The sequence below is a fragment of the Dyadobacter sp. HNCC25DJ184 genome (assembly GCF_056895215.1).
Map to the genome: position 1 here is coordinate 634385 of NZ_JBXHAQ010000001.1, position 115343 is coordinate 749727.

Genomic DNA, 115343 nt, shown 5'->3' on the forward strand with positions numbered 1-115343 from the left:
GGCTTCTGACGATCTAGAGGGGCGAGGTACGGGTACACTAGGCGAGATGAGAGCGGCGAATTATATTGCAGCGATGTTTAAAAGTTACGGACTGCAACCGGCTGGAAATCAAGGGTCTTATTTTCAAACCTTTGAGACAATGATCAGCATTGAGGATATACCGCATACGGTTACGGCCCGCAACGTCATCGGCTATATCGATAATGGAGCCGAAAAAACGATCGTTGTTGGCGCCCATTATGACCATTTAGGAAAGGGGTTTCAGGGTAGTTCACTCAGCCCAGACAGTAGAAATAAGATACACAATGGTGCTGACGACAATGCATCCGGCACTTCCGGAGTATTGGAATTAGCTAAATTTTATGCAGAAAACGGACAAAAGGAGAAGCATAACCTTTTATTCATTGCTTTTTCTGGAGAAGAACTAGGTCTCATCGGTTCGAAATATTATACAAATCATCCGACAAAGCCGCTGTCTTCTGTGGAAGCAATGATCAATATGGACATGATTGGCCGATTAGATGAATCCAAAGGAGTAATTGTTTCCGGGTTTGGAACGAGTCCGTTTTGGGGCGATGTCGTAAACAATGCCGCTAAAAAAGCGGGCTTGAAATTTACACCGGATTCTTCTGGTGTCGGAGCTTCTGATCACACTTCCTTTTATCTTAAAGACATCCCTGTCCTTCAGTTTTTTTCGGGCGGGCATGGCGACTATCACAAGATTTCGGACGACGCGGAGAAGATCAACTATGAAGGAGAAGTGAAAATTCTTAATATGGTGGCTGATGTCATCCATGCTACTGATCGCTCGACAAGCAAACTGGAATTTGTTCAGACATCCAATCCTCACAGCGCCGATACCCGGTCGACTTTCAAAGTGACACTGGGCGTAATGCCGGACTACAGTTATACAGGAAAAGGCCTGAAAATCGATGGTGTCACAGATGGCCGTCCTGCATCAAAAGCTGGTATTAAATCAAGGGATGTCATTATCAAACTAGCGGGCAAAGATATTGGAACGATATACGATTACATGGAAATCCTGGGAGCACATGAAAAAGGTGATCAGGTTGAGGCCCGCTATATCAGGGATGGAAAAAATGTGGATGTGAAGGTTACTTTTTGATTTTCTGTCTAAAAAGCAGAGTTGAGAGTTTGCCGCGGTGTTTCGCTGAGTATATCGTATTTCTCAGCAAGTGACTTAGCATTCCTGACCATTTTCTGACCTGAGATAAAATATACTTATTGTCTTTGAGGAGACTGAAATCTAGTTATTCACCGCCCCACGCAGTCCTAACTCTACCACTTCCATTTGACTGATCACCCCTTCGTGCAGATTAAAACGGAGGAGCGTTCTCATTTTATGAAATCCTTCGCGCCCGGCCGCACCCGGATTGATATATAGCATATCGGAGAGGTTCCTATCCCTGATCACACGCAGGATATGGGAATGCCCGCACACAAATATATCAGGTGTGTTCTCCCTTAGCCTAGGCATTACCATGGGGTTGTACCGCGGTGGAGCTCCGCCTATATGCGTCATCCAAATATTGAACCCCTCTATTTCAAAAAACAGGTGCTCATCTGAACACAACCTCACGTCCTTGTTATCAATATTGCCAAATACAACCCGAAGCGGTTTGAATTCTTTTAGTTGGTCGATGATCTTTGTCGAGCCAACATCTCCCGCGTGCCATATTTCGTCGCAGTGCGCAAAGTGTTCAAATACTTTTGTGTCTAGAAAGCCGTGTGTGTCTGAAATTAAACCTACTCTGATCATTGGAACTGCTGCAATTGGTATCTGATTTTTTGCGCAAAGTTAAATAACGAAATGAAAGGTCAACAAAAATTTGACTGTGATGAGATATTTGTCCTTTTATATATAAAAAAATTATATATTTTTGACCTTTCTGAGTCTTAATAAAAGTTAAATATTTGTTATTTTAAGATAATAACTAAAAATTTAGTTCTTTATTTTGTCAACAATTTATATACTTGTGGTAACATTCCCATCGAGCAATCACTTTAACCTTATCCTGTGTCATAGCCATGAAAAAAATCTATTTTCTGTTAGTCAGCCTCTTCTTCACGTTTTCCCTCCATGCTCAGAATTCCGGGCGTTTTACATTGAAAGGCAAAATGGCGGACACCTTGGGAGTTGGGCTTCAGGATGCTACCGTGATGTTACTTCAGCCCAAGGACTCGTCTCTTGTCAACTTTGGCAGAACGTCAAAAGATGGCTCGTTTGAATTCAGAGGACTTAAACGTGGCCCATACATTTTTAAGGCAACATATGTAGGCTATGTGCCTTTCCAAAAGCACATTACGCCCGAGGAAGGTGATGTGACGGACATCGGAAAGCAGGATATGTCCTATCTGAATCAACAGCTTTACGATGTGGTGATCAAAACAGCCCGGGCTCCACTGAGTATTCATGGAGACACCGTCGAATACGATCCGCGTGCATTCAAGGTACCGCCGGGTGCCACGGTTGAAGATTTGTTGAGACGACTTCCCGGCATTCAGGTTGATCAGGATGGGAGCTTACGATCTCAGGGGGAGTCGATCAAACGTGTAACGGTGGACGGCAAGCGGTTTTTCGGTGATGATACCCGCGCTGCAACTAAAAATCTTCCAGCAGATGCCATTTCAAAAGTGCAGGTATTTAACGAAAAAACAGAGCAGTCGCGCATAACAGGAGTTGACGATGGGAAGCATGATAAAACGCTGAATCTGGAATTAAAAGACAGTCACAAAAAAGGGGGATTTGGGAAAGCAACGGCGGCGGCAGGAACGGATAAGCGAGTCGAAGGCAAGATCAATTACAACAGGTTTAATCAAAAAAATCAGTTTTCTATCATAGGACTGGGTAGTAATACGAATCAGGGCGGGATGAATTGGGATGATTATCAGGATTTTAAAGGAAGCCAGTCATTCAATTGGGGCGATGATGGTGACTTTGGTTTTGGAGGAGGTATCAGATATATAACCTTTGGCGATGACGAAGAAAGCCTGACTATCCAGGCAGGGAGCGGCGCACAAAACAGAGGTTATAATAAGAACTACGCAGCCGGAGCAAACTACAATTTCGACACCAAGAAAACAAAACTGAATACAAGTTATTACTTCAATCAATCGAATAAAGATTTGGATGCGATTGCGCGTCAAACGTCTTTCCTGGGAGACAACTCCGCATATACCCGCCTGGATACCAATGCCAGGGTTAACTTTAATCAAAACCACAGAGGGGCTTTTCGGTTTGAAAAAGAGCTTGATTCATTGAATAGCTTTATTTTCCTTTCTAATTTGAGAGTGGGGAACGGTACGGCCGATTACCTGAGCCATCAGGAATATTTTCGTGGCGAAGACGTTACAGATGAGCGTTCAACGGTGACGGATATCAAAAACTATTCCAACTTTCATTCGTTTGCCATTGCGAATACAGGAATTTACCGACATAAATTCAAAAAGAAGGGGCGCAACTTTTCTGCGAGCGTCGGAGTTAACGTCAATAATTCTGATGGTGATGTCGAGCAAATGTCCCGCAACCAGTTTATTAAGTCGTCTCCAACAGAACCGGACAGTATCGTAAATATTCACCAAACCAATGCGACCAAAAGCTTAAGGAATCAGTTGAAAAGCAGCTTGTTATATCTCGAGCCACTTTCTAAGAAATTTGTACTTGAAACATTTTATAATTTCAGTGTAAAGAATGACAAGGTGGACCGCGATGTGTTCAATATCACGGAAGAAGGGGCGACCAGAAATGATAATCTGAGCAGGTATTATACCAATCAAACGGATTATAACCGATTTGGTACTTCGCTTAGATATACAAACAACGGGTTCAATGTTTCGGCCGGGCTTGCAGCGCAGCAGATCCATATGAATGGTGACTTTGCCATTAATCAGGACGACCCAACACGGACGAATATCAATAGGAAGTTTTTTAACTGGACTCCCAATGCGACGATAATGTACGATATGAAAAACAACAGGTTCATGTACGGCGGCTATGGCGTAAGTGTCCAGGAGCCGAACATTAATGACCTTCAGCCAATCGTTGACAATAGTAACCCGTTGTATATCAGAGTTGGAAATCCAAATCTGGTACCGACAATAAACCACAACGCATATCTGTCCTATAATTATTTCAACCCTGCGAGTTTCGTGCAGATGTATTTCGGGGCTAACTATAACTACTTTGAAAATCAGGTCATTTACAGTCAAAATGTGGACGAAAACCTGGTCACGACGACGAAGGCTGAGAATATAAGTGGTGGAAAAAGCTTCAATTTCTACGGTAGCTACGGTTTCCCGATCGTGAAGACGAAAAGTAATTTTAATTTGAGACTGAACTATACCAACGGCAAGAATCTGACGAGCATAAACGGTGAATTGAATAAAACCACCAGCAATGGTTACAATGTTGGCGGGCGGCTGGATTATACGCCGGGAGATAAGCTTACAATCTATACCGATGCAAACTGGAATATCAATGATACCAAGTATTCGATTAGCTCGGGACAAAACCAAAAGATTGTCAATACCACCTATGGAGTTGAACTCAACTTCAAAATGCCAAAGGAAATTTACTTCAACAGCCGGTTCAATTATAGTTCATATGTAAACGACCGTTATGGATTTGATCAAAAAATGCCGATTCTTAATCTTTCGGTATATAAGGCTGTGCTTAAGAGTAAGAAAGGTGAAATCAGGCTTTCAGCATATGATGTTTTTAATCAAAACAGGGGTATATCTCAATCAGCCTATCAGAATTTTGTCTCTCAGGAGCAGGTTCGTACATTGGCGCGCTACTTTATGCTGAGCTTCAGTTACAATATGCGAGGTATGTCTCATTCGGTTCGTCGTAAAGGATATTAATTTAAAAGATATGTATAGGAATATGAAAAATATTTGGCTCATAATAATTTGTCTTCTTCCTTTAGAATCAGCTGCTCAGGCACTGGAGGGGGTAGTTACTTACGAAAAGACGTTCTTCTGGAGTAAAATTTATGATAAGCTGACCTATTTGTCGGAAGAGGAGAGGAGCAGGATCAAGACAACCTGGGGAAGTAATGATGAGGGCGACAAGAGCAAGGGTATGTTGGTAGTCACGCCGAATAAAAGTAAATACGAAGACATGGAGCAGGAGGCAGACGGCGGCTATAGGTGGCGTAAAAGTGATTTTATGATCACCCGCGATTTTTCGGGTGAGAAGATCCTGGAGATTGACGAATTTTCTGGTAAAACGTATATTATAGAGGATTCGCTTCGTCCGCCGGTTTGGAAAGTGATGAACAAGATTAAAGAAGTGAACGGATATTTGTGTATGATGGCTACATCTGAAGACACCATCAAGGGGCAAAAGATCACTGCCTGGTTTGCTAATGATATTGCGTCTTCAGCGGGACCTGAACGTTATTTTGGACTGCCGGGGCTTATTATGGAAGTGGATGTAAATGATGGAGAATTGATCATTAGCGCACTGAAAGTCGAGAAAAAAGCCATAACAACGGAATTGGATATGCCCAAAAAGATGAAGGGAAAGAAAATTACGAACGATGCTTACATGAAAATGATTAAAGATTATATCAATGATAGTATCAAATCGCGACGGAACCCCTACTGGAATATCAGGTATTAGCTACGTCCAAAAAACTTATTCCTAATCTTTTTTTTACATTTTTAGCAATTGTTTGTAGTATCTGATCATGTTTTTCTCGAAAATGCTTATTTGATCTTGTATCGGTTGATATCTTCAGCGTAAAGATAAATTTGTAACTCGTATACAAAGTTTGGACTCAGACAGATTTTATTATAAAAAGAGGGATTGTAGATATCGCAATCCCTCTTTTTTTGTACCTTTGCAGTCTAATTCGATGAAAAACGTGTGGATCGGTTTTTGTAGACAGAATATTTTCTAAGTAAAAATCGTTTTTGTAACCAAAATTACCTGTTTAATAACCCTTTATTTTATTATGAAAAATACGCTTGTAGCCGTAGCGATGCTTTTTATCCTCGGATCATGTGCTAGTAAAAAGAAGTTGGTCTCTGCTGAAAAGAAGGCTAACGAAATTCAGCTTCAATTGGATAAGACCAGAGCTGATTTAAACGACTGCGACAGCAGAACGGCAAGTTTGAACAATGATATCAAACTTAAGAATGATGAGCTGACTTCCAAAAACGCCAAGTTGAAGGAATTGGAAGATCAAGTTGAGTTCTTGAAAAAGAACAACAACAACTTGCTGGACCGCATGTCTGATCTTTCTGTGATCAGCAAAGAAGGTTCTGAAAGCATTAAAAAGTCACTTGCAATGATGGACGCGCAAGGCGTTCAGATTCGTGATTTGAATGCAAGCATCCAACGTAAAGATTCACTTAACATGGCGCTTGTACTTAACCTGAAACGTTCTTTGGCTGACGTAAGCGACGAAGATGTACAGGTTGAGGTGAAAAAGGGCGTTGTATATGTATCTCTTTCTGACAAAATGCTTTTCAAATCTGGAAGCTCTATAATCAATACACAGGCAGAAACTGTTTTGGCGAAAGTTGCTAAGATTTTGAACGACTACAAAGAGATTGAAATTCTTGTTGAAGGTCACACGGATAATGTACCTATCGCTACTGAAAGATTCGCTGACAACTGGGATTTAAGTGCTTTACGTGCTACATCAGTTGTTCGTACGCTTCAAAAGAAATATGGTGTTGAGCCAATTCGTATGATCGCTGGTGGACGTGGTGAGTACCTGCCTAAAGTTGCAAACGATTCAGCTCCTAACCGCAGCTTGAACCGTCGTACTGAGATCATCATTACTCCTAAATTGGATCAGTTCTTTAACCTGTATACCCCACAGGCAGGTAAATAAGAAAGTTAATATTGAAAAAGGGAGCTCTTTGTGGCTCCCTTTTTGCGTTTATAGCCGCCTTGATTTTCGTTTCACGTACGCGAGTTCTGTTACGTTTGTCTTTTCTACTAAGGCACAAAGAAACCAAGGATCTAATACTGGCTCATCATATTCTTCGCGTCATTTTGTGTTTGAAGCCGCTTTAGTTCCGGTCAATTTTTGACAAGAGAATCTAGTTTCGCTTCTGCCCATAGTGCCCTTATTTTCTTTTTATCTATTTTTCCTACACTCGTTTTGGGGATTTCGTCGACAATCCTTATTTGATCCGGAACGTACCATTTGTTTATTTCACCGGTTTTTACTCTTGATTGTAACTGGTTGTGAATGTCGTCCGGGTCTACAATAACGTCAGGCTTACGAACTAATAGTGCCAGAGGCCTTTCACCCCATCGTGCATCAGGAATTCCAACAACAGCTACTTCGACAACGCCCGGAACTTTGGAAAGGATATTCTCAATTTCCAGAGATGATACCCATTCACCGCCAGACTTAATAACGTCTTTGACCCGATCTGAAATGGTCAGATAGTGGTTTGTTCCAATATGGCCCACATCGCCTGTATGCAACCAGCCATTTTTCCATAGATTTTCAGATGCTTCCATGTCTTTGAAATATCCCTGGGTCATATGAAAGCCACGGCAAACGATCTCACCAATCGATTCGCCATCGTGCGGTAAAAAATTGCCCTCCTCATCTACAATTTCTATTTCAACGAATGGTGCAATACGCCCTGCCTTTACCCGCAAATCGACTTGTTCGTCATTGCCAAGCAATTTTTCTTCTTCACTTAAATGAGCGACAGACATAACAGGCGCCGTTTCCGACATACCATATCCTGCCTTTACATCAATGCCCAGTCGCAGCGCGGCTTTTGCCAGTCCGAGGGTTAGTGCAGAGCCTCCGATGATTACGCTCCAATGAGACAAATCCACCTTTTCAGCCACCGGGTTATTAACCAGCATTCCCAAAATCGTCGGAACACAATGCGACAACGTAACTTTTTCCTGAATTAAGAGTTTGAGCAACATCTCAGGTTCATATTTTCCTGGATATACTTGTTTGCAATTCAGTAACGTGGCTGCAAGCGGAAATCCCCAACCATGGACATGAAAAAGCGGGGTGATGGGCATATATACATCGTAGTGTGTAAATGTTAGTGCTTGGTACCCACAGAAGTACGTGATCAGCTCCATGGTATGCATAAAGAGCTGTCTGTGAGAAAAATACACTCCTTTTGGGTCACCGGTTGTTCCGGTAGTATAGAACAACGTGGCCCAGGTATTCTCGTCAAAATCCTGAAATTGATATTCAGTAGATTGGCTTTTCAGCAGATTTTCATATTCACCCTCGAATTCAAAAGACGGGCTGGGTGTGTAAGGAACATCTGAATAGACTTTGTCGCTGAATATCACAAACTTTTTAACAGTTGTGAGCTTGTCCCTGATAGCATATATAAGCGGAAGGAAATCCTCATGAACAAAGATCAACTGATCTTCGGCGTGGTTGATAGTGAATAGCAACTGAGCTGGCGACAACCGCACATTGATGGTATGCAAAATGGCTCCATAAGAAGGTATTCCCATAAAACACTCGAGATATCGGTGGCTATCCCAATCCATAACTCCCACAAAATCACCGGGTTTTACTCCCAGCTCTTCCAGAAGGTTAGCCAGAGATCGAATCCGTTGATTGAATGTGATATAATTCATCCGAAACAAATCCCGATAGATGATTTCTCGTTGAGGGTTATATCGCAGTGACTGATCCAGCAGGCTTCGGATCAGCATGGGAGGGTCGTAGGCCGATTTTGTTCTTGGAATTAGCCGGGTTTGAATCATATTTGTGGTAATTTTAAGTCGAGTCAGTTAGGATGTGGTTGTGCTTAAGTTCTAAAAATAGTAGAAAAAATTATATTTAATATGTCTCAATCAGTTCCTGATCAAAATTCTATTGAGTTGGCTCACGACCGTGTTCGGCCCTTTATACACCGAACGACCATTCTTCGGTCCAGATTTTTGGAGGATTTATCAGGCGCAAGCCTTTTTTTTAAACCTGAAAATTTCCAGAAAATAGGAGCATTCAAGGCAAGAGGGGGGCTCAATGCACTGTTAACTCTTTCAAAAAACGAATTGGCGAATGGAGTCACGACCCATTCTTCGGGCAATCATGCTCAGGCTATAGCTTTTGCAGCGGCCATGTTGGGCGTCAAAGCTTATATAGTCATGCCGGAAAATTCTCCGAAAGTGAAAATCGACGCGGTGCGAGGGTACGGAGCGGAAATTACATTTTGTATTAACACCCCTGAGGAGAGGGAAAAAGCAGTACAAAAGATTATCGTGGAAACCGGTGCTGCTTTTGTCCATCCATTCAATAATTACAGCGTCATTGCCGGACAAGCGACTGCTGCCAAAGAGCTGATTGAGGACGCAGGTGAAACGCTGAATTGCATCATCGCGCCAGTCGGAGGAGGTGGATTATTAAGCGGAACGGCGCTGTCTACCCATTATTTTTCGCCGACGACGAAGGTGTATGCCGGAGAACCAGAAGGAGCTGCAGACGCAATTTTATCCTTTCGGAGTGGAAAAATTGAAAAAGCACCCTATGTAAAAACAATTGCCGATGGCTTGCTGACTTATCTGGGCGATAAAACCTTCCCGATTATTCGTGAATATGTGGAGGATATTTTCACGGTTAGCGACGCGGAAATCGTTGACGCTATGCGATTTATGTGGGAGCGGATGAAGATAGTCGTGGAACCATCGGGTGCTGTGTCGCTGGCAGCCGTGCTGAAAAACAAGGAATTTTTTGTTGGGAAAAAGGTAGGTATTATACTGACCGGCGGAAATGTAGACCTTGGAAATCTGCCATTTTAAGAAGCGTTTAAGAGAGAGGAGGTAAAAAATGCCTTGTGCTTATTATGCCAGATTGATATAAAATCCCGTTATTAGAAAAAAAAGCATCAATCTTTACATTTTTAAGGTATTTAGAGCCAAAACAAAATTTAGAGTATGAAAAGAATCATTGTATGCTGTCTGATAGTATTGATGGCTGCCTGTAAGAAAGATAACGACCCAGTTGTTGAAGATCCGGATTATAGCGAACAATTTGTTGGGGATTATTGGACTAATACAGTAAACGGCACCAACAGTACTGCGCAGACGTGGAAAATTACGAATTTGGGGAAGAACCTGTTGGGTATTGATTATACGATCAATTATACTTTTAAAGAGCAAGGCAAGGAGGTTAAGAGCACAGAAGTTTACAAGCTTGTGAAGGTGGCAATAACCGATTCCGTTACTTTCAAAATTAACGAGTTGGCCGAAATGACCGATGACGGGGTCGCAAAAACGAGGAACGTTGTTGCCGACGGTGTGAAGATCCGGGATTTGGCGGGCGGTATCAAAATCGGTACCACTGTGAAATTCACAAATGCTGATAATTCAAATCCGGTAACTACTGATTATCTGGAATTTAAGAAGAAATAGACCTTATCTGGATATTGAAAATGGAAGGATGTTCGGAAGAGCGTCCTTTTTTTATAGTCCTTTTTAGGTAAATCTAAGTTGTTGATACAATAGCTAACTTCCTATTTCTGTGATACGGTATCCTTGGTAAGCAGAGGCGATTTCAAATTGCATACGTATATTTAATGAAATTGAAAAAGTAAAACCTGGCGAACAGGAGAGGTATGGAAATTTCGAAAGAAGTCATCATTCGCTATTTAAACGCACGCTGCTCTTCAGAGGAAGAGTATGAAGTGGGCAAGTGGCTGGTGTCTTCCGCTGAAAATACCCGACAGGCGATGATTTGGGTCGACGAATTATCCGATCAACAGGAAAAACTTCTCCTTCGGATGGTGCTCAACTCTGAAAAAACGTGGAAGGATACGGTTTCTCAGATTGACCGTAAAACTGAAAACGATCGTGGCGGCGGGGTGCAGAGAAGAATACGGCTCACTTTCATTAAAATCTCCCGGTTTTTAAGACAGTACGCCGCCATTTTGGCGAGCGTATTCATGCTGGCCTTCGCGTATTACCTCTACCACAAAAGCAGGATTGTTGATGTAGAAACGGAATATGGAGAAAGCAAGGTCATCAATTTGCCTGACGGATCAAGGGTAAGTTTGAATGGAAATAGCAGCATCCGATATGCATATGGCTGGACGGGGCAGGAGAGAAGAGTCTGGGTAAATGGTGAGGCATTTTTTCATGTAAGACAGTTGGAGGACAATGCGACTTTCAAAGTTTTTCTTAGTGATAACGTTATTGAAGTGCATGGGACAGAGTTCAACGTCGTCGAAAGGAGCGATATGAGCCAGATACTGCTTAAATCCGGTAAAATTGTACTGCGCATTGAAAATGAAAAATCAAAACGGCATATAATAAATGTTGCTCCCGGCGAGCTGGTCGAAGTCAATAAAAAAGAAATTATCAAGTCGCGTGTTGACCCGGAGGTATATACCTCATGGGCTGAGGGAACCTGGGTTTTAAGAAATACGACGCTTCAACAAATACTGGAGAAAATGAAATTGAGGTACGGAGTGTCTGTGATAACTAACGAAAGGCATCTTTCCAGGCGAGCTTCCGGCTATATATCCATCGAAAGTAAAAATGCAGATATTGTTATCACAGACATTGCACATCTTTTCAATTTGAAGATGACAAGAAAGGGCAAGGAACTGTTGCTTGATTAGTACCTTTCAGATCAGCTTTGAATGGTCTACCAATTCGACGCTTATTTCTCTACTAATATAAACTCAATATCTACATTGCCTACTTCGCCTGATTCAAAGGATTTTTGGTCGGGGATGGGATTAATATTGATGTTGTTCGGTACAAATTCTCCCATATCAGAAAGTGTTTGCTGCGATTCGATCAGCTTTTTCCGGCTAAATAAGTCCCCTGTCTTAGTCTGAATTTTTTTCAGCAATTCGTCAGAGGATACAGATTTGTTTCCAGCGAAAATTACCTTCCCAATCTTCGCCTTTTTTCCTTCATAAATTTTGAAAGTAATATCGATCGTATTACCCTCTGTTTTTGTAGTGGGTTCGACTCTAAAGAATAGATATCCTTGATCCATATAGAGGCTTGACAGGTCCTTACCAGTGGTGCCCGCCCCGTTAAGCGCCTGCTCGATTTGCAGGGCATCATAGCGGTCGCCTGGTTCAATTCCCAGAACCCGGAGCAGCTCGTCGTTTGAAAACTTCGTATTCCCTTCCCAGTTTATTTTCCCAATTTTTAAACTGGTAGCAGTAAACTGTATTCCGCTTTTTGATTGTGCCGTGAATTTAGTTGGGCTTACGGGAGCGTTAATGAAAGACGCGCTTATCATTGCAGTGATGGCCAATATCGGCAAAAACGACAGGAATTTTAACTTTTGCATAGGATTGGATTTTGTTTTGGTCAGCATTTTTAAACGATGAAATAATTGGGATTCTGAAAAGGTGTGAATCAGGGGTGACGTGTATTTTGGGGTAGCGAGCTTGAGAAGAAGTCGTCCGTATTCTTTTTTGTTGGATGCATTATTGCTGGTTTCCCAGTCGGCAATGAATTCGTGAACCTGTTTCAGGCTATTCGCCAAAAATCTGAAACAAGGATTGAACCAGAAAAGGATATGCATTGACTCAACAAATAAGATATCGACAGTGTGTTTTTGCCTGACGTGAATTTTTTCATGAAGCAGTACCAGCTCCAGTTCAGTTTCAGTAAGCAAGGATACTTTTCTATTAAGGAATATCTTACGACCAAATGAAAAGGTAGGCAACTCGCTCTGGATGAATATATTGCTGTTTGGCTCCGTGTTTGTTAGATACGCATCCGCTTTCAGATATAGAATCGAAAGAAGCCCTTTTCCCAGCAGAATTGCTTGCCGAACTGCACCAATGATATATACTGCGAATAGCGTCTGGCAAACCCAATTAGTCCAATCAACGCCATTTGGCGTGTTGTGTGCGCTTGTCAGATCAGCCGTTTTGTAAATGTTGTTAAGAAGTAAATTGAAGTGGTTTATATTGCCAATCTTTGTTGATTGTGAGCTAGTTATATTAAAAAACGGAGATATATCAACTAGTGGAACAACCAAACAAAGCACCATTCCTCCCAAAAGGAAGACGCGATTCAAGGTGAAAAACGTTAGCTTTTCCAGAAGCATATTATATGTCAGTGCAAGCAAAGCTATGGCAATAGACGATTCCGCGAGCCAGATCAGAAAGTTATTGACCATCTTTTGAGTTGTTTAAATTTATGTCCTCACTTTCAAGCAGGTCCAGCATCTTCTGTATGTCATCCTGGCCCAGATTTTCCTCCTGAACCATAAACGACAATACATTCTCCGGCGCACCTTCGAAGTAATTGGCGACAAAATTTTTGAAGGTAAAACTTCGATACGCCAGCTTTGATATGGCTGGGAAATATTCATGAGTCTTACCGTAGGCTTTATGATCCACAAAACCTTTCTTTTCCAGGATTCTGATCAACGAGGATATCGTGTTATATGGTGGCTGTGGTTCGCCCATCCGTTCGATGACATCCTTTACAAATCCTCTTTTCAGGTCCCAGAGAATTTGCATTACTTTTTCTTCCGTTTTTGTCAGTGTTTCCATGAATCAAATTTATAACGTATTTATCAGTTATACAACGTATAAATGCATTATATAACGTTAAAATACGTTAAAAATGTTTTTGTGGGATGCCGGATAATGAGAAATCAGATGATATTTTGACAAATTTGGACTAAAGTGATAATGTTGAGAATATTGGGATTGGGTCCCGAAATAAATTTGTATTTTGTTTTTGTTGTATTTTCATATTTATTATATTTATAAACTTCATAATAGCAGAATAATATTTTGAATAGAGGCCAATCGCTGTAACGTTAGAATATGAAAAAATCATTACTTTCAAATCAGGAGATAATTGTGGCAATTGCTTGCGGAAATACAGCCGCGTTCAAAATATTGTTTGATCAATACTATCCTGTTCTCGTAAAAGTCCTTCTTCGATATTCGTCCGACGAATCTCAGATCAATGCCTTGATTCAGGGGATATATTTAAGACTTTGGGAGTCGAGAAGTAGTCTTGTGAACCTTTCTGCGGAAGATTTTAAGGCCTATTTTGTTGTGACTGCGCGCAATTATGCAATCACTGAGATATCTAAAAAAGCAAAGTTATCCAATAACAGTTTGGCAGCGAGCCATAAGTATTTTGACGCTGATTCGACTGTGAAAGATGCGTCTGAATCGTTAGCACTGATGGAAAATTACGCTCGGGCGGTTGAAAGAGATTTGGCGAACTCTTCTGAATCTGATATACTCAGGCAGGAATTGGGACATATCTATGCCAAAATTTGCACAGCTTTTGTGTTGCTTGCTAAAACTATGGAAACCGGGATTTCAAACGCTATTTCCCTTCTCCGCCAGGAACTTGTGCTATTTCGACGATAGGTCGGGCTACACCGATTTTTCCAGATTCAACTTCTACGTCATCTTTATGTTGGCCTAAACTGCCTATATTGCAGTGAAAATCTCATATATATGGAGTTTATTGAATATTTGAAGCAAAAGAAAATTGATCCGCTGGTTTTTCAGAAAAACGATGCTTCGAGATATGAAGAATGGCAACACGAGTTTGCAACCATGCATCCGGAAAGCTTCACGGCTCAGAAAAAATTCCTGATCAATAATTTACGGAGGAGGTATACATTGATTAATGGTGAATGAATTAGTGAATAGGGTCGCCCGAACTGGTTTTTTGAGCAGCGGGAAAGATTATTCTTCCAAAACTTTTTGAATTTTATATTGCAGTATATGTTGAGATTGATTTTAGTATTATTGTTCATATTGACAGGAGCGGAGTCGATAGCTCAAAAAAAGGCGATTACAGAAACAGGCGAGGAAGTACTGCTGAACGAAAATGGTACCTGGAAATACCTAAATGATTCTTCGTCTGACAAAGGCGAAATACCTTTTAACGATCACAAATTTGAAAAGCCAGCCAAAGCCACTTTTTTGGTAAAAAGTGTTCGAACGGACGTTGGCGTGTGGATCGATCCATCTAAATGGAGCTTTACCAAGGGAGCCGACAATACTGATGCAGAATATCAATTCCAGGCAAAAGGTAGAGATATATACGGGATTTTGATTGCAGAGAGAATTTCGATTCCTCTCGAGAATTTGAAAAAGGTAGCCTTCGCGAACGCTCAAAAAGCGGCACCCGACATTAAGATAATAAAAGAGGAATACAGGACCGTCAATAATAACAAAATATTGATGATGGAGATGAACGGAACTATACAGGGAATAAATTTCACTTACAGCAGCTATTATTTCAGTAATGCCAAAGGCTCTGTCCAACTGATCACATTCACGGCTGCCAATCTGTTTGGTGAGTTATCGAAGGAGATGGAAGAGTTGTTGAATGGAATTGTGATCCAGTAATTTTTCAAAAAAATTACCGCCCACAGATCCCTTTAAAATCGCAATAGGTACAAACGTTCAGATCGTTGGTTTTACGGAAGGGAATATCCGGATCGAGCAGGTCGTTTAGTATATCTGTCAATATCTCTTCGGATTTCGAGATGTAGTCTAATGGCTGCTGTCCGTCTACAAGTTCTAAGGGATTCTGGATCATTTCAGTTGGCGTTCGGAACGAGTAAAATCCAGAACGGACGAGATATTTCCCGAATTCATAATTAGAGTCACCGATTTTCAAACCTCCCTCTGCCTGCATCTTTCGGTACATCAGGTATTCATACAGCCAAAGCTGACGGACATATCCCATTGAACTATCGCCCACGGTGCGCATTGTCTCAGCTTGCGTAAGCGGATCGTTGAGTTTTTTTACACCAACTTTCACGCTTCCTGTTTTGTAGTCCATTACATAAAGCGTGCCGTCGTCGCCTAGTTCTATGCGGTCAATTTTCCCTCCCAGATTCACCGTCGTAAACTTTCCCTGCAAAATTAATTCCGCTTTTGTTCGTAACGCCTGCTCGCTGGCCACGATTTTTCGCCGGGGTTGCTGCTTCATCTGGTGTCGTAAGAACGTCATCACTTGCTGTTCACCAACCTGAAAATATATCCGGTTTAAACCCTGATCCATCACATATCCTTTGAATCGGTTTTCGAACTCTTCACGAAGTATATGCCTGATCTGCGGCTCATTGGGATCGGTATTTTTTAAAAAGAACTCTTTGTCCAGCCTTTCAAGTGCCGCATGCAGCCAAGTTCCGATTTTGTCCATGCCCAACTCTTCTTCTACCTCATCTTTTTCCTGAACGCCAACAATATGTCTCAGGTAAAACTGCATCGAACAGCGCACCAATTCGTTTAAATGAGTGGGATATAACCCTTTGCCAGACAAATAGTTGTCAATTGCTTTCAGTACTTCTTCATCTTTCGCAATTTCTTCCTCCTGTTCCTCTTGTGTCTGATTATCAAATACGACAATCTTGTGATCAATTTTTATTTTTGGATTATATCCTGCCAACTCAAATTCCAGCTGTTGCACAAATCGGCTCTTTTCACCACCACCGGGTGCGTCATTAGTATTCGTATATAGAATATGAACCTCTTTTGCGCGCTGAAGCAATCGATAAAAATGATAAGACATTACGGCTTCCTGGTGGAGATATGTTGGGATTCCCACAGCTTGAGCCGCATCGAAAGGAATAAGTGAATTTTGGCGTTTTGACATCGGAAGCACACCTTCATTTGCCGATATCAATATTACTCGTTCAAAATCCAACGCCCTGGTTTCCAGCATCCCCAATATCTGCAGGTCGCTGATGGGTTCGCCGCTGAAGGGAATACGTGTTTGTCTGATCAACTCGTACATAAATGACCTTAATGTCCTGAATGTGATCACATCCGGCCGGTCTTCCATAGTTTGTTCAAATTGTTTGAGCAACGTATAAAACAGATACAAATATTCCGTTTCGAGTGCATTTTTATAGTCCTTGTATACCTCGCGAAGGATATCGATCAGCCGATAGAACGTGTCCAGAACTTGGCGTGAATCGTTTTTTTTCCAGTGAGTGAAAAGAATCCGGAACAAGGGATGGTTTTCTCCAATTTCCAATAATTCGGACTGGCTTAAAAATACCCGGTTATTTTCTGTGATCTCCGTTAACGTTTTTTGAATGATCGTTTGTTCATCGGTTTGAGCAGCGAGTACGACATGTTCGTAGTGCCGGATAAACGGGTGGTTCAGAACCTTGTCGATAGATTTATGGCTGAACTTGGGCACCCTGATCGTGACGCCCTTTTTGTTTCGAAACTCCACCACATTTTGTTGCAGCTCAAAAATGCCGTCGATCAGCGTATATAGGATAGAGTTCCGCATTGACAGTCCCATCGATACATTGAGATCTGTCACGCCCGCGTCTAAAGAATAGAGCATCGGCAGGAGCAGGTTTTCGTCGGCCAATACCATCGCCGTCAGGACAGGTTTCCCGTCGTCACCAGCTAACATGGTCTTGTAAATTTGTCCGGCTACTTTGGTCTGAAGCGTTGCGTTGGGAACGCCATATACTGTGATGTTTTTCGGACTATTAAGCAAATGTTCGGATGGCGGATTCCATTTACCAAATGTGCCTGAATTTTGATATTCCCGCAAGCTTTTGCCCGCTTCCACATGCTTGTTGACCGACATATAATATGCGTCGGAATCCCACAAAGTTTCCGCCTTTCCAAGCCTGACGAGCGTCTGAATTATTATTTTCTCAGAAGTAGTAAACGCGTTGAACCCAACGAAATAGATTCGCTCGTAATTTTTTCTATCAACAAAACCAGACTCGATTGTTTCCGCTAATTGCCGGTATGCCATACCGCGATATGCTTTACCGTTTTTCAGAAGCCTTTCCCGAAATTTACCGTATACCATTTCCAGATTTTGAAACAACTGGAAATATTGGCGAGAGCCCGACAAAGCTTCGACCTGACGTCCGGCAGGCATACTTTCCTGCCATCTTGCAAGCGACTGCGACTCCGACATATACTCAAAAAGCTTATCGGTGTCGACCAGATACTGATCTATTTTATCCAGATCAGCTAGCAAAACCGACGCCCAGCCCATAAAACGGTCAAACGCGATATCAGGATCAATTTCCCGGAAAGTCTCATATAGTTCAAGCAACAAATGTACAGGGTCCTCAATCGTCAATGTTGATGCAGATTCGATGAAATCGTCCACCGCTTTGACTTCGGGACTCAGGACGGGCTCGCTCGTAATGTTCGCCAACTCCTGTAACAGAAAATAAGCTGCCCGCCGAGTCGGAACAACAACCGCCACTTGGGCCAGCGTACCCGGATGTTTTGAATATATATATTGAGCAACTTCGTTAAGGAATGACCGCATCATATCACAGCCGGTCGCAACCGGATCGTATCAAATTTGATTTTTAAGAATGGCAAAGATTGTAAAATCGAACCATATTTCGGGTTGTAAGTAGAAATTAAGAATGTATCTCTTAAATTTAATAGTGTCACCGATCCTCCCCGACCTCAACATATGAAAACTTACCGGATCTTTTTAGCTTCGTCGTCTGAACTTGCTGATGAAAGGATAGCCGCAACCGCCGCCATGGCCGAGTTTTCCGTCTTGAACCCTCAATACAGCGTTCTGTTCAGCCCGGTAAAATGGGAGCTTTTCGCCTCAACTTACAAGGATGCACGCAAGCAAAGCGAATATAACGCGACTATTCCCGCCTGTTCATTATTTATGATGTTGTATTGGACAAAAGTCGGGAAGTATACCAATGAGGAGTTTGATATTGCCGTGAAAAGTTTGGCGGGAAAGGAGAGTCCGAAACTGCTTTTACTCAAAAAAACGGATGGCACGCCTACCGTCGATTCTGTGGATCATTTTGAAAAAAGAGTACCGCATGGCAATGGATTATTCAACGCCGTTTTTACTCAAAAGGCTCAGCTGCGCAGTATCATCCTGGAAGAATTACAGAAGCTGTTTACAGATGGATATTTGAAACCGGGAGAGCCGGCCAGATTGCTAAGTCTCAACGGCCCGTCGGTGCCGAGTGTGTTTTTAGGAAGAGAAAAGGAACTCGATATTATCAAGGCAAAGCTTCAGAACGGCGGGCAACTGATGCTAATCAATGCCGAAGGCGGAATAGGAAAGACCACGATTGCGGCGAAATACTGGGAGCGAAATTTGTACGATTACGACTATTGTGCATGGCTGTTCTGTGAAAATGGCATCATGAATGCCATAAAGGAACTTGGGCCTGGGTTGGGAGTCGATTTGACAGGGCTTGATGCTCAGGATCAACTGAAGGCATTGAAAAGAAGCATAGCAGAGATACGCGATGAATTCCTTTTGGTTTTGGATAATGCAAATGATGAAACAGAAATTGGAAAATTCAAAAAGGAATTTGCGGGCTTTCAGTGGCATGTGCTCATCACGAGCCGTTGCAATGGCGTGCTGGATGAAGCGCAGGAGCTGGCCATATACCATTTACCGCCACCATTGGCCAAAGCACTTTTTGAAAGAAATTATAAGGAGAACACCCCCGAATTTGAAACCCTTTTGACTAGATTGCTCGAGGCCCTGCAATATCATACGCTGAGTATTGAGCTCTTTAGCAAGAACATGCGGCTTTTACGTGAACGAGGGGAGTCACTGGCCGATTTTCTGAAGCAATTGGAAACTGAAGGACTGTTTTTGGGCAAACGTAGTTTTTCGGTGGTAACGGATTATACCTTCAACACCCGTATTGAAGCTAGAACCAGTGACGAGATTCTGACCCGGTTTTATGATTCGGCCAAGTTGGATGAGGAGAAAAGATACTGGCTTGTGAATATGGCCCTACTACCAGCCGAAGATTATTCGTTTTTGTTCTTGTGTGATTTGTTTGATCAGGATAAATTTGAATTTCAGGAGCTGCACCAACTAGCCAGAACGGGATGGTTATCCAAGAGTGAAAAAGGCTTCAGGATAAGTCCGGTAATTCAACAACTGGCTCTAAGTAAAAATGCAGAAACACTGGGAGTTGACGCCTACGAATTGCTTGAAAAGCTCAATCAAGTCCTGAAGAACGACGCATATGATCTGCTAAATATTGAGCTGGCCGAAGCAGCGCCTTACGTGCGACCGGTGCTGTTTCTAAGTCGTTGCTTACAGCATCATCCGGATTGGAATATAGCCAACTACAATTATAACAGCGGCCTGTATTTCATAAACATAGGCGATTTTGTATCGGCCAGGTTGTGTTATGAAAACTACGGCGAGATCTTCAGGTCGTTGCTGAAAGCGGATCCTGAGAATAGCAGCTACCTGAATGGTGTGGCGGTTTCGTATGAAAATATTGGCAGGATTTACCAAAATACCGGCTATTCGCAAAAGGCGTTGGAAATTTTTGAGGAATATAATCGACTGGCGAAGGTGATCAGTGAGAAGAGTCCGGAGAATTTGGGTTTCAAAAATATTCTGGCCATTTCTCATGAAAAGATGGGAAGTGTATATGAATCGCTGGGCAAATGGAAGAATGCGTTGTTTCATTATCAAGAATATAATCGTCTCGAGATGGAAATTACGATGGCTGCGCCGCTGGATTTAAGTTATAAAAATGTGTTGTCGATGTCATATGGCCGACTCGGGAGCATATACTCGGCCACTAGTGATTTGGCAAACGCCTTGATAAACTATGAGGAAAACAATAGAATTTCCCTCGAAATTACGAAAGCCAGCCCTGGCACTTTGAGTTATAAAAATGTTCTGGCAACGTCATATGGCAGCTTGGGAGGTGTTTATGAAGACAAGGCCAATTGGGAAGTTGCACTAGTTAACTATAAAGAATTCAACAGATTGGCGGAGGAAGTGTCGAAAGCAAGTCCGGAAAACTTGAGCTATATTAATGACAGGGCTATATCTCACGAGAAATTGGGTGGGGTATATGAAGCTTCCGGAGACTGGGAGAATGCGTTGGTCAATTACAAAGAATATAATCGGTTGGAAAAAGAGATCGCTGAAAGCAGTCCGGAAAATATAGATTATAACAATGTACTAGCCATTTCTTATCTCAAACTCGCATCTATATTTGAAAAACAAGAGGAAATCGAAGCATCGATGGAACAGTACTATAACTCGATGATGCTGTTCAAACAAATTGTGACAGAGACAGGTGGTAAAATAGTTCAGTATGTCTATAATTATTGCTGGACGGCCGCGCATATTACCGAAATGTCCAAATCTTATGACCTTCAGATACCTCAACTATCGAAAACTGAAATGCGCCAACTTCGGGAGGAGGCTGCAGATGCCATTAAGAACGAGGAGGAACATTTAAAGGAAAATCAAAAGCCGTTAATAAAGCAGTTGCTGGACCCGCAATGGTATATCGATTTTTAGGAAGACATGCTAATGAATTCTTGCCTCGGTATTTTCCAACGATTTGAGAATCTCAGCCTCCAGGTGAAGCAGCTCTTTCCAGCGCGCCCGAACCTGATCTTTCGGGATATATTCCTCTGCAAGTTTGATAAATGTATGATAATGACCCGCTTCTGAGATCATCAGTTCATGGTAAAATTGCACCAGGCCTTCGTCTTTCAACGATTCAGACAGGAGTTTAAATCGCTCACAGCTCCTGGCCTCGATCAACGCCGACACTAACAGCTTGTCTAACAACGCGTTCTCGCCGTTTCCGCCTCCACGTACAAGTTGCAAGAGTTCGCCCACATATTTATCCTTCCGCTGACGGCCAAGTGGAATTCCTCTCTTTTTTAATTCTTGCAAAACCCGCTCGAAATGACTCCATTCTTCCGCAACCAATGGCGTGAGGACTTCCACCAATTTTTCCTTTTCTGGATAATGAACAATTAAAGATATACCCGAAGAAGCTGCTTTTTGCTCACAATACGCATGATCAATCAGTATATCGCCGATGTGCATGGCCGCTATATCAACCCATCTTGGGTCGGTGGGGAGTTCCAGTCCGAGTGTGGTAATAGACATATGATTTCGCCGGTTTAAGAAAAGTGTAATTAAGAGGAAAAATATACAAAAAGTATTGTTCGAAAGAAAGCGGGAAGGTTAATCGAACATTGGCCAGAGGATACCAAAACTGAAAGAACGTTGTAGCGCAAGGTACCCCGGAGATTCGTAATATCCCGGTTTTGGCAGGCCTTGATTAAGATGCGAAAATTTCAGAAATACTCTCACACGCGTAATTCTCAGGTTAGCAAATACATCAGCCCCCAAGGCGCCATTTGTCTGCTGTTGGTCGTAAATCGGAGATGGTAATTGAAACTGCTGAGTGACAGGCTGGTAAGAATATGCCATGTATGACGAGCGATACACACCTGATACCCCAAGCTGAATAAAGAGCACTTTAGAATAAACGAAATCGAACGTTATCTGACCGCTTCCGAAATAGCTCGGATTTCGGATGATATTCTTGTTTTCATTAATGGTATAATAGGTGCGACCCGCGAAGCCCCATCTGCCAAGTCTGATATCGGCTGTGGCGCCGATTCGGAAAAGACTGATCGCATTTTCAGCCTGGGCAGGTGCTCCGGTTTCATCGTAATACATATGATTTTTAATCAAATGATATTGGGCCTCCGGTATAAAACTTAGGTTTTTTGTACGAAGAGGTAGCGAAGCATATGCGGTATTGACCCATTCTCTTGAAAAGTCATTCTTCCACCGGAAGACATTCCCGCTATAATATTGCATGATCAAATCAGGTGAAGTGAGCATGGTCTGATATCCGGCTCTAATCCATTTTGTGGTCAGCTCACCTTTCATTTTCAGGTCTTTACCCAGCAGATGCTCGACTTCGGCTGTCATATATTGAGACGAATCCTTGAAATAATATCCCAACCAAAGTCCGAGAATACTTTCGAATTTGAGTCCAGTACGATATTTTACGTAAGGTGAGCCGGTTTCGTTATTTACCTGTCCCTGGCTTCTCATGCCGTAAAAACGTTGTCGTGCAGAAGCCCGGTAATTGAAGCCCGAAAATTGACCTTTGATGCCAATTCTGTTGTCAAATAGCTTGTAATAGATATCTTGTCGAACAGCGGTGGTATCAAAATAGGCATTTTGATAAATTCCGCTCGCCCGCCCTTTTTCCATGTCCAGATCCGTATATCGATTGATGACACTCGAAAAATCAGCTTGTTGAAAAACCTGAAACCCGTTGGCCAGCCGATATTGCTGATATAAATGGAAGCCCTGTCGTCTTTCCCACGAATTTGCGTCGTCGCTAATTCGCGCTGCGCCGTCATATGCATATATTCCGTCGCCACCGAGCGTCGTATCAGGAACCACACCACCTTGTTCCCTCACTTTTTGGTTCATATGCCGGTAATGCGCCAGGAGAAGATACTTTTTGTTTTTAGAAAAGAAACTGCCCTGCGCCAGGAATGTCCAGTTTTGACCTAAAAACTTTTCGGAATTCAAGTTACCGTAGGTACCGTATTGCTTGTTGGAAGTGAGTCGCTGCGCTTTGATTCCGAAATTTAACCGCGAGTGCACATTCTGAGTATATGCAAAGCGACCCATAGACGTTTTTTTAGCCCCCTGTACAAAGGTGATTTCAGTATGTTGGGAGTGCGTATCATAGTACTCGACGTCCTCAGGCTTGATAGCATATGCATCATAAGACCGCATTCCCAATTGTGCTCCAATGTCAGTTCTGGGTTGGAAAAGAATATTTGTAGTTGCGGTAACCGTATTGCCAAGATCCATCAGGGTTCCCCAGGATTGCTCCACTGGAGTCCAGCGTTGGAAGTTAACCAAACTGGTGTCAACAAAATATCTTACTGAATCGCGGTTGCTGAAAATATCCCGCTCATAGAAATGCTTCGTGGTAGTAGGGCCATACACATTTTTTGTACTATCGTCGAGCACAGCACCGCTCCCTCCACCTTTTCCGCCGCCTCCCCCGCTGGGCATATTCATTCCGCCAGGAAGTTTAACCTGCGCGGAGACCGTTTGGATGGTCGCAAACAGAAGGAATATATTAAAAATTAGATAAACTGAAAATTTCATAAGTGTCTGAATTTCAACAGAAAGGCTTGCTTTATGCGATCAGTGCTGTTTTAAACCAATTGTTAAATTTCTCAGTATCATTGCCAAAATTTACTTCTATTGGTACATAAGCAAGCCGGTCGGTAACACCCAAGGTCTCTGCCAAAGGCTTCAATTTTACCATATCCTTTTCCGTTGTGACCACAAAAGTACCGTTTTTTAGGTTTTCAATCAGTCCTTTCAGGTCTGATAACTTATAATTGTAGTGATCGGGAAAATGAATTTGATCAATAACGTCAAAATGAGCTTCTATATGCTGTATGAAGGGTATCGGAGTGGCCAGTCCGGTCACGATTTTAACACTATTTAACGGGCGGGCGACTTGATCAAAGAAAACCGGGGTCCCATATCTGATTCCTGCAAAGAAAATCGGCGTGCCTGGCTTTGCATATCTTCGTACCAACATCGTGATATTATCCCGCTCTGCCGATTCGAGGTTTTTCGGACATTTGGTAACTATTATCGCATCTGCCCGTTTGGCGCCATTTCTATTTTCTCTTAATCTCCCTGCAGGAAAAGGAAAGTCTTTGTAAAAAGGACGGTGGTAGTCATTGAGCAGTATATTCAGATCGCGGTCGATAGCGCGATGCTGAAATGCGTCATCAAGTAATAATATGTTGTTTTCAGGAAAATCACGATGAAGTTTTTCTGCTCCCAAAATCCGTTTTTCGCAAACAGCAACTTTCAACCTATCACTGAATTTTTGATAATACTGCATCGGTTCGTCGCCAATTGTAGCCGCAGTGGCACTTTCGTCAGCCAGAAGGTACCCGGAAGTTGCACGGCCATATCCGCGACTCAAAATACTTACATCGTTTGCAGTCAGCAAAATACGAGCCAGATATTCAACCATGGGCGTTTTTCCGGTTCCGCCGACAGTCAGATTTCCTACCGAAATGGCGAATTGGGGAGGTTTACAGGAATTAAATATACCGGTGTCAAAAAAATAATTGCGGATCGTGGTGATCAATCCGTACAGCCATGAAAATGGGCGTAATATTATTTTTGTCCAATCAGGTTGTCTCATCTTATCTGCATAATTACGTAATTTTTGGCTAATATTGTCGCCCTTTACTTACCTGACACCGCATTATAATGTCTTTGAAAATCGAGTTCATGTCTCACCACCTCCTGTTTCGAAAGCAAGCAGGTACTTCACGGGGAGTCCTCACGCAGAAAAATTCCAGGATTATCACCATTACGGATTCTGAGAAAAAAGGCGTGTCGGGTGTAGGAGAATGTGGCCCCTTGCCAGGACTCAGTGTCGATGATATACCGGATTTTGATGCCCAATTGCAACAGGTATGTGATACCTTCAACGAGTTAGATCTGGAAGTTTTTCCATTCAACCTCAATATCATTCTCGATCAATTGATTCCGGAGCATTTGCCGTCGGTTCGGTTTGGAATAGAAACTGCATTGCTGGATATTATGCACGGGGGAGCCAGAACACCATTTAAAAATAGTTTTTCCACAGGTGAGAAAGGTATTCTGATGAACGGGCTGATATGGATGGGGCCGTTTGATGATATGCTTCGGCAGGCAGAGGAAAAGCTGGATCAGGGATATACGACGATCAAGCTCAAAATCGGGGCGATTGATTTTAACAAGGAATGCAAGATTTTAGAGGCTATTAGGAAACGTTACAGTGAGGATCAGATCACGTTACGAGTAGATGCCAACGGAGCCTTCAACGAGCTGAACGTGATGGATAAGCTTGAACGACTTTCTGCATATGGACTGCATTCGATAGAGCAACCTGTTGCTGCGGGGCAACACGCGTTAATGACGCAGGTTTGTGCCACGTCGCCTGTTCCTGTAGCGCTTGATGAGGAATTAATCGGTGTATTCGGTTATCGTAAAAAGTTTGATTTGCTTAAAAAGCTTCAGCCACCGTTTATTATCTTAAAACCTTCGTTGCTCGGCGGTTTTCAACAAACTTCGGAATGGATTGAAATAGCCGGAAGATTGGGTGTAAAATGGTGGATTACTTCCGCCCTGGAGTCCAATGTCGGGCTGAATGCCATTGCCCAATATACTGCATCGTTCAACAACCCGCTTCCTCAGGGCCTGGGCACAGGACAACTATATCAAAATAATTTTGATTCGCCACTTGCTGTGCGAGATGGATACCTTTTCTCGGACGCGAGTTTGACTTGGGGTGTTTAAAATGGGGGTATTACTGGTTCCGATCATATATCAAACCCAGTCAATCCCTTTCTTTAACAAGGCCAAAGTCGCTGCTTCGGGAGAGCCCGGGCTAGGCACCATATTATATTCCCAGTTAGCCTGAGGAGGCAAACTCATCAGAATAGACTCGGTTCTTCCGTTTGTTTCCAATCCAAATTTCGTGCCTCTGTCCCACACCAGGTTAAACTCAACGTAACGGCCACGTCGTAGGAATTGCCATTTTTTCTGATCTTCTGCGAAAGGCTCATTCTTATGTTTAGCCATCAGCAGAGTATATATCGGCGCAAAGGATTCTCCGATTTCTTTTACAAAATCAAACAATTCGGTTTTGGAAAGTCCTTGCCCTTTACCCGCTTCATTTGGTTTAAGGTAGTCGAAAAAGATACCGCCGATCCCCCGGGTTTCCCCGCGATGTGGAATATAGAAATAGTCGTCCGCCCAGTTTTTGAACTGCGGGTAAAATTCAGCATGATGCTTATCACAGGCTGATTTTAAAGTTAGATGGAAGAATTTGGCATCGTCAACATTCACATAATGAGGAGTCAGATCGATTCCGCCGCCAAACCAGCAGGTTCCATTGCTCAATTCAAAATACCTGACATTCATATGGATAATGGGAACGTTAGGATTTTGGGGATGCATGACGATCGATACCCCTGTGGCTGTAAAACGATAATCGTCCCCTTCGGCCAAATTCATTTGACCACGCAAACGAGGGTGCACCTCGCCTTCAACTCTTGAAAAGTTGACGCCCCCTTTCTCAATTACATTTCCATTTTGGATCAATCTGGTTCTGCCGCCACCTCCAGAATGATGTTCCCATATATCCTCCTGAAAGATCCCCTTGCCGTCTTCCGACTCAATCGCCCGGCAAATGTTGTCTTGTAACGTCTTGAAAAATGACTCTATATCTTCAACCTTCATTTACTGTTGGCATTATTTGTTAGCTATTAAGGATTAGCTGTTAGTTAGATTGCTAATCTTTCACCCCAATGAGCTGCCTGGACTTTAGTGATTCCGGTCAGCTCATTGGGAGTGCAAAAGTACGATAAAATAGAAATGAAGGAGCTGAAAAAACTAAGTGCAGTTTTTTTAGCTGCCGCGCCCCTCAAGGTTATCCGTTAAATGGAACTGATCGCACAATAACAATCCTGTCTTTCACACGTTTTTGATAAGTTTTTTCAAAACGAGCATCTGTTGTCAGATCTAGTTGATACTTATAAATTCGGCCTTTTTTTGCAGCGCCATAGAGCTTGCTGCTCCAGAATTCAGCAATGTCTGAGGCTTTATATTTGTCCAGTTCAGAATTGGGTACTTTTTTATTGTCAATCCATACTCCGAACACATTCGGATCTTTCCAACTTTCAAAGACTTTTTCGGTTGGAAATTCTTTAACTGGAATAGGCATTTGAAAGCAACTGACATTAGTCTTTTTATGCTGCTCGTCATTCATTTTGCAAAAAAGCATGTACATTCTGTTTTTAAGTTCTATACTCATATCAACATGGGCATCCGTGCGTCCCTTTTTATTGGTAACGTAAGTAGTATATTGATCCATCGTTTTGTTAAATTCATCCCATTCAGTATCTGTCAGTCCCGGTCCAGGAGTTCTATAATTAAACGCCCTGGGCGTTTCCGAAACTTTACTCTTTTCTGGTTTTGGCGAGGGGAGCTCCAGTTTTGTTTTTGGAGTACTTTTTTCCTGAGAATATATCTTTTCGCAGAAGGCAAACACAAGTCCGGCTACAAGGACGGCAATGGACAGTTGCCTCCATATTTGATTGCTTCTTTTAGCTCTTTTAGTCATCATGATTACTCTTTGTTTGGTGATAGAATAATTAAAACTACTTGCCAGATTTACTGTTTGTGAATGCGCAACGTGGCTCAACAGAATGAGTTGATAACTTTTGATGTCAGCATTTACGCGCAGAACAGCGTCGTCGGCCAAAAATTCGTGGTTGAGTTGAATGGACTTTTTGTAGAAAATCAAAAAGGGATTGATCCAAAGGAATGTCTGAATCAGTTCCATAAAAATGATATCTAACGAATGGCGCTGACGAACGTGCGCGAGTTCGTGCATCAATACTTCATGTTCTATTTGCTTTTGTTCGAATTTCGTCTTGTTTACAAAAATGTAATCGAGAAAAGAATACGTGGTCTTGATCGACGGTACCAGAACCAGCTGGCTACCCGCATAAACAATTGTGTTGTTTTTCGATCTTTGAGACAAGATCGAATTCAGGTTTCGAGCCAATCGGAACAGAAGTACGCCTGATATTATAAGATATATTAAGGACGGAAGATATGGCATCCAGTCGAGGGTAATTTCTGTAGACTGATCACGAATGGGCATGCTTATGACCTGATCGATTTCATTGATCGGACTATATGCTTCGACGGGAAAAGCTGCCGGTTGTATTTGTTTTAATTCAACACTTATCAAAGGAACAGCTAGCGCAAACACAATGCTTGTCAACAAAAACCACCGATTGAACTGATGCATTTTTTCACGCTCAAGAAAAAGGCGATAAAATAAAATCAACAGGCCAGAGCATGCGATGAATTTTAAAATATAGGTGATCATTTTTCTTTTGTTTAGATGAATGAAATGTATTTGACAGCCGACAGGGAAATGTTCTAATCTTTCAATTTCTTACGATCTATTTCTTCTTCAATAATTTTCCTCAATTCTTCTAACTCGCTAGTACTGAGATTTGTATCCCTGGCGAAAAACGAGCCGAACTGAGAAACAGAATCGTTAAAAAACGTTTTTATAATTCCATTCACATGCTTTGAGAAATACTCAGTTTTTTGAACCAATGGGTAATACTCCCGCGAATTACCATATAGAGTGTATCCTACGAAACCCTTATCCTGCATCCTCTTTAATAATGTTGCGACGGTTGTCGTGGCCGGTTTAGGGGGAGGGAATGCATCTATCAGGTCTTTTAGAAAAGCTTTCTCAAGGCTCCAGATATATTCCATCAGTTGCTCTTCGGTTTTGGTTAATTGCATGTTTTTATTACTTCGTTCTACAAATAGATATGTTGCTCTACAAATGTAGAATTAAAATTCACAAGTCAAAATAATTTGTTGAAAAATTTTCGATTTATTCGAGATCGGTTTTCAGGAGGACTTTGTTAGGACAGACTTTCGGTCAATTAACCTGGATTTTAGACCAGTATGGTGCAGATTCTGTTTTGTCTGGAAAAATAAATGTGGCAGTGTATTCGCCTGATTTCGTGTTTTTGGGCAGGGTGTATTTTCCTATCATATACCTGATGCCAGCTATTGCCCATGATATAATCTGAACCTCGGGCACCAGTTCGAGTGTCTCGATGTTGCTTTTTAGTTTTAAAACGGGAAGATTTTCAACCTGGAAAAGGACGTCACTTTGGCTGTTGTGATCAAAAACGAAGGTGCTTGGTTTCGCGTAAAATACGTCTCCTGGAAGCAATACCGGCTTTTTTACAAGTTGGCCATACACCGCGTCATATGGGTCGCCCTGCCAAATTGATTCAACCGAATTGGCCTTCGATTCGGTAATGGCCACCGAGCTTTGCCCCATGAGTTTGTCGTCTTCATAAAAGCGCACCAGATAAGAGCCGTCGGCAATATTTTCAGGAATTTTGTTCGTCAAATTCCCGTAATTGACAAAATGCATTGCTGTTGAAATAGTGGGAGAGAAGTCGTTGGAGTATTCTGCCCGGTATGCCGATGTTTTGGAAAAATACCCTCCATACGCGTTAATCGTGTCTTTACGGGTTTTCACATAATTATAGCCAATGACCTGAATAGATGGTAGGCCGCGTGTGAACCGAACGTCGTTGAATTTTAGAGTCTCTCTGTTATTAAAATTAAGCTCAATGTTAACTTTGTCGAAGCTAAGTACAGAGTCCTCCAGATATACGTTTCGGAGCGATCCCAGGTAGGTGGTCATGATCTGACGTCCTGAAGTCGGGTCAATAACCTTTAACGTGGACTGGTAATCAGTGCCGTCAGGAATATTGACCGTTCCCATACCTGATATCACCTTGAATGGAAGCGTTGCGCCTCCGGATTGCATCGGTATTTCGTTTTCGAGTAACTGAATTTTAATAGGCCCGGGCACTCGAAAATATACCTGATAAATCATCCTCTTTCTACCATTTTCTCCGGAAAGATCAATGCGCAGTGCTTCACGACCTTTATATTCGTATTGGATGGTTGTATCCTTTAAAATGCTGGAAGTATAATCTGCTTTTTTGATTCCCTTGAAAAGTGACAGCGAAACCGTAACAAATTCGCTCGAATAGCTAGCGGGAAGATCCACGATATAACTGATGCTGTCAGCATTACGAGTCACTTTTTCAGCACCGGGAACGGAAATCGCTTTCAGGAATTTAAGCGATCCGTCTGGATAATACTCGCCCAAAACCTCCTCGGTTTCTTCTTCGGTGGGTTCAGGCGATCCTGCTTTTTTGCATCCGGAGAGAACAAGCACAAACAGGAAAAAGTATATCAGCGATAAATTGCGCAACATAATTTGCTTATTTTGACGAGTAGAAAAAAGGACGATTCGGAAAAAGAATGTGAATTAATCGACATAAAGGCTTTAATAAAGGTAAGTAAAAATGGGACACACTAACTTCAATAAAGGTTGCGAGAGCTATTCGCTGAGAACGTTTACAAGTGCTTAAATTTTTGGCATTCTTGAAATTATTACAATTACTTCTTCTGTTTATTTTTTGTTGAACTGTCTAGTCTGCTCAAAATATTACGTCAAATATCCGGGGGCCAATCAGAGATATGGATTCAGGCCAACCTTAAAGAGGGGCGTCCTTGACTATATCGAAAGGCAACAACACAATGTCAGATCAAAACGGACAATTCAGATTTTACAAATTATCTGTAGGGAGGTATGTTTTGAAAATATCTTATGTCGGGTATAAGTCAGCCGTAATACCCGAAATCTTGTTAGAGTCAGGTAACGAAAATATTCAGAACATCAGATTAAACGCAGACGCAACGATTCAGACTGAGGCAACAGTCCGTGCGGCTAAATCGGATGGATATAACAGTGTTCAGGAAATTACCACAGAACAAACATTGTGTTACGCCGCCACATACCTCGATTCCGCACGCATTGCGACCTCTTTTGCAGGTGTAGCCTCTGCGAACGATCAGGCCAACGGACTGGTCATTCGAGGTAAATCGCCCAAATAGTATGCAATGGCGACTGGAAGGAATCGAGATCGTGAACCCCAACCATCCGTCGAATGCCGGTACGTTCAGCGACAGGCCTGCAACTACTATTGGAGGCGTCAATATCCTGAGTACGCAACTACTTGGAAATTCGTATTTCCTGAACGGAGCTTTTCTGCCCAATATAGCAATGCCCTTTCCGGAATTCTGGATATGTATTTCCGGACTGGGAATAATGAGAAGCATAGGTTCCTGGCACACGCCGGGTTCATCGGTCTGGATATCGCGGCAGAAGGGCCGATATCAAAAAAGTACAAATCGTTATAACTGTTAAATTATCGATATTCTTTCACCGGGCTGCTGGGGGCTATGGGCGTCAACTTTGTTGGTGAGGATATCCGTTTTCAGGATCTTTCTTTCAATCTCAATTTCCCAACTCAAAAGTCTGGTACTCTCTCTGTCTTTGGAATGGGAAGGATCAGCTCTAATAGCTTAAAGCAGCAAGGGATACAACGAAATGGGAGTTTCAGAAAGACGGCAACGATATTTACTTCAAAAATAAAATGGGGGATGGCGGAGTAACATATGAATATACTTTCAACAGACGCTCGTTGATCCGTTCTGCGGTTGTTGTGTCGCGACTCACTACTTCGAGAGAAGAGTATCAGTTGAGTCCTGAGAATTTTAGCAGGGAAAGCGGTGAGGCAAATGTTTTTAAAAATAGTCGGGTTTCTACTGGTCAATTGTTGTTTCAACAGAGGTGTCAGGAAGTGGTCATCTAATTGTTTGACCAAGGATTGTGATCAGGTGGTTCTTTGACTTGGGATTGGCGACGACTTCATTAAGTTGGGTAAATGTGGCAAGCTCTTCGGATAAATTTTATCTGCATATAGTGCTGGTAATCATTGGACAAGATGGATTTTGGATTTTAAAACGCAAGCATTTAAAAAAAGACCTGAACTTTTTAAATTTAATTTCTGTACTTGTAACGCGACAATACTTTACCGGCAGGAGTTATACTGCCATCTGTAAAGTGCCAATTGCCAACAATGGGGGCGACCGGTATTGACAGCGGGTTGAAGGTCTGTGTATAAGCATGTCGGGAGTTGAGAGGATCTCCCGTAAATAATTCCTTCGAACAATAACTGGCGAATATAACTACGCCATGGCTGCTTAATCCGGAGGATTAACCAAATGCCATCATCTCTCCACCTCACGTGCTGCCGGGTGGACTCAGGGGTGTCGAAACGCAGCGCTGGTTGGTATAGTGATACGGAAATCCAACGAGACCCTAGTATCTAAGGCAAAAACGCGGGTCGGCCTTGAACCTTGTCTAGCTCGAAAATTTAATCTAAGGATAAGCATGTAGAAGGCGCAGGGTTTCCCTGATCTGGACGAGAGTTCGAATCTCTCCGTCTCCACTAGTATCAACAGTACATTAAAAGCCTGCAAATCATTGATTTAAAGGCTTTTAATGTTTTTGATGTATATCCAAATTGTTCAAAATAATCTAAAATCCTGGTGAGCAATTCGGTGAGCAGTTTTGAACACAATAAGGTGCTGACGAGTAGTGTCGCAAGAATCTGTTATAAAAACTTTTCCGACAGTAATCATCTGATTTAATTGGCTGCGGTCATGACTTATCAACGGAAAAAATGATCGCTAAGTTAACCAAAGCTTCAGGTTGAGTTTCTATTTAAGAAAAAGCAGCCACTATGTCAAAGGTAATATGCCAGCGTCCTGAATACGATGGAGGTTAACACGATTAAACCACAACGACCAAATGGATGCGACGTTTCAATCGATTGCCGTTGTTCAATTGCTAAAATCTGTTTACCTTGACTTTGTAGTCACTCATTTTTAACAGACCTCGGCTTAAGAAGTTGCCAATGGATCATGATCTGTATTCGTCGCTCCCGGATGAAATGTTAGGGAGGCTTCTCTTTACGGGAGACGCAAGGGCCTATGAGGCTATTTACAGGCGTTATTGGCGAGCACTGTTTTCCATTGCAACCTGGAAAACGAATAATCAGATTGCGGCCGAAGAGATGGTGCAGGAGTTATTTCTAAGATTGTGGGAAAACCGGCAAAAAATCCTGATCGAGAATCCTGAAGCGTATCTGAAAACAGCGTTGAGATACAGTGTGATCGGCTTCATTAAAACGAAGCTTGCGCATGCGCAGGCGGAGCTGGAAGAGGCATCGCAACAAGCCGCTGACCAACTGGCCGATACGGGAGTAGGCCTGGCCGAGTTGTCGGTCGCACTGGAAAATGCGCTCAATATGCTTCCTGAAAAAACGCGACTGGTATTTCAATTGAGCCGTTTTGAACAGCGCTCTACAGCGGAAATAGCGAATCACCTGGGACTTACCGATCGCGCTGTTGAATATCACATTACCCAATCACTACGTCTGCTCCGATTTCAATTGAAGGACTATCTGGCGTATTCAGCCATTGCATCTATCATCTGCTCTTAAGTTGTTGCATTGACACTCTACCAGCTTTCACGATTAAAAGTAGTCACCTGCGATGGCGGCATAGTAAACAGGATTTGAAGGGGAAATCTGCTTTCTTTTGTAGACGTGACTTTTCGTTTGTAATTATTTCAAGAATATGCGGGTTTGCTAGATATTTATTTTGAATTTTTCAAATAAGTGCAAATTTGCTTTACGGCTTCATGTGCTTTTTTACACTATATCATTGAACACTTCTGAAGTCCCGATATAATGAATCGATCCGCCTTTGTTGCTTTATTGAACCGGTACGAAACGCATACATGCACACCTGACGAACTTCAACTGGTTGAGCGTTGGTATGAATTACTTGGAGAACCTGTTGCCATTCCGCTGTCGGAAGAGCACTGGCTTATGTTGGAGGAAAAGCTTTGGAATAAAGTTCAGCCCCAATCGCCTGAACCCGACGTAGACCCTGCACCGTTCGTGAGGCCATTGTGGCGTAAAGTTACATTGATTGCTTCGGGAATCGCTGCTGCTGTTGCTATTGTTATTGCTTTGAATTGGAGCCAGAAACTTCTCCCGGTCTGGTTTGGTGAGCAATCACTGATCAATAAGGTGGAACAGACCGAATGGGCACAGTTTGTAAACGAGACCGGCCAGCCTAAGAAAGTTAAGCTGCCGGACTCAAGTATCGTGATGCTGTCCCCCGGTTCGCAACTGGCTGTTCACCAAGAATTTAATAAGAAAACCAGGGATGTTAGATTAATGGGGGAAGCCAGCTTTGATGTCCATCACGATCCAGCCCGACCATTTCTTGTCTACTCTGGCGATATTATTACCAAAGTATTGGGCACGACGTTTATAGTCCGGACAGGAGGTCCAGGGAAGCCGATCCAGGTAACTGTTCAAAGTGGAAAGGTCACGGTGTACAGGCAAGCAGCATCAGAACTTACCAACGTCAGCCCAAACCGGGGCGTCATCTTAACTCCAAACCAGAAGGCAACCTATTTTCCTGACAACGAGCAGTTCGTCACTGGCATCACCGATGATCCTCAGCCGATCGTGGCTTCTGTTTCAGAGCATGTGCCGTCCGCATCACTGGTATTTGAAGATACACCAATTGGAGAAGTTATAGATCGGTTGGAAATCATTTACGGAACAGAAATCGAATTGGAACAGGAATCATCGAGCCACTGCCCATTTACCGGAGACCTCACGCACCAGTCCCTCTATACCAAACTAGAACTGCTATGCGGGACAATCAACGGGAGTTACGAAGTGCGGGGAACCAAGATTTTAATTACTGGAAAAGGCTGTCAATAATAATCCATCTATAACCCATTTGCCATGTAATAACCTGTACCTGACCTCCGGAAATGAAATCGGTACCGTTGCACCGGTACCGATTTTCTCGGCCCTTCCTGTATCTCGCAGAACATCCATTTCAGGGTGTAACAGGGCTGCTATTGCTAAATCCTAAACAAAACTTAACAAACATTCAAAAGTATGAAAGACCATCTACATTGTCAAACCTGGCTTTGGGTAGTTATGAAACATTCCGTCTACCACCTCATTCTGTCGGCTATTGTTATGAGTACTATTCAGGCCCGGCCGACCCATGCCCAAAATCTGCTGGAAAGGATCGTCACGATTCATCTCGACCAGAGTAACGTAGGAACATTTTTGAATACCCTCGAAAAATCGACCGGAGTTGATTTCGTATATAGCTCGAAAGCAATTGGTGTTCAACGGAAGCTGTCCGTTCATCATATTAATCAAAAGCTGTCTTTCGTGCTGGAAAACACATTAAAACCTATGAACATTGGTTTTCGGCTTGTGGACGGTTCCATCCTTTTGCACCGGTCAGCGGTCGATGCTCCCGATGCATTCGGTGACCCTGGTAACTTTCTGGGTACTATGTCCTTGACTGACGCGCAGGATCGGACCGTGACGGGTTCAGTAACAGATGAGAAAGGCGAGGGATTGCCGGGCGTGAGCGTAGTAGTTAAAGGTACTCAGCGCGGAACGGTCACCGGAGCCGGCGGCGAATATACCATTGGTGTCGCTTCAGACGCAGATATGCTTGTCTTCTCGTTTGTCGGGTATCTCTCACAGGAACTTATAATCGGAAATAGAAAAAAGATCGATCTATCGTTGGTAACTGATACCAAGGCACTGGAAGAAGTGATGGTGGTGGGATATGGCACTCAGAAAAAGTCGGATCTCACCGGCTCGGTAAGCTCGGTAAAAGGTTCAGACCTGACCAGGCTGCCTACGCAGCGAGTAGACCAGGCATTGCAAGGCCGCGCCGCCGGTGTAATGGTACAGAATACAGATGGCGCCCCAGGCGGAAATGCCACTATTCGGGTCAGAGGAGGCAATTCGATAACTGGTGGCAACAATGCACTGGTCGTAGTGGACGGGATACAAGGGGTGAATATTTCGACTATTAACCCCAACGATATAGAATCCCTGGAAGTTCTGAAAGATGCGTCGGCCACGGCTATTTATGGTGCCAGGGGAGCCAATGGTGTTATATTAATCACAACCAAAAGAGGAGCGTCAGGGAAAGCTGTTTTCAACTATGGTTTCAGTGTGGGCGTCCAGCAATTGAACCATAAACTGGATTTGATGAATGCCGGTGATTACGCGCGCAAGTCAAACGACTGGGCGGCCACGCAGAACGGAACCGCAAGTGCGCCTATTACGCCCGTAATTCCATTTTCAACCGAACAAATTGCAAAACTGGACGCTACTGGTGGTACTGACTGGCAGAATGAAATATACCGGAGTGGCAAACTGCAGAACCACCAGTTATCGGTCAGCGGCGGTAGTGAATCGGCCCGCTTTTTCGTGTCCGCAGGTTATATGAATCAACAGGGAATTGTCGTAAATACGAAGTACACCCGCTATAATTTAAGGAGCAACCTAGACTTAAAAGTGACAAGCTGGATGAATGTGGGTGTCAATCTCAATGTGATCAAGGACAGAGGAAATGTTCCGCCTGTGGGAGAGGGAACACGTTTCGGCGATATTCTTGGGCAGGTAATCAATACCGTTGCAAGATTTGACCCGATTACGCCCGTGTATGATGACAATGGGAATTACAATAACAAAGCTTTAAAAGGCGGACCGGATGGCTCCAAGATATATGCCGACAACGACGTGTGGAACCCCGTTGCGACTGCTTTGGAAACAAAGTCCGAAAAAAATAACATCACGAATGAGATCAGCACGTTTCTGGATTTCAAGTTGCTTAAAGGGTTATCATTTCGTGTGACCGGCGCTGCCAGCATCAATTCCAATGACGAGCAGCATTACTACAGTACTAAGACGCAGCCTGGACGCGGCGTGAGCGGGCTTGGTGACTTGGCCGAAAGCAAGTATCAATATTATCAAAACTCCAATATACTCACCTACAAAAATATTTTCAACAAGAAGCACGCATTAACCATCGCCGCAGTTGCAGAGCAGCAGCTGATACAATCTAAGAACTCTTTCATTTCCGCTCAGGGGTTTTTTAGCGATGATACCGGTATCAACGATTTGGGCGGCGCTTCGCAAATCAACGAACGATACAACGCACAGGCAAAACAGGTTTTGAATTCCTATCTCGGCCGCGTGAATTATGCATTTAAGGAGAAATACATGATCACAGCAAGCTACCGCGCCGACGGTTCATCGGTCTTTGGAGCCAATAATAAATGGGGATATTTTCCGTCCGCGGCTGTCGCCTGGAGGATTTCTCAGGAATCGTTTCTTGAAAATGTAAAGGCTCTTTCCAATTTAAAGGTGCGTGCGAGCTGGGGCAAGACTGGTAATCAGGCTATCCAGCCTTATCAGACACTTGCGACGGTTGCTTCTGGTTTCAATTATCCTTACGAGGGCAATAGTACACCAAACGTAGGTTTTGCCCTGGGCCGTGCTGCCAACCCTAACCTGAAATGGGAAACCACTGAGCAAACCAACATAGGTACGGATTTGGGGTTCTTCGGTGAACGGCTGGTTGCCACGTTAGATCTTTATAAAAAAACCACCACGGACCTTTTGTTAAACAAACAGGTAGAAGCTTATACAGGATTTTCCACCATTCTCTCCAATGTAGGCTCGATACAAAACGAGGGGCTTGAAATTTCGGTCGGTGGCAAGCCGCTGGTAACCGGGGCTTTAAAATGGAATACGTCAGCCAATATATCTTTCAACAGGAGCAAGGTTCTGGCTCTGCTCGATAACGCACCGCTGGCTATCCGAACCAGTACGGGAGGCGGTTACCAGATCTATGGAAGCGGTTTTTCTCTGAAATATCTGCAGGTTGGGCAGTCGGTAGATCAAATGCGCGGCTACAGGAACCTGGGGACTTGGAGCGAAGCCGAACGTGCCGAGGCTAAGAAAATGGGCCAGGCCCCGGGCGAGGCTAAATGGAAGGATGTTAACGGTGATGGTAAAATAACCAGGGCTGAGGACGGTCAGCAAGTCATCGGGAATGCTTCACCCAAATTCATCTACGGCTGGAATAACAGTATCAGTTATAATAACTTCGATCTGACTTTTTTGGTACAGGGGAGTTATGGTAATGATATTTTCAATGCTGTCCGTATTAAAACGGAGAACCCTTCTAATGGATTAAGCACGAACCTGAATAACAGGTGGACTGCCGACAACCAAAATACCGATGTACCCGTGTTTTTGAGTTCGCGCGATAGAAACTTGCTGGAGCTGGGAAGTAATCAAACGTCAGGAATTGGCGTGGATCAACGTTCCAGCCGATGGGTGGAGAGTGGTTCGTATTTGCGTATGAAAAATGTGACAATTACCTACACTATCCCCCAGTCAATTGTCGGTAAGATCGGAATCAGCAGGCTTTCGACTTATGTAACAGGGATCAACCTGTTTACCATTTCCAAATATACGGGATACGACCCTGAAGTAAGCTCCTTCAATGCCGGCGGGGCCGGGGGCTTGGGAATCGACTTAAGTAATTATCCCACCGCCAAGTCATTCATGTTTGGAATCAATCTGACATTTTAAGAGCCTATCACAATGAAAAAGAACATATTATATTCAAGCAAGAGTATCATCGCGTTGCTTTTGATGATTGCGGGTTTTTCCTGCCAAAGTCTGGAAGAAATGCCTGAAGGGATTTCCACCCCCCAGAATTTTTATACAACGGTGGGCCAGTGTGAAGCGGCTTACGCAGGTGCGATGAACGCATTGTTTGTTACCTGGGGTGGTTATCAGGGGCTGCCTGGCTTTCCGGATGGACAATTTGAAGGTACGAGCCTTAATTTGGGGGTTTCGTCGTTCAATGATCTCTGGAACTGGCACTATAAGTCCATCGCCAACATTAATACCGTCCTAAAGGCGGTAAAAGGCGGTAGTCTGGCCGGAAATTCTCAGGATGCAATTGATAACGTCGTCGCGCAGGGGCGGTTCCTGAGAGCCTTCAATTACTTTACGCTGGTACGGCTGTACGGCAAAATCCCATACATCACAGAGGATACACCCGATCCTGTTTCTATTCCGTTAACACCAGAGTCGCGCCTCGAAATTGCAAAGGTGTACGAGTTGCTTGAAGCCGATTTGACATTTGCGGTGGATCACCTGGGCGACTACGATGCTGCAACTCCGGGCAAACCAAACAAGTGGATTGCGAAAGGGTATCTCGCTAAAGCCTATCTGACCAGGGCAACGGCCCCGCTCAATCAGACAGAATACTACGCTAAAGCACGCGACGTTGCCGACGAGATCATTACTAAGGGGCCTTACAAGCTCTTACCGAGTTTTCAGGATGTTTTCAAAACAGCAAACAACCGCAACGTGGAGATCATGTTTGCATTTTATACTACGTCCCAAACACCTTATATGCCTGGCAATGTATTTGCGCCTTCTGAAATGGACGGATGGAGCGGGGGTCCTGTGAAAATCTATTGGGCTTCCAACATTTATCCGGAGCAGCCGCGTAAACATAGTTATCTATTGCTGGATTTTACTTCGGACGTTTATGATCCGTCCGCACCCATCATCAATTGGTCCAAATCCGCTGACGGTGTTCCCTACATCGGGAAGTACAATATGCCTAATCTTACGTATGATCAGCAGGTTGGAGGAGGTGACGCGGGCATAGAAATGAAATTGCTGCGTTTTGCCGACATACTGCTCATTTATGCAGAAGCCGCCAATATGGCGGCCGGCGCGCCGACCCAGCTTGCGGTAGACCGGCTAAATATGATTATCGATCGGGCCAATGCAGGTACCGGGACCGAACCCCGCGCTACGCTGGCTATGAGCAAAGTTGATTTTGATCAAAAGGTCATTGATGAAAGAAGTTATGAGCTTTGTTTTGAGAACGACCGGTATTTTGATGTTTTGAGAAAGCGTATTTTAGAGCAGGTTAATCTACCCGACAATGCTCAGGGGTTTCAGGAAACGGATTATTTGCTGCCGATTCCGGCATTGGATGCAAAAGCAATTGGACAGAACCCGGGGTATTGAGCGTGCAGGACGGATAGCGTTGAAACCATTTGATTAACCGCACGCACCGGTCGAAAAGGACAGCTTCTTAATATTCAATCAACATCAATATAAGCCCAAAACTCCAACATGCTCAAATATAGCGGTGCCATATTGCTTTTTATGACTGTCAATTTCTGCGTCGCACAAAGCCCCGATTCCTTGCTGCTGAAAAACTACCGGCCGCATTCTATTTACAAAATACCAGTATCCAAAATTACCAAAGCCAGATATCCAGTCATCGACATGCACGCCCATCAGGGCAATGTCAAGTCCGATGCCGAATTGAAAGAATGGGTTAATCGCATGGATCGTTTCGGTGTCGAAAAAACAATCATCCTGACAATGCTGACTGGCGCGGCATTCGACTCGGTTTATGAGGCATATGCACCATATGGTGATCGGTTTGAGTTATGGTGCGGGTTTGATTACGATGGTTATAACGAGCCTGGATGGAGTGAAAAGGCGGTGAGAGAGCTGGAACGTTGTACCAAAATAGGCGCCAGAGGGGTTGGTGAGTTGGGTGACAAGGGTCTGGGAGAAATCTTTTCAGAACCAGTGCCGGCTTACGGCATGCACATTGATGACCCGCGAATGAAACCTTTGTTTCAGAAATGTGCCGAGTTACAGTTGCCCGTGAACGTCCATGTGGCCGAACCGATGTGGATGTACGAACCGATGGACTCCACCAACGACGGGTTGATGAATGCTTACTCCTGGAAAGTTGACCAAACCAGACCAGGGTTTTTGGGCCACGGCGAATTGATACAAACCCTTGAAAATGTGGTCCGTGAAAATCCAGGCACCACATTCATTGCCTGTCACCTGGCGAATTGCGAATATGACCTCACCATTCTGGGACGATTGTTGTCGCGCTATAAAAATCTCTACGCGGATTTTGCAGCGCGGTATGCTGAGATCGCACCAATACCGCGGTATATGTATACTTTTTTTGAAAAATACCAGGATAAACTTGTGTACGGAACGGATATGCAGGCCACGGACTACATGTATGAAACCACCTTCCGGATACTTGAAACCAAAGACGAACACTTTTATGCCATTGATCTCACTGGTTACCATTGGCCGCTCTATGGCCTTGGGTTAAGCGACGCAATATTGAAAAAACTATATAAAACCAACGCGGCTAAAATATTGGGTAAGAAATAGGTAGGCTGGAAACCAATTAATTCACTAAAAAGTATGTATTTCAGAATGGTATCGATGGCCTTGCTTTTCGCGGGCTTTCTCGCCGGTATTTTCGCATTCCGGTCGTCATTTCATGATAATCATTTAAACGAAGATCAAAAACCTCATTGGGAAAAAATCGGTCCGGGAGGTGGGGGAGCAACTTTTATTCCCACATTTTCTTATCACAGCACTTCTGAATTTTTGCTGAAATGTGATATGACGGGATCTTACCTGACAAAAGACGGAGGCAAGTCTTATGCCCAGATTAATTTCCCGAACGGGGCAAACAGTTTTGCCTATGATCCCACGGATTCCAACACCATTTACATTGGTTCCAATACACTAAACGTGAGTAAAGATGGAGGAAAAACCTGGAAACAGCTATTTCCGTCAAAAGCCGAGATCGAGGGAGAATCCTACTCCGGCGACCACGCCAGTTATCAGATCCAGACCAAAGCCAGGTCAATTTATGAAATGAAATACGGACGTATAATGGCTATCCGTGTAGATCCGGTTAGGTCTTCCTCCTTGTATTTCAGTATGGGTTCGTTTCTGTTTTATTCCTTTAATGCTGGTAAAAGCTGGGAGAAACAAGACTTGGGAAGCCATATTGATTATCTGTATAGCAATGCCTTGGGACTCAAAAATGAGCTGATGATCTTTACTGCGGAGTCGGCTTTTGTTTTTAACAAAACCACTCAAAAAGTTACTCCAAGAACTTTTCCCAAATCCATGAGTCCAGCGTTTTCGTTCACGGCGGGCAGCATATCGATGAATGGAAAAGAATTGTTTTATGCATTGCACCATGATCCCAAAAAGGAGAACCGCGAAGAGTTTGGGCATAGCGAAGTCTGGATTTCGGAAGATAAGGGGAATACCTGGAAGAAAAGTGAAAATTTACTTATTACCAATTCAAAAACAGCGATAAAGCCTAGTTATTCCATGATTTCCTGCGGGGAATTCGATGCCCGGCAGGTATATCTTGTTACCAACCGGTACGAGGAGAAAAAGGGCAATAAATTTATTTGTTGGTATGGCGCATTAAAAACGGGCGATGCCGGGAAAACCTGGGATTGGGTTTGGAAAGGCTGGGGAGGTTCTGGCCAGTACGGGGTTAAGGATGGAATTGACGCAGGTAATCTCACGGATGCGTGGACAGCCAAAGCTTTTGGCGGCGAATACATTCGGTTGATCGATGTGGGTGTATCTCCGCTGGATGGGAACGTGGCAGTCGTGACGGACTGGTACCGGACGATGAAAACAATGGATGGCGGGAAATCATGGAATGAGATTTACAGTGAACCGCAGGCTGACGGTTCCTATAAAAGTCGGGGATTGGACGTGACTACCAGCTATGGCGTTCATTTTGACCCATTTGATAGCAGCCACATCGCGATCAGTTACACCGATATTGGCTTTCATCATAGTTTCAATGGTGGTAAAAGCTGGATACGCGCTGCAAATGGCGTTCCGGCTGAATGGGTGAATACTTGCTACTGGGTGGAATTTGATCCGAAAGTAAAAGGAAAAGTATGGTCGGGATGGTCGGGGATGCATGATTACCCGCGTGGCAAAATGACCAGAGATCCTGCATGGAAACGGTATGCAAAGGGTGGAGTTTGCGTCTCCACTGATGGCGGCAAAACCTGGCAGCCGAGTATCGAAGGCATGGGAACGGATTCTCCCACAACCAGCATTGTCATCGACCCGACTTCCAGCCCCGGAAAGCGAACATTGTATGCGAGTGTGTATTCCAAAGGGGTTTTTAAATCAACCGATGACGGCAAAACCTGGCAAATAAAAAACAAGGGAATCGGAGAGAACACTTGTGCGTTCGAACTGACGCGAACTAGCAGTGGTACTCTTTTTCTAACCGTTAGTGCAACCCCTGTTCATAAAGACGGTAAAAGAGGAAGAGAATTTCACTCGGGAGCGGTTTACAGGTCGACTGACGGCGCCGAAAACTGGACAAAATTGAATGTGCCCTCATCGGCCGACACTGGTAAATTGCTTTTTCCAAACGGGATCGAATCTGATCCAAAGAATCCGGATCGTATTTACCTGGCGGGCTGGGCAGATATTGACCTGAGTGACCTGATCGGCGGGGACATAGCGCGGTCGACAGGAGGCAATGAAAAGCTCAAAATCCCGGGCGGGATATTCCTTTCTGAAGATGGCGGGACCAGTTGGAAAACGATTTTTGACAAAAGAAAATATGTATATGACGTGACAGCCGATCCATATCACCCCGGAAGGCTTTATTGTAACACATTCAACAGCGGGGCATACCGGAGTGATGATTTTGGGACTTCCTGGAAAAAAATCGAAGGTTATGATTTTCATTGGGGACAACGCATTACCGTTGACCAAAATGATCCGGAGCAGATCTATATCAACACATTCGGGTCCAGCGTTTGGCATGGGACGCCTAGGGTGGCAAAACCAACATACAAAAATCCAAATGGCCGGAATGACCGGTGGGGATTTGTCGGGATTGGTGGGGGAGGTGCTATGTTTTATCCTGCGATCAGCCCTCATAATCCGAATCGGGCTTTGGTAGCCTGTGATATGACCGGCTCTTTTGCAACTTATGACGGAGGTAAATCCTGGCGGATGTTTAACCTGAAAGGACCTGTGGACTATTTTGTCTTTGATTCTATAGATTCCAATACGGTCTATGCGAATTCTATCGGTCTTTACAAGAGCTCTGATCGAGGCAACACATGGTCGCTTTTTTATCCGTCTCCGTCCGAGGTCAGCCGTATTGTCTCTCAAGGGGATCATGCTAGCGAAAAAGTGGTTACCAAAGACGGCTCTGACAGGAGGGTACAGGCTTTTGCCGTGGACCCGGCTGATTCCAAGAAGTTATATGCCGCGATTTCCATCGGCAACACTCTCAAAGATGGGCAATTGGCTTTTTATTTTTCAAAGGATGGGGGTATAACTTGGCGTAAAGAAAGGCAACTGGAGGATAAAACCAAAAGTATTTACATTGATCCCAAATCCCCCGAAAACGACAGAACAGTCTATATATGCGGCGAAAATGCGATTACAAAACGAGAGAAAGGCATCTGGAAAATCAATAAAGTGCCTGGTGTGACTCTAATCAATGAATATTCCGGAGGCTATGATATGGAAAACAAGAATTTCATTATCTACGCTATTTCAGGCACCTCTTACTTCAACGCTGAAAAGGAAAGCTCCGGTATTTACTTTACTAACAATGGCGGGGTAACCTGGGAAAACAGGCAGACAGGTCTGATTAGGCAGGCGGTAAAAGGTAGTGATGCTCCTGAGTGGCGTAGCATTGGCACGAGCGCCTTACACCCGGAAGTGGTGTATGTGTCTTATGCAAACTTGAAAGTGCATAAGGACACGACCAGCATCGGCGTGGCAAAAAGCGAGGATTTCGGCAAAACCTGGAAGCTCGTCTGGAAAGATGACCTTACCAAAAACAAGAATGTGGTATCAAAAAACTTTGAAAGTGAATGGATTAGTGAGCGTTTCGGCCCGACCTGGGGAGAAAACCCATTTTCAATAGGTGTATCACCCACGGATCCAAACATTTGTTACACGACTGATTTTGGCCGTACTATCAAATCTCATAATGGGGGTAAAAGTTGGGAACAGGTGTATACCCGCAAAAAGGAGGGTGGTGGATGGGTTTCACGGGGGTTGGAAGTGACAACGAGCTATGCGGTTGTGTCTGATCCTTTTGATACCAATCATTTATTTATTGCCAATACGGATATCGGGCTTATGGAAAGCAGAGACGGTGGCGAAAGCTGGCTGAGCGCCACTGAGAATAATGGCGTACCGCAGGCATGGGCGAACAGTACATACTGGATGGAGTTTGATCCGAAAGTGAAGGGACGCGTATGGGCGGTGATGAGCGGGACCCATGACCTCCCGCGGCCGAAAATGTGGCGGAAGGGCGGGACGAAGGGTTATGATGGAGGGGTATTGCTCAGCGAAGATTCAGGAAAAACTTGGAAACCGATCAGTCAGGACATTGGAGAAGGAGCCATGACACACATTATGATCGATACCACGAGTAATCCCGAAAGCCGGACATTGTATGTATGCGTTTTTGGCAAGGGGGTGTACAAATCGACGAACGGCGGCAAGTCCTGGAAGCAAAAAAATAGGGGAATTGAAGGAGACGAGCCTTTTGCATGGCGACTTGTGAAAAGAGAAACGGACAACACCCTGTTTCTGGTAGTGAGCAGGCGAAGCGAGAGTGGCAACATTGGTATAGGCGACGGCGCACTATACCGATCTACGGACGAAGCAGAATCCTGGACAAAAGTACCATTGCCGGAGGGAACAAATGGCCCGACAAGCCTTGCAGTTGATCCTGAAAAACCGCAAAGGCTGATACTCTCTGCCTGGGGAAGACGATCGGGTGAGAAATCTTCGCCGGATACCGGTGGGGGGATTTTTGTTTCAGATGATGAGGGAAAAACCTGGAAACAGACCGTCCTGAATGATCAGCACATTCACGACATTACTTATGATGCGAGGGTGCGAACATTCTATGCCTGTGGGTTCAACGGCTCGGCCTACCATTCGGAGGATTCGGGCAAGTCTTGGAAGCGCATAAAAGGCTACAATTTCAAGTGGGGAAAACGCGTGGATCCTGATCCCCGAGATCCAGAGAAGGTATTTATTGTCACATTTGGAGGAGGGATCTGGTATGGTCCGGCAAAAGGAGATGACGATGCCGTGGAAGATATTATAACCCCCGCACGCTGAGATTCAACAATCATTCACTAAATACAAGAAATTAACGCAGTCCAAAAGGAAAATGGTGGATGTTGGCCACGGAAATACTAAGACAACTGAGCTGTATGCTAAAATCGTTGATTTCAAGGTTCGATCAGTTGACCGTCCGCAAACTATTCGGCCTCCAATGCCTGGTTTTGATAACGTGACGGAGGTTTGCGTAACTGCCAAAACTTTCTTGATTGAAAGGAACCACCGGCGAAGTAAAGTCGGTGGTTCTCATTCCAAGGATATGGCTAAAATCCATAGCCAGATTATATGGTTTGAGCAGAGCCCGAAGGTCCGGTGTTGTTTGCACCGGATATCCTTCAATCCTTAATTGATTCACGATAGAAAGGATTACCCGTTTGATCTGAAAGCGACTGAGATCGCACCTGCCAAAATCCCATTCAGCCAATAATGCCTGAATATGGTGCGCAGTGCCGTAAAATCATAGTTGCTAATCCAAGCGACCCATAATCCAGAATTCTTCGGTAATTTCCTTACAGGTTTGAACGCATAATTACTTTGGTCAAAATGGATTTGAGATTTTTACCAGATCCTGGATCACGCCGCCATTGTGCTCAAAACGGGCAAGTGTATAAACGTCTCCACGTGAATCTACGGCAATCGAATTAACATAAGTGGGTCTTTCGAAGTCAGCATAAAAAACAGGACCATGATCAATATATTTACTGGTGACCAGGTTGTAGGTTATAAGATGAAGATTTTCCAATCCCTTGGCTGCACCTTTGGCAATTTGCTCTTCACCTTTTAGCCGCTTGCCATTTTCATATATCGGTCCGCCGGTCAGGTAATAGATCGTCTGTTGATCGGGCCCCAGCTGAAAACCCAGATAGCCATAGCTGAACTGGTCAAACATGCCGCTCTTTTTGGATGGTTCAGAAGTGATCCTTTCAATAATTTCAATTTTTTGTTTTCTGGGATCAAACCGGAAGAGGTAACCCGAATTCCCGTGCACGCCATAAGCGACCTGCTCAACCGGATGCCAAAAGATCTTTCGCCAGTTGTAGGACATGCTTCCAGGCCGTGTGGGATCGTATTTCCCAAAATAATCCAGTCTCAAATCAACGTTTTGCAGTTTCTCAACAGATCCATCGGCAGGATTGTAGGAAAAAATATCACCCTCGGCAACGGAAAAATAAACTGTTCCACTTCCTGAATCCACAAAAAGTGAGCGGCACAAGGATCTGAAGTCGTGGCCGGGTGTACCAGCTTCGCCTTTTTTTGAAACAGGGCCTAGATCTTTTAAAACATTTCTGTCAACATCATAATGAATAAAATGACCATTTGGCCAGGATAAACCGTAAAGATGTCCGCGCTGCAAATCCATGGTCATTGAAACCATCCCTTCTCCATTTGGAACTGTGGCAAGATCTTCAAATGCACCAGTAGCCAGATCATAGGATAAAAAATGACCTCCCTGGTATAATTTATAACCATCAGGAGCCGATTGCGGCAAACGATCCATGCCATCAATAAGCTGATAATAACCTACATGTGTAGAAAAATACAGCTTTCCGTTTCTTTCATAAAAACGGACATGACTTTTTCCCTGCGCGATTGCTTTAAGTCCATTTTCTCCACATATCTCAGTGAGATCGCCAAGAAGTCTGATGCTTTCATCCGAAGGATTGTAAACGTACATATGTCCGCCCGTATCATATTGATCAGAGGAAAGTACGTAATAAATTTTCCCGTCACTGGCGGCTGAAATGGCGTTGTAGGTATCATGGGCCTTATCAAATCCTGAATAATAATGTTTGGCAGTTAACGATTTGTCCACAGTTTCGCGTTCTTCAATAATTTCAATATTTTTCATAAAACTTCTTTAGATAACAACTTGCCAGAGCAAATCCTGCCAATCTTGAAATCATTTAATCAGGACCGATTCAGGTTTCTTAACGCCGGCTTTTTGAGCCAGTTCTATCATGCCACTCATAATTTTGGTTTCTGTGTCAGAAGCCCAGGTAGAGGGTAATCCGTAAACAATTTGTGCAAGATCACCTTCGTAACCCCCTTCTCTTAAAATAGTGGACGTAGGAATGTAACTGACCACATCGTTGGAGTAACCCATTACAAAAGTGCTCTGCCCGAAAATTTTTTTAAGGTTAATTGCATATTCAGAAACCAACTCGCCGCCCAGCGTCATCACCACCTGATCACCCAGTTTCCAGATTTGCAAAGGATAAGGATAGGTAGTTTGAAATGGCTGTCTGTTTTTAATATTTTCGAGCATTCTTTTTGCCCAGCGCTGCTGAAAACCAGTTTCTTTTTCTGCCATTTTGGACAGTTCTTCCTTTGAGGGAGCGGTGGTTAAATTCAGATCTATTTCCTGGTATGCCGTTATTAATTTCGGCTCCAGCGGTTTCATGTCTTCACCTAATGTCCGTTCCACGGCAGCCGCGAGCGTTTTTCCATACTGGATTGCGAGCGGGACGGTATTTCTGGGCAGAGGATTTTGGTCGGCCCCGGCGCCCTGAAAAAATAATGCGGTGGCTTTTGGATAAAGTTTTTCGAGCTCAATCTGCGCGAATCCCGGATAATCTCCCGACCATTGATTACCACTCAAAACCGTAGGATGGCAAGCATATCCAAATGTAATGGCGATGATATTGTTATTTGCATCCGTTACTTTGATCACGGGAACGGCAGGGTCGGAGGGACCCGAAAGAGCTGTCAGCGTTTCAAGTTTTGTAGCATCATTATTTCTCCGGTTAACCTGAAAACGTGTAACACCATTTTGTGCATACAGCGAAGCAGGTGCCAGGTTTTTCAAGGCATTGCCCACTAACGTAATGATCTGTTCGGTAAGCCATGCTGAATTGCTATGGATTTTCCGTTCGTCCTCCGCTGTAGTGGGATAAATATCAGACAGAGCCGTGCTTAAAACCGGCCCTGAGTGTGTGTGTGAAGCATTTAATATAATTTGTGACTTCGATAAATGGTATCGGTTTTCCAGCATCTTGCGGATAGTGTCCGAAATCGTTTTTGGGAATCCTAAAAGATCCGTAGTGACCAGCACAGAACGTTGTCCACCGGCATCTTCCAGTGCCAGCGCCTTTGCCCATAAATCATGTATTTTCCCTTCTGACGGACCGGTGCGCGAGGCAAAACCCGCCATCCACATCGATTGCGAAGGTGTGATAACTACTTTTGCGACGCCTGCTTTCCAGCCGTTTTTAATATTTTCCTGCACTTTGTTTTGTCCGGAGGAACTTGCTGGAAAGATAAGTAAAGTCAACCCCGTCAGAAAGAAGAATATCACTCTCATAATTTTCCCAGTTTCTTGATCTGCGCTGAATTTTTATGAATTTTTTCTATCGCTGAGGCGATATCCTTCATGTCTGTCCTGGTGCCAAGGAGCATATTCTGGGTAAACCATACCGCTTCTTCGTTACAGAGGAGATCGTTGTTCGGACATTTATTTTGCTCGTTATACGCGTTGATGTCCAGCATCTTTGCAGGATACATTTTTCTGTAATTTTTTGACTCAAATGTATCTTTCAGATATGGCTGCGTATTTAGCGTAGCATAGCCACTCGAGCAGGGAATTCCCTCCGCCGTGAGCGCCTTGATAAATATGTCTCGGGACAATCCGTTGAAAGCATCTTTTTGGTACCGGAACGGGAAAAGATGAAACGCTGCCCGCGTTACATTGTCATAGAGTTTATAGGGTATAATGCCGGGAATATCTTCGATCTGCGATTTAAGATATGCGGCGTTCTCATTTCTTGTGGTCGTTTGGCTGTCAAGCCGTTTGAGTTGAGCGAGCCCGATGGCTGCCTGGTATTCTGTAAACCGCAATTTTGTTCCCTGGATAATACAGCCGCTGCTCACGGCTCCTACAGCAGTACCATAGGTATATCCGAAATTGTGGTAAGAATAACAGCGGTCCATAAATTTTTCATTATTGCTCACAATCGCGCCGCCTTCACCAATCGGGAGATTTTTTGAGTTTTGAAAACTGAAACAGCCTGCATCGCCGATCGTGCCTACTTTTTGTTTATTAATCTCAGCCAAATGCGCCTGACAAGCATCCTCGATCACCAGCAGATTATGTTTTTTGGCGATTGCCATAATTTTATCCATATCTGCCGGCAAGCCCAGGATATGAACCGGCATAATTGCTTTTGTCCGAGGGGTTATTTTTGCTTCAATTTTGGCAGGGTCCATTTGAAAAGTTTCGGGATCCACATCCACGAAAACCGGTATAGCGCCATTTGACAAAACCGAGGAGACCGTTGCAATAAAAGTATAAGGCGGCACCAACACTTCATCACCAGCTTTTATGTCAAACTGGTTCAATGTTATGACCAGCGCATTGGTACCATTCACAACAGCCAGGCTGCGTTTCGCGCCAAGGGTCGATGCCCACTCTTTTTCAAACTGGGTCACCACTTCTGCCCGCGACCAAATTCCGCTTCTCAACACTTCCAACACCTGTTTCTCATCCGTTGCCGGATTCCAGATTGGCCATTCAGGCCATTTTGTGGTACTCCATGCCGCTTTTCCTCCCAGGATCGCAGGCGTTTGCACCTGACTCAGGCTGGCTGCAAAAACAGGTTTTGAAACTACCGAAGCAAGTGCTGCGCCAGCTGCGGCAAGAGAATTTTTTTTGATAAAATCTCTTCTTGAAAAACTACGTCGTGATGATTCCATTTGTAAGATTTTAGCGTTATATCGATTTTGCCGGAAAATTCCGGTACCTGTTTTATTTAGAGCAATACCTTGGTATTTCCACCTTCTTTCATCGAAAGATCAACCGGTTTATTGGTTTTCCAGGCTCCTGATGTGAAATCGGGTACATCAATAGAATTGGAACGATGTTTTACCGACCATTCGCTCAGGGGCCCGACGGCACTCCAGAGCGCAGCATCATACACATCCTGATCCAGTGGCAACCCATTGCGAAGACAATCAACCGTGCGCCAGTCCATCAGAAAATCCATTCCGCCATGACCGCCTACTTGCTTGGCCGCTTCTCCGATTTTTTTGATGATCGGCGGCGTATATTTTGCCTCAACTGCTTTATATTCTTCCTCAGTAAGCCACTCATGTTCTTTGGAATAACGGGCCGGTTCGGGATATTTCAGCGCTGTTCCCTTTGTTCCGCTAACGAGCTGAATTCTTGAGTAAGGCCTGGGTGAGCTCACATCAAACTGAACCATAATTGTTTTTCCTTTACGGGTCCGGATCGTGGATGTGTTCATCATTCCATTAAAATGCCGCCCAACATAAGGTTTGAAAAAAGGGTCATCCGTTGCCAGTTTTTTTGCTGTTTCTCCCATGATGAAATCATTGTTGGACATCGAGACGAGGTAATCCATCTGATCACCGCGGTTGATATTCATCACTTGGCAGATTGGTCCGAGTCCGTGGGTTGGATATAGATTTCCAGTCCTTTTTGAAAGTTCTTCAAGCTCCCACATCTGATAAAAGCGGTCTTTCGAGAATACATATTCTTGCAAATTATGCAGATAAGCGCCTTCGCCGTGGGTGATCTCGCCAAAAAATCCCTGGCGTGCCATATTCAAAGTCAGCAGTTCGGAAAAGTCGTAACAGCAGTTTTCCGTCATCATGCAATGTTTACGGGTGCGCTCGGAGGTTTCAACAAGCTGCCAGCATTCTTCAATTGTTTTAGCAGCAGGCACTTCCACACATACGTGCTTATCGTGATTCATGGAAAAAACCGCCATGGGGGTATGCAATGCCCAGGGCGTTACAATGTAGACAAGATCAAGATCCGTCATTTCACAAAGCTTTTTCCAGGCCTCTGCTCCTGTATGAAATGATTTCGGCCGATGTCCCTGTGAAGCAACCATTTTGGCTGCTTCATTGACTTTTCCTTCCCTGAGATCACAGAGGGCTTTAATTTGAACACCTTCAATTTTATTCATACGCTCCACTGCCGCCATTCCTCGGTTGCCAAGTCCGATAAAACCAACGCGCACAGCGGGAAGTTTCGGCGCAGCAAAACCGGACATATTGAATTTCTGAATATGTTTTCTTTCTGATTGGCTATTTTCTTTATTTTCGGCAAAAGCCGTTTGAGCAGTCGCCAGGCCGATTCCAGATAGTCCGGTAAGTTTTAAAAAGTCTCTGCGATTCTTATTCATAAGTGATCCGTTGTGAATAAAAGGCTATAATCAGGCGTCAATCTTTTGATAAGTAACGCATATTGTTATACGTTTTCTCGGAAACATTCCTCGTTTTTGTCGGAAAGTCTTGATCCATTTAAAATACACTCATCCAGAAATGCAGGCTCGTAACCGTTATCCTGCGCCCATTTTACAGCCGTTATCAGTTTCTCCCGGTAGTCGGGCTGATAATTGAAATAGGACGGATAGAAATATTGTTCGTGGACCAGAAGATCGACATAAGGCGGTTTGCTGCCACCTTGACTATAATGATCCAGCCATGGCCCAATTTCGTCAATTTTTTTCATGTCAATGACGATACAGGTTTTTACGAAAACAATATCCTCGCTCATGTCTTTCCATACAAATCGCTTTTTGATATGGCGTCTTTCCGTTTCATTTAAGTAATAACTGGCAGGGTACTGTCCGTCATCAATATTAAAATAACCAAGCTGTCCTTTGTAACCGGCGTCTCTTAAAACACGGGAAGCCTCACGCGTAGCCTCTCCCCAATGAATGGTGGTCAGGCCCGTCATAACGTCCTCAGATGCAAATCTTTTGATGTGATCAACAACCAGGTCACAATCTTTTTTTACCGTTTCATAATCTGCGCTGATGTAGGGCTGATCAGGAAATTCGGCCCTGGCGTGAAAGCTTAGCGTTAGCCAACCGGCATTTTCCTTCCACTCTTTTTTATAACGGTCGGTGAATTCAGAAAGGTTAAATCCTTCCGTTTCGTAAAATAAATTCAGATGGATCTTCGTGCCGTAACTTTCGTTTATTTCCTTTAAAACAGCCAGATACGGATGTTCGAAAAGTGACTGATAAGTATCCACATTTTGTTGAATATCACGCAAAAACCAGATATTATCATCAATTGACAGACGGTATTTTCCAGCAAAGTTTTTCAAACGGTAAACCGTAATTGAAATGCCTTCTCCAGAATCTGAATCAACAGCTTCAAGAGTATTTTCATAATTTTCCAAACCGATTTCCGCCTGATACAATCCGTTTTCAAAAACAGCATTTACACCATTTATGGTAAGGTGTAAACCTGCCGGAGCTGTTAACTTGGCGACTATTTTTAAAGTATCTCCATTCAGTTCACCATCCCAGGCGTGCATCATGTCGCCATGGATTGGACTCACGAAGTATATATCTTTTTTGCCCATGATTTATCAGTAAGTTGCCCTTCCGCCAGAAAGATCAAAAGTAAATCCTGTAGTAAAACTATTCAAAGGTGACACAATATACGCTGCAAGATTGGCCGCTTCCTCCAATGTTCCACAGCGTTTCATCGGTATTTTGTCCGTCATGTATTTAACCTGTGCTTCGGGCATGGCGTCAACCAGCGGCGTTTGAATAACAGCAGGCGCCAGCGCATTGACGGTGATGCCGTTTTCTGCGTATTCTTTTCCCTGCACTTTTGCCATTCCGATCACTGCCGCTTTGCTTGCTGAATAAGCGAGCATTCCAGCATTTCCCTCTTTTCCGGCTATCGAAGCGATATGCAGAATTCTTCCGTAATTATTGGAAAGCATGCTTGGAATGACCGCTTTTGAAGTGTAAAAGCTGCTCATGAAATTCAGCTCAAAAACTTTTTGAAGGTTTTCGGTGTCCACTTCATGACTTTTTAAATTAGTCTGACCGGTGATGCCTGCGCAGTTCACCAAAATATCAATTTTGCCAAAACGGCCGAGAATATCTAAAACAGTATCTTCGACCAGTTGCTGATTGGTAATGTCCATGCCGACGCACATCACATGATCCGAAGATCCGAAGGTATCTAAAAGGGCACTCTCATTTAAATCCAGCAATGCAAGCTGTGCGCCTTCGTTCAAAAGTTTACGGGCAATAGACAAACCAAGTCCGGATGCGGCTCCGGTTACCAGGGCGACTTGTCCTTTAAAATTAGCCATAGGATAGGTTCAGGTAGATAAAAATTTGATAACAGCACGCGGGTACAAAACCAGTCGGGTCACTGGAATTATCAAAAGTAAAAGAGAACTGATTTCTTACTTGCTGACATTTGCTTCCAGCGGTATAAATCCGTATTTATCATCATGAAGCAAATCAATGATATTCTGATTAAGCTCTTTGATATAACTGATCGAGGAAGCGTCAGGAATGTAGGCCGCTTTACGTGCTAAACTGTTGGAAAGTACGCCACGGGCTATCAAGAGCTCTTTTTCTGCATAATGGAAAAGCTCCATATTTTGTAAAGAGAAAAATATCTGAGGCATCACTTTTTCGAAAATCTCAAATGCCTTTTTGTGCTCTCCGGCTTTTCGCAGGTCGAATACTTTTTGAAGAATGTCTGCTACAGCAAGTCCGGGCATCACGCCACGAATGCCAATTGGGATTAATTCAAGCATATAAAGACCGCCCCAGCCTTCAAAAAGGCCGATTTTATCGTCTGTGGTTTTGATGATATCTTCAAACTTGGGCGCACAAAGGGGTTCTTCCAGTTTGAGGTATTTAAAATTCGGATTTTCTTCCATCAGGTTTTTTATAAAATTAACGCTGATCGATGAGCCGCCCGGGTTGAAATCCTGGATCAAAACCGGTGTGTTCGGTATGGATTGTAAAAACTCGGAAAGGTATTCTTTCAAAGCATTTTCCGGCAGGCTGAATATCCGCGGAACTGCCAGCGAGATCACATCTGCTCCGGCTTTTACGTTAGCCTGCGCCAGACGTATCGCGATTTTTAAAGACGGATGGTTTGACTGGGCGACAATTTTTATTCTGCCCGCCGCATGATCAACAGCAACCTTTACGACCTGAAGTTTTTCTTCATCAGTCAGTTTGTAAAATTCACTTGCATAAGCCGGAAGGCAAACCGCCTTGATCCCTACGGCGATTGCAAAGTCGATCAGGTCACGAAGTGCATTTTCGTCAATGTCTTCGTTTTCTGTAAAGGGAGTCGGGATAATGGGAACTACGCCGAAGAGTTCGTCTGCGATATTGATCATAATGATTTAATGGATTGATTGGCTTTTTCGATATGTTTTTGCTGTTTTTTCGAGTCAACGATGGTCAGTATAAGCGTTGAGGCAAGCACCAGAAGTCCGCCAATGATGGCCTGTGTTTTTAGGGTTTCACCCAAAACAAAGGCGGCAATTGGCAAGCCCATCAGCGTGATCAGGTAATTGGATAATGCGACCTGCGTTGCGTCAAGATTTTTAAGTGCTTTAAAGAAAAGTAGCATGGAAAGAAAGTTATGGAACAGCGTGAGGGCTATCATACCCGTCCAGGTCTGTGCTGTGTATTCCGGGATTTTGAAAAACATTTCGGGTTCATAATACCAGACCAGCGGCGCCAAAAAGATCACCAGAAAGAGATAGGTGTAAAACAGCATTTCCATTTCGGTGAATTTGTCTGATATTTTTTTGCAGCCGACATTGTAATAACCGTTTCCAATGATGGCCAGAACGATTAAAATATTACCCCAGGCATATTGTGAGCTGAAATCCAGTTTTTGGATGTCGTCAGTTGAGCATAAAGCCACACCGATGATCGCGATGCCAAAGCTGAGCCAGCGTGCGCGGTTCATTTTTTCTTTCAAAATCAAAAAAGCAAATACCGCTGTGATAACCGGCAGAGCCAGTACCAGGATCGCTGAATTGCTTGCAAGCGAATACTGCGTTCCGTAGGTCATAAAAACCTGCGAAGGAAATGCTCCCAAAGCTGCCAGCTGGACAAAAATGAGCAGGTCTTTAAGTTTTCTTTTTCCTTTTTTAAAATCCTTCACGACAAAAGGGGCAAGAAAAATGGTCGCCAGCAGCATCGGTGCCCACACCGTAAAGTAGGGGCCGACCTGAGCCTGGGTTAGTTTAATGCATGTGAAGTGAAAAGACCAGATCAGATTGCACGCAAAAAGAATGATCCACGACAAAACGGATTTACTCATAATATTTTTTGTATAAACCGGTTTGTCCTGAATTTATGAATAGCCTCAATGTCAAGTTCAATGCCCAGCCCGCTGCCTGATGGAACTGTCGCAGCGCCGCTTTCAAAGTGAATTGGCTCGACAATTAAATCATCTACGCGTACCAGTTCTCCGAAAATGTCAGAAGGGATCGTGCAATTGATGCTGGCCGCTGCGATATGAAGTCCCATGGTTTCTGAAATTCCCAGATCTACTTCGGAGCCCCGCCAGCATGGCTTGCCTTCCAGATGTGCAATTTCTGCCAGCAGCACCGAGTTATACGCCGAACCATTGAAATTATATCCATCAGCGGCGTCGGCCCTTACGAAAGTGATCATATCACGAATATCCTGCGTGTACGGTAGTGAAATATGACGATATAGCGGCATTTGTAATTTTTCCCGCAAAGTTTTAAAGCCCTGAACATCGGCATGTAAAATGGGGTCTTCAAGACCCAGCATCGTATTTTTGTCCACGCCTTCCATCAGTTTTAAAGTAGTATCTACATCATTCCAGCGCTGGTTAGGGTCAAGCAAAACCTTGATTCCGTCTCCGCACTGCTTATGGATTTCTTCTGTCCAAAGCCGCACTGCATCTTCATCAGAACATTTGAATTTGAAAACCTTATGGCCTTTTTGCATTGCTTCAAAGGCTTTTTGGGCAGCGTCCTGAGGTGTCCTGCGGCCAGTCCAGCCCATGCAGTCAATTTTATCGCGGTACTTTCCCCCCAGCAATTGATAGACCGGAACGTTCAATAGCTTTCCTGCCAGATCCAGTACTGCGGATTCAAATGCTTCGTAGATCCGCTGGTCGGAAACGGGTAACCTGCGCCAGTTGAGTTTTAAAATATCCTGACCTAAAAAGGTCTCGGCAGCTTCTTCCAAAAGTTCTTTTGATGCACTCCTGTATGTTTCGCCGATACCGGTAAGCCCGTTTTTAAGCGTGATTTCAAGAATCCATTTGGGCTGGTTAGCAAATTCTGTCCAGCTTTCCCCCGTCATGAATTTTTTGGCAAAGGCAATATCTTTATCTAAAACCTGTTCAGAATTCAGACTTCCCGGTTTGGCCGGAACGATGACTTCGGTTGCTTTTATTGCTTTGATCGTCGTCATATTAATGCGCTGTACTTTTTATATTTTCACCAATATTTTGAGGGTATTTTTCGGCCAGCTTTCTGATATCATAGCTGAATTCGGTAAAAAGTTTTTCCCAATGTGCAGCGGTTTCAGTCGTGTAAGGATAAAACCCTTTGGCATTACTAACCCCTTTTGCTCCATCCGCTACTAGTTTTTTCATCATTTCCGGAGCTGTGGCTGTATTGGAAAGTTCCGGGAAAAGATCCTGCATCACAGTCAGATAAGCGGGAATCCCTGTGAGATCCATGAAACGGAACGGTCCGGCAAAAGTGATCCAGTAACCCAGGTCATTTCTTAGGGACCGGTCCACATCTTCAACTGTTGCAAAACCATTTTCAACAAGATTAAAAGCTTCCCGGAGCATGGCGTACATAATGCGGTTGGTAATGAATCCACGGATATCTTTTCGCAAAAAGGAAGGTTCTTTTCCCCAGCTTTCGGCCAGCGCAATTATTTTTTCGGCGTAAAACACGTCCGAATCTTTTCCGCAGATTACTTCCATAAAACGGGTAATATGGGCAGGTTCTGCCCAGTGAATGCCCAAAAGACGCTCCGGATTTTTAAGTCCTTGCTGTAATACAGAAACTGGAATTGCAGAGGTATTGCTCCCGATAATCGCTGTTGCAGAAATTACGGTTTCCAAAGCCTGATATACTTTCTTCTTTTCTTCAACACTTTCGATAATGGATTCTATAATAACTTCATAATCAGATAAATCCTTTACCTGGTCTGTTATTGTTAACTTTTCAATAACCGCTGACGGACTGTCGGTAAGTAGTCCTTCTTTGTCCAGTTCGACCAGGAAATGAAGTATTCTTTTTCTCGCATCAGGAGCCTCGCTGATATCTTTTACAAGAGAAGTTACCTGATGACCGGCAGCCAGGATACAAGTGGCAATGCTGCTTCCCATCAAACCAAGCCCGACCGTTCCGATCCTTATTTTTTCAGCCATGATAAACTTGTCAATTCGGGAAATTACTTTGTTTTTATTCTTGCAATCGCATCGATTTCTACCTTGATTCCATCGCCCAGAACAGATTGCACGGTCGTTCGAGCTGGTTTGATTCCTGGAAAAAATGAGGCGTAAACCGTATTGTACCGGTCAAATTCGTTGATATCGCTTAAATGCGCACTGCATTTCACAATATCATCCATGCTTCCGCCAGCCGCTTCTACGATCTTCTTGATATGATTGAGCGTGTTAGTTGTTTCTTCTTCAATCGTGCCATGAACCACCGCCCCGGTTGAAAGATCCACGGAACCCTGGCCGCTTATAAATAACCAGCCATCGATCAAAACCCCGGCTGAGTAAGCGCCGGTACTGACTTTTTTATCGGGGTGTTCTATTTCAATTTTGCTCATGATGATTTCGAAAGATCTTTTGATAAAGGCCAGTTTTTAAAAGCCCGAAGAAACTCGGTTACCGAGGCAGCCGCATTTTCGAGTAAATGTTTTCCCTTTGCGGCGGTGGCTAGCTGTGGTTCGCCGCTGCTCCCGTTTGAGGAAACAAATTGTGTTTGTTTGAACAGCGTTACGCCGCGGTAAGGCTCATCATCTTCCCAGGGTATATATTCATTACTTTCCGGACGCAGAGGCCGCTCTGCCTTTTCCATCCATACTTTTTCAGGGAAAATGTGAAGCATCATACTGGTTTCATATTCGCAGGCATGGCTTAGCGCCGGACTTTCCATAGGAGCCTGGCCTGTGAAAATTTTACCTGCTGTTTCCCAATAAGTGACCAGGGCAATATTTGGTGATAACTGTGTGTCGTATTTATTTCCTAAAACGGTAAGTGCCTGTTTTACGGGTGTAATATTTCCACCATGCCCGTTCAGCAGAACAATTTTCCTGAAACCATTTTTCAGCATTGATTCTACAAGCTCCACTATCACCGACGTATAGGTATTTACGGTCAGGCTTATCGTCCCTCCAAATGCCAGATGATGATGACTGGAACCATAGGCCAGCGTTGGACAAAGCAGTATATCGTCGTTCAAATTTTGTTCAGCTTTTTGAGCAATCCAGGTTACCAGATCGGTGTCTGTCGACACGCCAAGGTGCGGGCCATGCTGCTCGATAGCGGCAATGGGCATGACGATGACCTTGTCTGTAAGCCGGTTGATCTGCGGATAGCTTAAATCTGAAAATTTCATATTTCGTTAATCGGCGTTATAATACTTTCATTGATCGGGAAGTCAATTCAGAAATCAGACTGCTTCCTCACAATATTAATAGATATTGATAAATATTGTTTACAAAAATATGCATTTTTTGTAAACAATAAAATAATTTAAGAATTTTAGTACCCATTAGAACTCGACTGCTTGAATCTCTATTAAAAATCGGGTGTGAATAGTTCCTCAAACGATTTGGAAGCAATATGATCCGGGCTGTTTTGTATACGATAATCATTTACTTTTAACTGGAGTTTTTGCCATAAAGCGTGCTCTACGTCAAATCGGCCCAGGATTGTGTTAAGGCGGTAAGGTTTATATTCGGATTTCCAGGCATTTTCGTATGCCGTTTTCAGATCTCCGTTTTCATCCATCATATCGACAAGAAATCCGTGACATAAGTAGGTGATGTCATAAACCACAAAATCGTTTTTCTTTTTTCTTAGCATCGAATCATTCCAGCGATCACAGATGGTCTTCGCCCATACAAAGCGGGAGGCGCTGTAATGCATGAGCCTTGCTGAAACCAAAAGGGAATTGATAAAAGGGACGTCGTTTGGGTAACATTTTTTCAAAGCAGCGGTAAGGGCCGATTGGGCTTCTTCGCTATTTTTTCGTGCATTTTTAAAATCTTCCAAATGTTTTTCTGTGTTTGAAAGATAATAAGGTAAAAACGGATTTGCCCAGCTTTCGATGATCGTTCCTCTTGGCATTCCGTTTGTATTCCTTCCCAGGCATTTATCCAGATGTTCATTTGATTTTTGAAGGAATTCAAAAGCGGACTTCATTTCATCTGACACTTTCGGAAAAGTAAGCGCCGCATAGTCAGTGGCAAATGTATTTTGATCGGCCGTGATTCCCTGCCAGGCACCAATGCTTCCATATGCCATGAAGAGCCACGATGGGCGCAAAGATGGTTCAACAGGATCGGTCCAAACGGAATTGATAAAACCCAATGTTTTGTTACGGATCCCTGCTTTCAGACAAAGATCAATATTGGTGTAAGTGTAGCGGGCATCCGGATAAATGTGGCCCCAGCCAGATACGGCCGGCTGGATCAGGAATTTTCTTTTTTTGGCCAGAACAGGATTTAAATAACGGTTGATCTCAACGGTATCAGGCTTGTATTCCCAGATAACTGGTATAACGTCCTTTGGTATTTTACCGATAATTTCAGGATAGTAGTTGTTCATATCCGTCCAGGTCATCACCGTTTTACCGTATTTTTTCAGTTCAGCCTGCACAAAATCAAGCTGTTGCAGCCAGAGCTTCTCTGAACTTATTTTGATATCGCCATCGTCCGCGATACGCTTGGTTTCCCATGTTTCATCAAAACCGACATGGATAAACGGACTTTGGAAAAGCTGGGTATACTGACTGATCCAGTTGGTCAGCAATGCGTTCACCTTTAGATTTCTTGGATCCAGTTCATGACCGTAGTGCCCGATTGAAAGATCTGCATATTTCTCATTTCTAAGCAGTTCGTGTAAATGTCCATAAAGATTTAAAAACGGAATGACATCCAAGTGCCGCTGTTTTCCGTAGGCGATAATTTCAGAAACTTCCTTTTTTGAATAACCGGTTTTATAACCGAGGGAAGGGAAGCCATCCAGCTCAATGCTCACTTCGTTATAAAAGTAATACTGATTAGTTTTCCATTTTACCAGAAAATCGATCTGTTTTTTGATCTCATCCACTGTCAACAATCCACCATGGGCAAAATCCATCATGATGCCTCGGTAAGCAATCTTAGGTTTGTCTTTTATGGTAATTGCGGGGAGGGATATCGTTTTGCCATCACCCTGGATAAGCTGGCGAATCGTTTGAACAGCATAAAACAATCCGGTCGATGTATTAGCCTCGACCTGAATTTTTCCCGAACTGATCGTGAGCTGGTACCATTCTCTTTCACTGCTTCCGCTCATTTCGCTCACTTCCGGCAGTTCATGCCCGGTTTCCTTGATTTTGTATTGAAAAGTTGCTTGAGAAGAAGATAACGCTGGTTTTGGATATTTCCCTGTGCGTTCTTTGACTGCTGATTTAAGCTCGTTTATAGCGAATAAAATATCTTCCGGAGCATTTTTCGGAACAAATAGCGAAATGTTTTCAAGTGGAAGTGACCGCTCGCCGACCTGAACGAAATCTGGTTTGGGAAGGAGCAGGGGCTCTTTTTGTGCGAAAGCAAGGAAACTGACTAGAAAAAAAATCCAGGTGTGTAATACTAATTTTTTCATTCTGAGATAATTACAAATCGTTTTGCAGGCCTCGTATTGCTTATTTTAGCCAGTTTTTAAAGTTGTCAGGGGTTTTGAATGGTCCGGATTCCAATCATGAAAATTGGAATCGGCCTGCTCGGCTCTGTCGAAGTTTTTCGCTCGTGGGCCATTCCTCAGGCAAGGATCAAATGAAAAACACGCTTTCGATATTCCCCTGACCTGGCAAGCAACTTTGTACCAGGAACAATTCTTTCCAAGGGTTTTGTAAAACCATATTGTCACATTTTGCAAGATTTCTTCGTGAACTTCTAATTATATACGTTGATTGAAAATTGCTTTTTTGATATTGTTTTCTTCTCTGGCTAATATTAATAATTGCGGATGATCAGCAATGGCATTAGCGGGATTAATAAATTTGAAAATTCTTTGCTCAGCAGTGCTTCTGTCAAAAGTGCTGCTGAGCAAAGAATTACTAATTTTTATCCCACCATAATGGCGTGGCAGCGTTGTCTGGGCCACTTAGCATTTTAACAGCCTTAGCCACTTCGTCTGCATTGGTTTGTTTTTCAGTATCCAGGAAGGGCATCCGTCTGATGAAAGTCCCTTGCGGCAAATCCGTGTTTTCGCTGTGAACAACAGTGTAAAGCTTTGGAAGTCCTGATCTTCTCAGTTCTGCCCAACCTTCTGCGCCATCCGGATACAGCGCCAGCCATTTTTGCTGAGCGATCTGTTTTCGCTGCATACTTTCTGTGCCACTAAAAAGAACCGGATAATCATTTACAGCTGGCGAATTCATACCGTCCAGTGGCGCAATTGGCGTCGCGGTGCTGCTGATATAATTAGTGATGACGGCATTGTCCGTAATTCCCCACTGCGCCATCGAAGCCTGAATTCCTTTTTTGTAAAAGTCTTCGGCAGTTCCGCCCATGTTCCATCCGTTAAGCGCACCTTCTGCACGAAGGAAATAGGCCTCTGCGGTATGCATGATATCCTGAGACACATTGTAGGTGGTTTTCCAGTCGTTGTTTACCCAGTTAACCCAGCGCGTACCCATGTTGGAGTTGAATAATCTTGAATTAATATCAATGATTTTTTCAGATGTAAATAATCCATTTCTAACACCTTCGTAGGTGCCTGTCGAGATAGCCGGCTGGAAATAAACCGGCAAGCGGGGATCATTATATCCTTTTAAAACAGATTCCATAGCAGCACTCATCCGTATATCGTCCCAGCCTGAAGTTACCGCTAAACCATTGTACTCGCTATAAGTTGTAGTAGATTTTGGCATGTAGGCGTCGTCTGCAATATCCGTTAGAACGCCTGCTGCAACTGCAGCTTCGGCCTGTTGTTTGGCGAGTGTAGGATTTACTTTTGAAATACGGAGCGCCAGCCTTAATCTAAGTGTGTTCGCAAATTTCATCCAGGCAGTGGCCGGACTTGCATTTTTGTTGTAGATCAGGTCGTAAGTTCCAAAAGGTTTATCGTTAGCATTCGCTTTTAAAACAGTAGAAGCGGCATCCAGTTTTTTGAAAAAATCGTAGTATATAGAATCCTGTGGGGTATAAGCGACATAGCGATTACCAGATGCTGCCTGGAAATAAGGAATCGGGCCGAAATAATCAGTTACTCTGTGGAACATCCAAACCCACCAGATATTTGCGAGTGCATTTTCCGAGGTTTCGGCTTTGGTACCGGCCATGATCGTTTTTAACTGCGGTGCAGCTGATGTGTAAACCGGATTCCAGCAGGCGGGCATCCAGTCCTGACGGATCACGTAACGATCAGTAGGGAACGAATGTGCAGCCTGGGAAAAAAACTGTGAATATATCGAGGCAATTGTGCCTTCGCCGACTTCAAAATTGTCGGGACTTAAAGTAGGAGACATCAAAGCATAGGCGAACTGAAATGGATATTCAGTGGCACCTATAGTGCTGATTTTGGTCGCATCGGTATTGATCGAATCAAAATCATTTGTACAGCTGTTGAGTCCGAGCGCTGTTATGGCAAGTAAAAGAAGCTGGTTTTTTATGGTCTTAAACATGATGGAATATGTTAGAATGACAGTTTCAGGTTTAATCCTATATTTCTGGTAGAAGGAAGATTGTAGTACTCAATCCCCTGGTAGTTACTATTTCCGAAGCTAACTTCCGGATCGAAATCCATTTTGCGTTTGCCAACGCCGGGAACGTTAAGAATGGCATTTCCACGGTAGATAAAGAACAGGTTACGAGCGACAAAGGAAATTCTGGCTGATTTAATAAAAGCCGGAAGGTTGCCAAATGAATAACCAAAAGTCAGTTCGCGAACTCTGACGTTTGTCGCGTGGTAGGAAAAGAATTCCCCCCATGAATAATCTCCCTGCGCGACAGTCTGCCAGAATTTTTCAGCATTGATCGCGACCGTATTAGGCGCGCCTTCAGGTGTTACCGCATTTACCGTCCAGGATCCTGCGTCACGGAAATCCTGGGTAACGGCCGAAGTTCCCGCGTACGCTGTCTGAGCTGCTGTTCCCGAAGTGATAATACCGCCAAACTTGCCGTCAATCAAAACAGATAATGTCCAGTTTTTGTAGTTGAAACTGTTGCTGAAACCGGCGGAGAAATCAGGATTGTAGTTCCCAAGTCTCTCAATTGCATCCGTTTTTACCGGAACTCCATTGGCGTCAACCACATATTTTCCGTTCAGCGTTTTCCATTTGTAACCGTAAAGATCACCATATGAACCGCCTTCTTTGATCAGGGGTGTAGCGGTGCGCACGCTGGTGGATGAACCGAGATAAAGCTGGCTTACACCTTCATAAAGCGAGATAACTTTGTTGGTATTAACAGCATAGTTCAGTCCTACATTCCAGTTGAAATTTTTGCCGCTAACAGGCTTTCCTGAAAGTACAAGTTCAAAACCTTTATTTTGGATATTACCGGCGTTCACATTCAAAGTTGAATATCCTGAGGAAGCAGGTGCAGCCACCTTAAGTAGCTGGTTTTTGGAATTGGTTTTGTAATAAGTAAAGTCAACCCCCAAGCGGCTGTTAAAAAATCTCCATTCGGTACCAACTTCCACCGATTGTGTTAATTCCGGTTTTAGGTTAGCGATCGCTTTGGTGCTGCTGCTGGCGATATAACCACCGAAACCTCCACGTATATACGTATAGGTCTGGCCAAGCAGGTAAGGGTCTGCATCATTACCAACCTTTGTTACCGAACCTCTTACTTTTCCAAGACTTACCCATGATGGAAGTTTTAGCATTTCGGAAACAATCGCCGACAAGCCTACCGATGGATAGAAGTAGGAATATGGTGAAGGAAGGGTACTTGACCAGTCATTTCTTGCGGTCAGATCCAAAAACAGATAATCTTTAAAAGAGAATTGTGCAGTTCCATATACCGATTGCAACTCTCTTTTAGTTGTGTTTGCTTCCACTTTCAGCGTGGTTGCATAGGTAAGGTCGTATTTGTTATTGAAACCAAGACCGTCCGCTGCATTGACACGATGCCGAAGATTTCTGTTTAAAACCGATCCTCCGATATTATAATTGATTTTAAAATCAGAAGTAATCTGGTTGTTCCCAGTCAGGAGGATGTCTATATTTCTTTCTGAGATGAAATCATTTCCTTCTGAGTAATAACCACCAGGCTGTCTTGCGTAATTAACCGTGTTGTTGGCGTATTTCTGGGTGATAAAATCGTTGTAACTATCTGAACTTACGCGTCCCTGGATGTTTAACCAGTCTGTGAGTTTATACCGCAATACCAAAAGGCCGGTGACGCGGCTACGGTTTTCATTGTGGTGCGTATTGTTAATTGTCCAATAAGGATTCATGTAGACAGCATCAGGACTGGTCCAGTAAGTCGGTGTTTCTACGCCGTTAACGCTAACGTTTTTATAGCTTTTTAAAGTGGCTGGATCCACACTGCGCGGCATACGGTATACGTTGGCAACCACCATGCCGTCTCCACCAACGCCCGGTTTGTTTTTAATATCCTGGATCATGTAGGTGACTTTTGCGTCAGCTGTTAAACGGTCTGTTATATTGAAGCTGACACGCGAGTTGAACGTGTGTCTCGAAAGACTGTTGTGAGGTACAATCCCATTAATGAAGTTACCAGAATAAGAGAAATAGGATTGTACTTTTTCAGATCCTGCAGTGATACCCAACGAGTTATTGTTTGAAACTGCGGTACGAAAAAAATCTTTCACGTTATCAGGATATGCCCGAAGTGTTACCGTATTTCCAGCGAAGTTCTCGACACTCTGTCCGGCAATCTTTGGCCCCCAACTGCCACCTGTCAGCGTAGAATAAGTACCCCCGGAACCTTGTGCATAGGAATTTTGGAAATTGGGTGTAGTCAAAGCCTTGTCAAAGGTAATGCCAGAATTGAAGTTTACATTGATCTTCCCTGCCTTACCTTTTTTTGTTGTAATGATGATGACACCATTGGCAGCACGACTTCCGTACAATGCCGCACCAGCTGCTCCTTTCAGTACGTTAATGGACTCGATATCATCCGGGTTTATGCTGGACGCTCCATCACTACCACTTTGTCCGCCGCTATCGTAACGCACCTGGCCTGCTGGTGAGGAGTTATCAATAGCAACACCGTCGACAACTATCAAGGCGTTATTGGAACCTTGGATAGATCTGTTACCGCGCAATACTATCCGCGTCGCTCCGCCAGGTCCGTTTGCTGATGGCGTAATGGTTAGCCCTGCTATCTTTCCGGAGAGTGTATTGGTAAAGTTTGCATCACGAACCTCATTAACCTGTTCGCCGGTGATTTTCTGTATGGCGTATGTAAGTGTTTTGGCCGAGCGTTCAATACCGAGCGCAGTTACGACAACTTCTTGTAAACCAACACTTTCTTCGGACATGGTAATGTCGCCCATGTCGGATTTGTTTCCAATCTCAATTTCCAGTGTTTTCATACCGATGTAGGAAAAAACGAGGGTAGTGGCATTTGCAGCGACGGAAATATTGAAAGCGCCATCTTTGTCTGCAAGTACACCGGAGGTAGACTGTTTTACGATAACGGATGCTCCGGGAACGGGTGAACCTTTGTGATCAAGCACTCTTCCTGTTACTTTCCTGACCTGTTGCGAAAAAGCACTGCTGGAAAGACAAAGGGTTATCAGCATAATGCAGAATAGGAAAGCAGGAGTTGTGAACCGTGAAATAACAAAGCGCTTTGGCCGAAGATCTTCGTTCGGAAGTGACCTGAATTTGTTTGTAGATTTTCTCATAATCTAATTTTTTCTGAACAAGTATGGGTGGTAATGGTTAAAAGTCTTTGGGCCTTTGGCTTGCTTGTTTTCAAGCTTTCGGTGCTGGGTTACGGACTTGTGTCAACGGACTGGAATTGTTTGGAGGGACAACTATCTTGTCATAGGCAAAATATGGTTTGTGAAAAATAAACGTCTTAAGCTCTTGTTTGTGTGAAGCTTTGTTTTGGTTACTATAAATTGCGATAAATTGTTAACAAATATATTAATATTTTGTCAACAAAAAAATTGACCAAATATTTTTTAACTAAAATTCTTATTTTCTCTTCTTGCGGAAATTAAAGAAGCCGGCTTTCGGAGAGTTCCCGAAAGCCGGCTTCTGGTGCCTTTATACAAATTTGCGCAAAATGTTGGTTGAATATGCCTATGAAAGGTCAATAGAGGCTACTTCTCCTCGTATTAAATGTTTCACCAGGGCATCTTCAGCGCGCTGGATATTTTTCTCTTTTATTCCTGCTACTATTTCGCGATGTTCCTGGTCGGTCAGCTCATAATCGTCCATATGTGTCTGCATTTTGCCAAGTTTCTGGTGAAATAATGGAATATTGCTCGCTCTGTAAAGGTCTATAAGTTTATCATTACCAGCATATTCGATTAGTGTTTCGTGAAATTTTACGTCAGCTTCGCAAGCTCCGCCGAAGTAGCCGCGCTCAACCATAGAAGAAAAATCTTCACAGATCCTCTCTAGTTCAGCGATCCCTTTTTCGTCTATTTTTTGCATCACAAGCCTTAAGGCGCCTACTTCCAGGATTTCACGAAGCTCACGAATGAGATGGCTATCTTCAATAGTAATCGTTTTTACAAAAAAGCCGCCTTTTTCTCCCTGGACTATGAGCTGTTCACCCATTAATCTGGTTAACGCTTCACGAATCGCTATTCGGTTAGCATCCAGCTTTTTAGCCCATTCGTCTTCCTTTAGTCTTGTTCCCGAAGTAAGCTGATTGGATAATATTTTTTTTCTGAGTTCAATATATGCCTTGTTTGATAATGAATCTTCTTTCATATTGTGTAAACAAAAATTCTTAATTTAACTAACTAAATAATCGCATAAATGTAATCATTTGTGGATTAAAATGTTGCAGTCTCGCAGTTTTAAATCCATTGTCTCCGCTAAGCTTAACGGCGTTTCACATACCCTTGATCTACCCGTTTATAAAAATCATCTATTCCGCAGCGGTGTGTATATTCATTTGATATTGACCTCAGTTGCAAATCAACGTAGTGTGGAGAAGATATAACAATCGGAGACGGTATGCAGTGCCTCACAGTGCACTAAGGCGTCGAAGGTAAAAAAGAGTTTTCTTCGGATTAGTTTTTTAATTCGTTGTGACGAGATTGTATTCTTTATGTGATATAAGTCACTGTGTCTGATTGTTATTCGGGTTAGATTTGTTTCTCAACTAATCTGAAAGCAATGAAAGCAAACATGGGAATACTTGACCGCGTCTTACGTGTGCTGATTTCAATTTCAATTGTGATCCTTTATTATGCTGATATAATCTCCGGAACAGCTGCTATCGTGTTGCTTGTGATTTCGGGGGTTTTTATACTGACCAGCTTCATCAGCTTTTGTCCTCTTTATTCGATCCTTGGGTTTCATACAAACAAATCATCCAAATAACTTTAAGGAGTAAATTTCAGCTTTATTGAGCATTGGCACTAGCAGGGGATACCTGGCACGGAACAATTACATTGGCCAAAATGAATATAAGAGTAGACTAAGGGCTTTTTGCTATACTGATTTTAATCATTTCAGGCAAAGGCCAGAACGCTTTTCTGGTTAGTAGGCCAAATTGGGACAGTCGGTATATTTCACAATAAACTTTCAGGATAATATTGACTTGGAGCCAGTGAATATGTCTGGAATTCTTTGAATTGAATTGAAATGGGAGACAATAAGCAGATTACGTCTATTCAGGATATTGATCTCAGTCCGAAGGAAGGGAAAATATATTGGACAAATGGTCACCGTGAATGGAGAGAAGAGTTTATCTACTTTTTATTGGTGGATCGCTTTCACGACGATTTGAATCGTAGCCCAAACACGGTTGCCGGCAGACAAAAAGGCTTTGGCAATGCGCAGCAGTTACAGAAAACTTGCGGGGGCACGTTAAACGGCATCACCCAACACCTGGACTATATTGCCGATTTGGGATGTACGGCGCTATGGTTGAGCCCGGTGCTGGAAAATAATGCCGCTTCCTATCACGGCTATGCTGTTGAAAACTATCTGAATGTCGATCCGAGGTTTGGGACCAAAGAAGACTTGGCAGAATTGGTTGACAAGGCCCATTCACTAGATATCAGGGTATTTTTAGATATAGTTTTGCACCATTCGGGCGATAATTGGTCGTATCCGGGCGACTACGAATATTATTATTATGAAGGGCAGGTTTTTCCACTAAATCAATGGAGGTCGGAAAACCTGCCCATTCCGGTTGAACTTCGAAATCCTGAGCTATATTGGCGAAAAGGGAGAATTCGAAACTTTGATGCCTATCCCGAAACACGCGAGGGAGATTTTGCCAATCTGAAAAGTTTTAAAAACGATTCCTCTCCAGAAGCATTGCTGGTTCAGCAGATAATGACAAAAATTCATTGCTATTGGATAAAGGAAACTGACATTGATGGGTTTCGAATTGATGCAGTCAAGCATATGGGAGAGGAAACCGTGAGCCAATTTTGTTCTCATGTACGCGAGTATGCATACTTGCTTGGAAAGCGCAATTTCTTTTTGTTTGGTGAATTTGTAGGGCCAGAAGAAATGTACAACCGGTATATCGGTCCTAAGACTTCAGTGATGATTGAAGACAAAGCCATATACTTCGGCCTTAACTCAGTTTTAGACTTCCCGTTATATCATATATTGGCCGACGTTATCCGCGGAATATCGAAGCCTCAGAGGCTTATTGAACGTTACGAGTCGCTTAGGAAAAATGCGATGAGCAGGGGCGAGTTCGGTGAATTTCTGGTCACTTTTATTGATAATCATGATCAGGTCGGTCAGGAGATTAAAAAACGTTTTGGCAATGAAGCAACGGAAGAGCAGATCATCGCAGGGATTGGATTTTTGCTGTGTGCTTTGGGTACACCCTGTATCTATTATGGTACCGAGCAGGGCTTTGACGGGGCAGGAGCGGAAGACTTTAATCTCAGAGAGGCTATGTTCAACATGGACGACGCGGGCACGAATAGATTGAATAAATCTTGCAGAATTTATCAACAAATAGCCATTCTTGCCGGGCTGAGGAAAAACAGTGCTGTACTCAAATTTGGACGCATGTATATGAGAAAACAGTCGCAGGATGGACAGACGTTTTCTTTGCCAACTTTTGAGAAATGTTTGCTTGCTTTTTCCCGGGTTTTATATGATCATGAAATCGTAGTTGCCTATAACAGTTCGGTTTCTGAATACGACGAGGAATACATATTAGTAGATTCTATATTAAATCCCCCGGGAACCATTTTTACGTACAAGTATGGTAAATCCGGGTTTGTTCAGGTGCTAGCAAATGAAAATGGTAATCGCCATTTCATCAAGTTGCTGCTCGCTCCATCCCAATTTGTGATTTTAAGTAATAAGAAAGACTATTGAGCTTGCTGATTGTCAGCTTCTTCGATGCGACTTACACAATATATATGTTATGGAATCGACGCCAAGTTTTCCAGACTTTTATATCATTGCTAAGGCACAGATTAACAGCAGTTTTCGGTGGTTACTCTTTGTTGCGTAACTTAGTCCGCGTCTGATGGCGGGAGTTTTTTCAGAATAGCAGTTACAACAGAGCGAGTGACGTCTTCAATGTCGTCGGTATGGTAAGTAACCTTATCGAGGGCCTGCACTCCCCAGCCTCGCCAGATCAGATCTTTTTTGGCGCCTTTTCCAAAATCAATTATTAATGTTCCTTCCTGATATTGATAGGCTTGAAATTCAACTTTTGGATTGGCATCTGTAAAGAAGGAGTAGGGCTCCTGCTCAAATACTGACTTTCCTTCTACGACGATATGATAATGAAGATAGAGTTCGGAAATACTGTCGACAAGCACATATCCCTTTGATGATAAGATTTCGTTGGCAATATTTTTAATCCGCTTGTCATTTAGTTCATTATAGTAGAGCGGATAATTCTCTATTTCAGATTGGGTTAATGCTTCCCATTTGTAAGTCTTGTTTTTTTGAATCGGGTAATTTTGGTCGGAATCGCTGAAGGTTTTTATGGTGGGACTGCAGCCAAAGGAGACTGAAAGAATGAGAAAAAAAAGGAACGTAATTTTCATTTTCGAACTCGGATTAGTTTGTGGCTTTTATTTTTTTTTGGAGGACATTTCCATTTTCATGTTGAAAAAGATCCGTCTTTTGCTTCAATATATATCCCATTGCTATGCTGATAGCGGGAATAGATAGGTAACTAATGCCAATAGACGTCAGGTAGTCTATAATAGTTGTTTTCATCATGGGGATCAGAACAACAGCGTCGAGAATCAGGTTGATGACCATCCAGCAAATGCCGACAGTGATTCCGTTCCGCACAAAATCCTGATCTATAGACTTGAAGTATCGAAAAAGAAAATAACAGCCCGTAATTGCACCTACAGCCGTAATAATGGACTTGAACGTGCTATAGGGCACATTGAGTTCACCATTTCTACCATAGAAAAGCAATGACACAGCAAACGGAATCGCCCAGGAGAAAAATCCAAGTAGCAATAAATTAACGAGCACTCTTTTTGAAATAGCCATTTTTTGGTGTTTTAATCTGTTAGTTAATTTAGCTGTGACAAACCTCTGATCAACAGGTGTTTGCGCTTTTTATTTTTCTGGTTCTTCGGAGTCTGCGCTGAGTATGACTGTCATTTTATACGGCTTTCCACGTCTCACAGCGGTAATCGAAAGGCTCTGGCCAGGGTAGGAGCGAGCGACTACCTCGCTAATCTGAGCAGTTGATTCTATCGAAGCTCCGTCTATTTTGGTAACAATGTCTCCACTAACTAATCCGGCGAGTGCGGCCCCTCCACCTTCTTTTACGCTTTCGATGAGAATCCCTGAAACGATATAAGTGTTCAAGAACAAGGCTTTTGCAGCGTCCATTTCAATCACTTTCATATCAAAGCTGCCCCGCCGGGCGCGACCATACTTTAAGAGATCTTCGGTTGTTTTTTTGACAACATCAACAGGAATAGCGAACGAATAACCAGCATATACGCCATTGGGAGAAGCAATAGCTGCCACAATGCCGACTAGTCTCCCTGACAGATCGACCATCGCTCCACCACTATTGCCGACGTTAACTACACCGTCTGTCTGAAGATAGCATTGCAGCGACCACTGAGGTGAATTGTGGACGATATTCCGGGCTTTGTAACTGATAATTCCCTGCGTGACAGTAGAAGTAAAGTTTAGGGGATTGCCAATAATCAGTACAAAGTCACCGACTTCAATGGAGTCAGAATTGCCAAATTCGAGAAATGGGAGATTGTCGGCTTTGATTTTTAACAAGGCAAGATCCGTTGCTTTATCAGTTCCAACCACTTCGGCAGGATAGTTGCGTCGGTCACTAAGAATTACTTCAATTCTTTTTGCAGTATTGATTACATGATAATTAGTTACAATATACCCGTCTTGGCTAATCAATACACCCGAGGCGTTGCCGATATTGTTTTGTTGGCTATCGCCAGATGTTATAACATAAGGGCCAACATATTCTTTATTGAAAAATTCGTAATAAAAATCTGGCGTCCGAAGCGGGGTGTCACTTGGGAAAAAGGACCTGACCCTGACGGTTGCCAACGTTGAGTGCCCAGCCACGTTACGAAGACTGAATGATGGAGGCCTGTCTTCCGTTTGAGAAGTTTCGACAAGGGACGACTGGCGTTTTGAAAGCATTGGGTGTTTTTCACGACTCCCATTTTTTTCAGCCATCATTAAACATGCCTGACATGCAAAAATAAGGAGATACAGCGCAACTGAGATGACCAGCCGATGTGACTTATTTCTATTCAGGAATTGGGGAGCTGTCATGGTATTTGTCGCGGATTATTAGCTTTTTTTAACTTTCAGCCCACTTCTATCAATTTTTCACTGCAGAATTGAGACCTGCCTTCTGACCAGATCAATTGAGCCAGCCACTGTCCTTTTTCCAAAACCTCTGTCGATACCCTGTGAACGGGTTTGCTGTCGGGAGCGATCCGGAAAGAAATATTCGGCGAACTTTTCGATGGCTTTCTAAACACAATTTCAGCCTTTGAGAAGTAGAGCGGTAGAACGAAGGTTATTTGCTGGGTATCTGGTTTGTAGGTCATAATTTGTAGTAGTTAATGTGATTTGGAGCCATTTTTTGTAATTTTTTGATGGTATAATATTAGGCATGGCTATAAACATTTTTGATGATCTGAGAACCTTGGAAAAATGATCGTTCTCATCGTTTACGCTTACATTTTTTTCGCAGGGTCAACGATGTTTATCCGACTCCAGCGTTTTCCAGATTAAAATGCAAATCAGAGTATTATCCGTGATCAGCAATGTATCACCAACAAAAAGCCGGTGAAACGTATCCCGAGAGGTTTTTGGAACGCATATTTCGAACTGCGGAACACTGTCGAAAGAATACTAAAAAATAAACCCAGCTTAAACTTGAATTTCGGAGCGGCATCTTCGGTTCAAATGATTACCGGGCCGTATAATCAGGGAGATTTTATTGTCTATTTGGCTTTATTGAAAAATGTACCTTACTGAGAATCAGCAGGACCACTCGAACACACCGAGATGGCAAACATTCACAGGTTGAGTAAGGGGTTGTTACGTATAACTGTTTTTGACGAGCATCTTCGCAAACATCGACGCAAGAAATATTCGGGATTTTTCAAATATGCTTATTGAACAATCTGAGCAACCGGATAATCAAGTTTTAAATTAAGGGCTGTGATGATTTCGGGATCAATTTATGATCACAGTCACCTTTAAGATGTCTTCAAGTCATCAAAAATGCATCCGCGCTGGTTTAGCTTTGTGTTGTTAATGCTATTGATTATCAAAACATAAAGAAATCATGAAAGCAGAAAAACTAAAAGAAGTGGAGCAGGTTGTAACAGCCCTCAATAGAAAGTTAAAAATTGATGCAACCAATGAGAATTCAAGCAAACTTGAAAAGCAGATCAGGAAAATTGCAAGACATATTATTGACGATGTCCATTCGATCATCGAAAAGAAAGTTTCGAAGGAAGAGAAGCTTTTAGCACGAGAAATAAAACGCCAAAAAAAGCAGAACAGAATTTTGGCGGCCCGGCAAATCCTCAGTGGGAAGATTATTATTGCACCACAACGTGGTAAAGCGGTTAACCGAAATTTATCAACAGCTCAATAGAAACTTATGAATAAGGTTTTGATACTCATCTGGAGCCTGGCACAGTTCGGCTGTCAAGGCAAAACCGATAGTATCAAGCCAACCAGGGCGTCTATTTCCGAGTCAGTATATGCATCCGGTATTTTAAAGAGCCGAAACCAGTATCAGGCTTTTGCGGTTGCCACCGGTATTATTGAGAAAGTGTTTATTTCCGAAGGCGATCCAGTCAGAAAAGGGACGCCTATACTTTCCATTTCCAATTTTACCCAGAGGCTGTCAGAAAATAACGCGCAGCTTGCAGCCCGTTACCAGGACTTTAATGCAAATAGGGGGAAGCTTCAGCAAGCTCAACTAGAGTGTGAGCAGGCCTTGAATCTCATGCAGAATGATTCCGTGTTATACTTAAGGCAACAAAATCTGTGGAGAGGGAACGTCGGAACGCTAATTGATTTGGAACAACGAGCACTGGTCTTTCAGAATTCAAAAGCCGCATATCATGCAGCACTGATTGCTTATGAGGATCTGAGGCGTCAGCTGGATTTAAATTCCAAGCAATCAAAAAATTCGATGCTGATATCGGCAAGGCAGTCGCAGGATTTTATTTTAAAAAGTGAGGTAAACGGGACAGTGTACAGTATTCTGAAATATAAGGGAGAGATTGTAACTCCTCAGACGCCACTGGCAATCCTGGGAGAGGCCGACGAGTTTATTCTCGAAATGCAAGTCGATGAATATGATATCCTCAAAGTGAAAAAAGGCCAGCCTGTTATTGTTGCCATGAATAGTTACCCGGGAAAAGTTTTTGATGCCAAAGTCACAAGGATTTTCCCGATGATGAATCCGCAGAGCAAAACTTTTTTGGTTGAGGCAGAATTTCTCGAACCTCCTGATCCGCTTTATCCCAATATCACTTTTGAGGCCAATATCATTCTTCAAACGAAACAAAACGCGTTGATCGTCCCTCGACGTTTTGTCCTGAATGACTCGGTTGTATTTGATAGAAATGGGGAGCAAAAGGTGGTGAAAACCGGATTGAAGAATTATGATAAGATAGAAATTATTTCCGGTGTCAGTGCCGATGATGAATTAATCGTTCCTGTAAGATGAAGTATGGGCTGCTATTGAGTATTTCACGCGCTCTACTGTTGGCGAGATGGAGGCAGACCCTCGTTGCAGCTATGGGAGTCACATTCGGAATTACGATGTTTATAGGATTGCTAAGCTTTATGTCAGGCCTTAACGATCTTCTGGACGGACTGGTACTGAATCGCACTCCTCATATTCGCTTGTATAACGATGTGAAATTTTCTGAAAGACAGCCGGTTGACCTTGCAGCTCAATACAAAGGGTACTATAATTTTGTCCGTTCCATTAAGCCCAAAAATGAGCGTCAGTCAATACACAACAACGGGATTATTATCAAAACTTTAAAAAAGGAACCAGCCGTTCTGGGTGTTGCTCCCAAAATAATTGCACAGGTTTTTTACAATATAGGAGTCGTCAGTTTGACCGGTATTGTCAACGGAATCGATCCAAAGGAGGAAAATGAATTATTTATGTTTCAGGATTATGTTTCGAAAGGGAGCTATCAGAATCTCACCATAGTGCCCAACAGCATTATATTGGGGAAGGGAGTTGCTGAAAAGATGCTTGCAGACATTGGTGATCTGATCCAAATTACAACAACGAAAGGGGAACGTATACAGCTAAAGGTTGTAGGTTATTTTGAGTCGGGGCTGCAGGAAATTGACAAGGTTCAGAGTTATACCACAATTGCTACCGCGCAGAAGTTACTCGGTGAACCCAATAGCTACATTACCGATATTCAGATCAAGCTTTGGGATATTAACATGGCTCCACAACTCGCAAAAAGCTATCAAAAACTGTTTGAAGTGGATGCTGTCGATATTCAGACGGCCAATTCGCAGTATGAAACCGGAAGTTTTATAAGGAGTTTGATTTCCTATTCTGTAGGAGTGACCCTCTTGATCGTTGCCGGTTTTGGGATTTACAATATCCTGAACATGATGATATTTGAAAAAATGGATTCCATCGCCATACTCAAAGCTATGGGTTTCTCAGGCAAAGATGTAAAAAGGATATTTAGAATAATAGCGGCAGGGATCGGGATCTTTGGTGGCGTTCTGGGATTGATTTTGGGTTTTGGGCTGTCGGTTATCATTGACCATATTCCCTTCAACACACCATCCCTTCCCACAATAAAAACATATCCTGTTGATTACAGCATCGGATTTTACATGATAGGAGGGATATTTTCTTTGCTCACCACATATTTGGCTGGATACTTTCCTGCCAGAAAGGCAAGCAAGATGGATCCCGTAGTAATTATCAGAGGAAAATGAACAGAACAGTACTCCAGACAAAAAATATTTCAAAATCCTTCCTGGATCCGGTGGAAATGCCGGTATTGGACGACGTTAACCTTTCAATCAATAAGGGAGAATTTATATCTGTCATTGGTAAATCGGGCTGTGGTAAATCCACGCTTCTCTATATACTTTCTACTATGGATACTGATTATCTGGGTGAATTGCAGATTGACGGCGAGGATATGCGTGACAAAAGTGAATCTCAACTGGCAATTGTAAGAAACCAAAAAATTGGATTTGTATTTCAGTTCCATTATTTGCTCAATGAGTTTTCCGTGTTGAAAAATGTGATGTTGCCGGGACTGAAACTAGGGCAATACTCGCCCAGTGAGATGGAAGATCGTTCATATGAGAAACTTCGAATACTGGGGGTTGAAAATCAGGCATTGAAAAAGCCTCATCAGCTTTCCGGGGGGCAAAAACAGCGGGTATCCATTGCCAGGGCTCTTATTAACGATCCACTCATTATAATGGGAGACGAACCGACGGGCAACCTAGATAAAAAGAACAGCGAGATTGTTTTCGAGATATTTCAGCAACTCACCACCGATTTTGCTCAGACCTTGCTTATAGTGACGCATGATAACGAATTTGCTGGCCGAACTCAAAGGATCATTGAAATGCAGGATGGGAGAATAGTTAGTGGCTGAAATTACGATTGCTGTGGATTGTAGTATATGGATCGACAATATATGCTGAATGATAAATCTGGTTCTGACCTGACTAAAATGAATCTACCTCAAACAATGCATGCAATGGTTTTAAACCAGCCTCGCACGCCATTAGTACATTCAATGGTACCGATCCCTGTCCCCGGCGATGGGCAGGTATTGATAAAGGTGATCGCTTGCGGGGTTTGCAGAACGGATCTTCATATTGTGGACGGAGAACTTCATAAGCCGATGCTTCCCCTTATACCAGGTCATGAAATTGTAGGCCAGGTTGTACAATTAGGTGGGCATAATACAAATCTTATGGTCGGGGATTTTGTCGGTGTTTCCTGGCTGGGGTATACCTGCGGTAAGTGTAAATATTGTCATAGAGGACAGGAAAATCTTTGTGATTTTGCCGAATTCACGGGGTACACCGTGAATGGGGGATATGCAGAATATTTGGTCGCCTTTGAAAACTACTGTTTTCCGCTGGCTTCGAAATATAGTAATGTCTCTGGCGCTCCCTTGATGTGTGCAGGTTTGATAGGTTACAGATGCTACAATATGATTCGGGAGACGGCTGAAAAAGTTGGGATTTATGGGTTTGGTGCCGCAGCCCACTTACTCATTCAAATTGCAGTATTGGAAAAAAAGCAAGTTTATGCTTTTACAAAAGAAGGCGATTTAGCCGGGCAAAAGCGAGCCTTGCAGCTCGGTGCAGTATGGGCCGGTGATTCGTCTGAAAGCATCTCCATTCGATTAGACGCGGGCATAATATTCGCTCCTGTTGGAAGCCTTATGCCCAAGGCTCTTTCGGACATTGACAAAGGAGGGACGGTAATTTGTGGGGGAATTCATATGAGCGATATCCCCTCGTTTCCTTATAATTTATTATGGGAAGAGCGGGTAGTTAAGTCGGTGGCGAACCTGACCCGAAAGGACGGAACCGGTTTTTTGGAAGCGGCTGCCGTGGCGGACGTAAAGGCTCAGATCCAATTATATCCTCTTGCAATGGCCAATCAGGCCCTGGACGATCTGCGGCAGGGGAAGGTAGAAGGAGCTGCAGTGTTGGTTATGGAATAGCATCAGTTTGCCTCTTTTTTGGCCATCTTAAAGTAATGGAACTGAGTAAAAGCGATTGAGGATATCAGCTTGAGTCGATGCGGACAAGGATTTCAAAAAATCGCCTGGCGACTCGCTGAATTTTGGTGTACTGGCAGGAATATAAAACATGAATATGCATTTTGAAACAATACTTAATTAATCAAAAATGGAATCAAAATCAAAAACCGAAATACTCCTTGCGCTTTGGAAAGAAGCCCGGACTCGTTTTTCAAACCAGTTGACCAGCATCACACCGCAGGATCTCGTTCGAAAATTACCTCTAACCCAAAATAGTGTAGGTTTTCTCATACGGCACCTTGGCGATGTGGAATTGCTATTTGCAAAAAACGTTTTTGGTATTAAGTTGTCCGTGAGTGCGAAAACGCTAATAGCCCAGCACGATACGGGCGAATGGACCGATCTCCCAAGCCTTTTAGATTACATATCTGAGTCTGCAAATGCATTGACAACTGCCATTCTGCAACAACAGGATGAAGACTGGGAGACGGAGATTGTCACAAAGGAATTCGGCGTTAAGACCAAGGCTGAATCGCTCGGAAGGATCATATCACATACAGCGCACCATGGAGGGCAACTAGCGTTGATAATGAAGTATTCGGAGCGCAACATCTGAAACTTGGAGGTGATATGCATTTTTCTTGATTAAATCCAGATGAAGTTGAAAAAAGATGACTTGCTAAAATGACTGAATTCATATCTCATATGATCATTATTGTCTCGGGACTTCCAGGATCAGGGAAAAGCTATTTTGCCGAAAGATTGGCAGGAAAATTGAAAGCTGTTTATTTAAGCAGTGACAAGCTCCGAAAATCCATGGAGGCGGAAGGGAAATACAGATTGGAGGACAAAATGCATATTTACAGTGAAATGGCTAACCTTGCCGAGGCTTTCCTCGATAGAGGCCAGACCGTAGTCGTTGATGCAACGTTTTATCATCATGGCATGAGGGAGCTGTTTATTCATCTTGCCCTGGCTCACGATGTTACAGTCGTTTTTATTAAGGTAAGCACCAGTGAAGAGTTGACACGTCAGCGGTTGGCAAAGCCACGGAATGATAGTGAAGCTGATTTGGGTGTTTATGAAAGTATGAAACTGAAGTTTGAACCGTACACAACGGACCATCTTGAACTGCATTCAGGGAACGATAATATTTCAGAAATGCTGGCATTGGCTATGGGGTATCTGCAAAGTAAAAATGAAAAGCATTGACATTCATATCTTAGCTGAAAGTGGGCTATGCAAAGGCAAGCCCCTTCGTGCAACGCTGGAAGAAACACACATTTCATGGATATTGCTGACCAATGATCTTGTATTTAAAATCAAGAAGCCAGTGAAGCTCTCGTTTCTCGACTTCTCCAGGCTTTCTGTTAGAAAGTTCCTGTGCGAAAAAGAGCTGAAACTAAACAGACGATTTTCGTCAATCTACCTCAAAGTACTTCCAGTTAAGCAAGATGACGGTTGCTTTCGGATCGGCTCCGGAAAAGGGAAGATTGTAGACTATGCAGTCGTCATGATGCGACAGAGCTCAGAAAACAGGATGGATCATATGCTTTCTCAGGGAAAAGTTGGAAGGGATGATATATGTCTTTTGGGTGAAAAGATTGCGGATTTACATAGGAATGCACCCGTAATTCCGTTGCCGTTTAATGAGGGTTACCAAAGGGAAACCTTTAACGATATCAAAAGCATCCGATCTTTCATAAAGAAGCATTCCCAAGAACAGTTGCATATCATCGACGAAGCTTTGGTATTCGGTGATATTTTTGTCAATCGATATGCTGATAGGATGTCAGAAAGGGTTCAGCTGGGATTCAGAAGGGATGTTCACGGGGATCTCCATTGCGGTAATATTTTCATCAATAAAGAGCCGGTCATCTTTGATTGCATTGAATATAACGACGCTTTCCGGCAAATAGATGTTTTAAGCGATATCGCTTTTTTGTGTATGGATCTTGAAGCGTTCGGCGAGGAATCACTTTCCGAACTTTTTCTTTCCACTTACAGCGACCGGTTTCCAGCTTTTCAAGACCCAAGGGATCAAGAAATTTTTCTTTATTACAAATGTTTACGTGCTAATATTCGCGCAAAAGTGAACGCTGCAAGCGCACGGGAGGCAGAAGGGAGTGCCGCCTTTCGGGAGTATCAGGAGACGACGGAAAAATATTTACATTTAATGAAAAAGTATATATCCCTGATATCCTTTGTCTAGGTAATTTTTTCAACATTGATCCAACTCACCATTCAGGTTGATCGCGGTCATAAATGCGATCTTTCCAGTTGATGAACTTTGATGGAAATCCTGCATTTCTATATATAACTTCTTTGAAATCATGTATGTAAAGAATATTCGTTCGCTGCCACTAACTGCTATATACGATTTGCTGGAAACTGGCGAGCAGGGTTTGAGCGATTCCTTGGTTGAAAAACGTCAAAAGGAGAGCACCAAGCAATTGATCGGGGAATCGGATTTTAAAAAGGGACTGAAGATATTTATCCGGCAGTTTACCAGTCCGTTAGTGCTCTTGCTGGTTGTCGCGGTGATCTTGTCGGCAATACTGAAGGAGATTTCAGACACCTTGATCATATTCTTTATTCTTTTGGTAACTGGCTTGCTAAGTTTCTGGCAGGAACTTCACGCCGGCAGGGCAGTTGATAGGCTTAGACAAATGATAGAGCTGAAAAGCCTTGTTATTCGTAGCGGCGTGGATAAGATGGTCAATATCAAGGAAATTGTGTCGGGCGATATTATTCGACTCAAAGCCGGCGATATTGTCCCTGCCGATTGCAGGATCGTTGGAAGTAATGAGTTACATGTTAACGAAAGCAGCCTTACAGGTGAAAGTTACCCAGCCGAAAAAATGGCGGGCTTAACAGATGAAAATACCTCACTTGCCAAAACCTTTAACTGCATTTGGGAGGGGACCAATGTAGTTAGTGGGACTGCTACTGCTGTGGCAGTTCACACGGGGAAAGATACCATTTTTGGAGAAATCGCGACTAGCCTGTCTGAAACGCCTGAAACAGCCTTCGAAAAAGGGATAAAGCAGTTTGGTTATTTTTTACTTCAGATTACTGCGTCTTTAACCCTGGTCATCTTCGCAATCAATATATATTTTCATAAACCTTTGCTGGATTCGCTGCTTTTTTCGCTAGCCCTGGCTGTAGGGATGGCGCCGGAGCTACTGCCTGCTATTATGACGGTCGCTATGTCATCCGGAGCTAACAGAATGATGAAAAAGAAAGTGATTGTAAAAAAACTGTCGTCTATATTCAATTTCGGGGAAGTGCGAATTTTGTGCTCAGATAAAACCGGAACCATAACAGAAGGCGTAGTGAATGCCAAAGATTTTTTAGACGTATATGGCAAGCCGGATGCAGAGGTCAGGCTGTTTGCTTTTCTGAATGCGTCGATGCAGCAAGGGTTCAGTAATCCGATGGATGAGGCCATCTGTGCATTGGCCTTGCCTAATCAACGGTATATCAGGATAAATGAAGTGCCATATGATTTCATCAGAAAAAGATTGAGCATTCTGGTAAGCAAAGAAGGTAAAAAAGATATCATCAGTAAAGGTGCGCTGACCAATATCCTGGAAGTCTGCCAATTTGTGAAAAGTGATACGGGCGGCATGCAACAGCTGAGCGATCAGTTGAGGGAGCTCATTAACAATCGGTTTGAAGCCTTTTCAAAAGAGGGATATCGCGTGTTGGGAATCGCATCCAAGTGTTTTGAGGGCGATAAAATGAAACGGGAGGATGAGAATGGTATGACGTTTATGGGCTACCTGCTGCTGGAAGATCCCCTGAAAGCATCTAGTGTTGCATCCATCGCCAGACTAAAGGGAATGAACGTAGATTTCAAGATGATTACAGGCGATAACCGGTATGCTGCGGCGCATATTGCGCATCAACTTGGTATTAACAAACCTCACGTTTTGACGGGCGAAGAGTTGAATCGTATGTCGCCGGAGGCGCTGCAGAATAAAGTCCAAAAAATAGATGTATTTTCAGAAATCGAACCGCATCAAAAGGTTCGTATCGTAAAGGCGCTTCAGCAGGCCAGGCAGGTTGTAGCTTACATTGGCGATGGAATTAATGACGTTGCTGCCATCAATGCTGCTGACGCAGGCATATCAACGAGTAATGCCGTCGATGCTGCGAAACAAGCGGCAGATTTCGTATTGTTGGAAAAAGATCTTTCGGTATTGGCTGATGGTATCGAGGAAGGGAGAAAATCGTTTGTGAACTCTATGAAGTATATTTTCATTACAACAGGAGCAACTTTCGGAAATATGTTTAGCGTTGCCACGGCATCGCTTTTGCTTCCTTTTTTGCCAATGCTGCCCAAGCAGATCCTGTTGACTAACTTTATCACGGATCTGCCGGCGTTGTCGATAGCGTCCGATAATGTTGATCAGCAGCAGCTCGCTTCGCCGGGGCGCTGGGATATGAAGCTGATACGAAATTTCATGATGGTTTTTGGACTGCACAGCTCCATATTCGATTTTATAACGTTTTACGTACTATATTTTCATTTCAAGCTCAGCGGGGCGGCTTTTCGCACGGGTTGGTTTCTTGAGTCAATTATTACAGAATTGCTTATTCTTATGGTCATCAGGACAAGGGTATCATTCCTAAAAAGCAAACCTGGCAAAATGTTGCTGTTAATTACCTGTCTGGCACTGGTGCTCACCCTTTTTCTTCCGTGGTCACCCTTCGCGACAGACCTTGGCCTGGCACCTGTTCCTGCGAACCAGATCCTTAGTCTGTTTGGTATTTTGGTTGCATATATGTTTACTGCCGACTGGCTAAAAATCCTGTTTTTTAAGTTTCATAAAGTATGAGCATATTTCACACCTTGACTTGGCGGAGGAATCGGTCGTAATCATAGAGTACCAGGCGTAAAACTAACTTGCGGCCGAAATGGTAGTTGAAAGTCAAATATCGGGCCGGGTTCAAAGCCCCCGGCCCTCGGCTTATTGATGTGCAATAAAAATTGGGTAGTTTGATTTTTCCATTAGTACATCTGCCATACTTCTGTGAAACCATCGTGATACCAGTTTTCGCTGATATGCCCCCAGAACAATCAGGGGAGTTACTTCGCTTTCATTCAAATACTCCAGGATCTCATGTTCAGCGTTACCGTGCAGAATCTGAAATGTGGCGTTTGGGAAGTGCCGTTTTGCGAATTCTTTCATCAGCCGATTATCTGGAACGTGAAAGTCCTCATCTTGTGGCTTAACGGACAGGATATCGATCGGAAGCGTTTTCATAAATGGCAACAGGTAGCTGAACATTTTGATAGCAAACAATGAGGATGGCTGACCATCGAATAGCAATACGATTTTTTCAACTGAATCAAATTCATCAGGTACGACCACTACCGGGCATTGGATGTCTCCCAACAAATCACGGAGAAATCCGGTTGGGGGCTCTTGCTGAAAAGGCGAAAACGTCTCTTTTTTGCTAATGACCAGCAGGTCCGCATATACTGTTTCATGCAGTAATTCTGCTAACGCGAAATTCCGGTCATGGTGGATGGTGAATTCTACTTTTGCTTTCTGGCAAAGTGAGGTAAAGTTTTCAACAGATTGCGTTCTCCGAAGTGAGTCTTCATCATTCAGTTTTTGCAAATGCAGTTCTGACGGATCGAGGTGCGACGCTATTTCGTAAATGGAGTAACTATGGTAGCTAAAATCCTCAAGGAATACACCAATCAGGTGAGAGTTCGTTTCCCTGGCAATCTGGACGGCATATTGAACGGTGCCTTCCGCATATTTCAAGCCATCAATCGCGGCAATTATCTTTTTCATAATTAATATATTTAGTTGTGGGCAAAAAAGAATGGGAGATCCAGCTTTCCGAGTAGTGGATCTGCGGTACTGGGAGACAGCAGGTTTGAGAGCATGTCACGACCATAAGATCCCATGACAACGAGCGTCTTTTTCTTGTCAAATAAATATTTGAAAAGCTCTGCGCCCGGCTTGCCAGTCATAGCCATGAAGACAGGATAGCTGTAATGATCACTGATCCACTCCGAAAGCTTTTTTTCCTGGATTTGACTTTCATCCGGATCTTTTTGAACATGTAACAGCGTCACTTTAATGTCTTCCAGTTCTGGGAAAAGGTAACTGAACTGTTTGATGGCAAACGCCGAAGATCGACTGTCATTGTAGGCGAACAATATTTCATCGATGCCCTCAAATGATACCGGAGCTGTTATCACCGAACATTCTGTTTCTGCGATGAGATCTTTAACAAATCGGGACGGCGCATGATCGGATTCGCCTTCAAAACTGATATTCCTGCTAACGACGATTAGATCAGTAAACCTGCTTTCTTCGATGAGTCCTTCGAGCGGTGAATACAAATCCTGGTTGATGCTGAACCTGACCCCTTTGTCATGACAAATCTTCTTGAATGTCTCAGTGTATACCCTGCGTGTTTGCTGATGTTCTTCGTAATTAGGGAGGTCGCTGGCAAGGATTGTTTCAACGTAGGGTATACCATATAACGTTTTTAAAGAAGGATTTTTATCGGCAATATGCTTTTCGACGAATACGGCTTTGAGCTTCGATTGTGTCAATTGGGCAAGATAGCACCCAAAATGAATACAAGAAACACTGGGGTGCTCCGGATTGATCACCAGAAGTATGTTTTTCATATTTTCGTTGGTTTGAATAAAATGTTTTAGAAATCGTGAAATGATATAGAAGCTGTGAACGTATCATGCAAGTCGCTATAAACTTTGCGCAGATTCGGGAAGGCTGCGTTTGCCCTTCATTGAACCCGTAGTTCGAAGCCTGTGATACACGTCAAAAGCTTTTTCAAGGATATGAGGCGTTTGGCCTCCTCTTTTGCATGCTTCGTTAAAATACTCCTTTAGCATTTCGTGGTAATCCGGATGGACGCAGTTTTTAAGGATCGCTTGTGCCTTTTGCCTCGGCGTAAGCCCCCGCAAATCGGCGAGACCCTGTTCTGTAACTATTACGTCAACATCATGTTCGGAATGGTCAACATGCGAAACCATCGGTACGATGCGGGAGATTGTATTTCCCTGGCAGACAGACTCGGTTACGAAGATGCTCATGAAGCAGTTTTGGGCAAAATCTGCGGAGCCGCCAATTCCGTTCATGATATGGGTACCACCAATGTGAGAGGAGTTGACATTCCCATAAAGATCACATTCCAGGGCTGTGTTTATCGCTATCACCCCAAGTCTTCCGATAACTTCTGCGGAGTTGGTAATATCCTGGGGCCTAAGAATGATCTTGTCTTTATAATGCTCCCAGTTTTGGAATAGACGCTGATAGCAAGCGTCTGAAACGGTTATGGAGGAGCCGGATGCATAATCCATCTTGCCTGCATCAATGAGATCGAAGGTGCTGTCCTGCAAGACTTCCGAATACATGGTCAAATGGTTGAAATTACTTTCAGTAAACCCTTTCAAAACCGCATTTGCCACTTTGCCGATGCCAGCCTGCAGGGGTAGAAGCGAATTCGTTAAACGACCAGCGGCAACTTCAGTTGTTAGGAAATCAAGAATATAACCAGCGATCTTCTCCGTGTTTTTATCGGGAAGGAGAATATCGGAAGGAGTATCTTTGGTGTCTGTGAAAACAATACCAATAATTTTGTCAGGGTCACATGGAATAGAGCTGAGGCCAATTCGTTCACTAACGGATCTGATCGGTATAATTTGTTTTTGCGGATAGTTTCCAATATCAAATACGTCGTGTATTCCTTCAATGTAAGTTGGTATTGAAGTATTAATTTCGATGATGACTTGTTTCGCCAACGAGGCGAAGATTGCAGAATTGCCGACAGAAAGGCTTGGTACAATATGACCCTCTTCATGTATGCAGATCGCTTCGATAATGGCAATGTCGATAGGGGGGAAAACCCTGTTTTTTAGAAACATGGCGGTTTCGCCGAGGTTCTCGTCAATATATCCAAGCTGCCCTTCATTGATCAGCGTCCGCATCACGGGATCCGACTGGAAAGGTATGCGCAAAGCGATGGCCCCTGCTGTTGCCAGTTTTGCATCGGTTTGTTGTCCCAGCGATGCGCCGGTAATAAGAGTAATTTTCAAAGGATCGAATTCTGCACGCTCCGCCAAGGCTGGCAGTATAGCCTTGCTGTCCCCGGACTTTGTAAAGCCACTTGAGGCAACCACCATTCCGTTTTTGATCAGACTGGCCGCATACTTTGCAGTGATGACCCTTTCCCTTAACGCTGTGTTTTGGATTCTCGATATGTCTTCCATCTTAGTTTACGTTAAAGCGGCCGACGAAATCGGCGCCAGCCCCGGTTTTTTTTCTGATCGAGACGCAGCAAAGGGCTTCTGAAGACGGAATAAGGCAACGGCCAACAGCAAAGGCGCTGGAAAAGCAACATACCATCCCAGCCGCGCGAGACATAGGCAAAGAACTATACCGGCTACACATCCAACCCTGAATAGCCGTCCTTTTAAAAACATAGATAAAGCGACCAATGTCAAAGCAATTGGGATGGTCAGAATCATGGGCTTGATAATCGCCTCGAATATGCCTAGAATGAGCGTTTTATCAAGAGGGATAGTTGTTTCCGCGTAATGGTGATTGGGCCATGGAGAATCAAGGGCTATGTAGGTAATAACTGCCGCAGCCCCAATAAATATTATAAAAAATGCTGCCTTTGTATACCCAAGATATTTTTTACTGCTCCAGACAAGTGTGAGTGCAAGAAGGTTGGCTATTGAATAGGCTATCCAAAAACTAACGGAATTGATGTTATCTGTTTCCATGATTTAATGTTTAAAAGTATGGTTACGGCAATCGGGTCCTGTTATAAATATCAGAGTGGTAGGTCAAACCATTTTGGGCCTCCACTTCTATATACGTAATGACTACGGGAATTTTTTTCGGCAACGGAAATACTTTTGATGGGATGTTTTGCAAACGATCCTCCATAAACGTTTCAGGCAAAAGCTGCTTTTGCATAAGTAGGTTTGCCAGCCTAATCGGTTCTTCAACTCGGATGCAACCATGACTCAAAAACCGATATTTTTTGTTGAAAAGCTCCCGATGGTTTGTGTCATGCAGGTAAACGTCATAGGGGCTGTCAATATCAAATTTGATGACTCCAAGGGCGTTGTCGCAACCTGTGGATTGTCTAAGGCGAAAAGGAAAATTGCGGGAAGACAAACTGTTCCAATTGATTGATTCCGGGGAGACTATCACACCTTCGGCTGATATTACCTGCATTTTCATTGCATTCATAAAGCCTTCCGGATCCCTTTTTATTTTTGGCAAAAACTCCTTTATCGCGATCGATCTGGGAACATTCCAATAGGGATAAGTTATGATTTTGGTAATGTGTGCGCCAAAAATAGGAGTAGGGGTCGACGGACTTCCAACGATTACGGCGCATTTCAAAAGTAATTCCCCTTTGCGGTTAACGAGGCGAAGCGTCGCAGAAGGAATATTGACAAGGACTATCATATCGTCTGGCAGCCGATTGATCAGCGCGTACTCGTTGAAAGCATGGCGAATCTTTTCCCAGTCGACTAACGAATCTGATCTTGTTGCAATCAGGGAATCGACGGTTCTTTTCAGTGTCTGATATGGCTCCAGGCGAGGTTCAAGAGAATCCAGTTCTGATTGCATCGTTTCCGGATTTTCCAGGATCCGTTTTACAGCCGAATTCACATTTGATGAATCTATCTGTTCGGAAAGATTCCAGCGGCGTTTTGACTCAAATGAGCCATAGGATACGTCATAAACAAGTTTGCTAACTTCTGTACTGTCATTTGGCTTGCCTGTCGTTTCTATAATTAACCGGTGCTTTATCCGCTCATCAATTTGCTGGGCTTTCACACCTCCGTTGAAACAAGCCGCCACAGCTAATGTGCTATATATGAGAAGTATTGCTCGCATCGTCGGTATTTTTTTATATACCAAAATAAATCATTCCATACTGGAAAAAAGCTGACGGGCAATATCATATGACATGATCTGAGTCATAATTCTTATGCGACCAAGTGCCATGAGTAATATAAGTCGGTGGGTATGCGTGGCACGTTGAAGAATGTCAAAATTGATACCCCCAATATTATTTCAGTATCGTTTGTACTCCCTGGTAACGGGTGTCCGGAAGCGCTTCGGTAGCTGTTTAGAAGTACACTTTTAATCAGGCCTATTATTTAAAGATGATAAGGGTTGATCTCCCTGCTACACGCCCAGCATTTTCATGAATTCGTCTTTATAATTGCCTCCCAATGGAACTTCTATTTTGCCAAGCATGATCCGGTTACCTTGTAAACTAGTCACTTTTGAAAGGTTGATAATAAAGGATCGATGAACCCTTAAAAACAGCTCGGCTGGCAGCTGGGTCTCGATCGATGAGAGTGGTGTAGAGCTTATCAGGTACTCGTCGGAAGTAATTACTTTGGTATTATTCCTGCTGGCTTCCAGAAAAAGGATTTGATCGTAGTTCAATTTGTTGATCCTGCCTTCTGTCCGCAGTAATAAATGACTGATTGACGTATCATGCGATATTTCAGGCCTGGTGGTTATTTTAGTGTTCAGTCTTTCCAAAACACGGTCAATGGCGATAATGAACCGTTCGATGGAAAACGGTTTCAATAAATAATCGCAGGCAGCAAGATCAAATGCATCAGTTGCAAATTCTTTGTAGGCGGTAGTGAAAACCACCATCGGAGGGTTCTTCAATGTTTTCAAGAGTTCAATCCCTGACAGCACAGGCATATTGATATCCATTAATAGCAGGTCGACTTTCTGCTGCTGTATTTTCTCCCTGGCTTCGAAGGCATCGGCGCATTGGCCTACAATACGCAAAATAGGAAGCAGGTTACAGTATTCAACTAAAATTTCCCTTGCAATCGGGGCATCGTCAACGATTAAACAATTGATCATAATAATTTTGCTTTCAACCGTAATTCTACATTATAGGTATCACTGTCTGCGTGGGTATTGTAGAAATAGTCTTCCCCATATATTAGATCTAATCTTTTCAGTGTATGGTGCAGGCCGATGCCCGACGGTTCCTCAACATCGGTTTGGTGACTGCGGTCAGCTTCGAATGAATTTTTTACAGTGAAGCAAATCCAGTCCCCTATCACTTGTAATGTGATGACGATCCACATCTTTGGCCTTCGCGTGGCTTTAGAATATTTGAATGCATTTTCAACAAAAACAATTAGCAGCATGGGAGCGATCCGTATCCGATCGTCCGGATGTTCTTCGATCGCAAGTTCCAGGGATAGTCTTTCACCGTTTTGTATTTTCTCAAAGTCAATGTAATTCTTTAAGTAAAGCAGCTCATTTTGAAGTGAAATGAACTCCTCCCTGGTTTCATAAACACTATACCTCAGCAATTCAGAAAGTTTCAGAAGCAATTGCGGAACCCTTTGCTGCTGGGTAAGTGATATTCCGTAAATGTTGTTGAGTGTATTAAACAGAAAATGCGGACTCAGTTGTGATAGCAGAAGCCGCAGTTCGCTTTCCTTTTGCCCTTGCGCAATTTTGGCATCTGAGACCTGCATCCATACTGCATGCCGCGCCAGGGCAATTGCGATACCCAGAAATACAAAGAGTACCGAAACAGGAAGACAGATAAACAAGTACTGAAGGAAGTATCGGGGTATGTTCCCTTTGAACATATATGCAGCACCGGCAGCACTACCCAGTACCATTACCAGGAAAATTAGTGCTGACCTGACCAGCGGCGCTGATACCGCCGACCGGTTTAGCCAGGACTTGCCGTACCACCTTCCCACATACGTGCATGTCAAAATGTAAAGGCAGCTTATCATAGCTGCCACAGCCACGTCGTGGTTACCACTTAAAATTACCGCGCATGAAAAGACAGCCACAAACGCAAGAGAGAAAGTCAGGTGCGCCAATATCCTTGAAGCCATTACTTTTCCGATAAGAGATTCCAGCTGTTCCATTACCCAAATATGGATGATTAATGGCTCTTTCGAAACATTTCATGCCGAAAGCAGACTTTTTAATGCCTGAATGCCCTGATCTGTTCCCGAAATGATTCGGCATGGCAACTGTGCATTAGGGCAGGCTTACAAAGGTTTGTATCCTGATCATTTTTCCATCTTAACAAAGGCATGAATATTTGCCAGCCATTTAAATACACTGATATGATTGATGAGAATGAACTTGCAATTGAAACTTGCAATTTGTCTTTTAGCTTTTCAAAAAACGGCACTGTCGTTAAAGAGCTGAATATGCGAATTCCCAAAGGAGCGATATATGGTTTTTTAGGTCCTAACGGCGCGGGTAAAACCACCACGATCAGGTTGTTACTTGATTTGCTTCCAAGCAGCCCGACAGCCATCAAGGTTTTTGGAAAATTCCTTCGAGATGATCGTAATTTTACACTTTCCCGGATCGGTGCGCTGATTGAAACACCATCCCTTTATGAGCACCTGACTGGGCTTGACAACCTAAGGATAACGGCATATCTGAGGAGCATCGGAAATGAACGAGTATGGCAAGTACTGAAAATGGTGGGACTAATTTCAGAGGCACGAAAGTATGTTCATAACTATTCATTGGGGATGAAACAGCGGCTTGGCCTGGCGTTGGCATTGCTTGCGAGTCCTGATTTGCTGATCCTTGATGAGCCTACGAATGGCCTTGACCCCAACGGCATTATAGAGATCAGGGAACTGTTAAATGAGTTGAATGTGAAGCATGGTATTACGATTCTAATATCAAGTCATTTACTTTCGGAAGTTGAAAGGCTTGTTTCCCACGTAGGTATCATCGGTAAAGGTAAAATGCTGTTTCAAGGACCTGTCAAAGAATTGCAGCAAATCAGCAGGGACAAAAGCGTAATTGAAATTGATACTGATGACAACACGCGCGCCCTGGAAATCCTACGGATAGATCATCTGGCCAGCATGAATGCCACGCAACTGATCGATGTGAAGTATGCAGGCAAGGATCAAGTGGCGCAGGTGATCTCATTGTTGACCGCGAAAGGGTTGTGTGTCAATCGCGCACAGCTGATAGACAGCACTCTGGAACAAATCTTCCTTTCAATTATAAAAGATGATCATTTATGAAATTGTTTTACACCGAGCTTATCAAGCTAAAAAATACTTTTGCCTTCTGGTTGTGCATATTGGGTGCTCTTTTTATCCCTCTTATCTTATTTGCCACCTATCTGTCAGATATAAAAGCATTTATGCCTGTTCATGGAGTAAATCCCTGGGACGACTTTCTGGTTCGCACGCTAAATGGCTGCTGTTTCTTTTCAGTTGGCTTTGTTCTGTTGGTCATCGGTCTGATTGTCAATATCGAGCATAAGGCCAATGCCTGGAAGCAGCTATTTACATTGCCGATCAGCAGAGACAGGATTTACCTGGGCAAACTGATGGTTGTTTTCGCTATGGTCATTGTTTTTTTTGCTTTATATTTTTCATTCACTGTAGTATCGGGTGTCGCGCTTGGCTATGGAATACCGGCTTTTGGATTCCTGCAATATCCTATACCCAGCCAACATATTTTCAGATTTGTGACCGAATTTTTCCTTTCTATACTACCGACCGTGTTTTTGCAGTATTGGCTGTCATTGCGGCTAAAAAGTTTGATCGTCTCGCTTGGTGTTGGTCTGGGAGGGCTGATGATTGGATTGTTATTAAAAGGCTGGGAATATGTTATTTATCTACCGTATGCAGCCCCATTTCAAATGTTGAATTACAGTGAAAAGAATCTATCTGGCTTCCAAAATCTTTATTTACTAAACGCAGTGTATACGGGGTTATTCGTCTTCCTGAGCTACAAATATTTCACCAAACGATTTCGCGGATAACCATACTGACTATTTCTCGTCTTTAATCGAGATGTCGTCGGTGGTTAACAGGATATTGAATCATAAGCAAGTCACTGCTGGCAAGGACGGCTATAGGTTAAAATCGGTTTTTTTAACTGCCGGAAGCGAAATCTGCCAGCTCCCGTTGATTTCACCGCTCGTACTTAAACGGGATTTCTAATATCAAAGCTACTAGCTGAAACGAGTTGATTTTAGGTTACAAGTATCTTCCTGTTGGCGACTTCATGAGTACCGCACACTCACCCGCAGCGCTTTCAGTCCTGTAACCCCCTGCAGATGTTCCAGATCCAGGAATTCAAGATCCGAACAGAGAATCCCCTGAAAAAGAATTTATTGTCTTCCGGATAAAGAACAGCTTTGAGCGCATCTTGCATCTGTGTATCAGTAATCTCCTGGATAGCAAACCGTTCAGGATCAGTTATATACCTGTTTGAAAGATGGAGGTGGGTCACCTCGGCGACCTCTATTTTTCTGCCCGTTGCTTTAAATGGTCCATTAACCTGGCAAAAGACAAGGTGAAATGGAAAGGCCTTTCTTGATGTTTCTCTTTGGTCAGGTCTACAAGGATTGTTTTCACGATAGGAACATAGTACGATTTAACAACGCGCTACCAGGCTACAGCCCTTGTCGCCACGCCGCTTACGAAGAATTTTTTCAGCTGTTTATAAAGTTCAGGCCTTTCAATTTCTGAAATAGTGGTATCGCTGATTGCAAGCCTGATTTGCCAGCAATATATATGAACAACCCAAAGGCTATCTGCTTGGGAATCAAAAACATTGGACAGTTTCCCTTTGTCTAAGGTGGCAACCAGGCTATCAGCAAAGTCTTTTTTAATAAAATTGTCGATTAGTTCAAATGACTCCCGATAATATCTTTGAAGGTTGCAATAGAAAATCGTAGGAAATAATTCGCCGATCCGGATAGAGCAATCCAGTAGCCAGTCCATCCGTGACTGTGGGCTTGTTAATCCAGGCTGATTGGCTAACATTTCCTCACATTTTTCAAGCTGGGTTTTAACGACGCTTTCGATCAAAACCTCTTTACTTTCAAACAATTTAAAAAGCGTTGCTTTGGAAATACCACAAGCAACCGCGATATCCTGTGTCGAAACTCCCTGAGTTCCTTTTTGCCTGAAAAGCAAACAGGCAACGTTTATGATTTTCTCGCTTTTCATTTTAGAAGATCCTTATTGATCCATAATACTTTACCCGACAGTTCTTTTGCAACCTCCAGTCCGGCGCGCCCTCGCCCACTATCTTTTTCATTTTCCTTAAACAGTGCATGGTTAGGATTAAAAACCCCGATCCAGCTACTTGAAAAGAGCAGCCTAAACCGGGGACCAATCTTTTTAGTGCGCAGCCACTGACACGCTACCTGAATGATCTAGCTTCTTTGGAAACCTTTGTCTGTATTTATCTCCGATTCTGTCCACGCAATAGTACACCATCGGCACCACAAACACGGTGAGGCAAAGACTGGTCGACAATCCGCCGATCACCACCCACGCCAGTCCATTTTTCCATTCACTGCCCGGGGCTGTACTGGTGGCAATAGGGAGCATGCCAATCACCATCGCAAGGGTTGTCATCAGGATGGGACGAAGCCTGGTTTGTCCGGCTTGTATTAAAGCGGTCCAGGTGCTGTCACCTTGTTCTTTACGCTGGTTGGCAAAGTCCACGATCAGGATGGCATTTTTTGCTACAAGTCCCAGAAGCATGATCATACCCAGGATCGTGAAAATACTCATGGACGATTTGGTTAGTGCAAGCGCAAGAAAAACCCCCAGGAAGGCCACCGGAATGGCGAACAGCACTACAAAGGGATATATGAAGTTATTATACAAGGCCACCATGACCAGGTACATCAGAAAAATCGCAGCTACAATAGCCGCAGCCAGTGAGCCGAAGGAATCTGCCTGGCGCTCGGCATCTCCACTCCACCGTAAATCAATGCCGGCTGGGAGAGGCTTTTCAGTCAGAGATTGATTGATGTTGTCGATCACGTTACCAGACGGCAGGCCGAGTACATTGCTTTTTATCGTAACCGAGGTCCTTCTGTCCTTACGTTCCAGAACGCTTGGTCCGCTGCCCTGCACAATATCTGCAAATTGTGATAGCTTGATAGATTTTCCGGCATCGTTGACAAAAGAAATATTTTTAACATCTTCGACATCGTGTTTGTTAAAATCATCGAATTTGACACGGATATCGTATTCATTGTTGCCGACCCGGTATTTCGCATCGTCATTTCCCGAATAGGCGTTCTGTAGGGTGGCACCCACACTGTAAATGTTCAAGCCTAGCTGCCCCATTTTTTCACGGTTGATATCGACTTCCACTTCAGGGTTTCCGGCCTCAACGCTAAGGGTGGTGTTGATCGCTCCGGGCATGGCGGCTATCCGGGCTTTCAGTTCGTTCGCCACTTGCATCAGCTGGTCGTTATCTTCTCCGTTCAAAACGATCTGGATCGGGTCTCCCATGTTGACCATGCTCACCATACTTGGACTAACCTTCACGCCCGGGAATTGACGGGCAATTTCCTGGCTCTTTTTAAGCATCAGTTTTTCGGTTGAAAGCGTGCGCCGGGCTTTGTCAACCAGTGTTACGGTTAATTCCGTTTTATAATCGGAACCCACACCGGCTACAATAGATGAGGTACTGCTACCCGCTACGTTGCTGAATACCGTTGTTACATCGGGCTGCTTGCGCAGATAACTCTCAATTGCATAACTCCGCAGGTTGTTTTGCTTCACTGTCAGGCTTTTGTCGTATTCCAGGGCCAGTCTGAATTGTCCCTTATCGCTTTGGGTAATAAATTCGTTACCAATAATGCCCATGTTCATCACCACGCCAATGATCGCAAAAAGCGATAGCACAAAGCCGGCCATGATTAATTTATGCTTCAATGTCCATTGAAGTGCGCCGACATACCAGGCAGTGAGGCCGTCAAGAAGCCGTTCAAACTGGATAAGCACTTTGTGAAATACATTTTTGTTGTTCAGTACGGTTACCTTTCCGAAACGCGATGCGAGCCATGGAGTCAGCGTATAACAAACGAACAAGCTCATCAGGGTCGCTATCACAATGGTAACCGCATATTGGCGAAGTACATCACCGATTGTATTCTGGATCAGACACAGCGGACCAAACACCACCACGTCGACCGTTGTAATGGCCAGGGCAGAGAAGCCAATTTCGTTTCTTCCATCGAGCGCAGCTGTACGTTTATCCTTGCCCATATGGAGGTGCCGGTGGATGTTTTCCAGTACCACAATACTGTCATCGACCAGGATGCCGATAACCAAAGAAAGTGCGAGCAAGCTCATCAGGTTCAGACTGAAACCGAAGAAATACATCGCAATAAAGGTGGAGATCAGAGAAGTGGGGATTGCTACCAGAACGATCAGCGAGTCGCGGATGCTGTGCAGGAACAAAAGCATGATGGCCGCGACCAGAATTACCGATATCTCAAGGTCATGAATTACACCGTCTGCTGAGTCAAGGGTGTAGTCCGCTGTATCGTCTGCAATGATGAATTTCACGCCTTTGGCTGCATATTTATCCTGGATGGTCGTGATTTTTGCCTTTACCTGCTTGCTGATTTCAACCGCATTGGCATCACCCTGTTTTTTAATCAAAAGACCAATGGCATTTTCCCCATTGTAACGAAAAACGGAAGCTGGTTCTTTGGTAACATCAGAAACGGTGGCGATGTCACTTAGTTTGACAGGACTGCCTGCAGAGGGAAGCGCGATAGTCAGATCATTCAGCTGGGCTACCGAAGAAAACTTGCCGGTCAGCCGGACGGTCATCTGCCCTGAATCCTCCGACTTGACTTTTCCGGCTGGAAACTCGACGTTCGCGTTGATAATCGCCTGGGTAACATTCAGGATAGAAAGTCCGTAATAGTCCAGTTTGTCTTTCAGCACATTTACCTGTATTTCTCTTTCCTGCCCGCCAATGACCGTGATTTCTCCCACACCTGTGATTTGCTGAAACTGCGGGTTGATCTCATTTTTTATGACATCGTAAAATTGTGAGTTGCTTAATCTGGAAACGGCTGCCAGCTGGATAATCGGCTGGTCGCTTGGTGTTACCTTGGAAATACTGGGAGATTTCACGTCAGAAGGAAGATCACTTAAAATGTTGTTGATCTTCCTTTGTACTTCCTGTTGTTTGCTGTCAATATCACTTCCCACGTTAAATTCAGCTGTGATGATTGAGTTACTTTCCAGCGACTGCGAGGATACTGTTTTGATACCATCCACACCGCTGAGGACATCTTCTATTTTTTTTGTAACAGTCTGTTCTACATTGACAGGCGCTGCTCCAGGATACTGGGTGGTGATCACCAGCGTTGGCTGGCTCATTTCGGGCATGAGCTCATAGCTTAGCTTGGTGTAGCAGAATATTCCCCCGGCGAGAAGGATTATGAAAATCACAATGATCAGCGAAGGGCGCTTGATTGAAATTTCGGTTAATGACATTTTTTCGTTTTTTTAGCTTGAATAACCTGGCTGGTTGCCTTTCCTTTATTTTGCAATGGATACCCTCGAACCGTTATTGAGGTTCACAAGTCCGCCTGAAACAACCAGGTCACCCGCAGCAAGTCCGTTGGTTACCTGCACGCGGTTCTCATTACCACCACCTATCTGGATGTCACGGATTTTCGCAATATTATTTTCAATCACATAAACCTGTGGTTTTGCGGAAGAACCGATGATGGCCGAGCGGGGAACGGTCAGTGCGTCGGCTGACAAAGCATTCGTGAGCACCACCGTCCCGTACATGCCCGACCGCAAAGAAGAATTGTTGTTGGCCACACGGACTTTGACCCGGAAATTATGAGAGGCGTCAGCATCGGATCCAATCATTTCTACGGTTCCCTTAAAACGGGTGCCGGGATGAACATCAGAAGTCACATCAATGGCCTGACCCGTTTTAAATTGACCAATGTTTTTTTCAGGAACATTGATTTCAAGTTTCAAAGAACTGATATCAATGAGCGTAGCCATCTGCATACCCGGAGATACTATCGCTCCCAAATCGAAATTCCGGCTGGTGATTATTCCACCAAACGGTGCATGAATGGTATACTGGCTGATCTGTTTGTTAAGCTGGTCGATCTGGGCTTTTGCGGTAAGCACATCCGTTCTGGCGTTATCAATCTGAAGCTGGGTAACCCCTGAAACAGCCTGCTGATAGCGGGTAAGCGTATTAACGGCCCTGTCGTAATTGGCCTGCGCCGACTGAAGCTGTGCTTTCAAAAGGTCATTGTCGAGCTGGGCAATCACGCTGCCGGACGCCACACTGGATCCTTCCTGTATATTGACCTTCACTACTTTTCCGGTTGTTTCAGCTCCTATTGTCACTTCCCGGTTGGGTGCAAACGAGCCTGTAAAGGCAACGGACTGATCAAACCGTGCCGGTTTTACTGAGTCCACCTGCACCATCACGGCCGTGTTTACATCAGGCTGGTAAATCTTTTCGGTAAGCTCTTCTTTGTTGCTGGTCAGTTTAAAAGCCACCAAAGCTACCAGGGCGCCCACAATGACGAGCGTTAAAATCGTTTTTGCTACTGTATTCATTTTTTGTGTTGTTATGATGTTTGATTTGATCTGTGTCTGAATTGGTAATTCTCACGGAAGAAGGGTGCCCTGTGCTTGTTTCAGGTTCAATTGTGCCTGCTTGATATTGATCAGGGCAGTCACATATTTGTTTTGCGCCGACTGCAGATCGTTTGTCGTATTGATCACGTCACTGACCTTGACAAGTCCGCTTTGATATTGCTGATTGATATCGGATAGTACTTTTTGTGCCAGGGCCAGATTTCTTTTCTGGTTTTCATAAGTGATCAAATTGCTGCGGATATCTGCTCGGGCATTGGCTACATCCTGATCGTTTTGCTGCAGGATCTGTGTGGACTGAACATCAAGCTTTCCAATTTCGAGCTGTTTCTGCTGTGCCTGGTACTTGATATTGAAGCCATCAAAAATGGATATTTTGAATTTGATACCAATGGTAGATGCCGGATAGAATTTGTCGTTGATATTTTTGAGTGGATTGGCATTAAGGTTGTATCCATAGAGCCCGTAGTTGGCAAAAAGCGAGACAGTAGGCATATAGCCCGCCTTGATATTTTTATATTCCAGTTCGGCAACCCGTTTATTTTGAAGCAGTTGTAAATAGTTAGTCTTTTTAGCCGCGTCATAATCGCTGCCTGCCGTGAAACCGACTTCGTTTTCAGTAAAGGCATCGATGCTCACGTCTTCGCTGAGCGGCATGTTCATAAGTACTTTAAGCAGGTTATAATATTTCTCCTTACTATTTTCAAGTCCTTCCAGATCTGCCTTGCTATTGTCACGGGTAACGGTCAGCCTGTCCACATCGGTCTGCGTGGCAAGTCCGGCCTGCAACTGCTCAGTAGTACTTTTTAGCAATGTCTCCGTATTTTGCAAGCTCTGACGGCTTAATTCTTCCTGTTTTAGCAACGACTGGATGTTGTAATAAGTCGCAGCGACGTTGTAGACCAGATCTTCCTGCGAGCTTCTGATCTGGAGCTGGCTTCCTGCCAAAAGAACTTTTGCTGCTTTAAGCGCGATTGTGGCCGATGCGTTATAGATGTTTTGGCTCAATTCTGCGGCCACGGACTTGGTCTGTGCTATACCCAGACGTGCAGGAATATACGTGCCTTCTGTTCCGCCAAAGATTGAGGCGGGAAGTATAGAGGTTTGCACTTGGGGAGAGTACTGGTAGGACCCGCTTGCGCTGATGTTTGGCAGCAATGCGCTGTATGCTTGCCTGATGCCGGCGTTGGTCCGCTCAAGATCCATCGCATCTGCTTTCAGCTGCAGACTTTGGCTAAGGGCAATTTCTGTGCACTGCGTCAGCGAATAGTGCTTTTGCGCCCGGGCCACTGAACTTATACCTGCCCAAATTACGAATGCTACACCGAGGGCATAGTGTTTTGATTTCATACCTATTTATTTTATTTAATTGTTTGACATTTTTGTCGAATCGTGGGCAAAAAAGTACTCTATTGATCCTATCATTACAACCGCTCACGATATGGGTTTCCTTTCAATACGATGAGTTGTCAATTTAATTGTTCGACATTTTTGTCGATTATTGTAAAAAAATTATTCTTTGAATGCGGTTGCCAAAAAATTGATCAGGTATTGCTTTCTTTCTTTCATCAGGTTTAAATATCCTTCGTCGGAAAGATTCATCAAAGATTTAATCATACCCATTCCTGCGAAAGGAAACATACAGGAAGACAGGAAGGTTAAAAATATTTGTTGGGGGTTTCCTTTCATTTCGCCACGCTTGACAGCATCAGCAATACCCGTTTTAAAATACTGGTAAAAATCCTTCTGAAGCATGTTTTGAATATCCTGGAACAAGGCAGGGTTTTTGTTGAACTCGTTAAGCAGGAACAGGTCAACTTCAGGCTTTTGCATGGCATCGTCCATATAGTGGCCTGCAAAAAGCTGCATTTTTTCCAGGATCGTGTAGTTATCGTCCGTAAAATCGGGCATCCGTGAGGCAACCTCCGAGAAAAAATCCTTCCATACTACCGCGAAGAGCTTTTCCTTGCTGCGAAAATAGTAGTGAAGTGCTGTGCGTCCTATGCCTGCCTCATCTGCAATTTCCTGCAATCGGGTGCCCGCAAGACCTTTTTGCAAAAATATTTTTCTGGCAGCCAGTTTAATTTGGGTTTCGGTGTCGGTTATTACTTCGTCGTGCAACATAGTGTTTGACATTTTTGTCGAATACAAATGTCTGATGCTTTTTTGATATTTCAAAATGATTTTAAATCTTTTTGAAATACCTGTACTGATATCAGTGTTTTAATATCAGAGCATAAATTCGCAGTATACTTAAGGGATGTAAACGAAAGTGGTACAAGCCGGGAAACCTTTACGCATTCTGACGCGAAAAGGCTGCTTCATTTTTCAAGGGCTCCTGTATATTGGAACAATTCGAATTTTGGCAACTCCCCTTGTATTGGTTTTGCCGTATTTAGTTACAAGTTAGCAATTTAAAGAACGAGTAAGTATACTTCTGGAAACTTATAAACGGTACGATTATCTCTGAATATTGCGATAGATTCCAATATTTCATGTTAAGCTGTGCCGAGGCGATGATAAAAAGCGGCTTAGCGGGTTCGGAGTTTTGCGAGATTGGCAGATATGGAAATCGAAGATTCCCAAATATCAAATAAAAATTTCTACCTAATAAATTTCTCGAATATAGGATTGCTGTGAAGTTTATCTAATTTTAAAAGCTGTGAAGGACAATTTACCCAACCACTGATGTGCCAAAATCCCGGTTTTGAAAGGATAAATAACTTGATCATATTCCCCTGCATCACGTGTAAGCGTTCTGGCAATGTTTGATTGATATCCGAGATTCATAGTTAGCCTACGCCATTTTGCTCCAATGGAAAATTCAAAACTTGGTGCAAAACGTCGAAATCCATATGCATCCCAATGAATTTTTTTAACATCATCGCTTTTAATGGTAGTTCCTATCAGCCAATCGCCCCTTAATCTACCCTCTGCAAATATTGTAATCAACGACTTTGGATTCACATAATACCGAATACCCGTCCCTAACGAGCCCCAGTGATGTTTTTCATCTTGCAGCCAGATATTTCCCCGATAGTTACAGTCGCAAAGCGTATTTGTTGGGACATCAATTTGCGTATAGGTTAATTCCACAATTGAAGAGAGATGAGACGTGATATAACTTTCTCCCCAAATACTAGCGCCAGTTGAATAATTTGATTTTATAGCTTTTACACGCCCCGGAGGCAGTTGAGGTTGACCATAGTACTTTCGATTATATTCACTTTGCCCTGAGAAAAGTGAAATTCCCAAGTCAAGTCCTCTAACTTCCTGGGCGATAGCTGACGACGACAACCTGGTAATTGATTGTATTACAAAAAGGATGAAAATCAGGTTTTGCATATTAGGGCGAATATTGGTTTCGTTCGCGATCAGATTGCTTCGAATGATTTTGCAAAATAGTTTGGGGCCGTAAATCCGGTCATGTATGAGATTTGTGAAATGCTCAGATCGATACAGATTGATATGGTAGTAGACGGTCCGAAGTTTACACAAAATCGGGGATACTAGATTAACTTGATAATCAATTGACTTCAAAAATTGCAATAAAAATATTGAGGATAAATCAAGCCTAAAAAAAAGTTGGAAGCCCGAATTAAAACGCCTTGAGATGTACGTCTGCAAACGCACAGATTTACATCTCAGGTTAGTTTTTTCTGTTTATGATCAAAAAGTTGGTCCAGAGAATACGCTATTGGTATCCATTGGAAGCTTTAAATGTCTTACATGTCCGCATTTCATGGGATATCGCTTTGGATTGTTTAACTATGCCAGCAAAAATGCAGGTGTGGACGTTGCCTTTGATTTCTGCCTTTTGGAAGACAAGAACCAAAGACGGTATGTTAGCTCGGTTTCGGAAAGATTATTTATTATTATTCGATCAGAATAACAAACTAGAGTGCGCATTTGATGGTCTAGTTAATTTTCAGAAACAGGGGTGGGGGTGTCAGGGTTTGTCACACGTCATGGTGATGAGGTGGTGATTACACTTAAAAATTTCCATCTTACAAGTCAAAAACTGCGCCTGAATATGAATCTCAATGATTTTAATTGGCAAGAATAGTTATTTTAAATCATGTTGACAATTCGGTATGGCAATTGCGACATATATTGACATTATCAATTATCCGCCTTATTCATGAGCATTTTTAAGTGTGTAATTCTGATCCTATTTGTTTTTTCAGGAAATGTTGTTGCCCAGGTCCGTCTGCCAAAGCTGATCGGGGATAATATGGTATTGCAAAGGGATCAGCCGATTACAATCTGGGGTTGGGCTTCTCCAGGTGAAAAAGTGGCTGTAGAGCTAAAAAACAAAAGCTTAGGCACTGTGGCGACGAGGGACGGCAAATGGAAAATACAGCTTCCTGCACAGCCCGCGGGCAGTGGTTATGAAATGGTTGTCAAGGGTAAAAATCGAATCCTGATTAAAAACATAGCATTCGGCGATGTGTGGATTTGCAGTGGACAAAGTAATATGGTCATCAACATGGAGCGCGTCAAGGAGCGTTTCGGAGATGACATATCCTCCGCGAATTTCCCTGATATCCGCAACTTTTTTGTGCCAACGCTCACCGATCTGAACGGTCCTCAACAAGACTTTCCTCTTGGTCAATGGAAGAGTGCCAATTCGAAAGACGTGCTCACCTTTGGAGCGGTAACCTATTTTTTTGCAAGAGATCTTTATAAGCAATTTAACGTTCCCATTGGAATCATTAACAGTTCGGTGGGAGGTACGCCGATCGAAGCCTGGATTAGTGAAGCCGGGTATAAGGATTTTGCTGATATTCAAAAAGTTATTGTCCAAAACAAGGACACCGCTTATATTAATTCATTTAACCGCAGCTTTTCAGGTAGCAAAACAAGACCGCCTCAGGAAACTGATTTGGGCCAGATTGAGCATTGGGAAAGCAATGATTATGAGCCAAAAGGATGGCGAAACTTCAATATTCCGGGTTATTGGGAAGATCAGGGACTTAAAGATCTAAATGGCGTTCTCTGGTTTCGCAGGGAATTTGAAGTTCCTGCAAATTGGATTGGAAAGCAAGTCAAGCTTTTCATGGGCCGAATCGTCGATGCCGATGAAATGTATGTCAATGGCAAAAAGATTGGAAACATTACCTATCAATACCCTCCCCGCCGTTACGAAATACCCCCGGATTTGTTGAAAACGGGCAAAAATACATTTGTGATCCGTGTGACAAACTCGGCTGGTAAGGGCGGGTTTGTGCCGGATAAGCCATATTTCATGAGCGCCATGGATCAACAGATCGATTTAAAAGGAACCTGGCAATATAAGGTAGGGCAGGTATATCAGCCGGTAGGTAAAGAGCATTTCGGTAGTAGTCCTTTGGTCCGTCAAAATCAGCCCTCTGCATTGTACAACGCGATGATCGCTCCTGTTTTGCCTATGAAAATTAAGGGGTATATCTGGTATCAGGGAGAGTCGAATGTAGATGATCCATTGCCATATAACAGGTTGTTGCCTGCGTTGATCAACGATTGGAGAGCATTGTGGAAAAATCCGGACGCGCCTTTTTTGGTGGTGCAATTGCCCAATTTTCAGGATATAAGTTATACTCCTTCTGAGAGCAATATGGCCTCGATCAGGGAAGCTCAAAATAGGGCACTTACACTGAAAAATACGGCGGTGATCGTAACGCTGGATCTGGGAGAGTGGAATGACATTCATCCTTTGAACAAAAAGGACATTGGAAAAAGACTGGCACTGGCTGCCAGAAATCTTGCATACAACGACACGCAGATCGTTTATTCAGGTCCCACACTCAAAGCTCACAATGTTGATAATGAGAAGATCGTGCTCACGTTTGACCATGTTGGAAGCGGTATAACTTCAAAAGATTCGGAGGCATTACGCTGGTTTTCGGTAGCGGATTATGATAAGAAGTTTGTCTGGGCGACTGCCCGTATGATAGGGAAGGATCAGATTGAAGTGTCCAGCGGGTTGGTAAAAGCGCCTAAGTATGTGCGGTACGCATGGCAGGACAATCCCGAGGGAATAAATTTTTATAATTCCGAGGGTCTGCCTGCCTCTCCTTTTCGAACTGACGGCGAGGAACTTGATGAAAGCAAACCTTGGAAAGGCAAAAAATGTGCAGTTGTCTTGACCTATGATGACGCATTAAATGTGCATCTCGATAACGTGCTACCGGCGCTGGACTCGCTGAGTTTGAAAGGTACTTTTTATCTGACGGCCTCATCTGACGCGGCACGAAATAGAATTGCAGACTGGCGTGCAGCAGCTGACAACGGGCATGAATTGGGTAATCATACTTTGTATCACCCCTGCGATGCGACTCTCCCGGGAATGAGCTGGGTAAAACCGGAATATGATCTGAGCAAGTACAGCCTGGCAAGAATACAGGACGAAATTAAAATGTGCAATGCATATCTGAAGTCGATAGATGGAAAAAACAAACGGACTTTTGCATTCACCTGCGGACATAAAAAAGTAGCAGAGGGTGAGTTTATCCATACACTTTCTGATGAGTTTGTAGCTGCCAGGTCTGTAAGACATGAAATGCACAAGATAGAAGAGCAGAATTTGATGGATGTTGACTGCTATGGCATGTCGGGTGAATCCGGTGCAAAAATGATCGGGCTGGTCAGGCAAGCGCAGCAAAGCGGTCAATTACTTGTGTTCCTGTTTCACGGTGTGGGTGGAGAACATGCGCTGAATGTATCCAATCAGGCGCACAGCGAGCTGCTACATTATTTAAAGGAAAATGAAAGGGATATCTATATCGATACGATGCTTAATATGGCTGAGCATATTGGTAAAGTTAAGAAATAGCATATGCCTTGAGTGATATCATTGAGCCCGAAATATAATCCGGATTGAAGACACATTCCCAAATAGAAATAGGATGACTAGAATAAACATACTGCTGCTTTTCAGCTATATCATGATCAGCTTCCCTTCCTCGGCAGCTGAGCCATTACCGTTCGAGGGTGATGATGGCTACCGGCTTTGGCTTAAATACGAGCCAGTTACAGATTTGTCTGCTAAGGTTGAGTATTTGAAATACGCAGGGTTTATTGGTAATTCCGGCAAAGGTGAGATCATGCAGAGCGCTGGCCACGAACTGCAGACAGCGCTTAAAAGTCTTTTGGGTAGAAATGTTCCTGTCACAAATTCATTTGGCGGCAAAACCGGCGGTATTGTTTTTCGGCGGGAACCCAATTCCAATGCCACCGGGGAAGAAGGCTACCGGATCCAACTGTTGGGCGGAAATCTTGTTGTCAGTTCAAGATCTGAAAGCGGTATTTTGTATGGAACATTTGCTTTGCTAAGGCACATGCAAATGCAGCGTTCCGTCAAAAATCTGAATCTGACAAGCAGTCCTAAAGTTCGCTACCGAATGCTGAATCATTGGGATAATCCTGATGGGACTATTGAGCGAGGGTATTCCGGTGGCTCACTGTGGAAATGGTACGAACTTCCTGAGCGCGTTGACCCGCGGTATCAGGATTATGCCCGGGCAAATGCATCGCTCGGAATCAATGGTACCGTGCTCAACAATGTGAATGCAAGTGCCAGGTTTATGTCTCAGGAGTATATTGAGAAGGTGGCCGCGGTTGCAAATGTGATGCGGAAGTACGGGATCAAAACCTATTTGTCCGTTTATTTTGCCGCGCCTAAAACGCTGGGCGGACTTCCCACTTCGGATCCACTGGATGCAAAGGTAAGGGAGTGGTGGAAAGAAAAGGTAGCCCAGATCTACAGGGAAATTCCTGATTTTGGTGGCTTTCTAGTGAAAGCCAATTCGGAAGGTGAACCCGGTCCTCAGGACTACGGCCGTACGCATGCCGATGGTGCCAATATGCTTGCAGAAGCGTGCAAGCCTTATGATGGAATCGTTATCTGGCGGGCTTTTGTGTATAAGGCTGATCCAAACGCAGACCGTTTCAAGGCGGCATATGAGGAGTTTGTTCCGCTGGATGGAAAATTTGATCCGAAAGTAATAGTACAGGTAAAAAACGGGCCGATTGATTTTCAACCCCGAGAGCCATTTTCTCCTCTCTTTGGTAATATGCCCAAGACGTCGCTGGGAGTGGAGTTTCAGATTACTCAGGAATATCTTGGCTTTGCCACTCACGCCGTTTACGAAGCACCTATTTTCAAAGAATGTCTGGACGCTGATACCTATGTGAATGGAGAAGGATCCACTGTGGCAAAGGTTGTCGACGGGAGTTTACATGGTTATTCACGAACGCTCATGGCTGGGGTATCCAATACAGGAAGCGATCGAAACTGGACCGGACATCCGCTCGCGCAGGCGAACTGGTATGCATTTGGCCGGTTGAGCTGGGATCATCAGTTAAGCGCTGAGCAGATCGCCAACGAATGGACTGAACTGACTCTAACCCGCAATCAAAGGTCTAAAGGGCATATTGTAAAGATGCTGCTCAGATCGCGTGATATTTATGTCGACTATAACACGCCGCTGGGGTTATCGCGTCCGTGGATGGGTGTTCACTTTGCCCCCGAACCCTGGCAAAATAAAGGCTCGCGTCCTGACTGGACAGCAGTATATTACCACCGGGCAGATTCGGCTGGTCTTGGTTTTGACCGGACCGCTTCGGGAAGCAACGCCCTGATGCAGTACCGGGCTCAGGTGCAAGCGCAATGGAATAACCCCGACAAAACTCCGCTGTCCTATCTTTTATGGTTTCATCATATAGGCTGGGATAAAAAGCTGAGTTCAGGGAGAACACTATGGGATGAACTTTGTACCCGCTTATATACCGGTGCTGATTCGGTGGCCTGGATGCAGCAGCAGTGGGATATGGCGAAGAACAATCTGGATCCTGATATATACGCTAGCGTAGCACAACGTCTGCAGGTGCAGCACCGTGAGGCGATTTGGTGGAGAGATTCCTGGGTGTTGTATTTACAGAGCTTTGCCAAGAAACCAATTCCGGCAGGATTTCAGCCTCCGAAACAAACGTTGGAAGAAGTGAAGAAGTCGGTGGATGTTTATCTGATCAGGTAAAGCTATTTTCTGGTGTTTCTATTGACGAAGTGATCCTTGCAATAAGTGCATATCGGTCAGGCTGCATTTTAACCTGTATATATACCAGTACCTGGCAACCTGCCCGGACCGTTTCTGCGCGATGGAATACGCGGCCTCAATCTTTTTAAACTTCCCTTCATAGATACTGTTTGGGTCCGTAAAATTATCGGAAGATGTGATGAAATATGCATCGTCCCCTTTTTTGATATTTTGCTGTAATTCATTCAGCCATATGAACTTATGTAAGTCATTTAATGGTCCCAAGCCTACAAACTGAATATTGTTTGGGTAGGCGATATAGTAATACAAATGCCCGCCAGGAAACCACTTATGAGTTACCAGCGATGCGTTTTCAGATATTTTCTTGTGTAATATGTCGTTGATACGCAGCCTATTAAATTCTTGGGATAGGTTTTTCCAACCGTTCATATCCAGTGTAAAGTCACCGGTGCCCTTTTTGGCTTCAAGCTGATTGCCAAGAGTCCCCGGGTAAAAGTTAATAAGTACAACTCCAGCCGGGATTACTAAGGATATAAGAATAGCGCCTGATTTGAAAAGCCTGGAATATAATTGCCGGTTTGATTCAAGTTTGAAATCGAGGAAGGCACTTGAAAGTAGAATTAAACTAAGAAATCCTGGCCCGCTCCAGTGAGGGAGTGTGGGCCGAAACAATGAAACAAGAGACGTCGCGAGAATAATTGGAAGGCTCGTCCAGAGTAAGAGTTTAGACACCGACGAATTTACAAACTGTTCGCGCTTTATGATTCCAGCTATTGTCAGGATGAACAAACAAAAGTTAAACGGATTGTTGTAAGCTACCTGACCCAAAACGGCTGAACAAAATGACATAACGTTTATGCCTTTGTTTACCTCAACTCTTTCACTGTGAAAGTGCCAACTGATAAAATGATTGTTAATATTCCAGACTATGACAGGAGATATGATCAACATTGTGAGGGCAATGGCGATGTATATATATCCGTTTTTAAATAGAGATCTCTTATGAAAGAATATGTATCCTATTAGTCCAAACCAAAGAAAAATCCCGTGCACTTTACACATCATGGCAATTCCAATCCAAAGACCGGCCAGCAAAAGCTGCATGCGTTGAGACTCCGGGTCTTCATTCAAAACAGCCTTTGTAATAATATAAAGAGCGCCAAGCCAGAAAACCACCTGAACGGAGTCCGGTATGATAAAGACCCCGGAAATTACGCTGGTATATAAAGACGTATTATAAAGTATTGCGGCAATGAGGCCCGTCCTCTCGTTTTTGATCAGGAGGCCGCACCGGGCAATCAGCCAAGTGTTGAAAGCTGCTCCTGAAATTGCCGGTAAGCGAACGGATAAATCGTTGATCCAATGCAGGTTCAGTGTGAAAATTCGAATAAATATCCCAACTAGTGGTGGATGGTCAAAATGATTCCAATCTGGCTGAACAGCGTAGGTGAAGTAATATACTTCGTCGTTTCCAAGTTCCAGGCAGCACGCGACGATACACCGCACCAGCGTAGTAGCGGTTATCAGCCAAGTCAGATAAATTTGAAATGACCAGCGTTGTTTCTTCGCAGGAAAGTACATTCCCAGTTTGTGATTAGCGGCGTAATTACTCATCTAAGGGGGAGCAGGGTTCTCAGATATCCGCGATTGCGGTTCCCAGGCGTCATTCTCCACAAAAGAAAAATCCATAGGGATAACACGATAAGTCCGACGAGTCTGAAAACAGCCGTTTGAGTTCTGTTTTCGTATACAGTGGTTTCTCTATAACCAGACTGCGGCGTAAAAAAAACGGGGTTCAAATATAAAGTGGTGCCATTGTCATAATGGAAAGTGGCTCGTGCATAATGATCTGAAGGCTTAATACCGAACTTGATTTTTTTAGCATGCTCATATGTAGCGATCATTTTTCCATTTTGTCCGGATATTGTAATCGAAGAAGCCGGCTTGCTGACTTCAATAACAACGGTATCTTGAAAAACCTTAACATAATTTAGCAACGGGATTGCGTAGTGCGCCTGGGTTTTCCCGATGACAACGCCATAACTCTTTCCGGATTTCAGTGCCTTTAAGACCAGATCGCCTTCGTTTCGCGGAACATTGACGAAAGTACACATCTTCCCAAGTCGTTCTTTTTCAGAAATATTATGAATGTCGTCGTTGCCAACAATGAAAACTTTCTTGCCCGCGGATAGCGCAGCATCCCACGCGCTTGTAGATGTGGCTGACGGGTTCAGTACTTCCATACAATCATAATTTGAAAGACTGGCGAAATCTCGTTCAGTATAACCCTGCCTTATTTCGGGATGATTCAAAATTATAACGGCTTTGGGGTCGTACAGGTTTTTGAGTATATGTTGCTTGTTATGAAATGTTTGTGGGAAAAGGTAGTCGAGCCATACCACTTTATTGCTTCCAAGTACAAGTTGGTGCGTTTTACTGACATTGTAACCATGTTCATAAGCGGCTATATAACCCTTTTCTTGCGCATTAGTCGAATCAATATAATGGTAGTTGGAAACGCAGTGAATTCCGTAACTGAGGCTCCTGTATGCTTTATGAATGGTCGACGCGTGATCATGCCCGTTGGTAATCCCGTTCCATGCTTTTGCATGAGCATGAAAATTACATTTCACCCAATTTTCTGAATTTAATGAGTCGTAGGGATTGAATAGTCTTGTTCCTTCGAAAGGTGTAGGGTCGTCTTCATAGAAATGCGCGCAAAAAAAGTACTGTGAGACCACAAGCCAGAGAAGCCATGTGACAAAAGATAGCATTACAATACGGAGTATTTTCATAGTGCTTCAAATTTGGGAGTACCATGTTAATTCATGATTAGCGAATTAAAAACATATTGTTTTTTAGGCAGGACTGTTAATCTTGCTGCTGTCTTTAGTAATTGGCCTGGCGGACTGAAGACTGGACTTCTTCTGAAAAATGGGCAATATATTATCTTTCTTGCTATACGGCCCTCCATTCGAAATGCCTAACCGTCAGCGAGCAGGGTTTGTAACAACCCGGAATTTTATTTTCAAATGCAATAACTACCATATTGGTTGTTTTTGTGAGTTATCAGGATTTTGGCAAAAAAATTTCGGTGATAGTCAAGCCTTAACTTAAAGCTTGTTGCCCGAAGTATTTCAGATTTTCGTAAGTGAATCAATCATTTAAAGTAGTGATTGAAATCATTTCTGGAACTGTATTTTAAGGAGACATTACATCCATATTTAGACAATAAATTTGGATAATATGAGACTATTAGAAAACCAGGTCGCCCTTGTTACCGGCGCAGGATCAGGGATAGGGCGAAGTGTTGCATTGATCTATGCAAAAGAGGGCGCTAAAGTTGTTGTATCCGATATAAATTCGGCGGAAGGGGAAGAGACCGTTCGATTAATTATCGACAACGGAGGCGATGCTTTTTTTGTAAAAACAGATGTTTCCTCGGCTGAACAAAATGAAGCTTTGGTTTGGGCAACTATCGAGAAGTACGGCAATTTGCATATTGCTTGTAATAATGCGGGAATAGGCGGAGCGGCATCACCGACAGGTATGTATCCGACTGAAGAGTGGGATCGTGTGATTGCAGTAAATCTTTCCGGTGTGTTTTATGGTATGAGATACCAGATCCCGGCGATGCTCAAAGCTGGTGGCGGAGTCATTGTGAATATGGCATCCATCCTGGGTAGTGTGGGATTTGCCAATAGCCCCGCATATGTAGCAGCAAAACATGGTGTGGTGGGCCTTACCAAGAATATTGCCTTAGAGTACGCGGCTCAGGGAATCAGGGCCAATGCTGTCGGACCTGCTTTCATAAAAACGCCATTGCTTGACAATCTTGATGAGGCCACCATCGATTGGTTGGTAACAAAACATCCTATGGGAAGACTGGGCGAATCCGATGAAGTGGCTGAACTGGTGCTGTGGCTGAGTAGCCCGAAAGCATCCTTTGTCACTGGGAGCTATTATGCTGTAGATGGTGGATATTTATCGCAATAGATTTTCGGGATATCGTCCATTCAATGCGAACGATGATATTCTGCAATTCACTGTCTCGATTAGAGTTGAACATGGTGGATAAGAAATACTATTGAGCGTGTTGATTATTAGCCTGTGCGATTCGACTTACAATTGCGTATCAGATGAGCGAAATCATATTTTCCGAAGATTACCGTCAGATCAATTGGCAGTAAATCACACTACCTTTAATAAGCCTTTAAGGTAAAGGCGGGAGTGTTGTGAAATACTGTAAACATTTGAGTTATGAGAAAGATACTTGTTCCATGTGACTTTTCTGCTACATCAACTTACGCGTATAAATTTGCAATAGAACTCGCGGACATGAACGATGGAGAGGTGGTAGTAGTAAAGGCAATTGATCTTCCGAACATATATGGCAATGGAATGCCCGGACAACCATATGCCTATGTGGACCCGGCTTCCATTATCGAAGAGTGGAAGCAAGAGTCGGAAAAGGAGTTTAACGCAATGAGAAAAAACGCTGGCAGTGCATTTGCCAATGTAAGCTTCCGGATCGAAACGGGTCATATGAAAGACGCCATTCTTAAACTGATCGAAACAGAGAAAATCGATTTGGTGGTTATGGGTACTAAAGGTGCGACCGGGGTGCGGGAGTTTTTTATTGGATCCAATACCGAGAAGATTGTTCGGGTATCACCTGTTCCGGTATTTGCGATTCACAAACCATTGCATGTTCGGAATATCAAAAATATCATCTTCCCGACGACGCTGGATTTGACGCAGAATGCCCTTCTCGAAAAGATCAAAGAACTGCAGCGCGTTTTCAACGCTGTCATTCATGTTCTGAATGTCAATGTTTATATGGAGAGCCTGACTTCCGATGAGGAGATGAGGACGAGTATGGAAAACTATGTCAAATTTTATGGTCTTGCAAATTACAAAGTTCATGTAAGCAACTCGCCCAATGTGGAGGAAGGAATTGCGAAGTGTGCTGCCCGGATACCCCGATCCATAATAGCGATGGCTACGCATGGAAACCAGGGAATAACTCACTTATTAACGGGCAGTGTGGCAGAAGATGTTGTCAATCATGTTGACGAACCGGTATGGACTTACACGCTGAACTAGAGCTCGTGAACTTTATTCCAATCAGATATATGGGAACTTGTTTTTCCGACCAGGCACTTGCAGAGTATATCAGCAATCTGCTGCAAAACGATGTTCATACCAGTGGTCAGGATATTCACATATCAGTCAATAGTGGCTGGGTTTTTCTTGAAGGTCATGTTGGTTATGAGAGCGACCGCAGCCTGGTGCAATCATGTGTTGAAAATGTATTTGGCGTAAGTCGTGTTATCAATAATCTAACTTTTCCAAGAGTGTTTCATGCAAATTGATCAAAAAGCCAGTGAGGTGGTCGGAAATTCGTGTATTTTGGTTCCGTGCGACTTTTCGCCAGTGTCACTGGCTGGGCTGAAGTTTGCAGCAGAGCTTTCTGAAAGGTGGTCATTGCCTTTGGTATGCGTGAGCATTATCGAAACAAATCAGCAGTCGATTGACAATTTCAAAGGGGAAATTCTAAGAAAACAGTTCGATGATTTTGTGACGAACTTGCCTAAACGGTTAGAAATAAGCCAGTTAATTGACGAGGGTAGATTTTTGCCGAACTTCCTCCGGCAAATCGAAAAGGAAAAACCATGCATGGTGATTCTGGGAACAAGTGGTTCAAGGGGGTGGGATGGGTCATTTATGGGCTCTCACGCCGAGAAGTTGGTCAGGACATCGCCTGTGCCTGTCCTGGCAGTTCACGCTCAGACTAATGTTGGTGGTATTCACAATATTGTAATGCCATTCAGCACGGAATTTAATCCGGAAGACCTCATGCCGTTTGCTCAAAATCTACAGAAATTGTTTCATGCTCATCTGCATTTGCTGCACGTTAGCAAAGGGAAAACGGATTCGGACGGGCAACTAATGACTGAGTGGGCCAGTTATGCAACAAGGCTGTGTTTTAGACATTGTAGCCTAAATATCGTATACTCCTCCAATGAAGCTGACGGTATTCTTCGGTTCGCTTCGCAAGTGGGCGCAGATTTAATTGCTATGCCGACGCATGGCAAAAAAAGCCTCGAAAAAATGTATGGTCCCAGTATCGCGGCGGATGTGGTAAACCATAGCCGCGTCGCAACCTTCACTTTTTCCGTCGAGCATCTCTCTGATCAGAATGTTTGTCTGCTACACGGAAAGTTAATATCAGTCGATTAGTCTGTTGGTGCCGTTTTAGTGATTATTAAAGCTGCGACACCTGGGATTGAGTCAATCCAAACAGCACTGAGAAATCCACCTTAGAATTTTAGGCGCCATTGAAAGAATTTGAAACCGCCATTTTCTTATCCTTCAAAATGCTGAAACGTATATAGATGTAAGTGAATTTTGTCAAAGTGTTGAAACACTGCTCGATTCCTTGAAATGACCATCTTTTTTAAATTGTACGCCGATGGTAACTTACGATACATGAATGAGTTGTAAGTGAGCGATCGAACTATTTTCATAAATTTGCTGGCCATTTTGAAATATATCTATCAGATTTACTCAGCGATTAATGATTAAGACTTTCACTCAACTACTTATATTTTTATCACTTTTTCAAATTGCATGTAAGGATTCGGGACCAAAAAATCAGGATCATGTTTCCTGGGCGGACACGGTTGCGGAGCGTACTCTCAATATAATGTCGGGTGCAGAACCGGCCAGATCAATATCCTACCTTGATTCTTCTTATGCAGCAGGCCCACCTCCCGGGATCGGGGACCTTTGGAAGAAGTATCAGGTCAAGGTTAGCTATTATACTTTTTATGATCGGGACTTGAATCAAAGGCATGTTTATGTTGACAGTATGCTAACTGTACTGAAAAATTTCAACTCCAAATACAAATATCAGTACGCAAATACGCTCTTTGAACTGGCTGGTCTTCTACAGGATGAGAAAAAATACAACCGGGCTTTCCAGGTTTATTTTCAGGGCAGGAATTTTGCAAAAGGTAATGTCGACAATTGCAGTATGAGTGAATTTAGTAATGCACTTGGCATAATTCGTTATCGGCAAGAGCATTTTAAGGAGGCAATTCCTTTTTTTAAGGAGGCGTTACAAGAAATACAATTATGTAAAAGGCCGACGTTTCAATACGAGTTCATTCAGCCGCAAAGTGTCCTAAATTCTATTGCCCTTTGCTTTGAACGGTCTGGCGAGCCGGATTCTGCAGTTCACTACTACCATGAGGCTCTGCGTTTTATCAGTTCAGCAGGTAGCAAATATCCGGTCAAAAAAGATTTTGTTACGACGGCAAGAGCTGTGGTCGAGGGCAATTTGGGGGGAGTATATGCAAAAATCCGTCAGTTTCAGGAGGCGGAGAAACATTTGCTGATCAATATAGAGCTTAATGACAGGCCTGGGTTCAGTATCGAAGACTCCCAAACGGCAAAGATAAAGTTGGCTGAGCTATATATCGGCTTTAAGCTCCATGACCGGGCAAAACTGCTTTTAGATCAGTTGGAACAGGATCTCAATTCAGGGAGAGGCAAGAGCTCTTCTCATGAAGAGATCAGAGAAAAGTGGTATATGCTGAAATCTGCATACTACGACGGAACCGGAAATATCGTCAAGGCGTACCAGTTTTCGACAAAATACCATGCCTTTAAAGATTCTCTGGATCGAATCCAAAACGAGTTAAAAAAGGTCGATTTAGACCAGGTGCTTAACGAACAGGAGCAAAAATATAAGGTTTCTCTCCTTGAAAAAGAGAATGAGCTCAAGAGCAATTCCATGGTCGCTCTATCGGTATTGCTGGGCATGTCATTAATATTTGGTTTAGTGATTTGGTACTTTTACGCGCGTTCTCGTAAGCATGTAAAAAATCTGCAAGCACTTAATAATCAAATGCAGCAGGCATTGGCGGCCTTGGAAAATAGTCAGCGCGAAAATGCCCGTCTGATGAAGATAGTTGCGCATGATTTGCGTAATCCAATAGGTGCTATTTCTTCGGTTGCTGATATTATGTTACAAGATTCATACCGGTCTGAGGAGGATAGCGAATTTTTAAGAATGATCAGAGATTCCGGTACAAATTCGTTGGGCCTAATCAGCAATCTTCTATACATGGATACCGGTTTTGAGATGGGTTTAAGAAAGGAGAATGTCGAAT

At 43.5% G+C, this 115343-nt stretch carries 89 protein-coding genes and 1 other RNA gene (2 of these 90 running past the window's edge); 42 read left to right on the forward strand and 48 right to left on the reverse strand.

Features of this window, described 5'->3' with window-relative positions; translation table 11 throughout:
• Positions 1-1126 carry the 3' portion of a M20/M25/M40 family metallo-hydrolase gene (locus tag AC1XUD_RS02455; RefSeq protein ID WP_483359356.1) on the forward strand. It extends 98 nt beyond the left edge of the window, so the window shows 1126 of its 1224 coding nt (coding positions 99-1224); its start codon lies off the left edge, out of view; its stop codon occupies positions 1124-1126.
• 141 nt (positions 1127-1267) lie between these two features.
• On the opposite strand, the gene AC1XUD_RS02460 is transcribed toward AC1XUD_RS02455, so the two are convergent.
• Entirely contained in the window at positions 1268-1780 is a 513-nt protein-coding gene (locus tag AC1XUD_RS02460; RefSeq protein ID WP_483359357.1) for a metallophosphoesterase family protein, read from the reverse strand.
• A gap of 269 nt (positions 1781-2049) precedes the next feature.
• Between AC1XUD_RS02460 and AC1XUD_RS02465 the strand changes: the two genes are divergently transcribed.
• The 3 genes from AC1XUD_RS02465 to AC1XUD_RS02475 all read left to right on the forward strand — a co-directional run bounded on the left by AC1XUD_RS02465 (position 2050) and on the right by AC1XUD_RS02475 (position 6869).
• Positions 2050-4884, forward strand: a complete 2835-nt coding sequence (locus tag AC1XUD_RS02465) for a TonB-dependent receptor (RefSeq protein WP_483359358.1) — start codon at positions 2050-2052, stop codon at positions 4882-4884.
• 22 nt (positions 4885-4906) lie between these two features.
• Entirely contained in the window at positions 4907-5647 is a 741-nt protein-coding gene (locus tag AC1XUD_RS02470) for a GLPGLI family protein (protein WP_483359359.1), read from the forward strand.
• A 334-nt stretch (positions 5648-5981) separates the two neighbouring features.
• Positions 5982-6869 carry an OmpA/MotB family protein gene (locus AC1XUD_RS02475; RefSeq protein WP_483359360.1) on the forward strand — a complete coding sequence of 296 codons (888 nt, stop codon included), beginning with the start codon at positions 5982-5984 and terminating at the stop codon, positions 6867-6869.
• A 191-nt stretch (positions 6870-7060) separates the two neighbouring features.
• On the opposite strand, the gene AC1XUD_RS02480 is transcribed toward AC1XUD_RS02475, so the two are convergent.
• Positions 7061-8746: a fatty acid--CoA ligase gene (locus AC1XUD_RS02480; protein WP_483359361.1), complete on the reverse strand. Its 1686-nt coding sequence runs from the start codon at positions 8744-8746 to the stop codon at positions 7061-7063.
• Positions 8747-8827: 81 nt separating this feature from the next.
• On the opposite strand from AC1XUD_RS02480, the gene AC1XUD_RS02485 reads away from it, so the two are divergent.
• The 3 genes from AC1XUD_RS02485 (at position 8828) to AC1XUD_RS02495 (ending at position 11601) form a co-directional block, all read left to right on the forward strand.
• The gene (locus AC1XUD_RS02485; protein WP_483359362.1) at positions 8828-9781 is read left to right on the forward strand and encodes a threonine ammonia-lyase; all 954 of its coding nucleotides are present in this window, start codon (positions 8828-8830) and stop codon (positions 9779-9781) included.
• 135 nt (positions 9782-9916) lie between these two features.
• Entirely contained in the window at positions 9917-10393 is a 477-nt protein-coding gene (locus tag AC1XUD_RS02490; protein WP_483359363.1) for a hypothetical protein, read from the forward strand.
• Positions 10394-10596: 203 nt separating this feature from the next.
• Positions 10597-11601: a FecR family protein gene (locus tag AC1XUD_RS02495; protein WP_483359364.1), complete on the forward strand. Its 1005-nt coding sequence runs from the start codon at positions 10597-10599 to the stop codon at positions 11599-11601.
• Between the two features lie 41 nt (positions 11602-11642).
• On the opposite strand, the gene AC1XUD_RS02500 is transcribed toward AC1XUD_RS02495, so the two are convergent.
• Positions 11643-13130 carry a M56 family metallopeptidase gene (locus AC1XUD_RS02500; protein ID WP_483359365.1) on the reverse strand — a complete coding sequence of 496 codons (1488 nt, stop codon included), beginning with the start codon at positions 13128-13130 and terminating at the stop codon, positions 11643-11645.
• The gene (locus tag AC1XUD_RS02505; RefSeq protein ID WP_483359366.1) at positions 13120-13509 is read right to left on the reverse strand and encodes a BlaI/MecI/CopY family transcriptional regulator; all 390 of its coding nucleotides are present in this window, start codon (positions 13507-13509) and stop codon (positions 13120-13122) included. Before AC1XUD_RS02505 ends, AC1XUD_RS02500 begins: the two co-directional genes overlap by 11 nt.
• A 279-nt stretch (positions 13510-13788) precedes the next feature.
• Here AC1XUD_RS02505 and AC1XUD_RS02510 point away from each other — a divergent pair, with 279 nt between their 5' ends.
• The 3 genes from AC1XUD_RS02510 to AC1XUD_RS02520 all read left to right on the forward strand — a co-directional run bounded on the left by AC1XUD_RS02510 (position 13789) and on the right by AC1XUD_RS02520 (position 15342).
• Complete coding sequence (locus AC1XUD_RS02510) at positions 13789-14349, forward strand: RNA polymerase sigma factor (protein ID WP_483359367.1); 561 nt, start codon at positions 13789-13791, stop codon at positions 14347-14349.
• A 90-nt stretch (positions 14350-14439) separates the two neighbouring features.
• A complete protein-coding gene (locus AC1XUD_RS02515; RefSeq protein ID WP_483359368.1) occupies positions 14440-14625 on the forward strand; it encodes a hypothetical protein in 186 nt (61 codons plus the stop codon).
• A gap of 87 nt (positions 14626-14712) precedes the next feature.
• Entirely contained in the window at positions 14713-15342 is a 630-nt protein-coding gene (locus AC1XUD_RS02520; RefSeq protein ID WP_483359369.1) for a hypothetical protein, read from the forward strand.
• Positions 15343-15355: 13 nt separating this feature from the next.
• On the opposite strand, the gene AC1XUD_RS02525 is transcribed toward AC1XUD_RS02520, so the two are convergent.
• Positions 15356-18262, reverse strand: a complete 2907-nt coding sequence (locus tag AC1XUD_RS02525; RefSeq protein ID WP_483359370.1) for a PD-(D/E)XK nuclease family protein — start codon at positions 18260-18262, stop codon at positions 15356-15358.
• A 150-nt stretch (positions 18263-18412) separates the two neighbouring features.
• On the opposite strand from AC1XUD_RS02525, the gene AC1XUD_RS02530 reads away from it, so the two are divergent.
• Positions 18413-21265 carry a tetratricopeptide repeat protein gene (locus AC1XUD_RS02530; protein ID WP_483359371.1) on the forward strand — a complete coding sequence of 951 codons (2853 nt, stop codon included), beginning with the start codon at positions 18413-18415 and terminating at the stop codon, positions 21263-21265.
• A gap of 9 nt (positions 21266-21274) precedes the next feature.
• Here the strand turns inward: AC1XUD_RS02530 and AC1XUD_RS02535 are convergent, their stop codons facing one another.
• The 3 genes from AC1XUD_RS02535 to lpxK form a co-directional block, all read right to left on the reverse strand.
• The gene (locus AC1XUD_RS02535) at positions 21275-21868 is read right to left on the reverse strand and encodes a MiaE family protein (RefSeq protein ID WP_483359372.1); all 594 of its coding nucleotides are present in this window, start codon (positions 21866-21868) and stop codon (positions 21275-21277) included.
• Between the two features lie 78 nt (positions 21869-21946).
• On the reverse strand, positions 21947-23911 hold the full coding sequence (locus AC1XUD_RS02540) for a putative porin (RefSeq protein WP_483359373.1): 1965 nt from the start codon (positions 23909-23911) through the stop codon (positions 21947-21949).
• Between the two features lie 31 nt (positions 23912-23942).
• Positions 23943-24977 carry a tetraacyldisaccharide 4'-kinase gene (gene lpxK / locus AC1XUD_RS02545; RefSeq protein WP_483359374.1) on the reverse strand — a complete coding sequence of 345 codons (1035 nt, stop codon included), beginning with the start codon at positions 24975-24977 and terminating at the stop codon, positions 23943-23945.
• Positions 24978-25045: 68 nt separating this feature from the next.
• On the opposite strand from lpxK, the gene AC1XUD_RS02550 reads away from it, so the two are divergent.
• The gene (locus tag AC1XUD_RS02550; RefSeq protein WP_483359375.1) at positions 25046-26119 is read left to right on the forward strand and encodes an o-succinylbenzoate synthase; all 1074 of its coding nucleotides are present in this window, start codon (positions 25046-25048) and stop codon (positions 26117-26119) included.
• Between the two features lie 30 nt (positions 26120-26149).
• Here AC1XUD_RS02550 and hemF read toward each other — a convergent pair whose 3' ends face one another.
• The 4 genes from hemF to AC1XUD_RS02570 form a co-directional block, all read right to left on the reverse strand.
• Positions 26150-27064, reverse strand: coding sequence for an oxygen-dependent coproporphyrinogen oxidase (gene hemF / locus AC1XUD_RS02555; RefSeq protein WP_483359376.1), 915 nt, complete (start codon positions 27062-27064; stop codon positions 26150-26152).
• A gap of 190 nt (positions 27065-27254) precedes the next feature.
• Positions 27255-28724 (reverse strand): M56 family metallopeptidase, encoded by a 1470-nt coding sequence (locus tag AC1XUD_RS02560; RefSeq protein ID WP_483359377.1) that lies wholly within the window; start codon positions 28722-28724, stop codon positions 27255-27257.
• Between the two features lie 53 nt (positions 28725-28777).
• Positions 28778-29155 carry a BlaI/MecI/CopY family transcriptional regulator gene (locus AC1XUD_RS02565; protein ID WP_483359378.1) on the reverse strand — a complete coding sequence of 126 codons (378 nt, stop codon included), beginning with the start codon at positions 29153-29155 and terminating at the stop codon, positions 28778-28780.
• A gap of 142 nt (positions 29156-29297) precedes the next feature.
• Entirely contained in the window at positions 29298-30662 is a 1365-nt protein-coding gene (locus AC1XUD_RS02570) for a hypothetical protein (protein WP_483359379.1), read from the reverse strand.
• A gap of 326 nt (positions 30663-30988) precedes the next feature.
• Here AC1XUD_RS02570 and AC1XUD_RS02575 point away from each other — a divergent pair, with 326 nt between their 5' ends.
• The 10 genes from AC1XUD_RS02575 to AC1XUD_RS02620 all read left to right on the forward strand — a co-directional run bounded on the left by AC1XUD_RS02575 (position 30989) and on the right by AC1XUD_RS02620 (position 46236).
• The gene (locus AC1XUD_RS02575; RefSeq protein ID WP_483359380.1) at positions 30989-31345 is read left to right on the forward strand and encodes a carboxypeptidase-like regulatory domain-containing protein; all 357 of its coding nucleotides are present in this window, start codon (positions 30989-30991) and stop codon (positions 31343-31345) included.
• Position 31346: 1 nt separating this feature from the next.
• On the forward strand, positions 31347-31658 hold the full coding sequence (locus AC1XUD_RS02580; protein WP_483359381.1) for a hypothetical protein: 312 nt from the start codon (positions 31347-31349) through the stop codon (positions 31656-31658).
• Between the two features lie 35 nt (positions 31659-31693).
• Positions 31694-31906 carry a hypothetical protein gene (locus AC1XUD_RS02585; protein ID WP_483359382.1) on the forward strand — a complete coding sequence of 71 codons (213 nt, stop codon included), beginning with the start codon at positions 31694-31696 and terminating at the stop codon, positions 31904-31906.
• 469 nt (positions 31907-32375) lie between these two features.
• Positions 32376-32748: a transfer-messenger RNA gene (ssrA, locus tag AC1XUD_RS02590) on the forward strand.
• A gap of 465 nt (positions 32749-33213) precedes the next feature.
• Positions 33214-33801, forward strand: a complete 588-nt coding sequence (locus AC1XUD_RS02595) for a sigma-70 family RNA polymerase sigma factor (protein ID WP_483359383.1) — start codon at positions 33214-33216, stop codon at positions 33799-33801.
• Between the two features lie 249 nt (positions 33802-34050).
• The gene (locus AC1XUD_RS02600; protein WP_483359384.1) at positions 34051-35103 is read left to right on the forward strand and encodes a FecR family protein; all 1053 of its coding nucleotides are present in this window, start codon (positions 34051-34053) and stop codon (positions 35101-35103) included.
• A 183-nt stretch (positions 35104-35286) separates the two neighbouring features.
• Complete coding sequence (locus AC1XUD_RS02605) at positions 35287-38808, forward strand: SusC/RagA family TonB-linked outer membrane protein (RefSeq protein WP_483359385.1); 3522 nt, start codon at positions 35287-35289, stop codon at positions 38806-38808.
• A gap of 12 nt (positions 38809-38820) precedes the next feature.
• Complete coding sequence (locus tag AC1XUD_RS02610; protein ID WP_483359386.1) at positions 38821-40272, forward strand: RagB/SusD family nutrient uptake outer membrane protein; 1452 nt, start codon at positions 38821-38823, stop codon at positions 40270-40272.
• 108 nt (positions 40273-40380) lie between these two features.
• Entirely contained in the window at positions 40381-41460 is a 1080-nt protein-coding gene (locus tag AC1XUD_RS02615; RefSeq protein WP_483359387.1) for an amidohydrolase family protein, read from the forward strand.
• Positions 41461-41493: 33 nt separating this feature from the next.
• Positions 41494-46236 carry a VPS10 domain-containing protein gene (locus tag AC1XUD_RS02620; protein WP_483359388.1) on the forward strand — a complete coding sequence of 1581 codons (4743 nt, stop codon included), beginning with the start codon at positions 41494-41496 and terminating at the stop codon, positions 46234-46236.
• Between the two features lie 124 nt (positions 46237-46360).
• Here the strand turns inward: AC1XUD_RS02620 and AC1XUD_RS02625 are convergent, their stop codons facing one another.
• The 17 genes from AC1XUD_RS02625 to AC1XUD_RS02705 form a co-directional block, all read right to left on the reverse strand.
• Positions 46361-46594 (reverse strand): hypothetical protein, encoded by a 234-nt coding sequence (locus AC1XUD_RS02625; RefSeq protein ID WP_483359389.1) that lies wholly within the window; start codon positions 46592-46594, stop codon positions 46361-46363.
• A gap of 183 nt (positions 46595-46777) precedes the next feature.
• Positions 46778-48088, reverse strand: a complete 1311-nt coding sequence (locus AC1XUD_RS02630; RefSeq protein WP_483359390.1) for an NHL repeat-containing protein — start codon at positions 48086-48088, stop codon at positions 46778-46780.
• 51 nt (positions 48089-48139) lie between these two features.
• Positions 48140-49540 carry a neutral/alkaline non-lysosomal ceramidase N-terminal domain-containing protein gene (locus AC1XUD_RS02635; protein WP_483359391.1) on the reverse strand — a complete coding sequence of 467 codons (1401 nt, stop codon included), beginning with the start codon at positions 49538-49540 and terminating at the stop codon, positions 48140-48142.
• Positions 49537-50928 (reverse strand): DegT/DnrJ/EryC1/StrS family aminotransferase, encoded by a 1392-nt coding sequence (locus tag AC1XUD_RS02640; protein ID WP_483359392.1) that lies wholly within the window; start codon positions 50926-50928, stop codon positions 49537-49539. The genes AC1XUD_RS02635 and AC1XUD_RS02640 overlap by 4 nt, the downstream gene beginning before the upstream one ends.
• A gap of 56 nt (positions 50929-50984) precedes the next feature.
• Complete coding sequence (locus AC1XUD_RS02645; protein WP_483359393.1) at positions 50985-52385, reverse strand: Gfo/Idh/MocA family protein; 1401 nt, start codon at positions 52383-52385, stop codon at positions 50985-50987.
• 65 nt (positions 52386-52450) lie between these two features.
• Positions 52451-53578: a hypothetical protein gene (locus AC1XUD_RS02650; protein WP_483359394.1), complete on the reverse strand. Its 1128-nt coding sequence runs from the start codon at positions 53576-53578 to the stop codon at positions 52451-52453.
• 6 nt (positions 53579-53584) lie between these two features.
• The gene (locus AC1XUD_RS02655; protein ID WP_483359395.1) at positions 53585-54325 is read right to left on the reverse strand and encodes an SDR family NAD(P)-dependent oxidoreductase; all 741 of its coding nucleotides are present in this window, start codon (positions 54323-54325) and stop codon (positions 53585-53587) included.
• Positions 54326-54421: 96 nt separating this feature from the next.
• Positions 54422-55378 (reverse strand): dihydrodipicolinate synthase family protein, encoded by a 957-nt coding sequence (locus tag AC1XUD_RS02660; RefSeq protein WP_483359396.1) that lies wholly within the window; start codon positions 55376-55378, stop codon positions 54422-54424.
• On the reverse strand, positions 55375-56316 hold the full coding sequence (locus AC1XUD_RS02665; protein ID WP_483359397.1) for a DMT family transporter: 942 nt from the start codon (positions 56314-56316) through the stop codon (positions 55375-55377). Before AC1XUD_RS02665 ends, AC1XUD_RS02660 begins: the two co-directional genes overlap by 4 nt.
• Positions 56313-57446, reverse strand: a complete 1134-nt coding sequence (locus tag AC1XUD_RS02670) for a mandelate racemase/muconate lactonizing enzyme family protein (protein ID WP_483359398.1) — start codon at positions 57444-57446, stop codon at positions 56313-56315. Before AC1XUD_RS02670 ends, AC1XUD_RS02665 begins: the two co-directional genes overlap by 4 nt.
• Position 57447: 1 nt before the next feature.
• Positions 57448-58422 (reverse strand): 3-hydroxyacyl-CoA dehydrogenase family protein, encoded by a 975-nt coding sequence (locus AC1XUD_RS02675; RefSeq protein WP_483359399.1) that lies wholly within the window; start codon positions 58420-58422, stop codon positions 57448-57450.
• A 23-nt stretch (positions 58423-58445) separates the two neighbouring features.
• The gene (locus tag AC1XUD_RS02680) at positions 58446-58832 is read right to left on the reverse strand and encodes a RidA family protein (RefSeq protein WP_483359400.1); all 387 of its coding nucleotides are present in this window, start codon (positions 58830-58832) and stop codon (positions 58446-58448) included.
• Positions 58829-59623, reverse strand: a complete 795-nt coding sequence (locus AC1XUD_RS02685) for a creatininase family protein (protein WP_483359401.1) — start codon at positions 59621-59623, stop codon at positions 58829-58831. The genes AC1XUD_RS02680 and AC1XUD_RS02685 overlap by 4 nt, the downstream gene beginning before the upstream one ends.
• A 182-nt stretch (positions 59624-59805) precedes the next feature.
• The gene (locus tag AC1XUD_RS02690) at positions 59806-61878 is read right to left on the reverse strand and encodes a family 20 glycosylhydrolase (protein WP_483359402.1); all 2073 of its coding nucleotides are present in this window, start codon (positions 61876-61878) and stop codon (positions 59806-59808) included.
• Positions 61879-62332: 454 nt separating this feature from the next.
• On the reverse strand, positions 62333-63901 hold the full coding sequence (locus tag AC1XUD_RS02695) for a SusD/RagB family nutrient-binding outer membrane lipoprotein (RefSeq protein ID WP_483359403.1): 1569 nt from the start codon (positions 63899-63901) through the stop codon (positions 62333-62335).
• Between the two features lie 11 nt (positions 63902-63912).
• The gene (locus AC1XUD_RS02700) at positions 63913-67098 is read right to left on the reverse strand and encodes a SusC/RagA family TonB-linked outer membrane protein (protein WP_483359404.1); all 3186 of its coding nucleotides are present in this window, start codon (positions 67096-67098) and stop codon (positions 63913-63915) included.
• Positions 67099-67501: 403 nt separating this feature from the next.
• On the reverse strand, positions 67502-68140 hold the full coding sequence (locus tag AC1XUD_RS02705) for a GntR family transcriptional regulator (RefSeq protein WP_483359405.1): 639 nt from the start codon (positions 68138-68140) through the stop codon (positions 67502-67504).
• Positions 68141-68563: 423 nt separating this feature from the next.
• On the opposite strand from AC1XUD_RS02705, the gene AC1XUD_RS02710 reads away from it, so the two are divergent.
• Positions 68564-68758, forward strand: a complete 195-nt coding sequence (locus AC1XUD_RS02710; protein ID WP_483359471.1) for a YgaP family membrane protein — start codon at positions 68564-68566, stop codon at positions 68756-68758.
• A 264-nt stretch (positions 68759-69022) separates the two neighbouring features.
• Complete coding sequence (locus AC1XUD_RS02715) at positions 69023-70732, forward strand: alpha-amylase family glycosyl hydrolase (RefSeq protein WP_483359406.1); 1710 nt, start codon at positions 69023-69025, stop codon at positions 70730-70732.
• Positions 70733-70872: 140 nt separating this feature from the next.
• Here the strand turns inward: AC1XUD_RS02715 and AC1XUD_RS02720 are convergent, their stop codons facing one another.
• The 4 genes from AC1XUD_RS02720 to AC1XUD_RS02735 form a co-directional block, all read right to left on the reverse strand.
• Positions 70873-71415, reverse strand: a complete 543-nt coding sequence (locus AC1XUD_RS02720) for a DUF4136 domain-containing protein (RefSeq protein ID WP_483359407.1) — start codon at positions 71413-71415, stop codon at positions 70873-70875.
• 13 nt (positions 71416-71428) lie between these two features.
• Complete coding sequence (locus AC1XUD_RS02725) at positions 71429-71878, reverse strand: hypothetical protein (protein WP_483359408.1); 450 nt, start codon at positions 71876-71878, stop codon at positions 71429-71431.
• Between the two features lie 69 nt (positions 71879-71947).
• Complete coding sequence (locus AC1XUD_RS02730; RefSeq protein ID WP_483359409.1) at positions 71948-73021, reverse strand: S1C family serine protease; 1074 nt, start codon at positions 73019-73021, stop codon at positions 71948-71950.
• A 170-nt stretch (positions 73022-73191) separates the two neighbouring features.
• Positions 73192-73437 carry a hypothetical protein gene (locus AC1XUD_RS02735; RefSeq protein ID WP_483359410.1) on the reverse strand — a complete coding sequence of 82 codons (246 nt, stop codon included), beginning with the start codon at positions 73435-73437 and terminating at the stop codon, positions 73192-73194.
• Between the two features lie 746 nt (positions 73438-74183).
• Here AC1XUD_RS02735 and AC1XUD_RS02740 point away from each other — a divergent pair.
• From AC1XUD_RS02740 to mgtA, 9 genes are all read left to right on the forward strand, one after another.
• Complete coding sequence (locus AC1XUD_RS02740; RefSeq protein ID WP_483359411.1) at positions 74184-74498, forward strand: hypothetical protein; 315 nt, start codon at positions 74184-74186, stop codon at positions 74496-74498.
• A 6-nt stretch (positions 74499-74504) separates the two neighbouring features.
• Positions 74505-75584 carry an efflux RND transporter periplasmic adaptor subunit gene (locus AC1XUD_RS02745; protein ID WP_483359412.1) on the forward strand — a complete coding sequence of 360 codons (1080 nt, stop codon included), beginning with the start codon at positions 74505-74507 and terminating at the stop codon, positions 75582-75584.
• Complete coding sequence (locus tag AC1XUD_RS02750; RefSeq protein WP_483359413.1) at positions 75581-76840, forward strand: ABC transporter permease; 1260 nt, start codon at positions 75581-75583, stop codon at positions 76838-76840. The genes AC1XUD_RS02745 and AC1XUD_RS02750 overlap by 4 nt, the downstream gene beginning before the upstream one ends.
• Positions 76837-77517, forward strand: a complete 681-nt coding sequence (locus tag AC1XUD_RS02755; protein ID WP_483359414.1) for an ABC transporter ATP-binding protein — start codon at positions 76837-76839, stop codon at positions 77515-77517. Before AC1XUD_RS02750 ends, AC1XUD_RS02755 begins: the two co-directional genes overlap by 4 nt.
• A gap of 27 nt (positions 77518-77544) precedes the next feature.
• Positions 77545-78603, forward strand: coding sequence for a zinc-dependent alcohol dehydrogenase family protein (locus AC1XUD_RS02760; protein ID WP_483359415.1), 1059 nt, complete (start codon positions 77545-77547; stop codon positions 78601-78603).
• A 187-nt stretch (positions 78604-78790) separates the two neighbouring features.
• On the forward strand, positions 78791-79258 hold the full coding sequence (locus tag AC1XUD_RS02765) for a DinB family protein (RefSeq protein ID WP_483359416.1): 468 nt from the start codon (positions 78791-78793) through the stop codon (positions 79256-79258).
• 68 nt (positions 79259-79326) lie between these two features.
• The gene (locus tag AC1XUD_RS02770; RefSeq protein WP_483359417.1) at positions 79327-79854 is read left to right on the forward strand and encodes a P-loop nucleotide/nucleoside kinase family protein; all 528 of its coding nucleotides are present in this window, start codon (positions 79327-79329) and stop codon (positions 79852-79854) included.
• Positions 79841-80854: a hypothetical protein gene (locus AC1XUD_RS02775; protein ID WP_483359418.1), complete on the forward strand. Its 1014-nt coding sequence runs from the start codon at positions 79841-79843 to the stop codon at positions 80852-80854. Before AC1XUD_RS02770 ends, AC1XUD_RS02775 begins: the two co-directional genes overlap by 14 nt.
• A 121-nt stretch (positions 80855-80975) precedes the next feature.
• A complete protein-coding gene (mgtA, locus tag AC1XUD_RS02780) occupies positions 80976-83486 on the forward strand; it encodes a magnesium-translocating P-type ATPase (RefSeq protein ID WP_483359419.1) in 2511 nt (836 codons plus the stop codon).
• A 132-nt stretch (positions 83487-83618) separates the two neighbouring features.
• On the opposite strand, the gene AC1XUD_RS02785 is transcribed toward mgtA, so the two are convergent.
• The 7 genes from AC1XUD_RS02785 to AC1XUD_RS02815 form a co-directional block, all read right to left on the reverse strand.
• Entirely contained in the window at positions 83619-84455 is an 837-nt protein-coding gene (locus AC1XUD_RS02785; protein ID WP_483359420.1) for a hypothetical protein, read from the reverse strand.
• An 11-nt stretch (positions 84456-84466) separates the two neighbouring features.
• Positions 84467-85306: a hypothetical protein gene (locus AC1XUD_RS02790; RefSeq protein ID WP_483359421.1), complete on the reverse strand. Its 840-nt coding sequence runs from the start codon at positions 85304-85306 to the stop codon at positions 84467-84469.
• Between the two features lie 75 nt (positions 85307-85381).
• Positions 85382-86908, reverse strand: coding sequence for a succinate CoA transferase (locus tag AC1XUD_RS02795; protein WP_483359422.1), 1527 nt, complete (start codon positions 86906-86908; stop codon positions 85382-85384).
• A 6-nt stretch (positions 86909-86914) separates the two neighbouring features.
• The gene (locus AC1XUD_RS02800; RefSeq protein ID WP_483359423.1) at positions 86915-87427 is read right to left on the reverse strand and encodes a hypothetical protein; all 513 of its coding nucleotides are present in this window, start codon (positions 87425-87427) and stop codon (positions 86915-86917) included.
• 22 nt (positions 87428-87449) lie between these two features.
• Positions 87450-88559, reverse strand: a complete 1110-nt coding sequence (locus AC1XUD_RS02805) for a L,D-transpeptidase family protein (protein ID WP_483359424.1) — start codon at positions 88557-88559, stop codon at positions 87450-87452.
• 294 nt (positions 88560-88853) lie between these two features.
• The gene (locus tag AC1XUD_RS02810; protein ID WP_483359425.1) at positions 88854-89558 is read right to left on the reverse strand and encodes a LytR/AlgR family response regulator transcription factor; all 705 of its coding nucleotides are present in this window, start codon (positions 89556-89558) and stop codon (positions 88854-88856) included.
• A complete protein-coding gene (locus AC1XUD_RS02815) occupies positions 89555-90595 on the reverse strand; it encodes a sensor histidine kinase (protein ID WP_483359426.1) in 1041 nt (346 codons plus the stop codon). Before AC1XUD_RS02815 ends, AC1XUD_RS02810 begins: the two co-directional genes overlap by 4 nt.
• 204 nt (positions 90596-90799) lie before the next feature.
• On the opposite strand from AC1XUD_RS02815, the gene AC1XUD_RS02820 reads away from it, so the two are divergent.
• Positions 90800-91729: an ATP-binding cassette domain-containing protein gene (locus tag AC1XUD_RS02820; RefSeq protein ID WP_483359427.1), complete on the forward strand. Its 930-nt coding sequence runs from the start codon at positions 90800-90802 to the stop codon at positions 91727-91729.
• Complete coding sequence (locus AC1XUD_RS02825) at positions 91726-92478, forward strand: ABC transporter permease (RefSeq protein WP_483359428.1); 753 nt, start codon at positions 91726-91728, stop codon at positions 92476-92478. Before AC1XUD_RS02820 ends, AC1XUD_RS02825 begins: the two co-directional genes overlap by 4 nt.
• A 628-nt stretch (positions 92479-93106) precedes the next feature.
• Here AC1XUD_RS02825 and AC1XUD_RS02830 read toward each other — a convergent pair.
• The 6 genes from AC1XUD_RS02830 to AC1XUD_RS02855 form a co-directional block, all read right to left on the reverse strand.
• Complete coding sequence (locus AC1XUD_RS02830) at positions 93107-93673, reverse strand: TetR/AcrR family transcriptional regulator (RefSeq protein ID WP_483359429.1); 567 nt, start codon at positions 93671-93673, stop codon at positions 93107-93109.
• 174 nt (positions 93674-93847) lie between these two features.
• Entirely contained in the window at positions 93848-96985 is a 3138-nt protein-coding gene (locus AC1XUD_RS02835) for an efflux RND transporter permease subunit (RefSeq protein WP_483359430.1), read from the reverse strand.
• Positions 96986-97030: 45 nt separating this feature from the next.
• The gene (locus tag AC1XUD_RS02840; protein ID WP_483359431.1) at positions 97031-98086 is read right to left on the reverse strand and encodes an efflux RND transporter periplasmic adaptor subunit; all 1056 of its coding nucleotides are present in this window, start codon (positions 98084-98086) and stop codon (positions 97031-97033) included.
• A 51-nt stretch (positions 98087-98137) separates the two neighbouring features.
• Complete coding sequence (locus AC1XUD_RS02845; protein WP_483359432.1) at positions 98138-99475, reverse strand: TolC family protein; 1338 nt, start codon at positions 99473-99475, stop codon at positions 98138-98140.
• Positions 99476-99637: 162 nt separating this feature from the next.
• Entirely contained in the window at positions 99638-100261 is a 624-nt protein-coding gene (locus AC1XUD_RS02850) for a TetR/AcrR family transcriptional regulator (protein ID WP_483359433.1), read from the reverse strand.
• A 507-nt stretch (positions 100262-100768) separates the two neighbouring features.
• Positions 100769-101380 carry a hypothetical protein gene (locus AC1XUD_RS02855; RefSeq protein ID WP_483359434.1) on the reverse strand — a complete coding sequence of 204 codons (612 nt, stop codon included), beginning with the start codon at positions 101378-101380 and terminating at the stop codon, positions 100769-100771.
• Between the two features lie 886 nt (positions 101381-102266).
• On the opposite strand from AC1XUD_RS02855, the gene AC1XUD_RS02860 reads away from it, so the two are divergent.
• Entirely contained in the window at positions 102267-104939 is a 2673-nt protein-coding gene (locus AC1XUD_RS02860) for a sialate O-acetylesterase (RefSeq protein ID WP_483359435.1), read from the forward strand.
• Between the two features lie 112 nt (positions 104940-105051).
• Positions 105052-107142: an alpha-glucuronidase family glycosyl hydrolase gene (locus AC1XUD_RS02865; protein WP_483359472.1), complete on the forward strand. Its 2091-nt coding sequence runs from the start codon at positions 105052-105054 to the stop codon at positions 107140-107142.
• Between the two features lie 18 nt (positions 107143-107160).
• On the opposite strand, the gene AC1XUD_RS02870 is transcribed toward AC1XUD_RS02865, so the two are convergent.
• Positions 107161-108777 carry an ArnT family glycosyltransferase gene (locus AC1XUD_RS02870; RefSeq protein ID WP_483359436.1) on the reverse strand — a complete coding sequence of 539 codons (1617 nt, stop codon included), beginning with the start codon at positions 108775-108777 and terminating at the stop codon, positions 107161-107163.
• Positions 108774-109958: a CehA/McbA family metallohydrolase domain-containing protein gene (locus AC1XUD_RS02875; RefSeq protein WP_483359437.1), complete on the reverse strand. Its 1185-nt coding sequence runs from the start codon at positions 109956-109958 to the stop codon at positions 108774-108776. Before AC1XUD_RS02875 ends, AC1XUD_RS02870 begins: the two co-directional genes overlap by 4 nt.
• Positions 109959-110409: 451 nt before the next feature.
• Here AC1XUD_RS02875 and AC1XUD_RS02880 point away from each other — a divergent pair, with 451 nt between their 5' ends.
• The 5 genes from AC1XUD_RS02880 to AC1XUD_RS02900 form a co-directional block, all read left to right on the forward strand.
• Positions 110410-111159, forward strand: coding sequence for an SDR family NAD(P)-dependent oxidoreductase (locus AC1XUD_RS02880; RefSeq protein WP_483359438.1), 750 nt, complete (start codon positions 110410-110412; stop codon positions 111157-111159).
• Positions 111160-111423: 264 nt separating this feature from the next.
• Positions 111424-112269, forward strand: coding sequence for a universal stress protein (locus tag AC1XUD_RS02885; RefSeq protein ID WP_483359439.1), 846 nt, complete (start codon positions 111424-111426; stop codon positions 112267-112269).
• A gap of 29 nt (positions 112270-112298) precedes the next feature.
• On the forward strand, positions 112299-112538 hold the full coding sequence (locus AC1XUD_RS02890; protein WP_483359440.1) for a BON domain-containing protein: 240 nt from the start codon (positions 112299-112301) through the stop codon (positions 112536-112538).
• Positions 112528-113406, forward strand: a complete 879-nt coding sequence (locus tag AC1XUD_RS02895; protein WP_483359441.1) for a universal stress protein — start codon at positions 112528-112530, stop codon at positions 113404-113406. The genes AC1XUD_RS02890 and AC1XUD_RS02895 overlap by 11 nt, the downstream gene beginning before the upstream one ends.
• 337 nt (positions 113407-113743) lie before the next feature.
• On the forward strand, positions 113744-115343 hold the 5' portion of the coding sequence (locus tag AC1XUD_RS02900; protein ID WP_483359442.1) for a tetratricopeptide repeat-containing sensor histidine kinase. The gene runs 446 nt beyond the window's last position; 1600 of the gene's 2046 nt are visible here — the first part of the coding sequence; its start codon is at positions 113744-113746; the stop codon falls past the right edge of the window.

Bases quoted from the DNA above. Each gene is read 5' to 3' on its own strand.
- AC1XUD_RS02775 (WP_483359418.1), top strand. From the start codon at position 79,841: ATGAAAAGCATTGACATTCATATCTTAGCTGAAAGTGGGCTATGCAAA.
- AC1XUD_RS02760 (WP_483359415.1), top strand. From the start codon at position 77,545: ATGGATCGACAATATATGCTGAATGATAAATCTGGTTCTGACCTGACT.
- AC1XUD_RS02615 (WP_483359387.1), top strand. From the start codon at position 40,381: ATGCTCAAATATAGCGGTGCCATATTGCTTTTTATGACTGTCAATTTC.
- AC1XUD_RS02495 (WP_483359364.1), top strand. From the start codon at position 10,597: ATGGAAATTTCGAAAGAAGTCATCATTCGCTATTTAAACGCACGCTGC.
- lpxK (WP_483359374.1), bottom strand. From the start codon at position 24,977: ATGAGACAACCTGATTGGACAAAAATAATATTACGCCCATTTTCATGG.
- mgtA (WP_483359419.1), top strand. From the start codon at position 80,976: ATGTATGTAAAGAATATTCGTTCGCTGCCACTAACTGCTATATACGAT.
- AC1XUD_RS02540 (WP_483359373.1), bottom strand. From the start codon at position 23,911: ATGAAATTTTCAGTTTATCTAATTTTTAATATATTCCTTCTGTTTGCG.
- AC1XUD_RS02795 (WP_483359422.1), bottom strand. From the start codon at position 86,908: ATGGAAGACATATCGAGAATCCAAAACACAGCGTTAAGGGAAAGGGTC.
- AC1XUD_RS02850 (WP_483359433.1), bottom strand. From the start codon at position 100,261: ATGTCAAACACTATGTTGCACGACGAAGTAATAACCGACACCGAAACC.
- AC1XUD_RS02750 (WP_483359413.1), top strand. From the start codon at position 75,581: ATGAAGTATGGGCTGCTATTGAGTATTTCACGCGCTCTACTGTTGGCG.
- AC1XUD_RS02510 (WP_483359367.1), top strand. From the start codon at position 13,789: ATGAAAAAATCATTACTTTCAAATCAGGAGATAATTGTGGCAATTGCT.
- AC1XUD_RS02650 (WP_483359394.1), bottom strand. From the start codon at position 53,578: ATGGGCAAAAAAGATATATACTTCGTGAGTCCAATCCATGGCGACATG.
- AC1XUD_RS02645 (WP_483359393.1), bottom strand. From the start codon at position 52,385: ATGAATAAGAATCGCAGAGACTTTTTAAAACTTACCGGACTATCTGGA.
- AC1XUD_RS02755 (WP_483359414.1), top strand. From the start codon at position 76,837: ATGAACAGAACAGTACTCCAGACAAAAAATATTTCAAAATCCTTCCTG.
- AC1XUD_RS02685 (WP_483359401.1), bottom strand. From the start codon at position 59,623: ATGAAATTTTCAGATTTAAGCTATCCGCAGATCAACCGGCTTACAGAC.
- AC1XUD_RS02885 (WP_483359439.1), top strand. From the start codon at position 111,424: ATGAGAAAGATACTTGTTCCATGTGACTTTTCTGCTACATCAACTTAC.
- AC1XUD_RS02880 (WP_483359438.1), top strand. From the start codon at position 110,410: ATGAGACTATTAGAAAACCAGGTCGCCCTTGTTACCGGCGCAGGATCA.
- AC1XUD_RS02770 (WP_483359417.1), top strand. From the start codon at position 79,327: ATGACTGAATTCATATCTCATATGATCATTATTGTCTCGGGACTTCCA.
- AC1XUD_RS02865 (WP_483359472.1), top strand. From the start codon at position 105,052: ATGATCAGCTTCCCTTCCTCGGCAGCTGAGCCATTACCGTTCGAGGGT.
- AC1XUD_RS02825 (WP_483359428.1), top strand. From the start codon at position 91,726: ATGAAATTGTTTTACACCGAGCTTATCAAGCTAAAAAATACTTTTGCC.
- AC1XUD_RS02765 (WP_483359416.1), top strand. From the start codon at position 78,791: ATGGAATCAAAATCAAAAACCGAAATACTCCTTGCGCTTTGGAAAGAA.
- AC1XUD_RS02475 (WP_483359360.1), top strand. From the start codon at position 5,982: ATGAAAAATACGCTTGTAGCCGTAGCGATGCTTTTTATCCTCGGATCA.
- AC1XUD_RS02660 (WP_483359396.1), bottom strand. From the start codon at position 55,378: ATGATCAATATCGCAGACGAACTCTTCGGCGTAGTTCCCATTATCCCG.
- AC1XUD_RS02860 (WP_483359435.1), top strand. From the start codon at position 102,267: ATGAGCATTTTTAAGTGTGTAATTCTGATCCTATTTGTTTTTTCAGGA.
- AC1XUD_RS02810 (WP_483359425.1), bottom strand. From the start codon at position 89,558: ATGATCAATTGTTTAATCGTTGACGATGCCCCGATTGCAAGGGAAATT.
- AC1XUD_RS02690 (WP_483359402.1), bottom strand. From the start codon at position 61,878: ATGAAAAAATTAGTATTACACACCTGGATTTTTTTTCTAGTCAGTTTC.
- AC1XUD_RS02520 (WP_483359369.1), top strand. From the start codon at position 14,713: ATGTTGAGATTGATTTTAGTATTATTGTTCATATTGACAGGAGCGGAG.
- AC1XUD_RS02700 (WP_483359404.1), bottom strand. From the start codon at position 67,098: ATGAGAAAATCTACAAACAAATTCAGGTCACTTCCGAACGAAGATCTT.
- AC1XUD_RS02560 (WP_483359377.1), bottom strand. From the start codon at position 28,724: ATGATCACCTATATTTTAAAATTCATCGCATGCTCTGGCCTGTTGATT.
- AC1XUD_RS02575 (WP_483359380.1), top strand. From the start codon at position 30,989: ATGTCAGATCAAAACGGACAATTCAGATTTTACAAATTATCTGTAGGG.
- AC1XUD_RS02485 (WP_483359362.1), top strand. From the start codon at position 8,828: ATGTCTCAATCAGTTCCTGATCAAAATTCTATTGAGTTGGCTCACGAC.
- AC1XUD_RS02680 (WP_483359400.1), bottom strand. From the start codon at position 58,832: ATGAGCAAAATTGAAATAGAACACCCCGATAAAAAAGTCAGTACCGGC.
- AC1XUD_RS02665 (WP_483359397.1), bottom strand. From the start codon at position 56,316: ATGAGTAAATCCGTTTTGTCGTGGATCATTCTTTTTGCGTGCAATCTG.
- AC1XUD_RS02530 (WP_483359371.1), top strand. From the start codon at position 18,413: ATGAAAACTTACCGGATCTTTTTAGCTTCGTCGTCTGAACTTGCTGAT.
- AC1XUD_RS02670 (WP_483359398.1), bottom strand. From the start codon at position 57,446: ATGACGACGATCAAAGCAATAAAAGCAACCGAAGTCATCGTTCCGGCC.
- AC1XUD_RS02500 (WP_483359365.1), bottom strand. From the start codon at position 13,130: ATGGTCAATAACTTTCTGATCTGGCTCGCGGAATCGTCTATTGCCATA.
- AC1XUD_RS02785 (WP_483359420.1), bottom strand. From the start codon at position 84,455: ATGAAAAAGATAATTGCCGCGATTGATGGCTTGAAATATGCGGAAGGC.
- hemF (WP_483359376.1), bottom strand. From the start codon at position 27,064: ATGAAGGTTGAAGATATAGAGTCATTTTTCAAGACGTTACAAGACAAC.
- AC1XUD_RS02730 (WP_483359409.1), bottom strand. From the start codon at position 73,021: ATGCTTTCAAAACGCCAGTCGTCCCTTGTCGAAACTTCTCAAACGGAA.
- AC1XUD_RS02890 (WP_483359440.1), top strand. From the start codon at position 112,299: ATGGGAACTTGTTTTTCCGACCAGGCACTTGCAGAGTATATCAGCAAT.
- AC1XUD_RS02635 (WP_483359391.1), bottom strand. From the start codon at position 49,540: ATGAGAGTGATATTCTTCTTTCTGACGGGGTTGACTTTACTTATCTTT.
- AC1XUD_RS02695 (WP_483359403.1), bottom strand. From the start codon at position 63,901: ATGTTTAAGACCATAAAAAACCAGCTTCTTTTACTTGCCATAACAGCG.
- AC1XUD_RS02580 (WP_483359381.1), top strand. From the start codon at position 31,347: ATGCAATGGCGACTGGAAGGAATCGAGATCGTGAACCCCAACCATCCG.
- AC1XUD_RS02600 (WP_483359384.1), top strand. From the start codon at position 34,051: ATGAATCGATCCGCCTTTGTTGCTTTATTGAACCGGTACGAAACGCAT.
- AC1XUD_RS02895 (WP_483359441.1), top strand. From the start codon at position 112,528: ATGCAAATTGATCAAAAAGCCAGTGAGGTGGTCGGAAATTCGTGTATT.
- AC1XUD_RS02570 (WP_483359379.1), bottom strand. From the start codon at position 30,662: ATGTTGCGCAATTTATCGCTGATATACTTTTTCCTGTTTGTGCTTGTT.
- AC1XUD_RS02585 (WP_483359382.1), top strand. From the start codon at position 31,694: ATGGGCGTCAACTTTGTTGGTGAGGATATCCGTTTTCAGGATCTTTCT.
- AC1XUD_RS02705 (WP_483359405.1), bottom strand. From the start codon at position 68,140: ATGAAAGAAGATTCATTATCAAACAAGGCATATATTGAACTCAGAAAA.
- AC1XUD_RS02790 (WP_483359421.1), bottom strand. From the start codon at position 85,306: ATGAAAAACATACTTCTGGTGATCAATCCGGAGCACCCCAGTGTTTCT.
- AC1XUD_RS02630 (WP_483359390.1), bottom strand. From the start codon at position 48,088: ATGAAAAATATTGAAATTATTGAAGAACGCGAAACTGTGGACAAATCG.
- AC1XUD_RS02715 (WP_483359406.1), top strand. From the start codon at position 69,023: ATGGGAGACAATAAGCAGATTACGTCTATTCAGGATATTGATCTCAGT.
- AC1XUD_RS02805 (WP_483359424.1), bottom strand. From the start codon at position 88,559: ATGCGAGCAATACTTCTCATATATAGCACATTAGCTGTGGCGGCTTGT.
- AC1XUD_RS02815 (WP_483359426.1), bottom strand. From the start codon at position 90,595: ATGGAACAGCTGGAATCTCTTATCGGAAAAGTAATGGCTTCAAGGATA.
- AC1XUD_RS02875 (WP_483359437.1), bottom strand. From the start codon at position 109,958: ATGAAAATACTCCGTATTGTAATGCTATCTTTTGTCACATGGCTTCTC.
- AC1XUD_RS02640 (WP_483359392.1), bottom strand. From the start codon at position 50,928: ATGGAATCATCACGACGTAGTTTTTCAAGAAGAGATTTTATCAAAAAA.
- AC1XUD_RS02460 (WP_483359357.1), bottom strand. From the start codon at position 1,780: ATGATCAGAGTAGGTTTAATTTCAGACACACACGGCTTTCTAGACACA.
- AC1XUD_RS02675 (WP_483359399.1), bottom strand. From the start codon at position 58,422: ATGGCTGAAAAAATAAGGATCGGAACGGTCGGGCTTGGTTTGATGGGA.
- AC1XUD_RS02835 (WP_483359430.1), bottom strand. From the start codon at position 96,985: ATGTCATTAACCGAAATTTCAATCAAGCGCCCTTCGCTGATCATTGTG.
- AC1XUD_RS02490 (WP_483359363.1), top strand. From the start codon at position 9,917: ATGAAAAGAATCATTGTATGCTGTCTGATAGTATTGATGGCTGCCTGT.
- AC1XUD_RS02735 (WP_483359410.1), bottom strand. From the start codon at position 73,437: ATGACCTACAAACCAGATACCCAGCAAATAACCTTCGTTCTACCGCTC.
- AC1XUD_RS02610 (WP_483359386.1), top strand. From the start codon at position 38,821: ATGAAAAAGAACATATTATATTCAAGCAAGAGTATCATCGCGTTGCTT.
- AC1XUD_RS02710 (WP_483359471.1), top strand. From the start codon at position 68,564: ATGGGAATACTTGACCGCGTCTTACGTGTGCTGATTTCAATTTCAATT.
- AC1XUD_RS02515 (WP_483359368.1), top strand. From the start codon at position 14,440: ATGGAGTTTATTGAATATTTGAAGCAAAAGAAAATTGATCCGCTGGTT.
- AC1XUD_RS02720 (WP_483359407.1), bottom strand. From the start codon at position 71,415: ATGAAAATTACGTTCCTTTTTTTTCTCATTCTTTCAGTCTCCTTTGGC.
- AC1XUD_RS02845 (WP_483359432.1), bottom strand. From the start codon at position 99,475: ATGAAATCAAAACACTATGCCCTCGGTGTAGCATTCGTAATTTGGGCA.
- AC1XUD_RS02870 (WP_483359436.1), bottom strand. From the start codon at position 108,777: ATGAGTAATTACGCCGCTAATCACAAACTGGGAATGTACTTTCCTGCG.
- AC1XUD_RS02595 (WP_483359383.1), top strand. From the start codon at position 33,214: ATGGATCATGATCTGTATTCGTCGCTCCCGGATGAAATGTTAGGGAGG.
- AC1XUD_RS02725 (WP_483359408.1), bottom strand. From the start codon at position 71,878: ATGGCTATTTCAAAAAGAGTGCTCGTTAATTTATTGCTACTTGGATTT.
- AC1XUD_RS02465 (WP_483359358.1), top strand. From the start codon at position 2,050: ATGAAAAAAATCTATTTTCTGTTAGTCAGCCTCTTCTTCACGTTTTCC.
- AC1XUD_RS02525 (WP_483359370.1), bottom strand. From the start codon at position 18,262: ATGATGCGGTCATTCCTTAACGAAGTTGCTCAATATATATATTCAAAA.
- AC1XUD_RS02605 (WP_483359385.1), top strand. From the start codon at position 35,287: ATGAAAGACCATCTACATTGTCAAACCTGGCTTTGGGTAGTTATGAAA.
- AC1XUD_RS02830 (WP_483359429.1), bottom strand. From the start codon at position 93,673: ATGAAAAGCGAGAAAATCATAAACGTTGCCTGTTTGCTTTTCAGGCAA.
- AC1XUD_RS02620 (WP_483359388.1), top strand. From the start codon at position 41,494: ATGTATTTCAGAATGGTATCGATGGCCTTGCTTTTCGCGGGCTTTCTC.
- AC1XUD_RS02655 (WP_483359395.1), bottom strand. From the start codon at position 54,325: ATGGCTAATTTTAAAGGACAAGTCGCCCTGGTAACCGGAGCCGCATCC.
- AC1XUD_RS02535 (WP_483359372.1), bottom strand. From the start codon at position 21,868: ATGTCTATTACCACACTCGGACTGGAACTCCCCACCGACCCAAGATGG.
- AC1XUD_RS02840 (WP_483359431.1), bottom strand. From the start codon at position 98,086: ATGAATACAGTAGCAAAAACGATTTTAACGCTCGTCATTGTGGGCGCC.
- AC1XUD_RS02480 (WP_483359361.1), bottom strand. From the start codon at position 8,746: ATGATTCAAACCCGGCTAATTCCAAGAACAAAATCGGCCTACGACCCT.
- AC1XUD_RS02745 (WP_483359412.1), top strand. From the start codon at position 74,505: ATGAATAAGGTTTTGATACTCATCTGGAGCCTGGCACAGTTCGGCTGT.
- AC1XUD_RS02505 (WP_483359366.1), bottom strand. From the start codon at position 13,509: ATGGAAACACTGACAAAAACGGAAGAAAAAGTAATGCAAATTCTCTGG.
- AC1XUD_RS02740 (WP_483359411.1), top strand. From the start codon at position 74,184: ATGAAAGCAGAAAAACTAAAAGAAGTGGAGCAGGTTGTAACAGCCCTC.
- AC1XUD_RS02800 (WP_483359423.1), bottom strand. From the start codon at position 87,427: ATGGAAACAGATAACATCAATTCCGTTAGTTTTTGGATAGCCTATTCA.
- AC1XUD_RS02565 (WP_483359378.1), bottom strand. From the start codon at position 29,155: ATGCAATTAACCAAAACCGAAGAGCAACTGATGGAATATATCTGGAGC.
- AC1XUD_RS02470 (WP_483359359.1), top strand. From the start codon at position 4,907: ATGAAAAATATTTGGCTCATAATAATTTGTCTTCTTCCTTTAGAATCA.
- AC1XUD_RS02550 (WP_483359375.1), top strand. From the start codon at position 25,046: ATGTCTTTGAAAATCGAGTTCATGTCTCACCACCTCCTGTTTCGAAAG.
- AC1XUD_RS02820 (WP_483359427.1), top strand. From the start codon at position 90,800: ATGATTGATGAGAATGAACTTGCAATTGAAACTTGCAATTTGTCTTTT.